This is a genomic window from Caballeronia sp. A2-2 (genome assembly GCF_057612605.2).
This window is the reverse complement of sequence record NZ_CM172588.1, coordinates 459,807-570,836: the sequence shown is the minus strand read 5'-3', so window position 1 is coordinate 570,836 and position 111,030 is coordinate 459,807. Positions and strand designations below refer to the sequence as shown.

The 111,030-nt window shown below is 61.1% G+C and carries 119 protein-coding genes, 1 pseudogene and 1 CRISPR repeat array (2 of these 121 running past the window's edge); of the genes and pseudogenes, 53 read left to right on the top strand and 67 right to left on the bottom strand.

All coding sequences use genetic code 11. The annotated features are described in order from the left end of the window. From ACZCWR_RS18905 to ACZCWR_RS18745, 33 genes are all read right to left on the bottom strand, one after another. Positions 1-777, bottom strand: partial view of a phage tailspike protein gene (locus ACZCWR_RS18905; RefSeq protein WP_487304513.1) — the 5' end (the start) only. The gene continues 1,170 nt to the left of window position 1, outside the view; the window shows 777 of its 1,947 coding nt (coding positions 1-777); its start codon is at positions 775-777; its stop codon lies beyond the left edge, outside the window. Beyond that, positions 774-4,667 (bottom strand): lysozyme family protein, encoded by a 3,894-nt coding sequence (locus tag ACZCWR_RS18900; RefSeq protein ID WP_487304512.1) that lies wholly within the window; start codon positions 4,665-4,667, stop codon positions 774-776. Before ACZCWR_RS18900 ends, ACZCWR_RS18905 begins: the two co-directional genes overlap by 4 nt. A gap of 4 nt (positions 4,668-4,671) precedes the next feature. Beyond that, complete coding sequence (locus ACZCWR_RS18895; RefSeq protein ID WP_487304511.1) at positions 4,672-6,186, bottom strand: hypothetical protein; 1,515 nt, start codon at positions 6,184-6,186, stop codon at positions 4,672-4,674. 9 nt (positions 6,187-6,195) lie between these two features. Next, positions 6,196-7,014, bottom strand: coding sequence for a hypothetical protein (locus tag ACZCWR_RS18890; RefSeq protein ID WP_487304510.1), 819 nt, complete (start codon positions 7,012-7,014; stop codon positions 6,196-6,198). 1 nt (position 7,015) lies between these two features. Continuing rightward, positions 7,016-7,477, bottom strand: coding sequence for a hypothetical protein (locus tag ACZCWR_RS18885; RefSeq protein ID WP_487304509.1), 462 nt, complete (start codon positions 7,475-7,477; stop codon positions 7,016-7,018). Positions 7,478-7,653: 176 nt separating this feature from the next. Then, the gene (locus ACZCWR_RS18880) at positions 7,654-7,983 is read right to left on the bottom strand and encodes a hypothetical protein (protein ID WP_487304508.1); all 330 of its coding nucleotides are present in this window, start codon (positions 7,981-7,983) and stop codon (positions 7,654-7,656) included. Between the two features lie 10 nt (positions 7,984-7,993). Further along, entirely contained in the window at positions 7,994-8,695 is a 702-nt protein-coding gene (locus ACZCWR_RS18875; protein WP_487304507.1) for a hypothetical protein, read from the bottom strand. Then, complete coding sequence (locus ACZCWR_RS18870) at positions 8,692-10,143, bottom strand: packaged DNA stabilization protein (protein WP_487304506.1); 1,452 nt, start codon at positions 10,141-10,143, stop codon at positions 8,692-8,694. The genes ACZCWR_RS18875 and ACZCWR_RS18870 overlap by 4 nt, the downstream gene beginning before the upstream one ends. Before the next feature lie 4 nt (positions 10,144-10,147). Beyond that, complete coding sequence (locus tag ACZCWR_RS18865; RefSeq protein ID WP_487304505.1) at positions 10,148-10,465, bottom strand: hypothetical protein; 318 nt, start codon at positions 10,463-10,465, stop codon at positions 10,148-10,150. Positions 10,466-10,467: 2 nt separating this feature from the next. Further along, positions 10,468-11,127, bottom strand: coding sequence for a hypothetical protein (locus ACZCWR_RS18860; RefSeq protein ID WP_487304504.1), 660 nt, complete (start codon positions 11,125-11,127; stop codon positions 10,468-10,470). Continuing rightward, positions 11,109-11,606 (bottom strand): packaged DNA stabilization gp4 family protein, encoded by a 498-nt coding sequence (locus tag ACZCWR_RS18855; protein ID WP_487304503.1) that lies wholly within the window; start codon positions 11,604-11,606, stop codon positions 11,109-11,111. The genes ACZCWR_RS18860 and ACZCWR_RS18855 overlap by 19 nt, the downstream gene beginning before the upstream one ends. Before the next feature lie 16 nt (positions 11,607-11,622). Beyond that, a complete protein-coding gene (locus ACZCWR_RS18850; protein WP_487304502.1) occupies positions 11,623-12,075 on the bottom strand; it encodes a hypothetical protein in 453 nt (150 codons plus the stop codon). A 58-nt stretch (positions 12,076-12,133) separates the two neighbouring features. Further along, positions 12,134-12,484: a hypothetical protein gene (locus ACZCWR_RS18845; protein WP_487304501.1), complete on the bottom strand. Its 351-nt coding sequence runs from the start codon at positions 12,482-12,484 to the stop codon at positions 12,134-12,136. A 37-nt stretch (positions 12,485-12,521) separates the two neighbouring features. Then, on the bottom strand, positions 12,522-13,730 hold the full coding sequence (locus ACZCWR_RS18840; RefSeq protein WP_487304500.1) for a P22 phage major capsid protein family protein: 1,209 nt from the start codon (positions 13,728-13,730) through the stop codon (positions 12,522-12,524). A 97-nt stretch (positions 13,731-13,827) separates the two neighbouring features. Further along, the gene (locus ACZCWR_RS18835) at positions 13,828-14,763 is read right to left on the bottom strand and encodes a hypothetical protein (RefSeq protein WP_487304499.1); all 936 of its coding nucleotides are present in this window, start codon (positions 14,761-14,763) and stop codon (positions 13,828-13,830) included. Between the two features lie 108 nt (positions 14,764-14,871). Beyond that, entirely contained in the window at positions 14,872-16,938 is a 2,067-nt protein-coding gene (locus ACZCWR_RS18830; protein WP_487304744.1) for a portal protein, read from the bottom strand. Between the two features lie 75 nt (positions 16,939-17,013). Continuing rightward, positions 17,014-18,528, bottom strand: coding sequence for a terminase (locus tag ACZCWR_RS18825; RefSeq protein WP_487304498.1), 1,515 nt, complete (start codon positions 18,526-18,528; stop codon positions 17,014-17,016). Beyond that, positions 18,528-18,911 (bottom strand): hypothetical protein, encoded by a 384-nt coding sequence (locus ACZCWR_RS18820; protein WP_487304497.1) that lies wholly within the window; start codon positions 18,909-18,911, stop codon positions 18,528-18,530. Before ACZCWR_RS18820 ends, ACZCWR_RS18825 begins: the two co-directional genes overlap by 1 nt. 2 nt (positions 18,912-18,913) lie before the next feature. Further along, a complete protein-coding gene (locus tag ACZCWR_RS18815) occupies positions 18,914-19,099 on the bottom strand; it encodes a hypothetical protein (protein ID WP_487304496.1) in 186 nt (61 codons plus the stop codon). Beyond that, complete coding sequence (locus ACZCWR_RS18810; protein WP_487304495.1) at positions 19,096-19,335, bottom strand: hypothetical protein; 240 nt, start codon at positions 19,333-19,335, stop codon at positions 19,096-19,098. Before ACZCWR_RS18810 ends, ACZCWR_RS18815 begins: the two co-directional genes overlap by 4 nt. Positions 19,336-19,348: 13 nt before the next feature. After that, a complete protein-coding gene (locus ACZCWR_RS18805) occupies positions 19,349-20,206 on the bottom strand; it encodes a hypothetical protein (protein WP_487304494.1) in 858 nt (285 codons plus the stop codon). A gap of 119 nt (positions 20,207-20,325) precedes the next feature. Continuing rightward, the gene (locus tag ACZCWR_RS18800; RefSeq protein WP_487304493.1) at positions 20,326-20,688 is read right to left on the bottom strand and encodes a crAss001_48 related protein; all 363 of its coding nucleotides are present in this window, start codon (positions 20,686-20,688) and stop codon (positions 20,326-20,328) included. 28 nt (positions 20,689-20,716) lie between these two features. After that, positions 20,717-21,097 carry a Gp49 family protein gene (locus tag ACZCWR_RS18795; RefSeq protein WP_487304492.1) on the bottom strand — a complete coding sequence of 127 codons (381 nt, stop codon included), beginning with the start codon at positions 21,095-21,097 and terminating at the stop codon, positions 20,717-20,719. Between the two features lie 29 nt (positions 21,098-21,126). Next, a complete protein-coding gene (locus tag ACZCWR_RS18790) occupies positions 21,127-21,369 on the bottom strand; it encodes a hypothetical protein (protein ID WP_487304491.1) in 243 nt (80 codons plus the stop codon). 11 nt (positions 21,370-21,380) lie between these two features. Further along, the gene (locus ACZCWR_RS18785; protein WP_487304490.1) at positions 21,381-21,557 is read right to left on the bottom strand and encodes a hypothetical protein; all 177 of its coding nucleotides are present in this window, start codon (positions 21,555-21,557) and stop codon (positions 21,381-21,383) included. Continuing rightward, positions 21,554-21,892, bottom strand: a complete 339-nt coding sequence (locus ACZCWR_RS18780; RefSeq protein ID WP_487304489.1) for a DUF4031 domain-containing protein — start codon at positions 21,890-21,892, stop codon at positions 21,554-21,556. The genes ACZCWR_RS18785 and ACZCWR_RS18780 overlap by 4 nt, the downstream gene beginning before the upstream one ends. Before the next feature lies 1 nt (position 21,893). After that, positions 21,894-22,391 (bottom strand): RusA family crossover junction endodeoxyribonuclease, encoded by a 498-nt coding sequence (locus tag ACZCWR_RS18775; protein WP_487304488.1) that lies wholly within the window; start codon positions 22,389-22,391, stop codon positions 21,894-21,896. Then, a complete protein-coding gene (locus ACZCWR_RS18770; protein WP_487304487.1) occupies positions 22,384-22,677 on the bottom strand; it encodes a hypothetical protein in 294 nt (97 codons plus the stop codon). Before ACZCWR_RS18770 ends, ACZCWR_RS18775 begins: the two co-directional genes overlap by 8 nt. Continuing rightward, complete coding sequence (locus ACZCWR_RS18765) at positions 22,674-23,309, bottom strand: hypothetical protein (RefSeq protein ID WP_487304486.1); 636 nt, start codon at positions 23,307-23,309, stop codon at positions 22,674-22,676. The genes ACZCWR_RS18770 and ACZCWR_RS18765 overlap by 4 nt, the downstream gene beginning before the upstream one ends. Continuing rightward, positions 23,284-24,423, bottom strand: a complete 1,140-nt coding sequence (locus ACZCWR_RS18760; protein ID WP_487304485.1) for a DUF1376 domain-containing protein — start codon at positions 24,421-24,423, stop codon at positions 23,284-23,286. The genes ACZCWR_RS18765 and ACZCWR_RS18760 overlap by 26 nt, the downstream gene beginning before the upstream one ends. Before the next feature lie 2 nt (positions 24,424-24,425). After that, positions 24,426-24,626 (bottom strand): hypothetical protein, encoded by a 201-nt coding sequence (locus ACZCWR_RS18755; RefSeq protein ID WP_487304484.1) that lies wholly within the window; start codon positions 24,624-24,626, stop codon positions 24,426-24,428. Then, a complete protein-coding gene (locus ACZCWR_RS18750) occupies positions 24,623-24,808 on the bottom strand; it encodes a hypothetical protein (RefSeq protein ID WP_487304483.1) in 186 nt (61 codons plus the stop codon). The genes ACZCWR_RS18755 and ACZCWR_RS18750 overlap by 4 nt, the downstream gene beginning before the upstream one ends. Before the next feature lie 69 nt (positions 24,809-24,877). Then, positions 24,878-25,093, bottom strand: coding sequence for a helix-turn-helix domain-containing protein (locus ACZCWR_RS18745; RefSeq protein WP_487304482.1), 216 nt, complete (start codon positions 25,091-25,093; stop codon positions 24,878-24,880). A 90-nt stretch (positions 25,094-25,183) separates the two neighbouring features. Between ACZCWR_RS18745 and ACZCWR_RS18740 the strand changes: the two genes are divergently transcribed. The 13 genes from ACZCWR_RS18740 to ACZCWR_RS18680 all read left to right on the top strand — a co-directional run bounded on the left by ACZCWR_RS18740 (position 25,184) and on the right by ACZCWR_RS18680 (position 31,767). Further along, on the top strand, positions 25,184-25,564 hold the full coding sequence (locus tag ACZCWR_RS18740; RefSeq protein ID WP_487304481.1) for a helix-turn-helix domain-containing protein: 381 nt from the start codon (positions 25,184-25,186) through the stop codon (positions 25,562-25,564). 441 nt (positions 25,565-26,005) lie between these two features. After that, positions 26,006-26,224, top strand: a complete 219-nt coding sequence (locus ACZCWR_RS18735) for a hypothetical protein (protein ID WP_487304480.1) — start codon at positions 26,006-26,008, stop codon at positions 26,222-26,224. 8 nt (positions 26,225-26,232) lie between these two features. Next, positions 26,233-26,595 (top strand): hypothetical protein, encoded by a 363-nt coding sequence (locus ACZCWR_RS18730; protein WP_487304479.1) that lies wholly within the window; start codon positions 26,233-26,235, stop codon positions 26,593-26,595. An 85-nt stretch (positions 26,596-26,680) separates the two neighbouring features. After that, on the top strand, positions 26,681-27,055 hold the full coding sequence (locus ACZCWR_RS18725) for a hypothetical protein (protein ID WP_487304478.1): 375 nt from the start codon (positions 26,681-26,683) through the stop codon (positions 27,053-27,055). After that, positions 27,036-27,275 (top strand): hypothetical protein, encoded by a 240-nt coding sequence (locus ACZCWR_RS18720; RefSeq protein WP_487304477.1) that lies wholly within the window; start codon positions 27,036-27,038, stop codon positions 27,273-27,275. Before ACZCWR_RS18725 ends, ACZCWR_RS18720 begins: the two co-directional genes overlap by 20 nt. After that, on the top strand, positions 27,272-27,685 hold the full coding sequence (locus ACZCWR_RS18715; protein WP_487304476.1) for a hypothetical protein: 414 nt from the start codon (positions 27,272-27,274) through the stop codon (positions 27,683-27,685). The genes ACZCWR_RS18720 and ACZCWR_RS18715 overlap by 4 nt, the downstream gene beginning before the upstream one ends. Further along, on the top strand, positions 27,682-27,822 hold the full coding sequence (locus ACZCWR_RS18710) for a hypothetical protein (protein WP_487304475.1): 141 nt from the start codon (positions 27,682-27,684) through the stop codon (positions 27,820-27,822). The genes ACZCWR_RS18715 and ACZCWR_RS18710 overlap by 4 nt, the downstream gene beginning before the upstream one ends. Next, positions 27,819-28,754 (top strand): YqaJ viral recombinase family nuclease, encoded by a 936-nt coding sequence (locus ACZCWR_RS18705; protein WP_487304474.1) that lies wholly within the window; start codon positions 27,819-27,821, stop codon positions 28,752-28,754. Before ACZCWR_RS18710 ends, ACZCWR_RS18705 begins: the two co-directional genes overlap by 4 nt. Before the next feature lie 45 nt (positions 28,755-28,799). Beyond that, on the top strand, positions 28,800-29,768 hold the full coding sequence (locus tag ACZCWR_RS18700) for a recombinase RecT (RefSeq protein ID WP_487304473.1): 969 nt from the start codon (positions 28,800-28,802) through the stop codon (positions 29,766-29,768). Between the two features lie 6 nt (positions 29,769-29,774). Continuing rightward, positions 29,775-30,395, top strand: coding sequence for a 3'-5' exonuclease (locus ACZCWR_RS18695; RefSeq protein WP_487304472.1), 621 nt, complete (start codon positions 29,775-29,777; stop codon positions 30,393-30,395). Further along, positions 30,392-30,784 carry a hypothetical protein gene (locus ACZCWR_RS18690; RefSeq protein WP_487304471.1) on the top strand — a complete coding sequence of 131 codons (393 nt, stop codon included), beginning with the start codon at positions 30,392-30,394 and terminating at the stop codon, positions 30,782-30,784. The genes ACZCWR_RS18695 and ACZCWR_RS18690 overlap by 4 nt, the downstream gene beginning before the upstream one ends. After that, positions 30,781-30,969, top strand: coding sequence for a hypothetical protein (locus ACZCWR_RS18685; protein WP_487304470.1), 189 nt, complete (start codon positions 30,781-30,783; stop codon positions 30,967-30,969). The genes ACZCWR_RS18690 and ACZCWR_RS18685 overlap by 4 nt, the downstream gene beginning before the upstream one ends. 27 nt (positions 30,970-30,996) lie before the next feature. Next, positions 30,997-31,767 (top strand): hypothetical protein, encoded by a 771-nt coding sequence (locus ACZCWR_RS18680; RefSeq protein ID WP_487304469.1) that lies wholly within the window; start codon positions 30,997-30,999, stop codon positions 31,765-31,767. Positions 31,768-31,805: 38 nt separating this feature from the next. On the opposite strand, the gene ACZCWR_RS18675 is transcribed toward ACZCWR_RS18680, so the two are convergent. Then, on the bottom strand, positions 31,806-32,036 hold the full coding sequence (locus tag ACZCWR_RS18675) for a hypothetical protein (protein ID WP_487304468.1): 231 nt from the start codon (positions 32,034-32,036) through the stop codon (positions 31,806-31,808). Between the two features lie 70 nt (positions 32,037-32,106). Here ACZCWR_RS18675 and ACZCWR_RS18670 point away from each other — a divergent pair, with 70 nt between their 5' ends. The 7 genes from ACZCWR_RS18670 (at position 32,107) to ACZCWR_RS18640 (ending at position 36,289) form a co-directional block, all read left to right on the top strand. Then, on the top strand, positions 32,107-32,340 hold the full coding sequence (locus ACZCWR_RS18670; RefSeq protein WP_487304467.1) for a hypothetical protein: 234 nt from the start codon (positions 32,107-32,109) through the stop codon (positions 32,338-32,340). Positions 32,341-32,375: 35 nt separating this feature from the next. Next, positions 32,376-33,074 carry a DNA cytosine methyltransferase gene (locus ACZCWR_RS18665; RefSeq protein WP_487304466.1) on the top strand — a complete coding sequence of 233 codons (699 nt, stop codon included), beginning with the start codon at positions 32,376-32,378 and terminating at the stop codon, positions 33,072-33,074. Positions 33,075-33,108: 34 nt separating this feature from the next. Then, positions 33,109-33,312: a hypothetical protein gene (locus ACZCWR_RS18660; RefSeq protein ID WP_487304465.1), complete on the top strand. Its 204-nt coding sequence runs from the start codon at positions 33,109-33,111 to the stop codon at positions 33,310-33,312. A gap of 37 nt (positions 33,313-33,349) precedes the next feature. After that, positions 33,350-34,399, top strand: coding sequence for a hypothetical protein (locus ACZCWR_RS18655; RefSeq protein ID WP_487304464.1), 1,050 nt, complete (start codon positions 33,350-33,352; stop codon positions 34,397-34,399). Positions 34,400-34,652: 253 nt separating this feature from the next. After that, positions 34,653-34,973, top strand: a complete 321-nt coding sequence (locus tag ACZCWR_RS18650) for a hypothetical protein (RefSeq protein ID WP_487304463.1) — start codon at positions 34,653-34,655, stop codon at positions 34,971-34,973. 15 nt (positions 34,974-34,988) lie between these two features. Next, positions 34,989-35,228, top strand: coding sequence for a DUF4224 domain-containing protein (locus ACZCWR_RS18645; protein WP_487304462.1), 240 nt, complete (start codon positions 34,989-34,991; stop codon positions 35,226-35,228). A 2-nt stretch (positions 35,229-35,230) separates the two neighbouring features. After that, positions 35,231-36,289 (top strand): tyrosine-type recombinase/integrase, encoded by a 1,059-nt coding sequence (locus ACZCWR_RS18640; protein ID WP_487304461.1) that lies wholly within the window; start codon positions 35,231-35,233, stop codon positions 36,287-36,289. A gap of 253 nt (positions 36,290-36,542) precedes the next feature. Here ACZCWR_RS18640 and ACZCWR_RS18635 read toward each other — a convergent pair. Then, positions 36,543-36,821, bottom strand: a pseudogene (locus ACZCWR_RS18635) (response regulator); the annotation flags it as partial. A gap of 378 nt (positions 36,822-37,199) precedes the next feature. On the opposite strand from ACZCWR_RS18635, the gene ACZCWR_RS18630 reads away from it, so the two are divergent. Together ACZCWR_RS18630 and ACZCWR_RS18625 are read left to right on the top strand one after the other, a co-directional pair. Further along, positions 37,200-38,621: an MFS transporter gene (locus ACZCWR_RS18630; protein WP_487304460.1), complete on the top strand. Its 1,422-nt coding sequence runs from the start codon at positions 37,200-37,202 to the stop codon at positions 38,619-38,621. Positions 38,622-38,686: 65 nt separating this feature from the next. After that, entirely contained in the window at positions 38,687-38,854 is a 168-nt protein-coding gene (locus tag ACZCWR_RS18625; RefSeq protein ID WP_487304459.1) for a hypothetical protein, read from the top strand. A 61-nt stretch (positions 38,855-38,915) separates the two neighbouring features. Here ACZCWR_RS18625 and ACZCWR_RS18620 read toward each other — a convergent pair whose 3' ends face one another. Together ACZCWR_RS18620 and ACZCWR_RS18615 are read right to left on the bottom strand one after the other, a co-directional pair. Beyond that, positions 38,916-39,188, bottom strand: coding sequence for a hypothetical protein (locus ACZCWR_RS18620; protein ID WP_487304458.1), 273 nt, complete (start codon positions 39,186-39,188; stop codon positions 38,916-38,918). Positions 39,189-39,313: 125 nt separating this feature from the next. Continuing rightward, positions 39,314-40,129 (bottom strand): helix-turn-helix domain-containing protein, encoded by an 816-nt coding sequence (locus ACZCWR_RS18615; protein WP_487304457.1) that lies wholly within the window; start codon positions 40,127-40,129, stop codon positions 39,314-39,316. Positions 40,130-40,387: 258 nt separating this feature from the next. On the opposite strand from ACZCWR_RS18615, the gene motA reads away from it, so the two are divergent. Together motA and motB are read left to right on the top strand one after the other, a co-directional pair. Beyond that, positions 40,388-41,257 carry a flagellar motor stator protein MotA gene (gene motA / locus ACZCWR_RS18610; RefSeq protein WP_487304456.1) on the top strand — a complete coding sequence of 290 codons (870 nt, stop codon included), beginning with the start codon at positions 40,388-40,390 and terminating at the stop codon, positions 41,255-41,257. Between the two features lie 38 nt (positions 41,258-41,295). Further along, positions 41,296-42,291 carry a flagellar motor protein MotB gene (gene motB / locus ACZCWR_RS18605; protein ID WP_487304455.1) on the top strand — a complete coding sequence of 332 codons (996 nt, stop codon included), beginning with the start codon at positions 41,296-41,298 and terminating at the stop codon, positions 42,289-42,291. A 17-nt stretch (positions 42,292-42,308) separates the two neighbouring features. On the opposite strand, the gene ACZCWR_RS18600 is transcribed toward motB, so the two are convergent. Both ACZCWR_RS18600 and ACZCWR_RS18595 read right to left on the bottom strand, forming a co-directional pair. After that, positions 42,309-43,640, bottom strand: a complete 1,332-nt coding sequence (locus ACZCWR_RS18600) for an Nramp family divalent metal transporter (protein WP_487304454.1) — start codon at positions 43,638-43,640, stop codon at positions 42,309-42,311. Between the two features lie 119 nt (positions 43,641-43,759). Then, entirely contained in the window at positions 43,760-44,608 is an 849-nt protein-coding gene (locus ACZCWR_RS18595) for a DUF5672 family protein (RefSeq protein ID WP_487304453.1), read from the bottom strand. 244 nt (positions 44,609-44,852) lie between these two features. On the opposite strand from ACZCWR_RS18595, the gene ACZCWR_RS18590 reads away from it, so the two are divergent. The 6 genes from ACZCWR_RS18590 (at position 44,853) to ACZCWR_RS18565 (ending at position 53,767) form a co-directional block, all read left to right on the top strand. Next, complete coding sequence (locus ACZCWR_RS18590; RefSeq protein WP_487304452.1) at positions 44,853-45,140, top strand: DUF4148 domain-containing protein; 288 nt, start codon at positions 44,853-44,855, stop codon at positions 45,138-45,140. 303 nt (positions 45,141-45,443) lie between these two features. Further along, positions 45,444-48,665, top strand: a complete 3,222-nt coding sequence (locus ACZCWR_RS18585) for an efflux RND transporter permease subunit (protein WP_487304451.1) — start codon at positions 45,444-45,446, stop codon at positions 48,663-48,665. Between the two features lie 24 nt (positions 48,666-48,689). Then, complete coding sequence (locus ACZCWR_RS18580; protein WP_487304450.1) at positions 48,690-49,952, top strand: efflux RND transporter periplasmic adaptor subunit; 1,263 nt, start codon at positions 48,690-48,692, stop codon at positions 49,950-49,952. Further along, complete coding sequence (locus ACZCWR_RS18575) at positions 49,952-51,427, top strand: efflux transporter outer membrane subunit (RefSeq protein WP_487304743.1); 1,476 nt, start codon at positions 49,952-49,954, stop codon at positions 51,425-51,427. The genes ACZCWR_RS18580 and ACZCWR_RS18575 overlap by 1 nt, the downstream gene beginning before the upstream one ends. A gap of 106 nt (positions 51,428-51,533) precedes the next feature. Continuing rightward, on the top strand, positions 51,534-52,247 hold the full coding sequence (locus tag ACZCWR_RS18570) for a heavy metal response regulator transcription factor (protein ID WP_487304449.1): 714 nt from the start codon (positions 51,534-51,536) through the stop codon (positions 52,245-52,247). Further along, the gene (locus ACZCWR_RS18565) at positions 52,244-53,767 is read left to right on the top strand and encodes a heavy metal sensor histidine kinase (protein ID WP_487304448.1); all 1,524 of its coding nucleotides are present in this window, start codon (positions 52,244-52,246) and stop codon (positions 53,765-53,767) included. Before ACZCWR_RS18570 ends, ACZCWR_RS18565 begins: the two co-directional genes overlap by 4 nt. 15 nt (positions 53,768-53,782) lie before the next feature. On the opposite strand, the gene ACZCWR_RS18560 is transcribed toward ACZCWR_RS18565, so the two are convergent. From ACZCWR_RS18560 to ACZCWR_RS18530, 7 genes are all read right to left on the bottom strand, one after another. Then, positions 53,783-54,301, bottom strand: a complete 519-nt coding sequence (locus ACZCWR_RS18560) for a hypothetical protein (protein ID WP_487304447.1) — start codon at positions 54,299-54,301, stop codon at positions 53,783-53,785. A 155-nt stretch (positions 54,302-54,456) separates the two neighbouring features. Beyond that, positions 54,457-55,470, bottom strand: coding sequence for a hypothetical protein (locus tag ACZCWR_RS18555; protein ID WP_487304446.1), 1,014 nt, complete (start codon positions 55,468-55,470; stop codon positions 54,457-54,459). A gap of 132 nt (positions 55,471-55,602) precedes the next feature. Beyond that, positions 55,603-55,950, bottom strand: coding sequence for a hypothetical protein (locus ACZCWR_RS18550; RefSeq protein WP_487304445.1), 348 nt, complete (start codon positions 55,948-55,950; stop codon positions 55,603-55,605). A 97-nt stretch (positions 55,951-56,047) separates the two neighbouring features. Then, positions 56,048-56,395: a hypothetical protein gene (locus ACZCWR_RS18545; RefSeq protein ID WP_487304444.1), complete on the bottom strand. Its 348-nt coding sequence runs from the start codon at positions 56,393-56,395 to the stop codon at positions 56,048-56,050. A 1,327-nt stretch (positions 56,396-57,722) separates the two neighbouring features. Further along, on the bottom strand, positions 57,723-58,067 hold the full coding sequence (nirD, locus tag ACZCWR_RS18540) for a nitrite reductase small subunit NirD (RefSeq protein WP_487304443.1): 345 nt from the start codon (positions 58,065-58,067) through the stop codon (positions 57,723-57,725). Between the two features lie 16 nt (positions 58,068-58,083). Further along, positions 58,084-60,624 (bottom strand): nitrite reductase large subunit NirB, encoded by a 2,541-nt coding sequence (nirB, locus tag ACZCWR_RS18535; protein WP_487304442.1) that lies wholly within the window; start codon positions 60,622-60,624, stop codon positions 58,084-58,086. Positions 60,625-60,659: 35 nt separating this feature from the next. Next, positions 60,660-61,985, bottom strand: a complete 1,326-nt coding sequence (locus ACZCWR_RS18530) for an MFS transporter (RefSeq protein WP_487304441.1) — start codon at positions 61,983-61,985, stop codon at positions 60,660-60,662. Positions 61,986-62,564: 579 nt separating this feature from the next. On the opposite strand from ACZCWR_RS18530, the gene cobA reads away from it, so the two are divergent. The 9 genes from cobA to ACZCWR_RS18485 all read left to right on the top strand — a co-directional run bounded on the left by cobA (position 62,565) and on the right by ACZCWR_RS18485 (position 73,179). Beyond that, on the top strand, positions 62,565-63,347 hold the full coding sequence (gene cobA, locus ACZCWR_RS18525) for a uroporphyrinogen-III C-methyltransferase (RefSeq protein WP_487304440.1): 783 nt from the start codon (positions 62,565-62,567) through the stop codon (positions 63,345-63,347). Between the two features lie 111 nt (positions 63,348-63,458). Beyond that, a complete protein-coding gene (locus ACZCWR_RS18520) occupies positions 63,459-64,034 on the top strand; it encodes an ANTAR domain-containing response regulator (RefSeq protein WP_487304742.1) in 576 nt (191 codons plus the stop codon). Positions 64,035-64,049: 15 nt separating this feature from the next. Next, positions 64,050-65,141: a CmpA/NrtA family ABC transporter substrate-binding protein gene (locus ACZCWR_RS18515; RefSeq protein WP_487304439.1), complete on the top strand. Its 1,092-nt coding sequence runs from the start codon at positions 64,050-64,052 to the stop codon at positions 65,139-65,141. A gap of 148 nt (positions 65,142-65,289) precedes the next feature. After that, a CRISPR array of direct repeats spans positions 65,290-66,293; the repeat unit is 28 nt; unit sequence GGTTCCTCCGCGTGTGCGGAGATAGACC. A 351-nt stretch (positions 66,294-66,644) separates the two neighbouring features. Further along, on the top strand, positions 66,645-66,977 hold the full coding sequence (locus tag ACZCWR_RS18510) for a type II toxin-antitoxin system RelE/ParE family toxin (RefSeq protein WP_487304438.1): 333 nt from the start codon (positions 66,645-66,647) through the stop codon (positions 66,975-66,977). Then, the gene (locus ACZCWR_RS18505) at positions 66,974-67,285 is read left to right on the top strand and encodes an addiction module antidote protein (protein WP_487304437.1); all 312 of its coding nucleotides are present in this window, start codon (positions 66,974-66,976) and stop codon (positions 67,283-67,285) included. Before ACZCWR_RS18510 ends, ACZCWR_RS18505 begins: the two co-directional genes overlap by 4 nt. Positions 67,286-67,659: 374 nt before the next feature. After that, on the top strand, positions 67,660-68,223 hold the full coding sequence (locus ACZCWR_RS18500) for a DUF2760 domain-containing protein (protein WP_487304436.1): 564 nt from the start codon (positions 67,660-67,662) through the stop codon (positions 68,221-68,223). Between the two features lie 5 nt (positions 68,224-68,228). Beyond that, on the top strand, positions 68,229-70,109 hold the full coding sequence (locus ACZCWR_RS18495) for an Hsp70 family protein (protein ID WP_487304435.1): 1,881 nt from the start codon (positions 68,229-68,231) through the stop codon (positions 70,107-70,109). Then, the gene (locus ACZCWR_RS18490; protein ID WP_487304434.1) at positions 70,110-72,878 is read left to right on the top strand and encodes an Hsp70 family protein; all 2,769 of its coding nucleotides are present in this window, start codon (positions 70,110-70,112) and stop codon (positions 72,876-72,878) included. Between the two features lie 142 nt (positions 72,879-73,020). Further along, positions 73,021-73,179 (top strand): hypothetical protein, encoded by a 159-nt coding sequence (locus ACZCWR_RS18485; RefSeq protein WP_487304433.1) that lies wholly within the window; start codon positions 73,021-73,023, stop codon positions 73,177-73,179. A gap of 58 nt (positions 73,180-73,237) precedes the next feature. Here ACZCWR_RS18485 and ACZCWR_RS18480 read toward each other — a convergent pair whose 3' ends face one another. After that, entirely contained in the window at positions 73,238-74,086 is an 849-nt protein-coding gene (locus ACZCWR_RS18480) for a DUF5672 family protein (RefSeq protein ID WP_488876495.1), read from the bottom strand. A gap of 264 nt (positions 74,087-74,350) precedes the next feature. Between ACZCWR_RS18480 and ACZCWR_RS18475 the strand changes: the two genes are divergently transcribed. Continuing rightward, positions 74,351-76,366, top strand: a complete 2,016-nt coding sequence (locus ACZCWR_RS18475; protein ID WP_487304431.1) for a hybrid sensor histidine kinase/response regulator — start codon at positions 74,351-74,353, stop codon at positions 76,364-76,366. Positions 76,367-76,492: 126 nt separating this feature from the next. Further along, positions 76,493-77,461 (top strand): nucleoside hydrolase, encoded by a 969-nt coding sequence (locus ACZCWR_RS18470; RefSeq protein ID WP_487304430.1) that lies wholly within the window; start codon positions 76,493-76,495, stop codon positions 77,459-77,461. Between the two features lies 1 nt (position 77,462). Here the strand turns inward: ACZCWR_RS18470 and ACZCWR_RS18465 are convergent, their stop codons facing one another. After that, the gene (locus ACZCWR_RS18465; RefSeq protein WP_487304429.1) at positions 77,463-78,137 is read right to left on the bottom strand and encodes an alpha/beta hydrolase; all 675 of its coding nucleotides are present in this window, start codon (positions 78,135-78,137) and stop codon (positions 77,463-77,465) included. Between the two features lie 21 nt (positions 78,138-78,158). Beyond that, positions 78,159-78,548 carry an MAPEG family protein gene (locus ACZCWR_RS18460; RefSeq protein ID WP_487304428.1) on the bottom strand — a complete coding sequence of 130 codons (390 nt, stop codon included), beginning with the start codon at positions 78,546-78,548 and terminating at the stop codon, positions 78,159-78,161. Positions 78,549-78,648: 100 nt separating this feature from the next. Here ACZCWR_RS18460 and ACZCWR_RS18455 point away from each other — a divergent pair, with 100 nt between their 5' ends. Continuing rightward, positions 78,649-79,044 carry a PPC domain-containing DNA-binding protein gene (locus ACZCWR_RS18455; RefSeq protein WP_487304427.1) on the top strand — a complete coding sequence of 132 codons (396 nt, stop codon included), beginning with the start codon at positions 78,649-78,651 and terminating at the stop codon, positions 79,042-79,044. On the opposite strand, the gene ACZCWR_RS18450 is transcribed toward ACZCWR_RS18455, so the two are convergent. The 3 genes from ACZCWR_RS18450 to ACZCWR_RS18440 form a co-directional block, all read right to left on the bottom strand. Next, positions 79,028-79,870: a metallophosphoesterase family protein gene (locus tag ACZCWR_RS18450; protein WP_487304426.1), complete on the bottom strand. Its 843-nt coding sequence runs from the start codon at positions 79,868-79,870 to the stop codon at positions 79,028-79,030. The genes ACZCWR_RS18455 and ACZCWR_RS18450 overlap by 17 nt on opposite strands. Next, positions 79,867-80,865, bottom strand: coding sequence for a diacylglycerol/lipid kinase family protein (locus tag ACZCWR_RS18445; protein ID WP_487304425.1), 999 nt, complete (start codon positions 80,863-80,865; stop codon positions 79,867-79,869). Before ACZCWR_RS18445 ends, ACZCWR_RS18450 begins: the two co-directional genes overlap by 4 nt. A gap of 147 nt (positions 80,866-81,012) precedes the next feature. Further along, positions 81,013-81,453: a CBS domain-containing protein gene (locus ACZCWR_RS18440; protein WP_487304424.1), complete on the bottom strand. Its 441-nt coding sequence runs from the start codon at positions 81,451-81,453 to the stop codon at positions 81,013-81,015. A gap of 290 nt (positions 81,454-81,743) precedes the next feature. Here ACZCWR_RS18440 and ACZCWR_RS18435 point away from each other — a divergent pair, with 290 nt between their 5' ends. Then, complete coding sequence (locus ACZCWR_RS18435) at positions 81,744-82,733, top strand: chemotaxis protein (protein ID WP_487304423.1); 990 nt, start codon at positions 81,744-81,746, stop codon at positions 82,731-82,733. Between the two features lie 116 nt (positions 82,734-82,849). On the opposite strand, the gene ACZCWR_RS18430 is transcribed toward ACZCWR_RS18435, so the two are convergent. From ACZCWR_RS18430 to ACZCWR_RS18420, 3 genes are all read right to left on the bottom strand, one after another. Continuing rightward, positions 82,850-83,125, bottom strand: coding sequence for a hypothetical protein (locus ACZCWR_RS18430; protein WP_487304422.1), 276 nt, complete (start codon positions 83,123-83,125; stop codon positions 82,850-82,852). A 300-nt stretch (positions 83,126-83,425) separates the two neighbouring features. Further along, positions 83,426-83,848 carry a response regulator gene (locus ACZCWR_RS18425; RefSeq protein ID WP_487304741.1) on the bottom strand — a complete coding sequence of 141 codons (423 nt, stop codon included), beginning with the start codon at positions 83,846-83,848 and terminating at the stop codon, positions 83,426-83,428. A gap of 79 nt (positions 83,849-83,927) precedes the next feature. After that, positions 83,928-84,272 (bottom strand): hypothetical protein, encoded by a 345-nt coding sequence (locus ACZCWR_RS18420; protein WP_487304421.1) that lies wholly within the window; start codon positions 84,270-84,272, stop codon positions 83,928-83,930. A gap of 182 nt (positions 84,273-84,454) precedes the next feature. Here ACZCWR_RS18420 and ACZCWR_RS18415 point away from each other — a divergent pair, with 182 nt between their 5' ends. Next, positions 84,455-85,477 (top strand): transporter, encoded by a 1,023-nt coding sequence (locus tag ACZCWR_RS18415; RefSeq protein WP_487304420.1) that lies wholly within the window; start codon positions 84,455-84,457, stop codon positions 85,475-85,477. 7 nt (positions 85,478-85,484) lie between these two features. Here ACZCWR_RS18415 and ACZCWR_RS18410 read toward each other — a convergent pair whose 3' ends face one another. Continuing rightward, complete coding sequence (locus ACZCWR_RS18410; RefSeq protein WP_487304419.1) at positions 85,485-85,952, bottom strand: nuclear transport factor 2 family protein; 468 nt, start codon at positions 85,950-85,952, stop codon at positions 85,485-85,487. Between the two features lie 100 nt (positions 85,953-86,052). On the opposite strand from ACZCWR_RS18410, the gene ACZCWR_RS18405 reads away from it, so the two are divergent. After that, a complete protein-coding gene (locus ACZCWR_RS18405; protein WP_487304418.1) occupies positions 86,053-86,619 on the top strand; it encodes a TetR/AcrR family transcriptional regulator in 567 nt (188 codons plus the stop codon). A gap of 9 nt (positions 86,620-86,628) precedes the next feature. On the opposite strand, the gene ACZCWR_RS18400 is transcribed toward ACZCWR_RS18405, so the two are convergent. The 10 genes from ACZCWR_RS18400 to ACZCWR_RS18355 form a co-directional block, all read right to left on the bottom strand. Beyond that, positions 86,629-87,957 (bottom strand): TolC family outer membrane protein, encoded by a 1,329-nt coding sequence (locus tag ACZCWR_RS18400; RefSeq protein WP_487304417.1) that lies wholly within the window; start codon positions 87,955-87,957, stop codon positions 86,629-86,631. Beyond that, positions 87,950-90,067 (bottom strand): peptidase domain-containing ABC transporter, encoded by a 2,118-nt coding sequence (locus ACZCWR_RS18395; RefSeq protein ID WP_487304416.1) that lies wholly within the window; start codon positions 90,065-90,067, stop codon positions 87,950-87,952. The genes ACZCWR_RS18400 and ACZCWR_RS18395 overlap by 8 nt, the downstream gene beginning before the upstream one ends. Before the next feature lie 2 nt (positions 90,068-90,069). Then, positions 90,070-91,308, bottom strand: coding sequence for an HlyD family secretion protein (locus ACZCWR_RS18390; RefSeq protein ID WP_487304415.1), 1,239 nt, complete (start codon positions 91,306-91,308; stop codon positions 90,070-90,072). Between the two features lie 69 nt (positions 91,309-91,377). Then, complete coding sequence (locus ACZCWR_RS18385) at positions 91,378-92,205, bottom strand: lysophospholipid acyltransferase family protein (protein ID WP_488876494.1); 828 nt, start codon at positions 92,203-92,205, stop codon at positions 91,378-91,380. Between the two features lie 1,122 nt (positions 92,206-93,327). Continuing rightward, complete coding sequence (locus tag ACZCWR_RS18380) at positions 93,328-93,855, bottom strand: fimbrial protein (RefSeq protein ID WP_487304413.1); 528 nt, start codon at positions 93,853-93,855, stop codon at positions 93,328-93,330. Positions 93,856-93,962: 107 nt separating this feature from the next. Next, complete coding sequence (locus tag ACZCWR_RS18375; protein WP_487304412.1) at positions 93,963-95,090, bottom strand: fimbrial protein; 1,128 nt, start codon at positions 95,088-95,090, stop codon at positions 93,963-93,965. Continuing rightward, entirely contained in the window at positions 95,087-97,696 is a 2,610-nt protein-coding gene (locus ACZCWR_RS18370; protein ID WP_487304411.1) for a fimbria/pilus outer membrane usher protein, read from the bottom strand. The genes ACZCWR_RS18375 and ACZCWR_RS18370 overlap by 4 nt, the downstream gene beginning before the upstream one ends. 143 nt (positions 97,697-97,839) lie before the next feature. After that, entirely contained in the window at positions 97,840-98,538 is a 699-nt protein-coding gene (locus ACZCWR_RS18365; RefSeq protein ID WP_487304410.1) for a fimbria/pilus periplasmic chaperone, read from the bottom strand. 170 nt (positions 98,539-98,708) lie between these two features. Continuing rightward, the gene (locus tag ACZCWR_RS18360; protein ID WP_487304409.1) at positions 98,709-99,263 is read right to left on the bottom strand and encodes a fimbrial protein; all 555 of its coding nucleotides are present in this window, start codon (positions 99,261-99,263) and stop codon (positions 98,709-98,711) included. A gap of 554 nt (positions 99,264-99,817) precedes the next feature. Beyond that, entirely contained in the window at positions 99,818-99,943 is a 126-nt protein-coding gene (locus ACZCWR_RS18355; RefSeq protein WP_487304408.1) for a hypothetical protein, read from the bottom strand. A gap of 1,093 nt (positions 99,944-101,036) precedes the next feature. Here ACZCWR_RS18355 and ACZCWR_RS18350 point away from each other — a divergent pair. After that, positions 101,037-101,510 carry a DUF3331 domain-containing protein gene (locus ACZCWR_RS18350; RefSeq protein WP_487304407.1) on the top strand — a complete coding sequence of 158 codons (474 nt, stop codon included), beginning with the start codon at positions 101,037-101,039 and terminating at the stop codon, positions 101,508-101,510. A gap of 54 nt (positions 101,511-101,564) precedes the next feature. Here ACZCWR_RS18350 and ACZCWR_RS18345 read toward each other — a convergent pair whose 3' ends face one another. Beyond that, on the bottom strand, positions 101,565-102,179 hold the full coding sequence (locus ACZCWR_RS18345; protein WP_487304406.1) for an NAD(P)-dependent oxidoreductase: 615 nt from the start codon (positions 102,177-102,179) through the stop codon (positions 101,565-101,567). Positions 102,180-102,622: 443 nt separating this feature from the next. Here ACZCWR_RS18345 and ACZCWR_RS18340 point away from each other — a divergent pair, with 443 nt between their 5' ends. The 7 genes from ACZCWR_RS18340 to bcsZ all read left to right on the top strand — a co-directional run. Then, positions 102,623-102,820 (top strand): hypothetical protein, encoded by a 198-nt coding sequence (locus ACZCWR_RS18340; protein WP_487304405.1) that lies wholly within the window; start codon positions 102,623-102,625, stop codon positions 102,818-102,820. Between the two features lie 589 nt (positions 102,821-103,409). Beyond that, entirely contained in the window at positions 103,410-103,865 is a 456-nt protein-coding gene (gene bcsD, locus ACZCWR_RS18335; RefSeq protein ID WP_487304404.1) for a cellulose biosynthesis protein BcsD, read from the top strand. 133 nt (positions 103,866-103,998) lie between these two features. After that, a complete protein-coding gene (bcsP, locus tag ACZCWR_RS18330; RefSeq protein WP_487304403.1) occupies positions 103,999-104,628 on the top strand; it encodes a cellulose biosynthesis protein BcsP in 630 nt (209 codons plus the stop codon). After that, entirely contained in the window at positions 104,625-105,413 is a 789-nt protein-coding gene (gene bcsQ, locus ACZCWR_RS18325) for a cellulose biosynthesis protein BcsQ (RefSeq protein ID WP_487304402.1), read from the top strand. Before bcsP ends, bcsQ begins: the two co-directional genes overlap by 4 nt. Continuing rightward, positions 105,410-107,626, top strand: a complete 2,217-nt coding sequence (gene bcsA / locus ACZCWR_RS18320) for a UDP-forming cellulose synthase catalytic subunit (RefSeq protein WP_487304401.1) — start codon at positions 105,410-105,412, stop codon at positions 107,624-107,626. Before bcsQ ends, bcsA begins: the two co-directional genes overlap by 4 nt. After that, positions 107,626-110,088: a cellulose biosynthesis cyclic di-GMP-binding regulatory protein BcsB gene (bcsB, locus tag ACZCWR_RS18315; RefSeq protein WP_487304740.1), complete on the top strand. Its 2,463-nt coding sequence runs from the start codon at positions 107,626-107,628 to the stop codon at positions 110,086-110,088. The genes bcsA and bcsB overlap by 1 nt, the downstream gene beginning before the upstream one ends. Position 110,089: 1 nt before the next feature. Further along, positions 110,090-111,030, top strand: partial view of a cellulose synthase complex periplasmic endoglucanase BcsZ gene (gene bcsZ / locus ACZCWR_RS18310; protein WP_487304400.1) — the 5' portion only. Its footprint extends 229 nt past the window's final position; the window shows 941 of its 1,170 coding nt (coding positions 1-941); the start codon lies at positions 110,090-110,092; its stop codon lies beyond the right edge, outside the window.

Genomic DNA, 111,030 nt, shown 5'->3' with positions numbered 1-111,030 from the left:
CGCATAGCTCGCGGCGGCTTGGATCGCAGTAGTGTCATCTGTGACGCCGTCGCCCTTTGCGCCAAAGTCCTTTACGCTCACGATCTCGCGAAGCTTGTCCTGCATGCTTCGCCGTGTGGCGCTCCCACCGCTCTGCAGAAATGAGAGCTTTGCGCTGTCGATCGCTGCATTCGCGGCGACTGCGGCGTCGCTTACCGTGCCGTCAGCAGGCGTACCAATCGAGACAGTCGTGCGCCACGCGGCGCGCACCATGTTGACGAACGCCGGGATCGGCGAAGTGAACGTGACGGTGCGTCCGCTAAGCGTGAAATCTTCGGGATAAAACTGCGGCACGCCGTCGAAGTAGATTGGCGAGAGATTCTGGCCAGAACCTGGAAAGCCGCTAAGCGTGATGCTGTTCGCGGTGCCGCCGACGAAGTCTGCACCGCTGACGAATTCATTCACGATGGCGTTACCCGCCGGGCTCAGCGTGGCGGAAGGCGAGCACTCGGGAATCGAGATGATCAGTTCGCCGCACTGATTGAACACCGCGATCGAGTACGTCTGATCCGTCAGTCCAAGAAATATCTGGCGCGGGGATCCGGAGACCGTCGCCAGACCGTCCGTCGTGAAGATCGGCTGCGTCATCGGAATGGACAGGTCTTCGTCCTGATACACGCTGATCGGATTCCTCGTCGGGTCGGTGTTAGGCTGGCCGATATAGATCTGCCCTTGCTGCAGCGCCTGACCGTCCTTGTCCAGCCACATCGCAATCGGGTTCGTGATGACGGCGCTCATTTATTGGTCACCTTGTTCGTGTTCATGGTGTGTTCGTTTTCGCTGGATGTGATGACGCCCAACAACCAGCGCTCGCGGGCGTTCGGATCGTTCGCTGCGGTTGCGGCTTTCGCGATGTCGTAGAACCGACGGAAGACAGGAGAGTTGGCGGCAGCCTTGACGGTCTGAGGAGTGGCAGCCGAGCCGTTCTTAGCGAGCGCCTGAAATTCGGGCGACACGATCAGCTCGTCAGCCGCCTTCATAACGTCGGGCTTGCCTTTCGATAGGGCGCTGATGACCGCGTGACTGAGGCCCGCTCCGATAGGTCCGGCAACGTGCGCAGCGCCAGCAGCGACAGCAGTGCCGACGTGACCAACAGCAGCTTGGCGCGCGGTGTTCATGACGCGGCCAACGACGCCATCGACGCGGGCATTCAGTTCTTCGCGCGCGGCCATGATTCGGCCCGTTGTGATCGTCTCGCGCGTGGCGTTCGAGATGCCGCGCGAGACTTTCGCGAGATCGAGCAGCTGCTGGCGCGTCTCGGCCGGGAGGTTACCCATCACGGCATTGAACGCACCTGAGTTGCGCTTGAGCCCGTCCATCCAATCCGCATACGTCTTGAAGTTCAGTTCACCGTTGCGCGTGGCTTTGCCGAACGCATACGCCAGGCCGCTCGCTGTGACCTGTTGGCGCATGCTCGCGGGCACGGCCTTGATGAGGTCGATGAACTTCGATTCGTCGCCTTTCGGAAGCGCTGATACTGCGGTGCCGAGCTTGCCGACGATTGAGTCGCCGAGTTGCTTGCCATAAAGCGAAGTCAGATCGTCTTCGATGCTCTTGCGCATCTGCACCGTGGCGCGCGCCGCGTCGAACTTCTCCAGCGCGCCCGGAATGTTCGAGAGCGCTGCGCGCTGATCCTCGCTGATTCGCCCATATAGCGCCTTCAGCAGCCCGGTGTCCGAATCCTTGAACGGTCCCGAGTTCCTCAGGCCGTTGCCGATATCGCGCCGCACGTCATCGAGCAGCGCGTAATTCGGTGCCTGCGTCTGCGCCTTCATGCCGATCGACGCCGGATCCACCGCCTGCCCGTTCACCGTGATCGGCACTTCCTTAGGCGTGAGCTTCGCCTGGATCATCTTCTCCATCGGCGAGAGATTCTTCGGGCTTCCAAGATCATCGGCACGCTGCTGGATGAAGCTCAGGACGTTATCGGCGGGGGCTGCTGTTTTGGCGGGCACGGTCGAGCGCAACTCGGAATAGAGGCCTTCGGCCTTCTGATCGAGCTGCTGCTGCGTGCCCATAAGTTGACTTTTTACCTGCGAGGACAGGTCGCTCAGATCGCGCGTCCCGCCTGCATCGTCGATCACCTTCATGCCGCGCTGCGCGACGTTCTGAAGGCCTTCCATCTCGCTCGCGCGGGCCTGGCTGCCGGGCGTGGACTTGATCGCTTGTGCAAGCTCGCGATATGCCTGATTCGACGTCAGGTGATCGGGTTGCAGGTTGTCGTCGATGCCCAGGCGCTTTGCTGCGGCAAGCGTTTCTTCATCCGGCGCGCCCTGCGTGGCGAGCGTCTCGCGTGCGGTGTTCTTGCCCAGGCCGAACGGTGCGCCTTCCGTGCCAACGGCGCGGCGCGTTTGCGCAGCAAGTTCTTCCGGCGACATGAACTGTTGCGCGGCGCTCGAAAGCGGCGAGCCAGAAGGATTGACCGAGGCGCTGGTTTGCGCCTGTGCTTCGGTGGTTGCTGCTGTAGCACCAGGTGATGCTGTAGCAGCACTTTCTGCGGGCGCAGCGGCAGCGGTCGCGGCCTCCGGCGCAGCGGCAGCATCGCTAATTGGCGTCGATGCGGGCGGCGTAGCAGCGGCGCGCGGACGCGTGGCTACTGCCTGTTCTGCTGCCTGAGCAATCGCGCTGCGCTGCGCGGGCACCGTGGGCGGCGTCTGACCGAGTTGCTGATCGATGTCTTGAATGCGCTGCGCGGCGCGCGAGGCGTCTTGTTGCGCGGCCTGCTGAGCCTGCAACCGATTGATCGAGTTCTGGTGAGCGGCCATCTCGCCGCTGATCTGTTTTTCAGCCGCAGCGCGCGCGTCACTGAACTTCATACCCTGCGCCTGCAGCGCGCGCGTGCGATCAGCAACGGAGTCGAATTGCCGCCCTTCGAGAGACGAGATCTGATCCTGAATCGAGGTGTCGCCCTTTTGCGGCGCATTGGCTGCCACCGGGATGAGGCTTGCCTTTTCCTTCTGGAGAGCATCCACCGCAGGGTTTGCCACTGCAGGCGTGCCCGGGTTGGGCTGCGTGGCTAGCGGCTGAGCGGGTGCGGCCGGTGTCGCGGGAGTTCCAGGAGCGGCCGTTGGCGTCGAAGGCTCCGCCCAAGTCTCTGTGCCCGCCTTCCAGCCTGCGGGATTTGCGCTCGCGGCAGCGGCACGCCCTTGTGCGGTGCTGGTTTGACCAGCGGATGCTTGCATGGTCGGCTCGACGCGCTCTGCAGTCGCAGCAGCGGACGGAAGCTCTTTCGTGATCGCGCTCATCACGCGCGAAGCGGCTGCAGGGGACAATGCCGTCGTCAACAGGTTTGCCGCCATGCCAAGCGCCTGGCTGCCTGTTGCCTGATGCACCGCTTCGCCGACAACGCCACCGCCAGCGCCCGCCACGATCATGCCGGGAATCGCTTTGAGCGCCATGCCGGGCACCGGCACCGTCAGCGCGCCTGCGCCTTGCGCACCTGCCTGAACGATGTGCTCGGCGGGGGTTTGGGCGGTCGGCACGCCAGCACGATCAAGCAACGCTGTTGCCGACTCGCCGATACTCGGAATGTTCGGCGCAGCTTGCGGTGCTCCGGCCAGCGGAGCTTGTTGCTGTCCCGGAACAGTCGGGCCAGACGTTGGAGTCGTCTGCGGCGCGAGGTGTGTGCCCATCAGCTGATCGATCGCGTTCAGCGGCCCGCCGCCCTGCATCGCCGCGTTTAGCGCGTTGACCGGCATATCGATGACGTTCTTCGCCTTATCGACCACGCCGCCGACCGTATCGGCCAGCCCCTGCAAATAGCCGCGCGCAGCAACGCCCGCCGTGTGTCCAGCCGTTGGCGGTCCAGGTTGCTCGATGATGAGCGCCGCGCCTTCCGGCAGGCCGATGTTTCCGGACTGCACATCGTTCTGAAACTGCTTGGCGTCCTCCGGCGACATCTTGCCGTCGTTGAATGCATCGACGAGCTGCTGAGGCGCAGTCGGCCCGTTCGATGTGCCCTGCGGCCCTTGCGGTTGCTGCGCTGGCTGAAGCTTCATGCCATCAGGCAACACGATGCGGCCAGCCTGGACGTCCTGCTCGAACGCCTTCGCATCGTCCGGGCTCATCTTGCCGTTCTGATAGGCGTTGAAGACCTGCTGCATCTGCGATGGACCACTATCGCCCATGCTTGGCGCGGAGCCCACGGTCGGCGGCGGCTGAAGCTGGAATCCATTCGCTTGAGGCTGCGACCACGAAGGCGTCGCATCCGAGTTGTTGGGTGAAGCGCCAGTCACGCGCTTCACATAGGCCATCGTCTTGGTGCCCCAGTTCGACTGATCGGTGCCGCCGTGATATTCGGCTGTCGCGAGCACCGGATTGCCGCCGTTGCGATCAAGCGATTGCTTGAGCAGATACGCCGCGCCATAAGCGGCCGTCGATGGGTTCAGATAGGGATCGACGCCCGTCTGATCGATGATCGCCTTGCGCGTGGACGGCGTGATTTGATACGGCGTCGCGGCGCCCGCGCTGCTGATCTGATCGGCGTTGCTTTTCTCGCCTTTCGTGCGAATGTTGTTGAGCCATTGCGCAGGGATGCCGATCGCAGCGGACGCCGCCTGGTCCGCCTGTGCATAGGTCGGATCGTTATAGCTGACAGGAAACGCGCTCGCGTCGTAGCCGTTAGCCATCGCGTCATTGCCCCGAAGTCATGTATTTGGAATAGCGCGCGAGTGCATTGCCGCTCTGCGCGGGCGCGCCGTTCGCCGCCGGCGCACCGCCTTGCTGCCCGCCCGTTTGCACGCCAGGGCCTGCCGTCGGCGCGTCAAACGACGAAGGCGCCGTCGAAAGGGTCGCGATGCGGTTCTTGATGAATGCGGAGTAGGACGTGCCTTTGCCGACTTGCTGGCCGCCGACCGTGGCGTCATGCGTGGCCGGACCCATGTATCCATACGCGGAACCCCATGCCGCTTTCCCTTCGTCGGCGCGCGCCTGGCGCAGCTCGACATTGCGCATCGAGGTGAGGAACTGTTCGATCTGGTCCGGGCCGGCGTTAGCGGACGGGAAGCCTTGCTGAAGCACTTTCAGATCGGCGTCCGTCGTGCGACCGCCCTGCACGGAGCTGAAGATCGAGCCATTGCGCAGCGCGTTGTATTCGGTGCGCATCGAGTTCCAGTCGTCTTGCGATCCGACGATGCTCTGACCGGCCGCGCGCATGTCGGCGAGTGAGCCCTGCGTCCAGCGGCCCTGCTGCTTGAGCGAGTCGATGTTCGACATCGCTTGCCCGATGCGATCGGCTTGCATGCCGTGCTGGACGCTATCCATTGCAGCGCTGTTCACGATGTTGGCCGTGTCGCCGCGCATGTTCGGCACGTTCTGCTGATAGTCCAGCTCGCGCAGCTTGAGCGCCGTTTCGGTCTGGAATTTTTGCTGATCGAGATTAAAGGTCGATGCGCGGTTCTGCATCTCGCTTGCGATGTTCTGGGTCTGTGCATGCGTGAGTCCGAGATCGGCAACAGCCTGCGCGGGCGCAGTCGCAGCTTTCGCTTGAGCCACGGTCGCGTCTGCATTCGCCTTCGCAAGCGTCGCAGGTTGCTTCATGTAATCCGAGAAGGTCGAAGCGAACTGATCGGCCGGCATATAAGACGACAGCGTCGCGCCCATCAGGCCGGCTGCGGCCTTCGGATCGGTCTGGATCTGCTGAATGAGCGAGTCGGCGTGCTGCAGCTTCTGCTGGAACTGCGGGTCATTCGGATTGGCACCCGAGTTCACGAGCGCTTCTCGCTGCTTCTGGACGATATCGAGCGCGAGATCGGACCGACCGTTAAGCAGAGAGACATACGCCTGCGCCATCGGCGCGACGACGTCCTGCTGCTGTTGCTGGCGCGACATGGTGTAGGCGCTGGAAATCGCCTGATGCTGATCCGGAAACATCGCGCTCAGCGCTGCGAAGTTCGCAGGTGTCGGATTTTGCAAAGCCTGCTGCAGCATCTGCGGATACTGGATCTGCCGCTGAATCTGGATGCCCTGCATCGCGGTTTGCGCGCCGATCATGCCGGCCTGCGCCTGCGCCTGCTGCGCCTGCGCGTTCTGCAAGTTGATGCCCGATTGCGTCACCTCCGGCTTCAGGAACGAGCCGACCGGATCAGGCTGGATTTGCAAGCCGGTGTAGTTGACCGGCGACGGCGGGGTTGAGTTGATGTCTGCCATGTTCAGGCCTTAACCGTAGTTGCTAGGGTCGTCGAAGCCGCTGTACGAGCTTTGATAGTTGGGATTGAAGCCGCTCGTGCCGCCTGCGTTCATGATTGCGGCGAGCGCTGCTTGACCGCCGTTCGAGCCGAGCACGGACGAGAAGTTGTTCATGCCGCTCGTGATGGCGTTCGTGGTGCCGAGCGTCGCGCCCGCGCCCACCGCGCCCTGCTGACCTAGCAGCCCCGTGATGTTGTTGCCCGTCTGAATGCCTGCATTGCCGACGCCGGCTGCCGCGTTCTCGCCCGTGCTGTAGAGCTGACCGTAAAGGCCTGCGAGCCCCTGAATACCCTGCAGGGAAGCGCCCAAGTTGCCGATCTGTTGCTGCTGAACTTGCGCGAGCACTTGCGAAGGCAGATAGCCGAGCGAGGCGATTGTGTTGCCGCCGCGCAGCCCACCGGTTGCACTTGCGTTCTGCAAGATCGATTGCTGCCCGAGCTGCATCGCGTTCGTGTACATCGGGTTCGACGTCAGACCTTGCAGCGCCGTGTTCTGCGCGACGGATCCGTTCGCGCCTGTCAGGTTGCCCAGCTGCTGCAGCGTCGATGCGTACTGGCCCGCAGCTCCCTGATAGTTCGTGAGCGCGCCCGTGCCTGCATCGACGTAGGGCTTGAGCAAGCCTTGAATCTGGTTGAATTCGTAGTTCTGCTCGCCGATCTGGTTGTTGATCGCGCCCGCTTGTGTATTAGCGGCTTGGTTAGCGCCATACGCGCTGATCGCGGCACCGCCGACTGCGCCGACGCCCGCCGCGATACCTCCGATAGCTGCTGCCGAAAGTCCGAATGACATATCACTGCTCCAGCTTATTGTTTCGCGCCTGGACGTTGTCCGGACCGCCGAGCAGCTCGCGGTTCTCCGACTCCGTCAGCTCGCTCACGAGCTTGTCGAGATCGCGTTCGTTCGTCGCGTGCACGGTGGTCCAATACGTGTCGATGTGCGCATAGCCCGCGCGCTTGGCACCGGGCTTCGAATTGAGGATGGCGTGCGCGTCCGTGATGCGGCGAACGCCGCTATCGGTGGTGACCTCGATGTCACCGGAGACGATGCAAAGGTGTTCGGTTTTGTGAACCGCGCCGGTGAGAACAACGCCGGCCGGAATCAGCATCTTTCGCGCGTATAGACCAGGCGCGAAGAAATGCCACACCGGACACTCCACTTGCGGATGCTGTTGAAGTTCGCGTTCGAGCTTTTCCACCTGCATGCGCGAGGCATCAGGCTGAGAGAGCGTGACGGAGTTTTCTGCGGGATGCATGTGTTGCGAGTCCGATTTGTCACCGGCCATCGGGCCGGAAGTACTGCATCGGCACCCGCCGACACAGTTCGAACTCGCGTCACTGCTATTTGAAGTCGCTCGGTACGCGGCTGCGAGCGACTAATTGATCAGTTGGCAGAACGATATGCGATCTATGCGCGAAACGCAATCATCCATCAGGAAGCGATAGCGCCAGACACGGTAAGTGTTGCGCCGTTCGTCGATGCGAAGATCGACATGCCACCCGTGAGCTTGTGATTGATTGCGTTCACCAACGACAGAGACGATCCCGGCGCCACCGATACGCGATCGATGTGTGTTGCATCCGCAGCACTCGTGCCGATGAAAAGATCAACCACGGCATTGCCCGCGGCACCCACCGGGTTCCATGCGCTTGCCGCCGTGATCGACACCTGCGAACCGTTCGGCACCGCGCCATAGACAGGCGCGACCACCGCTGCGTTAATGGCTTGGCACAGTTGCGCCCAGTTGAGTTGCGTTGTCATGCTGATCCCCTTAGACCGGACGGGCTTGAATATACCCGTCAGCGGTGAGCGTTGATGTGGTGAAGATGGCCTGCGCGACGAGGAATACGTTCGCCGCGCTCGCCAGAGTGATGCGCGTCGTCGGCGCGAGCAGGTTAAACGGATCCGCGCCCACCAGCGCCTCCGGAAGCTGCTGATAGGTGTCAGGCGTGCCAAGCGTCGCCGACGCCGTCGCCACGCCTGCTGTGATGCGTTCCAGTACGGTAGACGACGCCGAGTTGAACACGATCACGCCTGAGATATCCCATGTTCCAGCGGGAAGCGGCAGACTGACCGCATTCGCGGCGGTGCCGCTGGTGAGCGATGTGCCGGTCTGCTGAGCGGCCTGAAAGACACCTGACGACTGCTTGATGACGCTAGGCGGTGGCGACACATACGCCGCCGCTTCCATGCGCGCGCGGATGCTTTCGTTGCGTGCAGGCAGCTGCGCCATTGAGCTCACCGCCAGTTGCGCCAGCATCAGAGACGAAGCGTTCTGCACTGGAAGCGGCGTCTGAACGACGAGCTGCGCCAGCGACAAGTCGCTGGAATTTTGGTCGATCGCATCGGGCAGCGTGACCGTGATGTCCTGAATCATCGCTTCCAGGCGACGAACAGCGGACTGATTCTGGCCGAACGACTCAGCAAGCTCCTTCCGATTGGCAGGCGTCGTCTTGAGCGTGAGTGTGGTCATCCGAGCTTCTCGCCAGTGAATTCAAGCGCTGCGAATGACACTGGCGCGGCGTTATAGCCAGCGAACCGAAACGCGCGGAAGTTTCGGAAAAAGTTCTTCGGCCGCCATTGCGCGCGCTTTTTCGTGTTGCCCTGCTTGCCCATCGAGATGAAGCGCGGCGCGCTCCACGCCATACCATCGTTGGAGTACTGCATGGACATCGTCGGCTCGTCGCCGAGCGCCACGCGTCCGAATGTTCCGACCAGCTCAATGGCATCGACCTGAACACCGACGCCCGCGTTATAGGCGAAGGTGGAATCGAACTGCCAGCGTGCGAGCGTGCCGAACTGCTTGGCCGTCGTTGCATCGAGAAAAGCGACCTGCGCGGACTGCTTGTCACCGAAGATGAACTTGCCGTAGCAGTAGACCGGATGCCAGCCGCGCCATGCGCCTGTGCCGTCGCTGCTCGAATCGAGCAGGAACCAGAGCTTTGCGCCTGAGGCCTGAGATCCGGCCACGTCAAAGGCGAAGGTGTAATCCGGAAGATGCAGATAGATGAACTGCTGTTCCTTCTCGGCGCGATATTCGAGCGTGCAGGTGGCGAGCACGTCATCGGTGTACGTGCCCATGATCGTCTCGATTTCACGCGTGGCGATCTTGTTGGCGATACCCAAGCCGACCGACAGGAAGACGCTCGGTGCTTCATCCTGCGCGCTTCCGACGAACGCGAAGCCCTGGCTGGTCAGACACTTCGCCTGTGGCCCGATGACGCCCTTCTGAATCGTCGCGCCCGGGTTCTCCGTGAACGGAAAGCCTGTGCCGCCCGTGTTGTCCATCACGGCGATCGTGTAGCGGTTGCACACGTAGAGCTCGTTGCGAAACTTCAGGCCGCCATTGAGCGGATCGGCTGAGTTCGAGTCGGAGCCGAATTTTTGCGAGTTGATGTTGAACTGATTGTCGAGATCAGTGACGTAGGTGGAAGCGTCATCGAACAGCACGAAATAGCCGCCCATCCACAGAAGATCGATTGGCGAGCCGACGTCCGAGTCTGTCACCTGTTGAAGCTGCGGCACGCCGAGCGTATTGCCCGAAGCCTGCGCTGTCGTCCAGTACCAGAACGTCCCGGCCGATACGATCCCGATGCCCTGATTCTTGAAGCCATACGCCAATGCCACCGGCTTGCCGTCGTCCGGAAGCTGGCCGAGCACCTTGATCAATCCGTTCTCATCGATGGAGATAAGGTTCGTGCCGATCACGCGATAGCAGGTGCCGAGCCAATTGATGCCGCCGCGATCGGTACCGGTGAGCGCGACCGACCCGTCATCAAAACGCGTGAGGCCTTCAGCCGAGCGCAGCAGCAGCTTGCTGATCCCGGTGTCCTTCAGAACCGGGATCAGGTTGCGCGGATAGGAGGTGCGAAAGTCTGCACCGATATCCGTGTAGGTTCCATTCAACAGAGGGACTTGCATCGCGCTACATCGCCGCGCTCAACAGCCCTTCGCCCGGCGTCACGTAGACGGTCGCCGTGCCCGTTTCCGTAATGAGCGAGAGCGCGCCGAAGGTGTCGCCCTTCGTGATGACCTCCGACGAGTTCGGGCCAATTGGATAGTCTTTCGTCGTCGCTGCGAAGTTATCCGAGACACTGGAGCAGCGCACGAAGACAGGCACCGCGCCGATGTTCAGAAAGCGCACCTGTTTCGCGTTTTGGTCGATGCCGATGAGCGTCGATGCCGCCGTCACAGCGACTTTCTGAGTCTGCCCATAGGCGGGCGAGAGAGGCTGATTGATCATGCTCATGCTCCGTCGAGCGGTCGCGCGATAAACGAAATGCGCGAGATTGAAAGATTGGTTGCGGCGTCGGCGCTTGCCACCAGCTGGATCACGTCACCGGCGTTGATCTGCCCGTTGACGTTGTTCGGGTTCTGCAGGATGCCGGCGAAGTGGAAGCTGTCAGGGTTACCCGTGCCCGCCTTGACCGCCTGCAGCTCGGACGTGAAGATGCCGCCCGCGCCGCCCGACCCTGTCTGCACGTTAAGCGTGAGCACGCGCGGCGATGGCAGCGAGCCATCAACGCACACCCAGAACTCCAGCGCCGCGATCGGGCGCGTGGCCTGCATGACACCGGTGACCACGTTGAGCGTGAGCGCGTCGCCACCGATTGGAAGCACGCTATTGCCGTTGGCGTCATAGGGCGCAACGATTGCAGGCGCTGGACCGATGGCAAGCACCTCGGCCTGCGTGCGCCGGAGCATGTAAAGCGACGACGCCGAGAGCAGGCCGTTTGGCATCGAGAGGTTCGCCTGCAGCATCGAGACGAGCGCGGAAAGCGAAACCTTGCGAGGCTGGCCGCTGTTCTGATTCCAGATCGCGATCTGATCCGAAAGCTGCGGTGAGCTGTCGGTGGAAAGCTGATTGATGTTGGACATGTCGGTCCTCAGTTCGAATCCGGCCACGGATTGCCGCTCGGTTCGAGCGTCGCGTCGTGGGTGGTGGTCACGCGATCAACGGGCGCGAAGAACTGCTGATTCTTCGTGTTGCGCCGGTTGCCGGAGCCAATAGGCATATGGCGCGGCATCTGCATCTGCGGGATCTCATAATTCCCATAGAGCAGCACGTCATAGGCGTCCTGGGCGCTTTTACGAAGATCGGCTGTCGTCGGCTTCGGGATGGTCGGCGCGATGAGCAGCGCCACGTTCAGGATCATCGCCATCTCGGCCCAGTCGGGCACGTTGATCTCGTCGTTCGCGTTGCTTTGATTCGCCTGAGGCGGCAAGTTGTAGCCGATACGGATACCCGCTGCATCCCACAGCGCCATCATGCGATCGAGGCGACGAATGCCTGTCGTGATTTCTTCGGGCTGCAGGTCGAACACATAGTTAGCCAAGCCCAACTCGGCATAGGCCTCGTTCACGATCTCGATTTTCTTCGTCATGTTCGACCTCTCGTGCTCAGCTCTTTTCGGACTCAGCGCCCTTCTTCGTTGCAGCCTTCTGCGTCTGTGCGGCGCGCTCCTCGTTCTGGCGAGCCTGCGCCGCACGTTCTTCGTTCAAACGTGCCTGTTCTTCGGCGCGCTCAGCCTCAGCGCGACGTGCTTGGCGCTGCTCAGCTTCCGCACGCTCTAGCGCTTCCTGACGCTTTTCAAGATCCTCGCGCAGACGATCAAGGCGGCGATGCTCGGCCTCCAGCATGTCGATGCGCTCGTTGATTTGGTCGTTCAGTGCCACGCGCGAGTTCTGATCGTGCTTTTCAAGCCCGGCCTCGTTCGGCGTGCGATACCAGCCGTCGTCGAGATAGTTGTCCACCTGACTCTCGTCAACAATGGTCCAGTCAACGTGCACGCCATGGATGCGCTCTTGCGTGCCCTTGCGATAAAGCATCGTCGGCGATTTCAATCCCAGCATGATGTGATTCTCCAGAAGTGCGAAAGGCGCCCCGAAGGGCGCCTGTGTCAGCGTTGCGTTAGATGGTCCACCAGACGTTGCCGTCCGAGTGAAAGCGAGCCACGGCATACTGCGCCGACAGCTGCAAGTTGGCCGCACCGTCGATCGTCGCGCCGTTCGCATCGGTGATGGTCACCTTGTTCGCCGAGACGTCGATCTTCTTCACGACGTACTTGCGACCCTTGCACGACGATGCCGGCGGCAGCACTTCCGACACGGCCGCCGCCGTGGCATCGACGATGATCGTCGCGTCGTTGTTACCTGCGCGATCCGAGGCCACCAACGCCGTCGCGACGAACGAGCGAATCGGGCCGATGAACCAGCCAGCGCCACCACCCGCACCCACTCCCAAACCAAAATCGACTGGCATTCTGTTTCTCCTAAGAGTTGATCAAGTCAGGTGCCGTTCAGACCTGGTTGAAAAGTTCGACGCCGCACATCTCGGTGTTGAGCACCGCGACACCGAAGAAGATGTCCGCGCGATAGAGGATCGTCTTCGTCTTGATGTCGTAGAACTTCTCCAGCGACATCTCGATGCCCTGCTCCGTCGTTGCGCGCAGCACTTGCACGCCCGCATCGGTCGGAGCCGCAAAACGACCCGGCAGCAGTTCGATCGCCGACTTCTTCCAGTGGGGGTTGAGCGACGAGCCAGCCGTGTTCAGCCAGGTGATAGCTGCGCCGTTAGCGGGCGTCGCCGTCACGTTCTGATAGCAGACTTCAGCGTTCGTGCCGCCTTGGCCACTGATGAACGGAGGCGTGATCTGCAGGTGCGTGCCGTCCACCACCGACACGACGCGGAAGGTCTTCGGCTGACCGGTGTCCTGCTTCGTGATGTGGTGCACGGAGTTGACGCCCGCAACCTGGAACGAATCACCCGGCTGGACGTTGGCCGTCGCGCTCACCTGAACGGTCTGGAAGCGGTTATCGACGTTCGTCACTTCACCGAACGATGCGGCAACGGTCGCCTGCGGCACATAGAACTGATTCGCGCCGCTGATGGTGATTGCACCACCAGCTGCTGCCGAGACGCGCGGCGCGTAGTCCATCTTGTAGACGCCGAAGTTCGATACCTCGCCGATGTACGCCTTCTCGTAGGCGGTTTCCGGCTTGCCTTGCATCGTCTGGCGCGCCGCGAGATTGCTGGCCATCGAGTTGTAATCGCGCGAGGAATAGGCCGCATAGCGCTCATCCGCGCCAATGCCCTGCTCGTTGTAGATCGAGTCGATCGCGGCAACATCGTCAAAGCCTGAGGCTGCCGACGTGCGCTTGACCACAAGTGAGCCAAGCGAAGTCACAGCGCTATTGACAGCGATGTTGATGTCCGAAGCCAGCTTGGTCTTCGCAGCGTCGCCCAGGCGGTTTTCCTGAAGCGCGTCGCGCAGCTCAAGTGCGGTCATCGTCCACGGAACCGAGCGCGGCTGATTGATGGCGGCCGGCACCGACAGCTGCGTGTAGCTGTTGAAGTTGCCGGTCATGTCCGTGCCGGAATACGACTGCGCGATGTACGGCATCGGGCGCCAGATGATATTGGCCGAGCGTTCCATCGATTGCTGATCCGTCGTGTACTTCTGGATCAAGCGGGACATGACCAGCATGTCGTTGAAGCCTTCCAGCAATTGCTCGAAGGCGACCCGTTCCTCTTTCGAGAATGCGTTGCTCATTTTCTAAGCTCTCCATCCGGATTTGACAGAGAGCAGCTGCACCGCAACTTGTCTAGCGCCCCTTTTGCGCCTGCTTGAGTTGTGCCTTGTACGCAATGACCTTCGACAAGTCCCCGGTCCGTTCCGCCTCGGCGCGCAGCTGCTCGAGTTTTTTCTCGCTGCCGCCGGCATTCGAAGCACCAGAGGAAGACGAGATACGCCCTTCGGGCGCGGGTTTGTTGTTTGCAGGACGCGTCGTCACTTTCAACTCCTTTTCGAGCTTTGCCGCCGCGAATGCAAACCGGACGGGATCTTTGATTTGAGCCAGGTCACGCAATTTGGTCGGATAGCGCCCCAGGGCATAGACGAGAAGCGCTGGTTTGTCCGCACCGGCCAGCAGGATCCCCTGCTGCTCGATCGACAAAGTCGTCACGACTTCGCTCTCTACGTCCTGAAAGTCTTTCCGACGCAGCGACGCGGCTTCCGTGCGATAGCCATTCAGACGTTCGTCGATGGCCTTCTGGCGCGCGCGTGCCGCACTCTCCTGTTCCGACTTGACCTGATCGACCTTGCGCTTGTCCTCGTACCACTGACCAAGCGCTTCGTCGTACTTGCCTTCGTCGTAATCGAAGTCTTCGAGTTTCGGCTTATTGCCGAGCGTCGGGACTGCGGGAGCCTGCGGTTGCTGCTGCTTCGCCGCTTCCATCTCGCGAATCTTGCGATTCAGCTCGACGTTCTGCTTGCGAAGCTCCTTTATCCATGGTGCAGCGTTTCGCTGCTCCTGACTCTCTGAGGCCGGCGGTGCCTCCTCGCCGAACTGAAACTCCAACTCGCCGTCATCCTCGCCTTCGTTCGGGTTGCCTTCGCTGCCTTCGACCTTGTCGGGAGCAGCGGTTTGCGATCCGTTCGCAGCGTCGTCGTGATGTTCCTCCCCTGAGGCACCATCACCGACATCGACTTGCAGCGTGTCTTTCGGGTCCAGCTCGGTCGTTTCTGCCTTCGTATTCATTCGATCACCGTGAACTCGCAGCTAGGCGCTGCGGGAGCCACGTCGCATTCATAGCAACGTACGTTGGAAAAAGCAAGAACAATCGCAACAGGCATTGTCTTGCCCGGGTTACTGCACAGCACCTTGCGGTGCTCCCTCAGCTGCTAGGGCATCCTGACTAGTCTGAGCGACCAGCGTTTGCAGGATCGAGAAGGCAGCCGTGAGGTCATCGCGCCGCGCGTTCGCCAGCTTCGCGATTGCTTCGGCACGGCTGCTCGCGGCATCCGCATAGGTCTTGACGGTGTTGGCGCGCTCCTGCCCAGCCTTCGCTGCTGCGCGCTGCGCTTCCGACAGCATGTATTGATCTTGCGGCGACGGCGGCTGCTGCGCGGCGGCTTGCTGCTGCTCCGCGAGCTTCTCTTTCTCGTCATCGGTCGGCGTCACGACACCCATCGTCACCAGGCGCATGCGCATGAATTCGCGCAGATCTTCGAGGCCTTCGCCTTCCATGTTCGTGAGGATCAGCGAGATGACGATCGACGCGACCTGCGGATCTTGGATGAACTGCAGCATGTTCACGAGGCGACTGACGGTCGCGGCGCGCCGGCTCACGAATGCCGGACCGACGTCCACCGTGACCTCATACTTGCCTCTGGCCGGGTCATTGACGGTCTTCGCAATGCCATCGACCATCTGCTGCTCCTTGATGACGACTTGGCTTGACGAACCATCCTTGCCGATCGACTTCATCTTCCGGCCGGCCTCGTCGATGATCTCGCGCGTCATGCCAAGCCAGATCTCGCCGGAGCGCTGCATGGACTTGCCGAAGTTGTCCATGTAGATGAACGCCTGCATATCGACGTGCGCTTGCACGCGCTCCATTAGCTCATCGGAGACGTTCGACACAACCTTCTCGCCAGCTTCCGGATTGCCAGTGAGTTCCTTGATGCTCGAATCAGTGAGTTGCAGGAGCGCGGCAAGCGGCTCCGGCACATTCGGCGGTTCCGTGTAGCCGATCGGGCCGCTCGGCATCTTCTGCCCGTTCTGATCCTTAATCGGATTGACCAGGTTGTACGGGTTGTCGTTGATGTTGTCGTTCGCCCAGCTCATCTCGTGGCCCTTCACCTGCTCGGGCGTGAAGATGGGCTTACGACGCGGCGAAAGCGCCGAGATGACGCCGAGCAGCGAGATCTGCATGTTGAACAGGCGCTGCGCATCCTTGCCCAGGCGGATATGCGACATGATCCGCTCCTGGTTATCGATGAAGGCACGCTTGCCGTAGAACGGCACGATTGGAATGTTGGGACCAGCGATGAAGCCGCAGTCCTCCAGCACCTTGCCGCCGTCGTGAATCCACTTACGCACGCGGCGCTTTCTGATCGAGCGCACGCGCACTTCCTTGTACCCCTGGTCTTCGAGGTCTTTGCGATAGTTTTCTGTGAGCTCGTCCTCACTCACCTTCATGTCGCGCTGGTTCTGATTGAGCAGGCGGAAGACGTGCTGCTTTTTCTTCTGCTCCTCGATGCGGTAATACTCGGCGATGTAGACGACGTCCGGCGTGTACCAGTCGAACTCGGTCATTTTCTGCACCTTGCGAATGGTCGTGGGCGCGCCCTGCGGTGTCTGCTTATGGACCGAGTTGTACGGATCCTTCTCACCAGTGTCGCCGTAGGTATCCTCATATTCCTCGCGGGCCATCGACGTGAACACCCAGCAGCGCTTCGCGTCCGACTTGTCGTAGCGCTTGCCGCCGAGATCCCAGAAGACGGATGAGTCCGCGTCGTAGATCGGCTCGAACACGATCTTCTGCGTGTCGTCGTCCTCGTCGTATTCGTCGCTGTAGACGTTGCGGAGTCGCCACGCACCCATGCCACCAGCGACGCCCTCGTCGAAGGCGTTGTCGAATGACTCCGTGCCACCAGAGCGCGCGACGTCGGCGCGGTGCATGCCAGCCAGAGAGTCGGCCGTCTGATCGTCGGCGTCGTCATCCTTCGGCTCGAACTTCACTTCGACGCGATTCGCGCGGTATTCGTTGAACACGCGGATACATGCCATGTGCAGCTTGTTCACCTCGAAACGCGGCCTGTTGTCGAACTGCAGGCGCAGCGCGTCTTCCCACTGCGCACCATCGACGAACACGAAGCGGCGATCCTGAAGGCACTTGAGCCGCACCTCCTGCTGCGACTTGTAGGCCATATCGAAGTGCGTGAGCGACTCCTCAACGAGATCGGCTTCGACTTCTGATTTTGGTCGTGTCATGAGATTTCCTTGTTATCGCCGATTGGCGTTCCAGTGATTCACAGTCGCGGGGATGGCGACGGGTTCATCGTCATCTTCCTCACCCCGCAAGTTCTTGTACTTCTGCCCCCACTGGCGCAGCGCGTCAGCGGCGTTCGAATGCACGTCGTGCTTCGGGTATTCCTTCCACGTGCTGCCGCGCTCGTCCCATTCCTTCGAGTACTTCTCGACGTGGTCCAAGCCTTCCTTGCATCCTTCGGCGTCGAAGTAGGCAGTCGAGAGTGCCGAACGCGTTTGCTTGATACCGGTGGTCACGTCGTCGATGCGCGGCACGATGATCGTGTCCTTGAAGCCAAGGTCGTGAATCATTTCCTCGATGGACTGATTCCGGAAACCCTTCTGCAAGCGCTTGTGCGTCGCGTCGTGCGGCAGATAGAGCGGGCCGAAGTAATAGCCGGTGTCGCGCATGTATTGCGCGAAGTGATCGAGGGTGCGGCCGTTGGCCTCGTAGAAGCGCAGGAAGCGGTGCTCAGGACCAACGAGTTGATGGAACCAGATCGCGGTCGTATCGTTCGCGCCAAGATCCCAGAAGGTGTTCACGGGCACGCCGCGCACGTATGGCACGCGGCAGATGCGCTCCTCGCTGCGGATGGCGTCGAGCTGCTCGCGGTACCACGCGCCTTCGTTGGATGCCTCGAATGCTTCGTCCGGCGTGCTCGGATACTCGCGCTTCATGTCCGCGCCGAGGCGGCGCTTCGTGATGACGTACCACGCGCGCTTACGCATGGTCAGGCGCGTGCCGGTGAGGCGTTCGATCTTGTCGAAGTACTCGTGTTCCTTCTCGGAGATGATCACGCCGTCCGAGCTGGTTTCGTACTCGTCGCGCACGAACCACGGAAAGAAATGGAACTTTTCTTCGAGTGCCTGGTGATGCTGGCCGATGCGCTTGCGTGACTCGTCGCACATCGAGAAGAACGGACCATCGCGGCCTTCTGCCGTTGACTCGACGAACAGAAAGCCATCTGGCGCAAGCGCCGGAATAGCGCCTGTCACGATTTCACGCGCGCGCTTCGGATCCTTCGCGCAGATCTTCCCAAACTCGGAGATGTGTAGGAACTGCAGCGTACCGGAACGCATTGAGGTGCCCACGCGCACGCTGCTGTTGTTCGAGAGCAGCAGCTCGGTCGTGCTGTCGGTCTCAGGGAAACGCTTTTCGCGGATGCCGTTCGGCAAGCGATCGTAGGCGAATCGGATCTTGTCGCGGAAGATGATCTCAGCGTTGGGCTTGGTGTCCGCGATCACGCCGGCCCGGATGTTCGAATTGAACACCGCAGTGTCGAGACCCATCAGCTGGATGAGCGTCGAGAAGCCAAGCTGCCGCGCCTTCAGAATGGCGTTGCGATAGTGCAGGTCTTCTAGAAAGGTGCGCTGCTCGTCGTTCGGCTTGAACTTGATGACCCGATTGCTCTTGTCGGTAATCCAGTAGAGGTTATGCAACCTCCACACGGGATTCGACCACTCGTCGAGCTTCAGGCGCGAATCGACCATTACTTCGCTCCGCTCGTCGGTTTGAACGTCGTGCCTTCGAGCTCAGCAAGCAGCTCGTCCACCGGCGAGATACCAATCTTGGCCACCGTATCGACGCGATCGCGCCAGCCCATCTTGTTCTTCTCCCAAAAGATGATCGCGGTCATGTCACCTTCGAGGCATTTCTTGTAGTGCGCGCCGATCACGCGCGCGTTCGCATGCACGGAGCCTTCGACGATCGCTTCAGCGAACTCTGGATGGTTCTTCTTCCAATTGCGCACGGTGCGCTCGCTCACGCCGAGCAGCTTGCCCAGCTCGCCCTCAGTCGCGCCGAGCAGGCAGTAGTTCTTCACGAGATCGGCCATCTCCGGCCGATAGTCGGTAGGACGTCCTCCAGCGGCCATGCTCAGCCTCGCACCACGCGACGCATCGCCATCAGCACGAGGCCACCGCGATAGAGCGTCCACAGGAACATCAGCACGAGCATGTAGTTCTCCGGCTGCGGCACGGTCATGGAGTTGAGGACGATGCCGATCAGAATCGCTGCCGCGATGCCGATGGCCCAGACGATGAGGTGATAGGCGAATTTCATGATTCGGTTTCCCCGGTTGAAAGGTCTGCTGGTTCTTTGTTCTTCGGTTCAGAGATGACGCCGTTGGTGTAGGCGCATGCACGCCACGATGCCCACATCACGGTGCGCAGCGTGTCGATCTGCTGAGCGTCCATGCCGGGCTTGACCACTTCCGACTCGAACACCGCGCAGAAAAGCTGCCATTGCGTTGACACTTCGTTGCGGCGCCTTGCCAACGCTTCACGGAATTTCGACACGCTGCGCTCCTGGTCAGATCAAGTTTTCGAGCTTGTCGAGTTCGGCGTGCAAACCAGCCACGGCCGAATGCTCGAACGTCCACAGGAACTTGCGGATGCGCGCGGTGCTTTCCCGAATGCGCTCACCGACGGAAACCGCTGCGTCGTCCTGGGCCTGCGTGACGACGCCGGGCGAGACATTGCTCGCAGACGATGATGTGGCGCTTCCGGGTAGATCGACCGCACGCAACGCATCGGCGTTTGGGTCTTCAGGGACCAGCGGCGTTTGAGCGCCTTCGGTGCCGGCGGGCGGCTGCGGGATATTGCTGGTGCCACCGCTCAAGACGTTGCCCGGCTCATTTGCCGTCCCGGCGACGAGGGGGCCGTTTGCCTGACCAGCCTCCCCGAGTTGGGCTGCCTGCTGCTCGGAGCCTGCATTGGAAGCGGCCGTCGCATTCGGAGATGACGCGGCAGCCGCACTCGTGTTTCCCGCTTCATTACCCGACGATGGATCCGTTTGGGTCATACCAGACGCACCCGCCGACGAACCGACGGGCAACACGTTTCCCTGCTCACCTGCCGTACCCAAGCCGTTCACAGACGCATCCTTTACCTGGGCATCCGGGGCAGCGCCGGTCAACGGGGTCGAGCCGCCAACCGACAAGTCGGACTTCCCCAAGGTGGTCAGATCGTTCGCGCTCGAATCCACCGTCGCGCCGTTACCGATTAGATCGGGCACAGCATCGGGCGTGATCGTCTGAATCGACGCGTCCTGCGAGTCTTCGCTTGCGAAGATGATCTTCGTAGCGGGGTTGTAGTAAAGGGTCTTCATCTTCAGCTCCTGTTGCATGAAAAGGATGGTTTGCTGCATGAAACGGTCGATCTGTTGCATCACTTCCTCAGCGGGTTTCGCGGGTGCCATCCCGCAGGCTTAGCCCGGTTGCCCCTGTCTGCCCGATGCTCTGGGCTGGCTATTGCGCGCGGCCATCAACTGCGCCGCGCTTCAGGTATTCATTCGCTAAACGCTTCGATCCGCTGACGCAAAATGTCGGAGTACTCGTTCATCGCGAACAGCTGATGGACGAGGCGTCCTGCTTCGAGGTTCGATAGCTTCTGAAAAATCTCATTGGTCGGCTGCGCGAACGCCGAGAGCTTCGTGATCTTCTCGTCGAGCTGCACTTTCTCGGCGAGCACGCGCTGTTGGTGCGCAGGCATGCGGCCGATATCGCCGAGCGGAAGATAGGCGGCTTCGAAGACATCCTTCGGAGACCACGACGTGTAGCCGTCCGGATACTTCACGGCGTACCCGGGCTTGCCATCCTTGTCTTGCTCCCATGCGACGATCTGCTTGGTGCCGACGTAATGCTGAGTCATGTCCACTTTCTCCTTGGTGATGCGCTTGTTATGCCGATTCGCTCAGGCGCTGCTTGAGCAAATAGCCTTCGAGCGGCCAGATCTTCGCGACGGCGTTCTGCCGTGCAATCTTGCGGCCGATATCAGCATCGAAGTTCTCCGGCGATGCACAGGCACTCTCGCCCGTCACCGTGAATCCGTTGCGCAGGACAAGCACGCAGAACGTCAGCAACGAAAGAGGTTGCTGGTCCTCCATGAAGGGCGGCACACCCGAGCCATTCGCACCATCGAGCGCCGTAAAGTAGACGTCCTGCACGATTGCTTCTTCGATGTCCTTCGGCGTGATGCGCGGCGCGGTCTTCCCCTTGCGTTGGATCTCATCCTCGATCGATTCATCCGCGCTTCGCGGCGTCTGTGTTGCCATGTTCATGTCCACTTTCTCCGATTGAATTGAGGGTGTTACGCGTGCTCTGTTTGCCGATCGCGCCAGGCGAGATACGGCTTGCGGATCTGGCTGTGAAAGACTTCGGCCGCGCGTGCGTTCTCAGCCAGCTCCTTGCGGCTGTCCACTTGGCACGTGACGCGGATGTATTCGGCGGCCTCATCAACGCTGATCTCGCGCGGCGGCACTGCGAAGTAGCCGACGAAGGCGCGGAACTGTGCATCACGCGGAAGTGCGCCAGCGATCTGCACGATGCTCATGCGGGACTCTTTCATGCGAACTCCGAAACGTGAAGGCAGATCATCATGAGGTTGAGCCCGGCCACCACGATGTCGATCGCGGACCATGCGAAGTTCATGCGCGAGATCTGCTCGAAAACTCCATTGACCATCAGGCCAACGCAGAAGCCGTGCACGCAGCAATAGATCGCTCGTCTGCGTGCGTTCATGCTGCCGCCCTGCGCATGACGAATGATCGAAGCCACTCCTCTACTTCTTCCGGCTTGCCGAGCACGCCCTCGTGACGACGCCGCTTGCACATCGCTGCGCACTGGCGCAACGTGATCGGCACAGCGCCGAGATCGAGCGCTCGCTCGCGTTTCACCATGGCGATATCGAAATGCTCGCCAGATTCGCCGCCGTGTTGCAGCCAACGCTCCCGTACGCCAATGCGACGAGCCATATCGAGCAGCTCCTCGCTTGTGTCTGCCACCATGTGCGACATCTTCATCCGGCCAAATCGACCCATATCCGTCAGGTACATGTCATCGACGTAGACAGTCACGTCACACCTCCAGCGGATCAGTAGCCAGATCGATCTCAGCCTGCGCCGGACCTTCCTGCGCCGTGAGCGGCCTGATCGTCACCACCACGCGCGCTTCACCATCCGGCACGCAACGATTGGCGCTGTCCGACCAGATCCACTTGTCATCAACGATCGCGATGCCCTTCAACGCGTCGTAGAGCACCTTCCGCGCGTTGTCTATATCCAGACACTGCACGCCGTCATCCCAGTTCGCGCCGAGCTTGCGCACGCGTGTCTGCCAGTCCTGAGGACGTTTCGGGTAGAGGTCGATGTGCACGTGGACGCGCCCTTCGATCGGATCAGTCACACCGACGCCGCGCAGGATGTAGCCGACGTCCCGCTTGTACGCTTTCGCTTCCGAGCTAGGCGCGGTCATCGTGCGGCCGTTGAGCGGAAACGACTTCCAATACCGGTTCGCTGAAATCGGATAAGGCAGCGTCACGACGACAGACTTTTGGGGCGGCAAAAACTCACTCATCGCTCGTCCCCGTCGAGGCTGCTGCGTGCGCGTGCGCGACCACCATGGCTTCGAGGATCGCGGCCTGGATGACGGCGACGTATTGCTCCTCTCCGCCCTTCAGGCGATGGCGATCGACCTTCGCGACGCGCTCAGCTATGGCACGCGCATATTCGTCGAACTGGCCAAAGCACTCGGATATGTCAGGAGTCATCGAACGAAGCTCCGGTTGCGATACGGCCGTCCAGTCGCGGCGTGCCACGCCCAAGGTGGCGAGAAAGACATCGAAGTCAGCAGTGATCTTCATGGCGTCTCCCACAGGCGCTGTCCGCGCGCGCGATAGTTGTCGATTACCGTCTGGCGAATAGCGGCGTATTCGACCTTCACTTCTTCGTCCTCACATTCGTCGACCACAGCGCGGCCAGCAGACGACGTGATCGCGTCGGTTGCGCATCGAGCCACGGAGAACGGCAGCGGCTTGCCGGACGCGCTCTTGCCGCGAAGGATCAAGCGGAATGCCCATTCGGCACTTGGCCCAGGCATGCGCAAACCAGCGATGGTGCGATTGAGCAACTCGACATTCGCTGCGGCCTGCTCGGGCGTAATCGCGGGCATGTTCGGCAGTTGCGGCTGCTCGTGCGCGACGGCTTCGACGCGTGCGCGACGGCAGTGCGCCATGAACTCGGGGAGCGTCGGCGGCCGTTCGAGATCGGTCATGGTCTCGCGACCGGCCTTCATCTGCGCGCTGGTGAGCCGAGCGAGTTCGATGCCCCATTGCCGCTTCACGTCGGAAAGCTTCGCTGCGCGCCAGAGGTCCGCGAAGCGTGCGCCGTAGGTGGCAGCCATAGCCGAGAACAGCGCTTCGACCCACTTTTCCGGAATGGCGTGGGCAGGCCAAGGTGCGCTGTCGCGCTCAGGCGATGCGGTGTGCGTGGACATCGATGGTTCGCTCGTCGTCGTGGTCGGGGTCGTAGGTACGGTCGCGGCCGGTGAGTCCGGCGATGGTGTCGGCGCGCTCGTCGTGGTAGCTGCGTGGCTGGCTTCGTGGTGCAGGTCGAGGCTTGGTTGCATCGGCTGTCCAGCGCTGTGCGATTGCGATCACGAAGCCGGCCTTGATGCGCCCGTTCGGATCGGATGTCTTCGCTTCGGCGCATGCGGCTTCGATCGTCTCGACGCTGATGCCCTGCTCTGCCGCTGCAATGATTCGCGGATCTCCGGGTTGCGCTTCGATCGAATGTCGGCGCATCGCTGCGGAGAGTTCTGCCGGTCGGACGCTCGCGCGGGGTGTACCACCTGCGTCCGTCAGCACTAGGGTTTTAGGTTTACTGTCCTGTCCTGTCCTGTCCTTCTCTATAGCCGTTGCAGGTTTGTCACCGGCGTCACCGGTGCGTCCCCGGTGCGTCACAGGTTTCCCGGAAACCCTTGACTGGCTTGGGTTTGACGCTGTATCAGGTGCGTCACCGGTAAGTCCCCGGTCCGTAACAGGTGCGTCACCGGCAGAGACGCTAGGCGTAACAGGTGCGTCACCGGTGCGTCCCCGGTGCGTCACCGGTACCGTCTCGATGAGGCGTTCCAGCTCGGATGTTTTCGTGTCCCAGGCCGGCACAATGTCGTGCTCGCGCAGAAGTGCAAACATCGATTTACGACGCTCGCGCAGGCGCTGCTGTCGAGTCTGTTGGTTTTCCTCACGCTCGGCGTACTCCTCCCGACGCCCCATCGCTTCAATTGCCTTTTCAGCGATGACAGGGTGATAAAGACGCCCGTCGTTGCACTTGATGAACCCGCGCAGCGCGACGGTGCGCATGGATGCCCACTTCGTCATGTTTTCAGACAGCCCCGCGAGATGAGCAAGCAAACGATCGTCATCAGGCAAGCTTGCGGCCGGCACCTGAAGCCAGCACTTCGCCCACAGACGAAACGCTGTCTTGAACTCATCACCGGTCGAAAGTCCGAACGTGTCGCTGTCGATCACACGCACAACATCCAGCGGCATCCAGCGCAGACCGCGCAGATCGCAGTCCACTGGAGTGAGAGGATTCGGGAGGTCATGCATCGCTATTCTCTGTCGCTGTGCGTCCCAACTTGTCCCTGCGTGGGCAAGAATCGCAGCGCGTAGTTGATGCCGAACGACATCGCGCGCACGCAATAGCTCACAAAGTCGGACGGCGAAATACCCTGAGTGCGCGCTTTCACCTCGACTTCGGCCACTTCCTGCTTGGTCAAGGTCACGCGTACCTGCTGTTGGTCTTCGTTCATGTTCGGATGTGTGGCCCTTGTTGACCCTGGCCGTCACTGACCGCAGCACGCGATGAAGGAACAATTCCTAACAGCAGCATCTCCACCAGCCGCGCGAGCGCAGCGGAATCGCTGTCGATGAAGTTGAGCTGTTTGAAATCCTGCAGGCGCGTATAGACCTCATCGCGCAGGCGTGTTTTCACTTCGTTTCGGTACTCCGCTCGGCGAGCCATGGTGTTACCCCGTTCTTCTTCGTTGGTCTCGTACTGGTCTTAGGTGGTTGGCTCTTTGGCCAACTCGCTATTCGTATCCGAACGCTCCAAGCCTTCGAACGCCTCGGGATGAGCGAGACGCAGAAATTGCAAACGAGCTTTCGGGATGCCTCGGTTGCGCCATTCGGCGACCGACGGCGGCTGGCATTCGCACAGCTTCGCCACAGCGGTAGTTCCGCCCAGGCGATCGATGACGGTGTTAGCGAGCGAGTTCATTGGTGGTCCTCTGTTGAGTCATGGGTATCTTAGTTTTTCCTAAAACTAGATGCAAGAAAAACCTAACAAAATGTGTATTAGGCTTCACTAATGGAAACTTGGAACCAACGACTCGCCCGGGCGCTTGCCGAGAGCGAATACAACGCGAACCAGCTTGCACAAAAGCTGAGCGTCAAGCCGCCATCGGTGTCGGCGTGGCTCGGCTCAGGATCGATCAAGCCCGCACAGGGGCTTTCGGGTGAATACCTTCTGAAAGTCTGCCGACTGCTAAATATCAGACCCGAATGGCTGATGTTCCGCGAAGGCCCTATGAGACCGCCGCCGGGCAATAGACTGTCTCAGGAAATGCAAGAGCTGATCGCTTTGTTGGAGCAACTCGACGCCGAGGGTGGCGCCGTGCGAGACGATGCCATTTACTTCATGAATCGCCTTCTGCGTAAGGAAGACAAGTCAAACCGTAAGGTTGGATGAATCGTATAAATAATAGGGTTAACCCGTATTCGTAAACACGTGATCCGGTTTCAATATTCATAAGACGCTTAGCTATGCCGAAGCTTGCGACAGCCCGAATATGAACCTGGGGAAGCGCGTGACAAAAAATCAGCCCGCAACTGCAGTGGTTGTTCCGATCGAACGAGGCCGCGATTTAAAAGAGCGGCGCCCATGCGAACGAACCCTTCCAACTGCTCCTTGTCCTTCAACAATGCGCAGGATCCGACAGTGTCTAGAACTGATGCTAGAAATCACGCGCGAAGCAGACCTCCCTCACTAACCTAAAACAGCCCGCACGAGCGGGCTTTTGTTCGTCTACAATCTAAGGATTTCCTAAAATAAATCTTGACGAGCGTTTTAGTTAAACCTAACATTGCCTCACTGCTGCAGCCATGCAGCCACCACAAAGTGAGGCAGACCATGAACACCCCATCTCTCAAATTGCACCGTATCCGCGCCGCTAACCTCGGTCGCGCAGAAGTCGTCGCTCATGCAATGGGCCTCATCATCGATCGGATCTACGGCGACAAGGACAAGCAATTCATCAGTATCGGTGCTCGCCAAATGGGCGTGCGTGGCAATCACGAGCCGCGCTGGACTGACGCGCAGTTCAACGAGTTCGCTAACTGGAAGCTGTAATCCAAGCCATGAACCTTCCCCAACTGATGAGCGCTGTCGATTACGCATCGGACTGCACGCTCGAAGCTGCTGAAAACGAAGACGCATATCGCGAACGCATCGCCGATTACATTGCCGATCGCGCGAAACAGATCCAAGAGAAACGCCTGTCGAATTTGAGCGACGAGGATTTCATCATCGCTTTCGAAGCCATGCAGACGTTGCCGACGGTGATGCACGACTTGAAGGCGCTCGTCTATCGCGAGGAGTCGCTTCTTGCCAGCGTAATGCGCGACTGGATCGACGCGATGCTGCGCGCCGATAGCCGCGAGCTGGCCCGCACCGAAGCGCTCGCTAAGTTCCACGCAGCTGATGACGACACGAGGCACTAATGCGCGCGTTTGCCTTCTACGTGTCGCTGTGTCTTTGCGCAATCCTATCCACCGCTTTCGTAATTGTGACTCTGCCGGGGTAACCATGAGCCAGAAATACATCATCAGCATCAGCTATCACACGAAGCTCGCATTCGACGACAAAGAGACGGCCATGCGCGCCTACATGCTTCTGACTGAATCGACGCCGATCGCTAGCGCATCGTGCTATCCGGACAAGGCACCCGAGTCGCTCAAACACGTTGACTACGTACGCGACTCAGACATCGAGATTGAACTGTCTCGCAAAGATGCAAAAAGCTTTGCTTTGCACTGGACGCAAGAGGAATTCAAGCAAAAGTGCAAGCCGCAGCCGACTGAGATCGACGGTGATGCACGTCTTATCACTGAAGAAACTGTGCATGCGATCGCTGGACCTTCCAACAACGACGACAACGTCGATGCTGACTTTGACCTTTAAGGAGCACGACGTGTTCTTTAAAGACCTTTCGAAGATGCGCTATCGCGATCCGCGTTCGCTGTCCGAAGCTTTTGGCCCGTACTCCACACAGAAGTTGTTCGTGCCGCAACGCAGGTCGCGTCTCGCACGCTTCCTGTCTGCCACCTTCTGGATTGTCTTCTACGGTACGTCGATCAGCGTCTTCTGGTACCTGCTGCTGCTCATGAAGGCTGCGTCATGAAAGAGCGCCAGAACCTGATTCCAAGGCTCGAACGCATCCGCTACACGCTTGCGCTAATCGGGCCGGCCACGATCAAGACAATCGCTGAGAAGACGGGAATCAGCGAGGAACACGTCGCCAACATCATCAGGACAGCACGCAAAAAAAACTATCCGGGTGAGCAGTTTCGAAAGGTCGGAAAAACGAAAGTCGGATGCGAAAAACTTAGTTGGCTATACGAAGTGAGCGACGAACCAGACACCACTGTGCCGCCGCTTCGGTTCCAGCCAAGCCGCAATAAAAGGCTGAAGTACCCAGGTATGAATCGCGAAGAAATCGCGGAACACAAGCGTATCCAAGCGCAAATGAAGCAGTTCAAACCATTTCGCGACCCAATGATCTGGGCGCTTTTCGGGGGATTAGAAGCATGAGCATCGGCGCACTCGTCTTTCTTAGCTGGGGCCTTTTCGTTCTGACGCTGTGCGCGCTAGTGCGTGGCGGTGCTCAGGCTGATAAAGAGGTGAAAAACGAACACTATGCGCCGGCGGGTGCAGGGAGCGAAGCATGAACGCAAAACAACCTGTTGAACAAGATCGCTCGCAGTTCATCGGTGGATCTGACGTTGCCGCCATTCTCGGCGTAAGCCCATGGAAGTCCCCGTACGAGCTTTGGCTTGAAAAGACGCACCGCGCGCCGCGAGAAGTGATTACTGCGGCTCAACAAAAGCGCTTTGACCGCGGCCACCGGCTTGAGCCTGTGGTGCTGGACATGTTGATCGATCGTCTGCAGGACGATGGCCACGACGTGCAGCTGCTTCGTCGCAACGAGCGGTACATCGACAGCGAGCATCCGTTCATGAGCTGTGAAATCGACTTCGAGCTGATGCTTGACGGAGAGCACATCAACGGCGACTGCAAGACGGTGCATCCGTTTGCATCGAAGAAATGGGGCGAGGAAGGCACTGACGAAGTACCGATCGAGTATGCCGCGCAGTTCATGCATGGCCTCGCCATCACGGGGCGCCGTCGCTGCATCGTGGCCACGCTCATCGGCATGGACGACTTGTTGATCTATTTCGTGGATCGCGACGAAGAAACCATCGCTGGCATTCGCGGGCGTGTCGTCGAATTCTGGAATGACTGCGTGCTGGCCGATATCGAGCCGGATCCGATCAACTTTGACGACTGCAAAGCGATGTACGCGAAGTCCAACGGCGGCTCCATTGAAGCCACCAGCGAGATCCGCGATGCGGTGTTTCATCTGAAGGACGTCAAGAAAAAGCTCAGCTCGCTCGAAGCGTCCGAAAAGGAGCTGAGTTATCAGATCACAGCCTTCATGCAGCCGAACGCCACGCTCACCTTCGGTGGCAATCCGATCGCCACCTGGAACAACCAAGACGACACGCGGCTTGATCAGAAGGTAATGAAGGAGCAAGCGCCCACGCTGTTCGCACAGTACTCCCGCACGAAACAGATTCGTGTGTTGCGCCTGAAAAAGTAGTCCATCCATCACCACAGATAAAAACGAAACCTATAAGGATCCGTCATGAGCACATCGCAACAACTGAAGAACGTTGCAACCGGGAAGAAAGATAACCCCGTCGCTGCGTTCTCATCATTCCTTGATAAGTTCAAGCCGCAGATGGCGTTGGCGCTGCCTAAGCATCTAACCGCTGACCGCATGGCACGCCTGGCTGTGACGGCCTTCAGCTCAACGCCAAAGCTTCAAGAGTGTGATCCGAAGACTATCGTCGCCGGCATTATGACCTCGGCCACGTTGGGCCTCGAAATCGGCGTAGATGGTCAAGGCTTTCTCGTGCCCTACGGCAGGACGTGCCAGTTCGTGCCTGGCTGGAAAGGCCTTGTGGATCTCGTCTCACGCAGCGGCCGAGCGACTGTCTGGACTGGCGCTGTGTTTCAGGGCGACGAGTTCGACTATGCGCTTGGCGACGCGCCCTTCATCCGTCATCGCCCAGGCGAGGAAAACGACCCTGACCTGATGACTCACGTTTATGCAGTGGGCCGCGTGAACGGATCGCAATATCCGGTCATCGAGGTGTGGACGGTCGGCAAAATCAAAAAGCATCGCGACAAGTACAACAAGGTAGGCGCAAAGCATTACAGCTTCCGAGATTGGGAAATGTATGCGCGCAAGATCCCGCTGCTTCAGGTGCTGAAGTACATGCCAAAGTCGATTGAGCTCGCGAACGCTATGGCTCTGTCGAACGCATCCGACCAAGGCAACCATGCGGTCATTGATGGTGATTTCGTGCGCGTAACTGATCCCGACACCGGTGCATCCGTCAATCCGGAGACAGGCGAAATCATCGATAAGCGCGACGACGAAGGCGGCTCGTTCGTCAGCTATAGCGACCTACTGACACAGATCCAGCGTGCCGACACGATGGAAGTGTTGGAGATGGTCATTGATTCCGCTCGCGACCTCCCGGAGAACGAGCGCGTGAAGCTCGCGCACGCCTTCGAGGAACGTAAGGAAGTCATTCTCAAGGCCTAAGCAACCATGAAACCGATCCTCTTTTACGACACTGAGACAAATGGCCTGCCGTTGTGGAATGCGCCGTCCGAGCATGCAAATCAGCCGCATATCACGCAGCTCGCGGCTGAGCTGCATGACGCCGACAGCGGTCGCACACTCGCCTTTATGGACGTCATGATTCAGCCGCAAAACTGGATCATTCCGGAAAGCCTCGAACAGCTCACGGGCATCACGAACGATCTGGCGCAGCGCTTCGGCCACCCGATCAAAGACGCGTTTGAGATGTTCATGCTGATGTGGAGCGAGGCCGAAGTGCGTGTCGCGCACAACGAGTCATTCGATCAACGAATGATCCGAATAGAGGCAATGCGTGTGCTCAACAATCTGCACGGCTTCCATGAAGACTGGAAGAACGGCAAGGTGTTCTGCACGCAGGCCAACAGCGTGAACATCATCAAGCTCCCACCCACGGAGAAGATGATCCGCGCCGGCCGCACGCATCACAAGTCGCCGAACCTCGGCGAAGCGTATTCGTTTTTCGCGGGCAAGAAACTCGAAGGCGCACACAACGCTGCGGTCGATCTGGACGCGTGCAAGACGGTCTATTTTGGCATCCTCGAACATCAGCTGAGGGCCGTGCAATGAGAGTCATCGCTATCGAGGTCCACGGCCCGAACGATTACACCGTGCGCGAGATCGATCGGTCCTGCGATCAACTCTGCTGGGACGAGATGATCGGCACCATCGCCGAGATCACGCATCCGAAAATCGGTGAGGCTCGATACCGCATGCGCACGCGCGAGGAACGCGCAGCGTATGAGAGCTGGCTTAGAGGCAATCGCCATCCGGTCCACGCGAAGCCGCCGCTGTTGCCCGCGCCGAAGGCCACCAGCGCTGAGGACGACTTGCTCAAGGTTGCGCACGACTTCGAAGAAGTGCTCGGCGAGCTGCATCTCCTGTGCAACTGCGGCCGGCCTGATTGCCGCACGACGCGTCTGCGTGCTGCGATCGCCAAAGCAAAGGGTGCCGCATGACCGTAGACAGCCCGCTTTATCAAGCGCTGCGCCGCATCCGTGAAGCCGAGATCCCGGCTAACGATCGCGAGCTGCTGCGCCCCGCTTTCGCCGCGCTGGACGGCGGCAACGTGATCCACCTCCCGACGTACGTCATCGCGCGCATCCGAGATCTCGACGCGCGCTTGCCGAAGCAGCCGAAGTGACCACACCCTCATCAGGAGATGAACCCTATGTATGTCGAAATCGATAAGGCGATCGCGAAGATAACTTCCGTGACGCCAATCATGGAAAAGCACGGCAAGAAAAAGAAGCGCCCTGCCCACTCGATCATCTTTGAACTCGCGATGAGCAACACCGTGCTCGATCGCATGGACAACAACGGCCTGCGTGATGCCTTCTACCGCAAGCCCGTATCGGCCAGCGTTGACCCGAAGACGAAGCAGACGAGCCTTGACGCTTCGAACGTCGCGGACGGCCTCTCGCAGCTCAAGTTCATGTGGTGGGATCAGTGGATTGAGATCCCGGGCGAGCTGACTGGATGGGTGTTGTCGCTGCATATCGGCAACACGGAACGGTCGCACATTGTGCTTGAGGAAGCGAAGATCAGCGGGTTTGCGGTACTGCCGAAAGACCTCGCGATCACGCTCGTCAAATGCAAGGCGATCGTCCATCCGACCGCGCACGAGAAGGGAAAGATCGACGAGCTTCTGCAGACCGAAGTGAAGATTTCAATCCTCCCGCCGACGACGCCGGAACAGGGCGACATGATCGGGCACACGTCTGACCCTGATGAGGATGACGAGGATCAGGATAACGAAGACGAAGTTCGTCAGGAAGGCGAAACCAACGAGCAGCCCGAAGCCGAGCAGCCGTCAGCGCTTGGCGAGCCGCCGCGTGAAGATCCGTTCGCCGGTACCGAGCTGGCCCGTGGCGTCGTGAACAGCGATGCAACGGTGGAGACGAAGAAGTCGCGGCGCGTTGCGGCTGAAGCGGACGAGTAAGCGAGAGGTCCGGCGCCGCGTGCGTCGGACTATCGACATCAGAGCTTGGTTGCGCCGCGAACAGCGATCGATGCGACCTGAAGAACGTGCTGAAGCGCTTCGCGTGCAGTGAGGCCCGCATCAAGCAATGGCTGAATGCTCACATTCTCCGGGTCAGAGGGATTGCCGGGTGCACCGACCGTTATGGATGCTTCGGTGCCGTCGCGCACCAGAGTGACGATGATCTCTTTTCCGTTGACAAAGTCTCGCTGATTTAAGGACGTCGACATTTCTGCCTCCAGTTGTAGGTAGGCAGCGATCGTAGCACGAGTGACTTAGACAACTTGAGGAGCGGAAAGCATGAAGGACTTTGGCCAGTGGTTCAAAGAGCAAAAGCCGGTCGATCTGGAGAAGATCGAGCGCGACGCGCACATCGCAGCGCTCGAAGATGCCGGCGTTATCGAGCAAACCGAAAGCGGCTTCACGGCTGAATGCTATTGCTGCGGAGCCCGAACGGGATTGCCGGTCGGCCCTGAAGAAATCGATCTCGACTACGTGCATTACTGCGGCGGATCGGATCGCTGCGTCCCGTGATTCTGGATTGGTGAAACACCTATTGCGAGAGAGAAATGAGACTGCTTGACCTCTTTTGTTGCGCCGGCGGTGCAGGAATGGGGTATCACCTTGCTGGATTTGATGTGACCGGCGTTGATATTGACTCACAGCCGCACTACCCATTCTCGTTCGTGCAGGCTGATGTTATGACTCTTTCGATAGAATTTCTGCAGCAGTTTGACGCGATACACGCATCGCCACCGTGCCAAGGCTATTCGATGATGCGCCACGCGCACAACGCTAAGCACAATCCGCGGCTAATCGCTGACGTTAGATCGATGCTTGTGCAATCCAAGCGCCCTTACGTTATAGAAAACGTCGAAGCCGCCAGACCGTTTATGCATCACCCGATGGTTATGTTGTGCGGGACTATGTTCGGTCTTGGCTTGCAAGACCACGAGCTAAGAAGGCATAGGTTATTCGAAACAAACTGGCTCGTCGACGACGCTCCGCAATGCCATCACACAGATGGCCCGGTGATCGGCGTATATGGCGGCCATGCACGCCGGCGGTCAGCAAAGCATGGTGGCCGCGGCACGAAGGACGTTTGGCCGAACGGGCACAAGGCCGCTATGGCCGAGGCAATGGGAATAACTTGGGCGAACACAACGGAGATGTCCGAGGCCATTCCGCCGGCGTACACGGCTTGGATCGGACATCGGCTTTATGAAGTGGTCCGCGATCGTCGCGAAGCTGCGACGTGTGACGCCTGATCATCTGTAGACCTATTGCGATAGAAAAATGAACATGGATTATCAGAATGAAAAGCCAATCGCGAAACAAAAACACGGAGGTTGGTGCGAAATGGTCTACCTCGTGGACAAGTGCGAGAACGTCAACTATGGGCCGTTTGTTGGGCTTCCTGATGCCATCAGGTACATGGAAAGTCATGACGTTGATCTGATCCGCGAATACACCATCGAAAGAACGCTTTCGTTTATTCCGTTCTGACCGCCTGACTGACCGAACTGTTATTGAGAGAGACAACATGAACGACGAACAGATGCAGAATATCTTGGACACGCCTGTCGCGGACGGAGAAACCGTCTATTGGCAGATCGTGTTCGGCTTCAATTCAGACGACGACACGATCAGGAAGTTGATGGTCGAAGAAATCGTGCGAACCATTCTCGCCGCCCGCGATGTGCAGAGCGGGGAGCAAGAGCGGGAAGCGTTTGAAGTGTGGGCGAGCGAAGCACTAGAAGCACATTACGACGAAAGTGATTGCCTTAAGACATACGACAAAGAATCTGCATGGCTCGCATGGCAAGCCCGTGCCGCCTTGTCATCCCCCGCCATCCAGAGCGCAAAACCTGTGGCATGGCAGTACGAGAACCAGCACGGGAATCCATTTCTAACGCACCGTGATCCTGCTACGTGGCATCCGCATGATCGCGCGGGCTTCAAGAACATACTCGCCCTCTATTCGCACAGTGCCCCCGCCAGCCAGAGCGATGAGCCGGATGAAACCGACATGCTTTCTCGCGCAGTAAAGCACGCCGAGCATTCCGTATCGATCGATGATTATGTCAGCCAGAGCGCAGAGAATCGCGGCGCGAGTGTGACGCCAGCCGAATTTGATACTGCGATCGAGACGCTGCGTCACGTTATCCATAGTCTTCGCACGACTGCCAACTTCACGGACGAAGAAGGCGAGGCAACAGATTATCTTGAGCCTTTATTGGAAGCTCGCCTTGCCCCACCCTCTCAAGCAGAGAAGCGCGGCGAGGATGAAAGCGATGCAGTGCGCCACGTGATCGCTGAACGCGCGCGTCAAATGTCTCAAGAGGGCTGGACGCCTGAACATGACGATGAGCACGCGACCGGAGAACTGGCCGAAGCTGCTGCCGCATACGCAAGCGAGGCCGCACATTCACATGCGGGACTGCCAAACGGATGGCCGTGGTCGCGTGCATGGTGGAAACCCGGTACGCCACGTCAAAACCTAGTTAAGGCTGGCGCGTTGATTCTCGCTGAGATTGAACGACTTGACCGGCACGCCGCCCTCCCCAAGTCTGCCGAAGGAGCGAAGGGATGATCGCGCCGCTCACCGAATTAATCGCCGAAGCGCGCACCCTTGCAAACGATCATCCGTGCACGACAGCTGGCCATGCTTGGGATTTTGATGGCGGCCGCTCGTGTCCGAAAGAGCTAGATGGATGCTCGCAGCCGGTCTTTCGCTGCACTCGCTGCGGCGAATACGACTACGGTTATAAGGGCGGACCAGGGCATCAATTCTGTGCTATCGAATGCAAACGGCAAGCGCCGTGCACATCTCAACGGGAGGAGTGATGCCATACATCGCAGAGTTTGGTGGGATGTTCCTGCTGTGGAAGGACAGTGAGCGGCGGCCGGTATCGCACCTGATGGACGAGCCCGATCTGATCGACTACCTGCGCGCGGATCTCGCAGCCGACGGCATCGAAATGGACATGGCGCTGCACGACGCGCGCATGGCTGCTGTCCGCAAGTACGGGTGCAGTGGTGGCCTTTACGGCCCGACGAAGGCCGACCTGCTCGCAGAGAATCATGCTGGCCCGGACGGCGCGCACGTCGCGAGCGAGGATGAGATGGTGCGGCTTTATTCGTCGCAAGCGAACAACGAAAAATAGCATTTGGAGTAAGCCATGTCCGATCGACTCATGAGCGCCGAAGACCTCGTGCGCGTGACCGGAAAAAAGACATCGACAAAGCAGGCTGAATGGTTCATGGAAGAATTCAGCGTGCGCGTCGTGCGGTGCGGAGACGGCAGCCCCCTCATGACGTGGGCGACCTTCCAGGCGCTGATGGACAAACGCGCTGGTTTATCATCCGGCGGTCAGCAGCCCAAAAAACGCCTCGTCCTCGTCTCTGATAGCAAATCCTGAACATGAACGCTCGTCGCCGAATCGTCCCTGACGGTCTCCCAAGCCGCGTCTACCTTAAGAGCGGAAGCTGGTATTGGTATCCGAAGAATGGTCCGTGGATCAAGCTGTGCCGGATCGAGGAAGGCGAGCGCAGGATGCACGAGCGCCTCGCTGCCGAAATGAAGAAGCGCGAGGGCAATAAAGGAACAGGCAATATTCCGGCCCTCGTCGATCTCTACATTGCAGCCAAAAAAGCCGAGCATCGCGAGAAGGGATGGCCGAACTATGGGAACCCGGTCAAGGCAGATTTCGCAAACAGCGATATCGAGGACGCCGACACTTCCGCCGTTGCTCGATTCCTTCGGAACAATTGGGCCGACAAGCTCTCGATGCAGCGCGCGATGCGAGCATTCATGAGCGGCTTTTTTCAGTGGTGCCGTGAGGAGGGTTATTACGATCAGCCGAACCCGGTGACCGGGATGCGGATCATGTCGCCGCGCCCGCGTCAGGTGTATATCCCGAACGACCACTTCGAAGCCATCCGCGCGCAGATCGACACGCCGATCATCCTGTGCATGGTGGATCTGTGTTATCTGACCATGCAGCGCTCGACCGAGATTCGAGATCTGCGCTGGCGCCGGACCGACGAGAAGACTGCGAACTGGGTCGATCGGGAGAATGGCGTGATTCACTTCATCCCGTCAAAAACTCGAGAGTCGAGCGGCATCGCTATCGACTGGCCAATTACTGACGAGATCGAAGCCGTTTTAGAGCGAGCGCGCACCACGGGGAAGATCAAATCCCCCTACGTAATTCACAATCGCTCTGGCGGCCAATGGATCAACACGCATGCGCTTCGCGTCTGGCAGCGCGCCTGCCGGGCGGCGAAGTTGGATCAGCACGGATATACGATCAAAGACATCCGCGCCAAGGCAATGACGGATGCCAAGGCGCAAGGGTATGAAATGGATGCTCTGATGATTGCCGCCGCGCACAGCGATATTGCGACCACGAAGGTCTACATGAAAGACCGGAAAACACCGCTGAGCAACATTCATCTGAAGCTTCCGAAGACCGCCTGATATTAGAAACGGTTTTTCGAATATTAGAAGTGCCTTGCTGGTATTGGGTTTGCGGCCGTTTCAACTGAGTGCCGCTCAGTTGGACGGGTTTACCGCGCACGGTCACGATTTGCTGACGCGAATCGAAGCGATACGGACCGACTTCGAGAAACGCGCTGGAATTTGCCGGATACGCACGACGCAGCAACGCTTCGATGCGCGCGCCGAATTCGCCCGGACGGATGGGATACATCACGTAGTCATCCGCGCCGGCGGTCAGTGCGCAAACAACGTTGTGTTCCGCGCCATCGGATGCCGCGAAGATAACCGGAACGCGTTCGCCGAAGCTCGCGCGCACGGACTTCAGCAGATCGAGCCCGCACAGGCCGGAGGAATTCCAGTCGAGGATCAGCAGATCGACCGTGGAACGTGAGAGCGCCTTCGACAGCAACAAGCCGTCGGCGAAAGTCACGCAGTTGTGGCCCAGTCGTTTGACCACATCACTGATGAGGTTGCGATAACTGGGGTCGTTTTGCAAAACGGCGACGCGCATATGTCAAGCCTGATGGTTCTAGAGGACGTGCGACGCCGGTTACGGCAGCACTGGCCGACTCGTAACAGAACGAGACGGATTGATTCAGGCCCGCATTCTGGAGAGCGCCACCCTCGTTTCCCATCGGATTGCTCCGAATTGTCAACACGTGTCACGGCGCGCGCAGTCGGCGTTGCGCACGAACGGACGTTTTTTTGTCATAACTCGTCATACATCGTTTAAAGCGCTTCGTTCTCGCGCTCATAAAATCGCCTCAGGCGTTTTTGCGGCTGCATTCGGAGCGCGCCGAATCCTGATGATTCGCCATCGGCGAGCTCGGCTTTCACATTTCACCTCCCGCCGAAACATCGAACGCGCCACGCGCCTACGATGGTCGGCATGAACTCGAACCTTCTCTCCTCTTGCGATGCGCGTCTTTCGGCGCGTCAAATTCTGACGGTCGCCGCGACCAGCGTGGGCTTCGTCGTCGCGCAACTGGACGTGTCCATCGTCAATGTCGCGCTGGCGAGCATCGGGCGCGATCTGCATGCGAGCGTCGCGAGCCTCCAATGGACCGTCGATAGCTACGCGCTCGCCTTTTCCGCGCTGATGCTCTCGGCAGGCGCGCTCGGCGACCGGCTCGGCGCGCGGCGCTTGTTCGTGGGCGGGCTGGCGCTGTTCGGGCTGGCGTCGCTGGCCTGCGCGTTTTCCGCCGATGCGACCCAACTGATCGTTGCGCGCGCGGTGCAGGGCGTGGGCGCCGCCGCGATGCTGCCGAATTCGCTCGCGCTCCTGAACGCCGCATGCGGACACGACCGCCGCCTGCGGGCGCGTGCCGTCGGCTTGTGGACGGCCGCGGGCTCAATTTCCATTGCGGCGGGGCCGATCGTCGGCGGGCTGCTGATCGCGGCATTCGGCTGGCGCAGCATCTTCTGGGTGAACGTGCCGCTGTGCGCGGCGGGGCTGGCGGCGACGCTCGCCTGGGTCGAAAAAACGCGTTCCCGAAACGATGAAAACAACACCGAACGCGGCATCGACTTGCCCGGTCAGGCGCTCGCCGTCATCGCGCTGACGGCGCTGGTCGGTGCGGTGATCGAAATGCGTCCGCTCGGCGCGATGCATCCGCACGTCATCGGCGCAATCGTGCTCGCGCTGGCGGCGACGGCGGGTTTCATCGTCATGGAAAAACGCGCGCGGGCGCCGATGCTGCCGCTTTCGCTGTTTTCCGCGCGCACGTTCAGCGCCGCGACGGTGTTCGGCATCGGCGTGAATCTGACTTACTACGGGATGGTTTTCGTGCTGAGCCTGTACTTGCAGCGCGTGCTCGGCCATTCGCCCTTGCAGACCGGACTCGCGTTTTTGCCGCTGACGGGTGGTTTCCTGCTGTCGAATCTGGCGAGCGGCCCGGTGACGGCGCGTTTCGGCTCGCGCGCGCCGATGATCGCGGGCGCGCTGATCGACGCCATCGGTTTCGCGGCGTTGATGTTCGTCGGTCCGGCGACGCCCACGCTCGCGTTACTGCTGCCGTTCCTGCTGATTCCGACCGGCATGGGCGTCGCGGTTCCGGCGATGACCACCGCGCTGCTCGGCACGGTGCGGCAGGAACGTGCGGGAACGGCATCGGCGGTGCTGAATACGGCGCGTCAGGCGGCGGGCGCGATCGGCGTGGCGGCGTTCGGCGCGCTCGCGGGCCACGGCGAGGGCGCGGCGGGCATTGCGCAAATCGTGGATGCTGTGCGCTGGTCCGCCGGCATTTCGGTCGCGATGCTGATCTGCGCGGCGTGCGTGGCCGGGTTCATCGATCAATCGCATTCGAAATGACGCAGGAACGCGCGTTGCAGCGCGAAGGAGGACCTGCACTCGTTTCATTTCCGGAGAACCGAACTATGTCGACCGCGCCCCGTTCCCCCGACCAACCGCTTGAGCCGGACCCGGACAAGCTGCTGGACCCCGACGCCCCGCCCAATCCCGATGATCCGGACATGCCCGACGGCCCGGATTCGGCCACGCCGATGGTTCCCGCCGACCCGAAAAACGGCGAGCCACGTCTGTAATACAAAAAGCAATGCCCGCGCGGCTTCTTCGACCACGCGGGCATTGCTTCATTGCAAACGCTTATAAGCTGATCGTCTGCACCTCGCCGGTGTCGAGTGCGCGCTCGATCAACGCTTCGTGCTGCGCCTTGCGCACGGCATCCGCGACGAAACTATCCGGCGCTTCCACTTCCGCCCGAATCGCGCCGATGATCCCGCTCGCCTCCACGATCACGAGCGTCTTGGCCGAATCCGCCTGACTGATGATGACGCGCTGCGGCCCGCCGCCATCCGCGATGCTCGCGCAAAACTGCATCCTCTGTCCGCCGATCACTAGTTCGAATGTCTGAATCATCGCTGTCTTCCGTGTTGGTTGGACAAAAGTCTCCGAGACGCAAAATGCGCGCCGCGTGTTTTCATTGATCCGCTCGCACGCATCAGGTTCAATTTTGTAAGGCGGATGGCGCCGGCGCAACCTTTTCAGCGTGTCGCTGCCGACATTTCGCGTAGCGCGTTGGCCGTTGCTTCGTCGGCGGGGAATAGCGCTTCGATCGCCAATTCCGATAGGGTGATGTCAACGGGCGTGCCGAATACCGTCGTCGTGCTAAGAAACGAGAGGATGCCGCGCGGCGTGCGTAGCTTCAATGGCACGACGACCGGGTCCGGTTCGGCGGGCGCATCGTCGGTTGCGTGCTGCGGTGCGGGATAGGCTTCGAGTTCCTGGAGCAGCGCGGTGAGCGTGGCATCGCCGGATACGTCGATCTGACGACGCACGCGCGCCAGCAAATGCGCCCGCCATTCGTGCCAGTTCTCGATGAGACTCGCAAGCCCGCGCGGATGCATCGACAAACGCAGCACGTTAACGGGCGCTTCGAGCAGCGCTGCATCCGCGTGCGCGATGAGCGGTGCCAACGCCGCGTTGCCCGCGATCATCGTCCAGTGCCGATCGACGGCCAGCGCCGGATACGGCTCATGCGCCTTCAGCACCAGTTCGACCGCGCGACGCGCCGCCGCGAGTTGCGGGTCCGCCAGCCCGCGCTCGCGATAGAGCGGCGCGTAGCCTGCTGCCATCAGCAGCGCATTGCGTTCGCGCAGCGGCACGTCGAGTTGTTCGGCGAGCCGCATCAGCATGTCCCGGCTCGGCAGCGAACGGCCCGATTCCACGAAGCTCAGATGGCGCGTCGATACTTCCGCCTCGCCCGCCAGATCGAGCTGGCTCATGCGACGCCTTTGACGCCAGTCGCGCAGCAACGCGCCGACCGTGGCGGTTGGAGGATAGAGAAGAGTCGAGTTCATGCAATCGATACTAGCCGCACACAGGTAGCATTTCCATTACCTCCGGAGTAATCGCCAAAGAGCCGCGGAAAACGGCAAAAGTAACTTCTACCGCGCAAACCTTTGCGCAAATTTTTGCGCGACACCCTAAATGTAGGCCTTACCCAGGCCGTTAAAAGCCAACATCAAGGTAACGAATGCGTCGCGAGCCGTGCGCGCCTGGACTCACCAGAATTGCCAGCGCGCACGGCTCACGACGCGGACAACAGCGGAGAAATCATGTTTGTCATTATCGGTTGGGTGGTCATCATTGCTTGCGTGATCGGCAGCTTCGTCGGCGAGGGCGGTCACCTCGCGGCGCTCATGCAGCCGTTCGAACTCGTTTGTATTTTCGGTGCGGCGCTCGGCGCGTTCATCGTGTCGAATCCCACGGCGACGTTGAAGAAAACGCTGCAAACGTTCCCGAAGGCATTCAAGGGCGGCGCGTACACGAAGGACAAGTATCTCGCGCTCATCGCGCTGCTTTATGAGTTGCTGCAAAAGGCCCGCAAGGAAGGGATGATGGCGCTCGAAGCCGATGTCGATGCCCCCGAGTCCAGCCCTACGTTCCAGAAGTACGAGCACGTGATGGCGGATCATCACCTGCTCGAATTCATCGTCGATTATCTGCGGATGATGTCCGCGGGCAACGTCAACGCGATGGAAATGCAGGACCTGATGGACGAAGAACTCGAAACGCACCACACCGAAAGCGCGATTGCCGCGAACGCGATTCAGAAGATGGCCGATGGCTTGCCGGCCTTCGGTATCGTCGCGGCGGTGATGGGCGTGGTCCACACGATGGGTTCGGTCGGCGCACCGCCCGCCGTGCTCGGCGAGATGATCGCGGCGGCGCTGGTCGGCACGTTCCTCGGCATTTTGCTGGCGTACGGTTTCGTCGGCCCGCTGGCTGATGTGCTCAACGCAAAGGGCGCGGCCGAAGCCAAGCCGTTCCAGTGCGTGAAGGCCGTGTTGCTCGCTTCCATGAACGGTTACGCGCCGACAGTCGCCGTGGAATTCGGCCGCAAGGTCCTCTTCACCGCCGATCGTCCGAGCTTCAAGGAACTGGACGAAGCCGTGCGCGCCACGAAGATGCCCAAGTCCGCCTGACGCCCGACTTTTCGTAATCACGCTCTCGCCCGAACATCATGGCTGAAAAACAGCAATCACGCGAACCGATGCAATCCGTGCTCGCGCCCACGATCATTGTGAAGCGCAAGAAGAAAGCTCACGGTCACGGCCATCACGGCGGCGCATGGAAGATCGCCTACGCCGACTTCGTCACCGCGATGATGGCGTTCTTCCTGCTCATGTGGCTGCTCGGCTCCACGTCGAAGTACGACAAGCAGGGCATCGAGGATTACTTCAATCAGCCGCTGTCGGCGCTGTTCGGCAACGATGGCGGTGCATCGGCGCATACGAGCATCGTCAATGGCGGCGGCGAGAGTCTGAAGAGCGCGCGTCCGGGTGAATCCAACAAGACGCAGTCGCAGCCCACGCCGAAGTCGCCGCAGCAACCGACGCAGCGCGCCAGCATGCAGCAGGAAGACATGCAGCGCTTGCAGCAGCTCAAGCAGAAGCTCTCCGCGCTGATCGAAGCCACGCCGCAACTCAAGGCGTTCAAGGATCAGATTCGTATCGCGATCACGAGCGAAGGCTTGCGCATCGAGATCGTGGATTCGCTCAAGCGGCCGATGTTCGCTTCGGGCAGCTTCAGGCTCGAAGGCTACGCGACGACCATCCTGACCAACATCGGCTCGACGCTGAATGACGTGGACAATCGCGTGTCGATTGCCGGTCACACGGATGCCGTGCCCTACTCCGGCGGCCAGACGGGCTTCTCGAACTGGGAACTGTCGAGTGAGCGTGCGAATGCTGCACGTCGTGCGCTGGTCGCGGGCGGCATGAACGAAGGCAAGATCCTGCAAGTGCGCGGCCTCGCCGACGTGCTGCCGCTCAACAAGGATGTCGTCGATGAACCGACCAATCGCCGCATCAGCGTGCTGGTGCTGAACAAGGCCGCGGAACAGGCTTTCTTCAAGGATGGCGGACGCACGACGGTGGATCAGGCCTTGCCGCAGGAAGGCGCGACGCCGCAACCGGTCGCGGCGAAATCGAATGCGCCGGTGGCTGTGGTCAAATAAGTCTTAGCGTTTTTCTTTTATCGAAGCCAGTCACCTACGGTTTCGATTACGAGCCATGCATTCGCCGCGCTGATGACCGCGAACAGCATCCACGCGACGAGCTTCATCGGCGTGCGATTGGCGAACGGTCCCATCAAACTGGAATCGTTCGTCATCCGAATGAGCGGATAAAGCGCGAACGGCAATTGCAGGCTCAGCACGACCTGACTTGCGACCAGCAGCTTGCCGACCGCGCCGTTCCCCATGACCGATACACCGATCAACGCAGGCACGAGCGCCAGCGCGCGCGTGATGAAACGCCGCTGATAGCACGGTATTTTCAGCCGCAGAAAGCCTTCCATGATGACCTGCCCCGCTATTGTGCCGGTGAAGGTCGAGCTTTGTCCCGATGCGAACAACGTCACCGCGAACAGCACCGCCGCGAGCCCGCTGCCGACGATCGGCGCGAGCAACTTGTACGCGTCTTCGATTTCGGTGACCTGCGTGTGCCCGGTCGCATGAAACGCGGATGCCGCGAGAATCAGAATCGCCGCGTTGATGAGCAGCGCCAGAATAAGCGATGCAATGGTATCCAGCCTTGACAAACCGATCGCTGCGGCAAGACTTTTTTCATCTCGCTTGACCACACGCGTCTGCACGATCGACGAATGCAAGTACAGGTTATGCGGCATCACCGTCGCCCCGAGTATGCCGATGGCGAGATAAAGCGGCTCACGTTGCGACAGCGCGTGAATCGACGGCACCAGCCCCGCCGCGACGGACGGCCAATGCGGCTTCACCAGCACGAGTTCGACGATATACCCCACGCCGATCGTCGCGATCAGCCCCAGCATGATGGCTTCAAGATCGCGAAAGTTCTTGCCCTTCAGTCCGAGCACGATGAGCGTGTCGAACGCGGTGAGAATGACGCCCCACATGAGCGAAACGTGAAACAGCAAATGAAACGCGAGCGCGCCGCCGAGCACTTCGGCGAGATCGCACGCGATGATCGATAGCTCCGCGAGCATCCACTGCGCGTTTGCAACGGGCTTCGAATAACGGTCGCGCGAGAGTTGCGCGAGGTCCTGCCCGGTGGCGATGCCCAGGCGCATCGACAGACATTGAAGCACCATCGCCGCGATGCTCGACAGCACGACGACGAACAACAGGTCATAGCCATAACGCGAACCGGCTTCGATGTCCGTCGCCCAGTTGCCGGGGTCCATGTAGCCGATGGAAATGAGCAAGCCGGGACCGGCGAACTGCAGCAGTTTCTTCCAGAACGGTGCGCCCGGTGCGACGGCGACCGAGCCTTTGACTTCGGATGGACAGAACGGCGCGGTGGCCGTGGTCGGCAGCTTGAACGGCAATTGTGAGGTCCGATTCGTTGAGCCGCGCGTTCGTCGTGTCACTACGGCGCGTGCCTTCTGCCGAGGCCCCGCGCGGCGTGAATGTGGGCGAGTGAGTTTAGCATCGGCTTACCGAACGATCAGGCGCCGAACTTGAGCCAGCGCTCGCGTTGATTCACGATTGCCGACGCTTCAGCCGGCGGATATCCGATCGTCAACATTGATTTTTCGATGTCGGATGCCGTGCGTCGCAGGCGCATTTTCTTGTAGAGCGAATCAACGTTTATCAACCGGTTTCTAAAATAGAGGTTGCAAAGTAGCGGGTCCAGCATCAAGTTGCCTGCAGTATTCCTGCCGATGCGCGCAATGAACGCTTCCATTTGCGAATCGTTCATATGGCGGAATATATTGAAGACCCCATGAAACCCGAAAGTGGGAGCGTCTGGCACATGACACTCGTAGGAAAACTGATTCGCGACGTGCTCGGGCGCGAAGCGAATGCCATGCAGCGTTTCGAGTACTGGACGGTACAGCCTGCCGATTAGCTCGTCTTCGTTGAAATCTTGTCGCCAGGGAAACGCCTCTGTTGCGATCAGTTCCTGAAGGCGCTGTGAACGCAGAGAGAACCCGCCGTTGCCGACCGATGAACCTTCGGTGCCGTCAGGCCAACGAGCGCCGATATAGTCATAGTCCAGAAACTCGCGCTTCCAACATGACGGCTCGACGATATAGCCATCCCATTGGACGATCAGCACCCACTGAGTACGGATATGCCGATGCAGCTTCTTGAAGATGAACTCGTTGTATTGCATACGCGACTTGATTGGCGGAATCCTGACGATCCGAGCATTCGTTTTCACTCTCTGATCCGTGAAAAGAATGGCATCGCCAAAGCGGCAATGCTCCATCGACTTCTTGATTGCTCGCGCCGCAAGTTCGGGTTGAAGCGTATCTGCGGCACATATTGTGACGTCACATAGATCCTGCATATTCGATATTTCCAAACGCGATAATGTTGTTACCCTGACCGTCCCCGTGCGCCCGCGAATTATAAAGACTGAAAGCGATCTGCCAGCCAGCACGCCACGAAAACTGACGATTCCGCCATTTGAACGCCAGCATCTCGTCACCGTCATACAACTAGACTGTCATGGTGGTCGTGAGTGTCATGCAAGGCTCGTTTCGCGTCGCTCACACCACTGACATCTTAGTTCACGACAAGGGAGTTCCGCCATGAAGCTCGCAAGAAGCATCGCCATCATCGCTCTGACCGCGGCTCCTATCGCCGCCTTCGCGCAAACCTCCGACAGCGGCCTCACGCGCGCACAGGTAAAGCAGGATCTGCAACGTGTCGAACAAGCGGGCTATAACCCGTCGGAACGCGATACTTTCTATCCGGCCGACATCCAGGCAGCCGAAGCCAAGGTGAGCCAACAAAACGCCTATGGCGCATCCACGGATGGCTCGTCCTCGTCGGGACACACCATGTCCACGACGCCGCTGGGACAAACGCCGCAATAATTTCGATCTGCGAACCGAGAACAAGACACGCGCAGCGTCTCGTCTGCCGTTCAAATGTCTCAAACGCGCCTCGCTCGGGGCGCGTTTTGCTTGCTATCCGCTTTCGTCAGATTTCCCCGCATGCACGTTCGCTTACAGATTGCCTAATCTGACAGACGCGCCATATTCGCGCCATTATGCCGTTGGTGCCCGGCCACTACCATAGGCGCACAGTCGACCTCCGGCCTCGGCTGATGACACGTCGCATGCGCCGGACGCTCGAGCCTCCGCCGTGCCCTTCCCTCGCATTCTCCGAACGACTCAATGTGGATCGTCAACGTTGCGCTCAAGCGGCCCTACACGTTTATCGTGATGGCCATCATGATTCTGCTGGCGACGCCCTTCGTCCTGCTGACGACGCCGGTGGACGTACTGCCTGAAATCAATATTCCTGTCGTCAGCATCATCTGGACTTACACGGGTCTGTCGTCAGAAGACATGGCCAACCGGATCACCTCGGTCAATGAGCGCAGCCTCACGACCACGGTGAACAACATCGAACATATCGAGTCGCAGTCGCTGCCGGGCATCTCGATCATCAAGCTCTTTCTGCAGCCGACCGCGAACATTCAAAGCGCCATCGCGCAGACGGTGGCCGTCGAACAGGCGCAGTTGAAGCAGATGCCGCCGGGGGCGACGCCGCCGCTCGTCATCAGCTATTCGGCGTCGAGTATTCCGGTGATTCAGCTTGGTTTGTCGAGTCAACGGGAGTCCGAACAATCCCTGAACGACACGGCGCTCAACTTCCTGCGTCCGCAACTGGTGACGATTCCGGGCGCGGCCGTGCCGTATCCGTATGGCGGCAAGACGCGTCTCATCTCCGTCGATCTGGACACGCGCGCGCTGCTCGCCAAGGGCCTGACGCCCTCCGATGTCGTGCAGGCCGTGAACGCGCAGAACCTGATTCTGCCAACTGGCACGGCGAAGATCGGACCGAAGGAATACACCATCAACATGAACGGTTCGCCGGCGACGGTGGCGGGCCTGAACGACATTCCCGTGCGCACGTTGAACGGCGCGACCACGTACCTGCGCGAAGTGGCCCACGTGCGCGATGGCTTCTCGCCACAAACCAACGTGGTGCGTCAGGACGGCACGCGTGGCGTGCTGATTTCGGTGCTGAAGAACGGCGACGCTTCCACGCTATCCATCGTCAACACGCTCAAGGGGCTGTTGCCGCAGGCGCGGGCGCAGTTGTCGCAGGACATCAAGATCACCGCGCTGTTCGATCAGTCCGTGTTCGTGAAGGCCGCCGTGCAAGGCGTGGTGCGTGAAGCGCTGATCGCCGCCGCGCTGACCGCCGCGATGATCCTGCTCTTTCTCGGCAACTGGCGCAGCACGTGCATCATCGCGATCTCGATTCCGCTGTCGATTCTCTCGTCGCTGATCGCGCTGCATGCGCTCGGGCAGACCATCAACATCATGACGCTGGGCGGGCTCGCGCTCGCGGTTGGTATTCTCGTGGACGATGCCACGGTGACGATCGAGAACATCGAGCGGCATCTGCACATGGGCACCGATCTGCACGAGGCCATTCTCGAAGGCGCGGGCGAAATCGCGGTGCCTGCGCTCGTGTCCACGTTGTGTATCTGTATCGTGTTCGTGCCGATGTTCTTCCTCACGGGCGTCGCCAAGTTCCTGTTCGTGCCGCTGGCCGAAGCCGTGGTGTTCGCCATGCTCGCGTCCTACGTGCTGTCGCGCACGCTGGTGCCGACGCTCGCCATGCTGCTGATGGGCCACGCTCACGCACCGGATGCAAAGAAGAAGCCGAATCTCTTCATGCGCCTGCACAAGCGTTTCGATTATGGTTTTGAGCGCATGCGGGCTGCGTATATCGTGATTCTGAGCACGCTGCTGGTACGGCGGCGGTTGTTCGGATCGATCTTTCTGGGCTTTTGCGTCGTATCGACGGGCCTCGTTTTCCTGCTGGGCGAAGACTTCTTCCCGACTGTCGATGCGGGCGATATCCGCATGCACATGCGCGCGCCGACGGGAACACGCATCGAGGAAACCGCGCGTCTGGCGGATGAAGTCGAGAAGGTCGTACGCCGTGTTGTTACGGAGGACGAACTAGATACGATTCTGGATAACCTCGGATTGCCTTATAGCGGCATCAACTTGTCGTATAGCAACTCGGGCACTATCGGCACGCTGGATGGCGAGATTCAAGTTGCGTTGAAGGAAGATCACAAGCCCACGCAAACCTACATCGACGAATTGCGCACGTTGTTGCCGCGTCTCTTTCCGGGCACGGAGTTCTTCTTCCAACCGGCGGATATCGTCACGCAGATTCTGAACTTCGGCCTGCCCGCCGCCGTCGATGTGCAAATTCAAGGCCAGAATCAGCAAGCCAACTTTCAGGTGGCGAGCAAGCTGATGAAGCAAATCCGCATGATTCCCGGCAATGTGGACACGCATATTCAGCAGAAGCTCGACGAGCCGACCATCAATCTGGAGATGGACCGCACGCGGCTGCAACAGCTCAACCTGAATGCGAACAACGTCGCGCAAAACGTGCTTATTTCGCTGTCCGGAAGTTCTCAGACCGCACCGGGTTTCTGGTTCAATCCACGTAACGGTGTGGAATACAACCTCGCCATTCAGACGCCGCAATATCAGGTCTCATCGATCGACGAACTGTTGCGCACGCCCGTCTCCGCCGCCGTCAACGGGCCGACGCAACTGCTCGGCAATCTCGTGCGCCTCGCTCCGCAAAGCGAATTCGCCGTGGTCACGCATTACAACATCCGGCCTGTGATCGATATCTTCGTGAGCGTGGAAGGACGCGATCTCGGCAGCGTGGCGCGGCAAGTGAACCATCTCGTCGACGATGCCCGCAAGGAGCTTCCGCGCGGCAGCACGATCGCCGTGCGCGGTCAGGTGGAGACCATGCGCACGTCGTTCTTCGGTCTTGGCGTAGGCGTGGCGATGGCCATCGTGCTCGTGTATCTGCTGATCGTGGTGAACTTCCAGTCGTGGGTCGATCCGCTCATTATCGTGAGCGCGTTGCCGGCGGCGCTCGCGGGCATCATGTGGATGCTGTTCATCACCGGCACGCACTTGTCCGTGCCTGCACTCACGGGCGCGATCATGACGATGGGCGTCGCCACCGCCAACAGTATCCTGATGGTTTCGTTCGCGCGGCAACGTCTGACCGCGGGCGCGCCGCCCTTGACCGCCGCGCTCGAGGCGGGCGCGAGCCGTATCCGTCCCGTGTTGATGACGGCCTTCGCGATGATCATCGGCATGGTTCCGATGGCGCTCGGGCTCGGCGAAGGCGCCGAACAGAATGCGCCGCTCGGCCGCGCCGTGATCGGCGGTTTGCTGTTCGCCACGGTTTCCACGCTGTTTTTCGTGCCGCTCGTCTTCGCAGGCATTCACGCGCGTCTCGCCCGGCGAGCCGAACGCAAGGGTGAAAAGCCGGAGCATGCGCAGGCACGCGATCAGGATCAGGAAAAGCCGGACCACGACGATTCCGCTCATTAATTGCACTCGACGCACTCGACGAACATGACCGAAAAGAACCACGCCTCGCTTGCGATTCCCGCACGCGACCCGAACGAAGGCCCCGCGCTGCCGCCGCGCCATGTCGAATGGAAGCGCGCGAAGATTGCGCTGGTGATCGTGCTTGCGCTGCTCGCCATCGGCGCGGCGCGCACTGTCGTTTCCGACATGGTGCATAGCCGTTCGATCAACAACCGCACGCAGCAGAACGCGCAGCAATACGTGAACGTGGTCACGCCCAAGCAGACCGATGGCGGCGGCGACACGACCTTGCCGGGCACCTTGCGCGGTTTCGTCGAATCGCCGATCTATGCGCGCGCCACGGGCTATCTGCTGCACTGGTATGTGGATATCGGTGCGCCGGTCAAGCAAGGTCAGTTGCTTGCCGACCTCGATACGCCTGAAATCGATTCCGAACTCGCGCAAGCCGTCGCGCAACGCGATCAGACGGCATCAAGCCTCGTGCTCGCGAAAAGCTCGTTCCAGCGCTGGCAACAACTGCGTGAACGCGATGCCGTTTCTCAACAGGAACTCGACGAACGTCAAAGTACCTACAACCAGGACGTCGCCAATCTCGCTGCCGCCGATGCCAACGTGAAGCGCTTGCGTCAGCTCGAATCGTTCAAGCGGATCGTCGCGCCGTTCGCGGGCGTGGTCACGCAACGCAATGTCGATGTGGGCGATTTGATCGATGCAGGCAGCGGCACGAGCCGCGCATTGTTCGCGCTGGCGCAGCAAGACCCGTTGCGCGTGTTCGTGCAATTGCCGCAGGCCTATGCGCAGAACGTGACAGTCGGACAAGATGTGAAGGTCACGCAGGCCGAACTGCCGTCGCAAGTCTTTCACGGCAAGATCACGCATATCTCCGGCGCGATCGACGTCCCCACGCGTTCGTTGCAGATCGAAGTGAGACTGCCGAATGCAGATGGCCGTCTGCGTCCCGGCGCTTATGTGCAAGTGGCCGTGCCTGCGGTGGCGCATGCGCGTTTGCTCGTGCCGGGCAATGCGCTTTTATTCCGCGCGGAAGGTCCGCGTCTGGCCATCGTCGATGCGAACGGACACGTGCAATTGCGCAAGATCGTGATCGCGCAGGATCTCGGGCAATCGCTCGAAATCGAGAGCGGCATCGAGGCGAACGACAAGATCATCGTCAATCCGAGCGATTCGGTGGCGGACGGCGATCATGTCGTCGTGCAGCCGCAGAAAAAGGAGAATCAGCCTTCGGGTCAAGGTCAGGGCAGCGCGCCCGATCAGAAGGCCGCATCATGATGAAGCGTGTCATGGTCCTTGCATGCATGTCGATGCTCGCGGCATGCACGGTCGGTCCGGACTACAAGCGGGCCACGGCCGAGACGCCGCCCGACTGGCAAACGGATTCGTACTGGCGTCTGGGCGAACCGTCGCATGCGCCGCTCGCGCTCGACTGGTGGCGCAGCTTCGACGATCCCATCCTGACCGATCTCGAAACACAAGCGCTCGCGCAGAACCAGACGCTTGCCGCGGCCAGCGCGCATTACGAACAGGCGCGCGCGACGCTTGCGCAAACGTCGTCCTTTGCGCTGCCCGAGGTCGATTTGGGTGCGCAGGCATCGCGTCTGCGGATTTCGAAGAATCGGCCTGTGACGAACTACAACACGCCTAATTCGGAGACCGTACAAAACGATTTGAAACTCGCACCGACCGTTTCGTATGACGTCGATCTGTTCGGCCGCATTCGCCGCGAAGTGGAAAGCGCGCAAGCCTCCGCCGATCAGTCACGCGACGATCTGGCGAATGCGCGGCTCGTGCTGACGACCGATCTCGCCAGCGCATATTTCTCGATGCGCGAACTCGATGCCGAAATCGACGTGCTCAACCGTTCCGTCGTTCTACAGAAGAAAGCGCTCGATTACGTGCAGACGCAGCATGATTTAGGCTCTGTTTCGGGCCTCGACGTATTGCAACAGCAAGCGCTGCTCGATCAGACGCGCGTGCAGGCGCAATTGCTCCTCTCGCAGCGCGCGCAGTTCGAACACGCGATAGCGGCGCTCGTCGGCACGCCCGCGCCGCAGTTCGCCATCGCGGCGGATCTCACGCCGCATCCGTTGCCCGCCATTCCGCTCGGCGTTCCGAGCGATGTCCTGCAACGCCGGCCCGATGTCGCCTCCGCCGAACGCGCGATGGCCGCGGCCAATGCGCAGATTGGCGTAGCGAAAGCGGCGTTCTTTCCGAGCCTGACCTTGAACGGCAACATCGGTTGGGAAAGCACCGCGTTTTCCAGCCTGATTTCCGCGCCGAGTCTCTTGTGGACGCTCGGCACGATGGCGAGTCAAGTTGTGTTCGATGGTGGCCGCCGCTCGGCTGTCGTCAAGTTCGCGAGCGAAGGTTATGTGGCGACCGAGGCGAGCTATCGTCAGACCGTGCTCAACGCGTTCCAGCAAGTGCAGGACGGCATCGTCGGATTGTCGGTATTGGATGGCGCGTCGAAGCAATCGCATGCGGCCGTCGAAGACTCGCAGCGCCTGCTCACACTCGCCAACGATCGTTACTCGGGCGGTCTCGTAGCGTATCTGGATGTCATTACCGCGCAGCAGCAATTGCTCACGAGCCAGCGCACGGACGTGCAGATACGCGGTCAGCAGAACACCACGTCGGTGGCGCTCGTGAAGGCGCTCGGCGGCGGCTGGCAAGTGGATGACCCGGCGCAGGAACAGCCTGCGCATGACATGGCGTCGAATCAAGCCGTCAAAGAAACGTCACGTTGATGGCATCTCGATCAAAAGAAAACGTAAGCGTGTTGGCAGTCCCGGTCGTATAGTACAAAATTGAACAATACGGTAAGCACACACTGAAGAGAGACAAGGTGCAGGCATGAAAGTCCTGATAGTGGAAGACGAACACAAAGTGGTGGACTACCTGCGCTCCGGTCTGACCGAGCAGGGTTGGGTCGTCGATATCGCGATGGATGGCGAAGAAGGCACGCATCTGGCCATCGAATACGATTACGACGTGATCGTGCTCGATGTCATGCTGCCGCGCCGCGATGGTTTTGCCGTGCTCAAGGCGCTGCGCATGCAGAAATCGACGCCGGTCATCATGCTGACGGCGCGCGATCATATCAACGACCGCGTGCGCGGCTTGCGTGAAGGCGCGGACGATTACCTCACCAAGCCGTTCTCGTTTCTGGAACTCGTGGAGCGTCTGCATGCGCTGGCCAGACGCACGCGCGCGCAGGAATCCACGCTTATTTCCGTGGGCGATTTGTATGTCGATCTGATCGGCCGCCGTGCCACGCGCGATGGCGTGCGTCTCGATCTCACCGCGAAGGAGTTCCAACTACTTAGCGTGCTGGCGCGCCGTCATGGCGATATCCTGTCGAAGACGGCCATCACCGAACTCGTCTGGGAAGTGGATTTCGAAAGCCATACGAATGTGGTGGAGACCGCCATCAAGCGCCTGCGCGCGAAGCTCGACGGGCCGTTTCGCACCAAGCTCCTGCATACCGTGCGCGGCATGGGTTATGTGCTCGAAGTGCGCGAAGCCCGCGACATGCGCGAAGTCAGGGAAGACGCGAGGCAATCATGAACGCGAAGTGGACAGTGCAAAACGACAATGCGGAAGAAGCCGCACCGCGTGCGCAGCGTTCTATTGCGCGGCGGCTCGCGCTCATGTTTGCGCTCGTCGCGCTGTTCGTGTTCGCGCTCGTGGGTTCAGGGCTTTTTCTCGTGTTGCGCATGCAGTTGGAACAACATCTACGCGATTCGCTCGATAACCGTGCGGAGATCGCGCGGCTCATCGTCACGCATGTATCGACGCCGGACAAGTGGAAGATCGCCAAGGAAAAACTCGCGGATATCACGCCGCGCGATGGCTCCACCCTATTCGCCGTCACCAGCAACGACTCGCAATACACGTATGGCGATTCGCCTTCCGGGCGCATCGTGAAGAAGGTCATGGGCGGTTACGTGAACTTTCGTCCGCAGGATCGCCAATACGACATGCTGATGACCACGCTGACGATTCCGCCCAATGGCGACCGTCCGCCGCTGCAATTGTTCGTCGCGATCGATTGCGCGCCGAATGTGCATACCATGCGCGCGTTCGGACTCGCGCTCGCCTCGTTGATGGCGCTCGCGACCATCACCGTATTGCTGTTGAGTTATTCGGTCGCGCGTCTCGGTCTTGCGCCGCTCGTGCGCTTGACGCGCGATGCGCAAAACGTCAGTCCGAACAATCGCTCGCAGCGTCTGAACACGCGCTCGCTGCCGCTCGAACTCGAAGACCTCGCCAAGGCCTTCAACGGTGCGCTCGAACGGCTCGATCATGCGTATGGAAGGCTCGAATCGTTCAACGCCGATGTCGCGCATGAACTGCGCACGCCGGTAACCATTCTCATCGGTCAGACGGAAGTGGCGTTGACGCGAGATCGTCCCATCGAGGAATTGCGTCATACGTTGCAATCGAATCTGGAAGAGTTCGAACGCGTGCGCGCCATCATCAACGACATGCTGTTTCTGGCGCGTGCCGATCAGGGCGAACGCGCGACGGGTCTGGTCGAAGTGTCGCTGGCGGCGGAAGTCGCGCGCACGCTGGAGTTTCTGGAGATTCCGCTGGATGAAGCACAAGTCGCCGCAATATCGAACGGGGATGCACGCGCCTTCGTCAACACGTCGCTGTTCGGGCGCGCGCTGTCCAATCTCGTGATGAACGCCATTCAGCACTGCGCGCCGGGCGCGACCATTTCGGTTTCCATCGCGCGTGAGCAGGGGCGTATTCGCATTGCGGTAGCGAATCCGGGCGAGCCGATTGCACCGCACGTCATGGAACATTTGTTCGATCGTTTCTATCGCGCGGAAAGCTCACGCACGAATAGCCGCGAGAATCATGGGCTCGGGCTTGCCATCGTCAAGGCGGTGGCGGAGATGCATCGCGGCACGGTGTCGGCCACGAGCGCGAACGGCGTCAATACGTTCGCGTTCTCGGTGGCGCGCTTCGGCAACGAGCATCGCGAAATAAACGAGAATGCGCCCGCCGCGCGCGTGTCCGGCGCGCCGGTCGCGGGTGGCGTGCAGCCGGCCGCAGCGGGCTCGGGCACCTTGCGCTGAATCGCATGATGGCGCTCACTGGCAGAAGTATTCGTCGGATACGGCGACGGGTGCATCCGCGCTCGCCGGCTTGAAGTGGCTGTACGTGCGGTACGTTTTGCCATTCACGGTTATGGTCGATGCCGATTCCGCTTCGCCCTTCGACATTGTTTCGACATGCGAATTACCCCACGTGCGTGAGGTCGCGTACGTATCGTCTTGCAAGCCCGAATCGGCGTGATAACCCCACTTCGACGTGAGCGTGTTCATATCGATGACTTGCGGCGTCCATCCGGTCACTTTCGCGCCGTCCGATATGGGCGTGAGTTCGATCGCGACGATCTGCGTGCCACGCCTTGCGACCAGCAGACATTTGCCGCTCGCGGTCTTCAACGGCACATAACCATTCGATGGCAACAGCGTGATCGCGGCTGCATTCGGCACGGACTGCGCGCCGGCCGGGTTCGCGGCCCACGTCACGGCGCTCGCCTGCAACGGCATGAACACCGCGCTCGCGATCAGCGCGCATGCCGCCGTTCCGGTTCGTTTCCACATACAGGCCTCGGCAAGTCGGTTTCAGCAGGAAAACGAGGGTTGGCCTCCGGACCATCGACTTCACAAGCCAACCCTCAAAAAAGGAGATGCCCGGGTAAGCGGTCTCCACACGACTCCGGCGGCACGTATGCCACCGGATTGCTGCACTTTCCTGCTTACTGGATCATCGAGACGACAACTTTGTCATGGCCGATGGGCATGCTCGCCACATCGACGTTGTCCGCTGCATCATCCTTGCGCGAAGCGACGGGCGATGCCGCCGGTTGCGTGGCCTGCGCGGGCGCGGCCTCACGCTTCGTTTCGGGATGCTGAGCTTTCAGATCGACGTCCGGATTGTTCGCGGCCGTGACCGGCAGGCCCAGACGCGCACGCACGATCGGGTCGCGGTATTTTTCGTCGTCGGAAAGCACGGCATCGGCGCCGGTTGTCGCGAGCGGCTTGGTGGTGCCAGGGCACAGATGGCCGGTGGCTTCCACTGCGCGGCGGTTCGCATCGCTTTGGCACAGCAAGGCGAGCGCGACATCGGTCAGACCCATTGCTCGGAATTCGCGGGCGTCGAGGCGTCGCACGCAGGCCTGATCGACCATCGTCGTGCCGCCCGTCGCGCCGAAACCGGTGATCGACAGGCCGAAGCTGGCCGAGCCCATGCAGGTGTCGGAGAGCGTCGTCGTGAGCGCGGGTGCGGCGATGGCGGGCGTCGTGCGCACCGAGTACGAGCTTTGGTTGTAATCGACCGTCGCGCGGGTGTCGTAGGCGCTGGTGCCGGGGGTCGTCGCGGCGGCCTTGTTGGTTGCGGATTCCGCGCCCGTCGTGGACGCCGGCAGACTGCCACTGCTGCCGCTGCTACCCGAGGTCGATGCCGACGACGACGTGGTGAGCGAAGGCATCGTCAACGAGATGTTCACGTTCGATGAACCGCCCGATGCCGACGCGCGGCCGCCATTGGCCTGCGACATGCCGATGCCGCCCACCGACGACGCGTTGGAATTCGTGCTTGCCGTCGCCGACGTGCCGATGTTGTTCAGGCTCGAACCGCCGCCCTGCCCGATGCCCGTCGACGTCGATCCCGACACGGAACCCGACGTGGACGTAGCGTCCGTACCCGCGTGAGCGAGCGATGCGGCGCAAAACAGAACCGCACAAGCCATTTGCAAAGTGGTCTTCTTCATGATGGTTCTCCGGATTTAAGCGGGAACGCCGGTTATGTCGGCGTCCCGGAACAGTCTTTGATTTTTTTATTGAGTGCTGATCGAGGCGGCATCATCAGAGCGACGCCGCCTCTTGGCCGTGCGCCTTTCGGCTTAACGCCAGCCGCCGCCGAGCTTGCTCCATGCGTTCGCTGCTGCGTCCGCACCCGAGGTGCCGCCCGCGCTCGACGAACCATGGCCGAAACCGCCGGCGCTGGACGTGTTGCTGTGGCTGGTCGTGGCGTTGGTCAGGTTGCCCGTCACGCCGTATGCGCCGCCCGCGAGCGATTGCGCGTTGCCGTTGGCCGTGCCGTAATCGGTAGCCGTGAACACGCCGAAGCCGTGAACGGCGGCGGAGGTCGAACCACCCGAGGTCGAGCTGGAGGTCGAGTTCGTGCTGGTCGCCATGGCGGCGGCGGATGCGAAGGACAGAACTGCTGCAACGATGAGAGCGCGTTTCATGATCGGTATTCCTTAACAAAAAGATAAGATTAAGAGTCGTTTGTTTTACAGCGTCATGCTCGTGATGCCTGCTTCCTTGGTCCCGTACAGGACCGGCTTAACGCCAGCCGCCGCCGAGCTTGCTCCATGCGTTCGCCGAAGCGTCCGCGCCCGACATGCCCGTCGCCGACGAACCGCCGAAGCCCTTGCCTGACGCCGACGACGTATCGATATGGCCGGTCGTCGCGTTGGTGGCGTTGCCCGTCACGCCGTAACCGTTGCCGGCCAGCGAGTAAGCGTTGCCGTTGGCGATGCCGGCGTTCGTCGCCGTGAACGCGCCGTAGCCGTGGACGGCTGCCGACGTCGTGCCGCCCGAGGTCGAGCTGGAGCTGGACGAGGTACCCGTCGCGAAGGCCGCGGCGGAAACGAACGAGAGAAGCGCTGCTGCGATCAGTTTGCGTTGCATTTTGAAGTCTCCGAGTTTCGGCGCACGTTCTTATCCCGCTACATCGACGCCGTTATGTAGCCGGGCACTGCTTGAATTTTTAATTCGGATTCCTGCACTAATGGCTTGTGCTTTCGCGGCCATCGAGGTGCATTTAGTGTCCGTGAGTCGCCGGGTGATGTCCCGTCGGGCGGCGCAGGGCGCTATGGCCTGCCGCTTGTGTGATGTGCTGTGCGTGTGTCATTGCTATCCCCGTATCACCTATGTTGATGATGATGTCTTGTCTTTCAGGCTTTTGATCTTGGCTTGGTGCCTGTGTTTGATGTGACTTTACGGAAGACGAAAGGGGTGATGTGCGGGAGATCTAACATTGGTGCGCATGTGGGGTGCTTTCGTAGGAGGTTTTGGTTAGATAGCGCTCATTTGTGGTGCTGGCGGCGGCACAAACGCCGTGGCTATAACGTGTATTGGTGGATATTCGGCCTATGTCGTGCAAGGGCTACTGTTGGTTGGGCTTTTATTGCAGTAGCCGCCTCCCCGGCGGGGGGGTAACTTTCTTTGCTGCTGCAAAGAAAGTCACCAAAGAAAGCAGCTTTTTACCCCATGCACGATGGCTGGAGAGGGTTGGTCTGGATTAACCGATACAGTGGCCGCAATAGGACTTGCCACGCATAACGAGCCGCTTAGGCAACCTCGCGATTGCGTGCTCGAATTCTTTAGCGTTAGCGGTCCGCGTTCATTTTTTCGGCCATGCGCTTCGCGCGCCGAGAGCTTTAGAACGGAATCCCGCAGCCTGTTAGCGCCCAGCCACATCACGCTTCGCCGCAAGATTGCTATTCGGTCCTACCTTGGTTAGTGCTCCGACTAAAAGGTGACTTGCGTTGTTGTGTGTGCTTTGCCCAGAAGCACTTACCAAGGTTGGGCCCAATGGGAGAGGTGCGATGTGGCGTGATGTGACTGGGCACTCATACGCTGCGGGATTCCGTTCTTACGTTCTCGGCGCGCGAAGCGCATGGCCGAAAGAATGAATGCGGTCCACTTAGCTTTGATTATTCGAGCGCGTGATCGCAAGGTTGCCTAAGCGGCTCGTTATGCGTGGAAAGTCCTATTGCGGCCACTGTATCGGTTAATCCAGACCAACCCTCTCCAGCCATCGTGCATGGGGTAAAAAGCGGCTTTCTTTGGTGACTTTCTTTGCAGCAGCAAAGAAAGTTACCCCCCCGCCGGGGAGGCGGCTACTGAAACAAAGACACAAACAACAGCAGCCCTTTGCACGAAAGCACTCTCTATCAGATCGAGCGTCTCCGCAAACATTCAAGCAAACGGTGCGCACACGCCCAAAGTTCCTTCACGCCGCAATCCAAACTTTCCCAACCGCAACCTTCGCACGATAAGCCGTCACCGAGCGTTCCGGCGCTTCAAGGCACTCACCAGTACGCAAATCAAAATGCTGCTTATAAATGGGCGACGCCACCACAATCCGATCCCCCACGCTCCCCACGATCCCACGCGACAACACCGCCGCCTGCGAGTGCGGATCGAAGTTATCGATGGCATACACGGCGTCCTGATCGTTAGCCACATGGAACACGGCAATCTGCATGCCATTGACGAGCGCACACACGCCCGTGTCCGGCACGATGTCGTCGAGTTCGCACACCACCGTCCAATCCTCTTCCATGCGTTCGTTCATGGCGTTCTCCTTAACGTCAAACCGTTTCGACGACAACCGGAATATCGATCGTCCGCGTCTTGCGTTCCTCGATTGTCGCGGGGCGAATCTGTCCACGTTCCTCGACAAAGGTCACGTTCGCATCGCCCGCATCGCTATTGACAAAATGACGGAAGCGCTTGCGCGTGGCCGGATCGGTGACGGCCGTCTTCCACTCGTCCTCGTACGTTTCGACGACATGAACCATCTCCCCTTCGAGTTCCGAAGCAATGCCGAGCTTGTCGTTCACGACCACATCGAACAGATAATCGAGACCGCCTTCGAGGTTGTCGCGCCACACGCTCGTGCGTTGCAGACGGTCCGCTGTGCGCACGTAGAACATCAGGAAGCGGTCGATATAGCGCACCAACGTATTCGTATCGAGATCGGATGCGAGCAGTTCCGCATGGCGCGGCTTCATGCCGCCGTTACCGCATACATAGAGATTCCAGCCCTTCTCCGTCGCGATCACGCCGATGTCCTTGCCCTGCGCTTCGGCACATTCGCGCGTGCAACCCGACACACCGAATTTGATCTTGTGCGGCGTGCGCAGGCCCTTGTAGCGGTTCTCCAGATCGATCGCGAGACCCACTGAATCCCCGACGCCGTAACGGCACCACGTCGAGCCAACGCACGACTTCACCGTACGCAGCGACTTGCCGTAAGCGTGACCCGATTCGAATCCCGCCGCGATCAGTTCTTCCCAGATGAACGGCAATTGCTCGACGCGTGCGCCGAACATATCCACGCGCTGGCCGCCGGTGATCTTCGTGTAAAGGCCGTATTTCTTGGCAACCTGACCGACCGCGATCAAACCATCGGGCGTGACTTCGCCGCCGGGCATGCGCGGCACCACGGAATACGTGCCGTCGCGTTGAATGTTAGCGAGATAATAATCGTTGGAGTCCTGAAGACCTGCATGTTCTTTCTTCAGCACGAACTCATTCCAGCACGAAGCCAGAATGCTTGCCACCGCTGGTTTGCAAATATCGCAGCCACGTCCCTTGCCGTGCTTCTCGAGCATCGAAGCAAACGTGCGATGCCCTTCCACCCGCGCGATGTGATAAAGCTCCTGCCGCGAATACGCGAAGTGCTCGCAAATATGATTGTTGACCGCGAGCCCCTGACGCTTCATCTCCGACTTCATCACCTGCGTGACGAGCGGCACGCAGCCGCCGCACGAAGCGCCCGCCTTGCACGATGTCTTGATCGCGCCGATGCTCGTCGCGCCCGCGCACACTGCCGCGCAGATTTCCGACTTGCTCACGTTGTTGCACGAGCAGATTTGCGCGCCATCGGGCAACGCTTCGACGCCGAGTGCGGGCTTCGCGTGGCCATCGCTCGAGGGAAGGATCAGGAATTCGGGTGCTTCGGGCAACTCGATCTTGTTCAACATCATTTGCAGCAGCGTGCCGTATTCGCTTGCATCGCCGACCATCACGCCGCCGAGCAGGAACTTGCCGCAATCGGAGACAACGAGCTTCTTGTACACCTGACGGCGCTCGTCGCTGTACTGAAACGAACGGCTGCCGGGCGTCTTCGCATGTGCATCGCCGATACTCGCCACATCCACGCCCATCAGCTTGAGCTTGGTGCTCATGTCCGCGCCCGCGAACGCCGCCTCGACACCGAGAATCTGTTTCGCGACGATGCGCGCCATGTCGTAGCCCGGCGCGACGAGGCCGAACAATTGCCCTTTCCACAGCGCGCATTCGCCGATGGCATAGATGTCGGCATCGCTCGTGCGGCACGCATCGTCGATCACGATGCCGCCGCGCGGACCGATCTCGAGCCCCGCCGCGCGCGCGATATCGTCACGCGGACGAATGCCTGCGGAGAACACGATCATATCGGTGTCCAGATGAGTTTCATCCGCGAAATTCATGCGGTTGGCTGCGCCCTCTCCTTCGACGATAGCGAGCGTGTTCTTGCCCGTGTGCACCGTGACGCCGAGTTCCTCGATCTTGCCGCGCAACACGCGCCCGCCGCCATCATCGACTTGCACCGCCATGAGACGCGGCGCGAATTCAACGACATGCGTTTGCATGCCGAGATCGTGCAACGCCTTCGCCGCTTCCAGTCCGAGCAAACCGCCGCCCACGACCGTGCCCACTTTCGAGTGCGCACCGAAGGCGCGCATCGCTTCGAGATCTTCGATGGTTCGATATACGAAGCAACCCGCGCGCTCGCGGCCTTCGACCGGCGGCACGAACGGATACGAGCCGGTCGCGAGCACGAGCTTGTCGTATGCAAGGACATCGCCATTTGATGCCGTGACCGTGCGGGTTGTGCGATCGATCGACACTGCGCGCGCGTTGAGCTTCAGCGCATAACCTGCACGCTCGAAAAACCCTTCCTGCACGAGCGAAAGATCGTCGGCGGACTTGCCCGAGAAGAACTCCGTCAGATGCACGCGATCGTAGGCGGCGCGCGGTTCTTCGCAGAGCACGGTGACGTGCAGCGCATCGTTGCCGCTTTCTGCAAGGGATTCGAGAAACTTGTGGCCGACCATGCCGTGGCCGATAACGACGATTTTCATGACGGGGACCCTGGGTTCTTCGTTATGTCGATGGCTTAGTTGGCCAGACCGTTGTTCACGGCGAGCGCGCTTTCGCGCAGCGCCGCTTCGCGTGCCTTGTGTTCCGGCGAGAAGCGCACGGCGAGCGCGCACAGCGCCGAACCGAGCACGAAAATGCCGAGCATGGAGAGCGTGGTTTGCGCGCTGCCGGTGCCTTTCATCAGAAAGCCCGCCGCGACCGCGCCCACGTTGCCGCCCGCGCCGATCACGCCCGCCACGCCGCCCAATGCACGGCGATCGATGAACGGCACGAGCGCATACGTGGCACCACAGGCCATGTGCGTGAAGAGACCGAATACGAGCATCGACACGACGGCGAGCACCACGCCCGGCGCATGCGCGAACGCATACAGGCCGATGCCTTCGCCCGCGATCAGCACGAACAGCAGCGTCGTGCGAATGCCGAGGCCACGTTTCGCGGCGGCTTTGTCGGAGAGCCATCCGCCGAGCGCGCGGGCAAAGAGCGCAAGGAGTCCGAAGCTGCCCGCCGCCATGCCCGCCGCGCCGAGCGAGAGCTTGAAGTGATCGACGTAATACACCGCCGCCATGTTGTGAATGAACACTTCCACGCCGAAACACGCGCCATACGTCACGAACAGCATCCACACGCGATAGTTCGAGCACGCCGTCAGAAAGCTCTGCCAGCCGCCCTTCTTGCCGCCATCGATGGCGATGCCCGCGCGTCGCAGCGTCGTGAAATCGCCTTGCGGACAGTCCTGCGTATAACGCCAGTAGAAGTACGCCATGACCGGCATCGCGATGCCCGGCACGATCAGCGCGATGCGCCATGCCGAGCCCTCACCCGCGCCCAATGCGATGGCTGCGGCGACGAGCATCGGCACGAGTGCTTGCGCTGCGCCTGCGCCTGCGTTGCCCCAGCCTGCGGTCGTCGCGTTCGCGGTGCCGACGACGTTCGGCGCGAACATCACCGATGTGTGGTACTGCGTAATAACGAAGCTCGCGCCCACCGCGCCGATGGCGAGACGGCACCACAGGAAGCTTTCGTAGCCCGTCGAAAGCGCCGCGCCGATCACCGGCAGCGCGCCCGTGACCAGCAGCGCGCTATACACCTTGCGCGGCCCGAAGCGATCGCACAACGGACCGACGATCAGCCGCACGAGAATCGTCACGGCCACGGCCGCGATGTTGATATTGGCGACCTGATCCGCCGTGAGTCCGTATTCGCGCTTGATGAGCGGCATCAGCGGCGCGCATGCAAACCATGCGAAGAAGCACACGAAGAACGCCATCCAGGTGAGATGGAAGGCGCGCATCGGCGCTGTGCGCATGCTGAAAAGATCGATCCGGGTGGCTTTGTCCATCGCTTTATTCATCGTCTGACCGCCATAAAAAAAATGGCGTCCCGCGCATGAGCCGTTGGCCGATGCGGGGGACGCCATTGTCCGATGCCCGCATGTGCAAACCTGCCGGGCGCTGTAATCAGGACGGATCGCCGTTGATCCGATGCGAAAGCTAAAGGCAAGCCCTATGCCATGCGATGCGTTTCGGCGCGCAACGCTTGCTGCGATTGACTCGACGCGACGCGTGCACTACTCATGCGCATGAGCTTCATGTCGCATCGGGATGCAGCGCGGCACAGCGCTGGTGCGGCGCAGCACTGATCGCGTGCGCGGTGTCCGATTTTGTACGGGACGGTTAGTTTTTCGCGCGACTGCGTTTTTGGCCCGATGCGCAACTGGATTGGCCCACCGCATCAACGCCCTTGGATTCAAGCTCGATGGCCCGGTACTTGCATTGAATGAACGTCGCACTGGCAATGGCGTCGGGCGGCATCGTAACGACATCCCTTTAGCTCAAGGACAACGGCGTCCCCTCGTGTGCTGCAACACGGGCGGACGCTTTTTGCGTTCATCGCGCCGGGCAGCTTAAAAATAGGAACGATGATGACGACCTTAGCCAATATCAACGCCACTCCTGTCACCGGCCGCGTGACGCTTTTGAGCGCCGGTCCCGGCGATCTCGATCTGCTTACGATTCGCGCGGCGAAGGCGCTCGCCGCCGCCGATGTTCTGTTGATCGACGATCTCGCCAATGCGGATATCGCGACGCTCGCACCAAACGCGCGTGTGATTCGCGTGGGCAAGCGCGGCGGATGCAAGTCCACGCCGCAAGCGTTCATTCAGCGCCTGATGACGCGTTATGCGAGAAAGGGGCTGCACGTGGTGCGCGCCAAGGGCGGCGATGCGCTGCTGTTCGGCCGCGCGGGCGAGGAGATCGCCGCGTTGCGCGAGGCGGGTATAGCCGTGGAGATCGTGAACGGCGTGTCGTCGGGATTCGCGGCGGCGGCGGGTCTGGGGATTTCGCTCACGCATCGCGATCATTGTCAGGGCGTGACCTTCGTCACCGCGCATCGGCAGGATCATGGCGAACCGGATTGGTCCGCGCTCGCCGCCACCGGGATGACGCTCGCCATCTACATGGGGATGAGCCGGATCGCGGGCATCACGACTGCGCTGTTGCGCGCGTTGCCTGCGGGGACGCCGGCGGCGGTCGTGCAGCATGCGGGGTCGTCGAACGAAAGACGCGTGGTGTCGACGCTCGAATGCATCGCGCAAGATGCAAGTGCCGCCGGGCTCGGCAGTCCTGCGGTCATTCTGATCGGCGGCGCGATCGGCGAAGCGGCCTTCACCGAAGCGTCAAAAGGATTCGCGCATGCGGCGTGAGTTCGTGCGTTTGGTGCTTTTGGCCTATGCCATCCGGCCAGATATTCAAGCGGCGCGCGGCGCGGTAAAGTCGTTCGTATCCGCTTTCGAAACGATGTTGCCCGCATGACCATGCTCCGCGTTCTGCTCGTCACCGATACCGACAAGCCCATCGGCGACTTGCGCGAGAAACTCGCGCGCATGGGCTATGAGATGCTGGCCGAAGTGGCGGCGCCCTCCGCGCTGCATGCGGCCGTGGAGAGTCTCGTGCCGGATGTCGTCATCATCGATACGGAATCGCCTTCGCGCGACACGCTGGAACAACTCGCGGTCATGAACAAGGCCGCGCCGCGTCCGGTGTTGATGTTCAGTAACGATGCCAATCAGCAATTCATTCGCGCGGCGGTGGGTGCGGGCGTGACGGCGTATTCGGTCGAAGGGCTCGCGCCGGAGCGGCTTGCGCCGATCATCGATGTGGCGCTCGCGCGTTTCGCGCATGAGGAAGGCTTGCGACTGCGGTTGGCGCAGGTGGAGAACGAGCTGGCGGAGCGCAAGCTCATCGACCGTGCGAAACGTCTTTTGATGGACCGGCGCGGGTTGTCGGAGAACGATGCTTATGCCCTGCTGCGCAGGCGTGCGATGGATCAGGGGATGAAAGTCGCCGAGATCGCGCGTCAGTTGCTCGCGGTGGCGGACCTGCTGCCTTAGGTTTTCGAACGGATCATGACTTTGAATTCTTTCTCGAACGCAGCACTGCCCGAGCGTAGGTATCTGCGTCTGGGCTTCGTCGCCCTTTCCGATGCCGCGCCGCTCGCTGCCGCTGCATTGCATGACATGGGGAAGCGGCATGGCATCAGCATCGAACTGTGCCGGCAGCCTTCGTGGGCTGCGGTGCGGGACAAGCTGCTTTCCGGCGAGATCGATGCGGCGCATGCGTTGTATGGGCTGGTTTATGGCGTGCAATTGGGCATCGGCGGGCCGCAGGCGGACATGGCCGTGTTGATGGTGCTCAACCGCAACGGGCAGGCGATCACGCTGTCGGGGCCGCTCGCGGATGCGGTCGAATTGGGCGTTGCGTTGAAGGATGCGTTTGCATCGCTTGGACGTCCTCCCGTGCTGGCGCAGACCTTCCCGACCGGCACGCATGCGATGTGGCTGTATTACTGGCTGGCGGCGAACGGGGTGCATCCCTTGCGCAATGTGCGCAGTGTCGTGTTGCCGCCGCCGCGCATGGCGGATGCGCTCGTCGAAGGCACGCTCGATGGGTTCTGCGCGGGGGAGCCTTGGCATGCGGTGGCGCAGGCGCGTGGGGCCGGACGCACGGTGGTGCAGACGAGCGAGATCTGGCCGGATCATCCTGAGAAGGTGCTCGCATGTCGACGGGATTTTGTGGCGTTGTATCCGAATACGTCGCTTGCGTTGGTGCGCACGATGCTGGATGCGTGTGAGTGGGTGGATAGGCCGGAGCATCGGGGGGAGATTGCGCGGGCGTTGGCGTCGCCTGAGTTGTTGGGAGTGGCGAGTGAGTTGATCGAGGCAAGGTTGGGGGCTTGGGGGTCTGAGAATGCGCTTCCGGTGCGGTTTTTTGATGGGGGGGCGGTGAATTATCCAAGGGTGTCGGATGGGGTTTGGTTTTTGAAGCAGTATCGGCGGTGGGGGATGGTTGAGGACGTTATCGATGATTTGGGGGTTGTTGGGGCGGTTAATCAGACGGGGGTTTATGCGGAGGCTGCGGGGGCTGCTGGTGTGGTTGTGCCGAGCGAGCGGAACGTTGTTACGTTGTGCGATGGGGTTGTTTGGAGGGGGAGCGATTAGATGCTTTGTGGCTCTTTCTTTCACTAATGAATTGCTTATACGGCGTTTATTTGCTTAGCCGCATTTGTTTTTGAGTTTGTAGATGGGCGCTTGATTTTAGGATGAGTTTTACGGTTTGTCGTTTTGAGTCAGAAGGTTATGATCTAGGGGTTCCTCCGCGTGTGCGGAGATAGACCACCGTTGTGCCGCGCCGTGCAGGCTGGCGTTTTGGTTCCTCCGCGTGTGCGGAGATAGACCTTCCGGAGGATTTTCCCCTGCCCTTAAGTAAATGGTTCCTCCGCGTGTGCGGAGATAGACCGTCGGCCTGCTGCAAAGGCGGCTGATTCGCGCGGGTTTCTCCGCGTGTGCGGAGATAGACCGCCTCCGCTTTCATGCCCCATCTGCGCGATCCAGGTTCCTCCGCGTGTGCGGAGATAGACCTTTTGGCGGAGTGTGGCGCGCGTTTGCTGGCTCGGTTCCTCCGCGTGTGCGGAGATAGACCCACGAGCCTGGCAAATACCCTGCGATTGATAACGGTTCCTCCGCGTGTGCGGAGATAGACCGTATCTGCGGCGGCTTGACAACGGCCATTACCGGGTTCCTCCGCGTGTGCGGAGATAGACCTCACCCAGCAAATCCTCGCCCGTCAGCTTGTCGGGTTCCTCCGCGTGTGCGGAGATAGACCGAATGGACGGAGGTTGCCACGGTCTGGGGCAACGGTTCCTCCGCGTGTGCGGAGATAGACCTCGCGGCGAATGGCGTCCGGGTCGCATTGCCCGGGTTCCTCCGCGTGTGCGGAGATAGACCCGATGTGCGCGCAAAAGAGCGCTCTGGGATGCCGGTTCCTCCGCGTGTGCGGAGATAGACCCCGAGCACGGCGCAGCTTTGGCCGTATCCATCCGGTTCCTCCGCGTGTGCGGAGATAGACCGCTGATCGATGAGCGCTGGATTGATGTGCAGACGGTTCCTCCGCGTGTGCGGAGATAGACCTCAGAGAATCGATGCGGAGACGGAGACGTTGCTGGTTCCTCCGCGTATGCGGAGATAGACCGCTGGTACCGGGGACCGGACTTGAACCGGCAAGTATTCCTCCGCGTATGCAGAGATAGACCTACGCTGCATTCGGGATCCCGTACTTTCGAATCGGTTCCTCCGCATATGCGGAGTTAGACCCAGTGGCATCGATTCAGAGATCGCGAGCGCGATGGTTCCTCCGCGTGTGCGCATAGACCCGGTTACGTCGAGCAGCGGTACGTGCATGAAGAGGTTTTTCCGTACGTGGAGTTAGACCGCGACCTTCTATTCTCTCGCCCATGCTGCGTCGGTTCCGTCGCTACGCGGAGATAGACAGTCAGCGGATCACGATGCCCCGTGGATGGTGCTTCACTCGCGAATACAGAGAAAGGAACATTCGCAGCAAGGCGTTGACGCAGCGCCGCCTGCCCCCTCTACGACCAAAAGCCCCGTTCGCTGGCCATCGTTTTCCTTTAGCAAAAATGTAATTTAAAAGTTACACTCACAACAGTGACAACCAACAACATCGAAAAAACAAAAGCGTTCGCGGCATGGTTTGACGCACTCGACGGACGAACGCGCGCGAAAGTACAGGCGCGCATTACCGCGATGGAAGCAGGCAATTTCGGTGACCATCACGCAATCACGGAAGGCCACGGCGTTTGGGAGTTGCGTTTTCTGGGCAAGGGCCCAGGCCATCGCGTGTATTACATGCGGCGCGGCGCAGTGTTGTACCTGTTGCTTGGTGGCGGGGACAAATCCACGCAGCAAACGGACATTGCCAATGCCGTGTCGATGGCAAAAAAGCTGACGGCGAGACTGCCGACTGGAGCGACTAAATGAGCGACGACATCGAAATCACCCCCTTCGATCATTCGAAGTATTTGCAGACCACAGAAGAACAGATTCAATACCTGACGGAATGCGCCGAGCTGAACGACCCCAAAACGTTCGCGCTCGCCTTGGGTCACGTTGCCCGCGCGCGGGGCACGATGGTTGACCTTGCGCGGGACACCGGCGTCACGCGCGAAGCGCTGTACCGCGCACTATCCACGACAGGGAATCCGAACATCGGAACGGTGATGAAAGTCCTTGCCGCCTTCGGTCTACACATGACCTTCGCGCCAAATGAAAGCGCGGAGCATGCATGAAAAGACCGGCACTATGCCGGATAGGTTCGAGGTGGTCGTGATATTCGCACCGTGACATGCTTCTCCGCGTATGCGGAGATCGATCCTCGCCTACTCAAAGTCCAACTTCCGCCGTCGGGCTCAAACACGCCACGAGTTCCCCTTGACATCCCCCCAAAACCCCCGACAATCCCCCGCCTGAAAAACCCGTCGCACGAGCATTTCCCCGCCACACCCCCCACATCATGGAAAATATCGAGATACGGTATAACCACCCCTAACGATTTCCACATCGCGGGCACCGCCACACCGGCTAAAAAAGCCGCCACGTATCCGATACCGGCCACCCGCGCCGCCCGAGGAGGTCTCCTTCGCGCGGCCAACAGGAGCATGACATGACCGATATGAATCCCTCCTTCTTCGGAAGGATTTCCATTGCCTTCGGCGCGTTTTTCGGCGCGCTCGGCAACGCCGCGTTCGCGGGCCGCATCCAACGTCTGCGCGAAGCGCCGGAAATGCCCGAAGCCCCGAAGCCCGCCGCCGCACCCGTGCAGCCCGCGCCGTCCCCGCTGACAGAAGCCAGCCCCGTCGCCGCGCTTCAGTTGCTCGGCCTGCTCCAACGCGACGCGCGTTTCATCGATTTCGTCGAGGAAGACATCGTCAATTACAGCGATGCCGATATCGGCGCGGCCGCCCGCCTCGTTCACGACGGCTGCCGCGCGGTGCTGCGCGAGCATTTCACCATCCAGCCGGTGCGTCGCGAAGCCGAAGGCAGCCGCCTCACGCTCCAAGAAGGTTTCGATGCCAGCGCCGTGCGCCTCACCGGCAACGTCGTCGGCCAGGCGCCGTTCACAGGCACGATCAGCCATCGCGGCTGGAAGGTCGAGGACGCGCGGCTGCCGAAGCTCGCGCCATCGCATGATGCGAGCATCGTCGCGCCGGCGGAGGTGGAACTGTGAGCGACATGAACCAAGCGAACCCAACGCAGGCGCGCTACTCGATCGGCGTCGATCTCGGCACCACGCACTGCGCGCTCTCCTACGTCGACATGAGCGCGAGCGATGGCGAGAAAACCGCGCAAGGCGTGCTCCCCGTCGCGCAACTGACCGCACCGGGCGCAGCGGAAGAACGCGAACTGCTGCCCTCCTTCCTCTATCTTCCCCATCCCGACGAACTCGCGTCCGGCGATCTCATGCTGCCGTGGACGCAGGACCGTCCGTTCATCGTCGGCGAACTGGCGCGCAGCCGGGGCGCGGGCACGCCCATCCGCCTTGTGTCGAGCGCGAAAAGCTGGCTGTGCCATCCGGGCGTGGACCGGCGCGCGGCCATCCTGCCCGCCGATGCCCCGCCGGAAGTCGAACGCGTCTCGCCGCTGGAAAGCTCGATCCGCTACCTGACGCATCTGCGCGAAGCGTGGAATCACGCGCATCCCGACGCGCCGTTCGATCAGCAGGACGTAACGGTCACGATCCCCGCCTCGTTCGATCCGGCCGCACGCGAACTGACCGCCGAAGCCGCCGCCGCCGCAGGTTACGGCCGCATGACGCTGCTGGAAGAACCGCAAGCCGCGCTCTATAGCTGGATTCAAAAAAGCGCGGGCGGCTGGCGCAAGCAAGTGAAAGTCGGCGATGCCATCCTCGTCGTCGATGTAGGCGGCGGCACGACCGACCTTTCGCTGATCGCGGTCGTCGAGCGCGACGGCAATCTGGAACTGCATCGCGTCGCGGTGGGCGAACATATCCTGCTCGGCGGCGACAACATGGACCTGGCGCTGGCGCACATCGTCGCGCGCAAGCTGGCGGCGCAAGGCACGCAGGCCGATCCGTGGCAACTGCGCGCGCTCACCTACGCGTGCCGCGCGGCCAAGGAAACGCTTCTCTCCGATGCCACGATCGAAACCGTGCCGCTCGTCGTGCCGAGCCGCGGCTCGAAGCTGATCGGCGGGTCGATCCGCACCGAACTCACGCGCGCGGAACTCACTCAAATTCTGCTCGAAGGCTTTTTCCCTCAAGTCGATGCAGCCGCGCGCCCGGTCAGCCGCGCCCGCGCCGGTCTGACGCAACTCGGTCTGCCCTACGCGCAGGATGCCGCCGTCACGCGTCATCTCGCCGCGTTCCTCGGGCGTCAGGTCAACGCGCTTTCCGAAGTCGAAGGCTTGCAGCACACGACCGCCGAGAACGCGACGCTGCTGCATCCCACGGCGGTGCTGTTCAACGGCGGCGTGTTCAAGTCGGCGCTGCTCGTCGAACGCGTGATGTCCACGCTCAACGCATGGCTCGCCGCCGAAGGCGCGCCCGCCGCGCGGCTGATCGAAGGCGCGGACCTCGATCTGGCGGTGGCGCGCGGCGCGGCCTATTACGGCTATGTGCGGCATGGGCGCGGCGTGCGCATCCGGGGCGGCACGGCGCGGGCGTATTACGTCGCCGTCGAATCCGCGATGCCGGCCGTGCCCGGACTCGAACCACCGGTGTCGGCGCTGTGCGTCGCGCCGTTCGGCATGGAAGAAGGCACGGAAGCCGAATTGCCCGCGCAGGAATTCGGGCTGGTGGTCGGCGAGCCGGTGCATTTCCGCTTCTTCGGTTCGTCGGTGCGTCGGCAGGATCAGGTCGGCACGCTGCTCGATTACTGGCAGCCGGACGAACTTCAGGAACTCGAAGAAATTCAGGCGTCGCTGCCTTCGGAAGGCCGCACGCCCGGCGAAGTCGTGCCGGTCAAGCTGCATGCGCGCGTGACCGAAGCGGGCACACTGGAACTCGAAGCCGTGCCGCGCGACTCAGCCGAACGCTGGAAAGTCGAGTTCGATGTGCGCGGCGGCGTCAGCGCGGATCAGGGCATGGGTCTGTAAGTGTCCGCGCGCAAGAAGAAGGCGGCGGGCGCGCGGTATCGCGTGGGCATCGATCTGGGGACGAGCAATACGGTCGTCGCGTATGCGGAAGCCGGATCGGACCAGATACACGTGTTCGAGATCGACCAACTCGTCGGCGCGGGCGAAGTGTCCGCGCTGCCAATGCTGCCCTCGCTCCGCTACCACTTCGCGCCGGGCGAACTGAAAAGCGCCGATCTTCAGTTGCCGTGGGGCGAGATGGAAGCGCCCGCCGTGCTCGGCAGCTTCGCGCGCAAGCTCGGCGCGCAGGTGCCGGGCCGGCTCGTGTCGAGCGCGAAAAGCTGGCTGTCTCACGCGAACGTCGATCGTCTCGCGGCCATTCTGCCGTGGGGCGCGACGGACGACATCGAGAAAATCTCGCCGGTAATCGCCAGCGCCAGCTATCTGGCGCATGTGCACGCGGCGTGGAACGAGCGCTTTCCCGACGCGCCGCTCGACGCGCAGGATCTCGTGCTGACCGTCCCCGCTTCCTTCGATGACGGCGCGCGCGCCCTCACGCTCGAAGCCGCGAACATGGCGGGTCTCACGAAGCTGCGTCTGCTCGAAGAACCGCAGGCGGCGTTTTACGACTGGCTGTTTCATCATCGCGCGACGCTCAAGGACGAACTCGCGGGGACGCGGCGCGTGCTCATCGTCGATGTGGGCGGCGGCACGACCGACCTCACGCTGATCGACGTGGACCCGTCCGCGAGCGATGACACCGACCCGCAACTCACGCGCGTGGGCGTCGGCAATCATTTGATGCTGGGCGGCGACAACATGGACCTGGCGCTGGCGCATCTGGTCGAAAAGCGCCTCTCACCCGGCGATGCGCGCTTGTCCGCCGCGCGTCTGTCGCAACTGGTCGAGCGCTGCCGCGCCGCCAAGGAACAACTGCTCGGCCCCGATGCGCCCGCAAGCGCGGCCATCACGCTGCTCGGCGCGGGCGCGAAGCTGGTCGGCGGCGCGCGCACGACGGAAGTGGCGCGCGAGGAATTCGAGCGCATCATCGTCGAGGGTTTTTTTCCGATGGTGGCGGCGAGCGACCGGCCCACGCGCGCGCGCAGCGGCATCGTCGAATTCGGGCTGCCGTATGCGAGCGATGCAGCCATCACGCGGCATGTCGCGGCGTTTCTCAGCCAACACAAGGCGCTGCCCGATACGTTGCTGCTCAACGGCGGCGTGTTCCGTGCCGAACCTTTGGCGCGACGTATCGCGGAAACTTTGAGTGCGTGGCGCGGCGAGCCAGTACATGTGCTCGCCAATGCCGATCCCGATGTTGCCGTCGCGCGTGGTGCCGTGGCGTACGCGCTTGCACGCGCGGGTCATGCGCCGCGCATCGGCGGCGGTTCGGCGCGCAGCTACTTCCTTCTTCTCGACGATGACGACAACAGCGGCACGCAACACGGCGTCTGCCTGCTGCCGCGCGGCACGGAGGAAGCGCAGCCGATCCATCTCGACGAACGCGCGTTTGCGCTCAGGCTCGGCGCGCCGGTGCGGTTTCACCTCGTCTCGACCGTCGCGGACACGGTTTATCAGCCGGGCGAACTGGCCGACATCGGCGCGGCATCGGCGGATTTCGTGCGGTTGCCGCCGATCGCGACCATCGTCGATCCGCGCGGCATCGATCAGGGCGCGGCGGGCAAGGCGCGCGAAATCGCCGTGCATCTGACGACCACACTCACCGAAGTCGGCACGCTGGAGATGCACTGCATCGCCGTGGACGATCCCGGCAAGCGCTGGCTGCTCGAATTCCAGTTGCGCCATGAGGCACCACAAGCCGACGCCGCGCCGGACGAAGCGCATCCGGGATTGCCGCGCGCGATCGAACTGATCGACCGGACCTTCGGCGCGCGTTCCCACGATGTCGGGCCGAAGGAAGTCAAACGCCTGCGCGCGCAACTCGAACAGATTCTCGGCACGCGCGACACGTGGGATATCGCACTGCTGCGCGCCCTCTTCGATGCTCTCTGGGAACGCGCGAAACGCCGCCGCCGCAGCGCCGATCATGAACGCCTGTGGCTGAATTTGACCGGCTTCTGCATGCGGCCGGGGTTCGGGCATCCGCTGGACGAGTGGCGCGTCGAGCAATTGTGGACGCTGTTCGATCAGGGCATCCAGTATTCGAACGAAAGCCAGATCTGGTCGGAATGGTGGACGCTCTGGCGGCGCGCGGCCGGTGGACTGCACGAAGCGGCGCAGTTGCGTCTGCTCGACGACATGGCGTTCGTGCTTCAGCCGCCCGGCACGAGCCGTTATCGGAAGGCTGCGGGCGCGGCGCGCGCGGGGTATGAGGACATGGTGCGGCTCGCGGCATCCTTGGAGCGCTTGCCGGTGGAGCGCAAGACCGAGATCGGCGGATGGCTGCTCACGCGGCTCAGGAAGCCTTCGGAGAACGTGCAAAGCTGGTGGGCGGTCGGGCGCATCGGCGCGCGGGCGCCGTTCTATGGCAGCGCGCATGGTGTGGTGCCGGTGGACGTGGCATCGACATGGCTCGATGCGATCCTCGCGCTCGACTGGAAGAAGACCGAACCGGCCGCGTTCGCCGCCGTGCAGATTGCGCGCATGACCGGCGACCGTTCGCGCGATCTGCCCGATGCGGCGCGCGCGGCGGTCATCGAACGCCTGAGCGTGGCGGGCGCGGCGCAATCGTGGATCGCGATGGTGCGCGAGGTCGTCGAACTGAATCGCGCCGACGAAGGCCGCGTGTTCGGCGAAGCGTTGCCAGCGGGGCTCAAGCTCATCGGCTGAAACCACGCGCGGCAAAATGCTTCGCTCTCAGAAGTTTTTTTGCGCGATGTGTTGCGCGCGGGCCGCGTGTTCTTGAATAGCGGCAGGCGGCATCCTATGGTTGTGAGTGTGTCGCTTCGACACGCCTATCCAGGAGGTCACCATGCCGTCCCCACGCAAAGCGCAAGCGAGCCAGCCCGCCGAAACGGAAATGTCGAGCCGCAAGAAAACGGCCGGCACCAAGGCCTCGCCGCCCAAGGCCGCCGGCGCGAAGGAAATGCAGGTCGCCAAGCGCACCACCAAGGCCAAGCCCAAGGCCTGAGTTTTCGATTGTTCGATACGGCGAGCGACTCGGTGCTCGCCGTTCGCCTACGGGTCTGTCAGAGGGCCGTCACGGGCGACACCAGCATTTCGCATCGCCTCATGCACGCCTCGATGTTCTGCGCGTTCATGCCCGCTTCGTTCAGCGTCAGAAGTACCCGATCAAGTACGCCTTCATCGCGCAGCCGGGTGTAAAGCAGTTTCAACGCCCAATCCTGACCGGCGAAAAAACAGTTTCCCAGTAGTCCGGCAATGTGCGATGACGCCATCGTCCGGGAATGGGCGAATTGCACAAACTCGCCCATTTGCTGAGGGTTGAGATAGCGAAACAGATTGTGCGCGCCGTGAAAGCCGAAAGTCACGCCCGGATCGATTGCAGCTTCGTAGGAGAAACGATCCGCCACCGGCTCGGGGGCAAACCGGATGCCGTGCTCGCTTTCGAGCGCCCGGCGGTATGTCCGTCCAATCAGCACGTCCTCCGGCACGTCCGTTACCGGATATTCCCCGCTTGCCAACACCCGCATGAGTCTGGCCGAACGCAGCGAAAATCCCCCGTTCCCGACCGACTCTCCATCCGGCAAATTAGGCCAGCGCGCCCCGATATAGTCGTATTCGCGAAAAACGGATTGCCAGGCACCCGGATTGACGACGAAACCATCCCATTGAACGACCAGCACGAAAGGCGTGTGGATATGCGCGATCGCGTTCCGGTAAATGAAGGTGTTGTAATCCGCTCTCGATTCGATTCCGTGTGTCTCGACGATCCGCGCCCGCGTGCGCACCGGCGCGTGCGTGAAGAGAATGGCATCGCCGAAATCGCAGTATTCACAGGACCGATCGATGGCGCGTGCGGCGAGTTCGGGATTGAGCGAATCGACGGCGCAGATTGTGATGTCGCGCAAATCCACGCGTGTAGGAGCTTTTATATTGGACATTGCGTGATGATTCGAAGCCCTGAGCGAGAAAGGGTGGCGTTGAGAGCGCGGGATTTTACCCCGCGCTTTCTTGTGCATTGCAAATCATGCTAACCACCTGCTTCGTTGTTACATAATGTTCCGATATGATCGCTTTTTCGTTTCGAGGCTAACAAAAGGCGTATTTGTATGACCGCCGTCACCTAAAGTAGAAAGCCCGACCGATCGAAACCGCGTTTCTTCACAGCGAGCATTCAGATGGCCGTACCGCAACGCGCCGCCAGCGTGCGCACTCCCGGAGCGATTTCAACTGCCGCGCGCGAGGCGGGCCTGAGCTTCGTGCGCAACCTGTCAATTCCGAAGCCGTTCGCCGATCCCGCGATGGAAGCGGTGTTTCTCGAAGATCACGCCGCGCGTTTCTGCGCCTTCCGGCGTGCATCGACGCTGCTGGCGCTCGTTTTGTGGACCTGCTTCCTGTGGTGGGATTTCAGCTTCGCGCGCACGAATCCGGCGCTCAAGGCGCATCTCGCCGATGTGCTGGCCATCCGCTTCGTCGGTTTCGTCCTGCTCATCATCAGCGCGTATCTGGTGCTCAAGCCGTCGTTTCGCTCGCATGTGATGGCGCAGCAGGTCATTCTGGTCGGCATCTACGGGCTGCTGTGCCTGATTCTGGCGCTGTTCGCGATCACGCCCGCGCCGTACAACTACACGCAGCACTTCACCGGTTTGTGTCTCGCGCTGTTCGTGCAGTTCAGCTTCTTCTACCTGCGTTCGCGCATCGTGCTGACGGTGGGCATCATCACGATGGGGTCGGTCGTCGCGCTGCAACTCATCGGGCATTTGCTGCATTCGGAGGATTTCTTCGCCGGGATGTTCTATATGTTCAACGTGATCGTGGTGGGTCACGGCGTCTGCGTCCACGGCGAACGCGTGTCGCGCGAGCGCTTCGTGTCGGAGCGGGCGCTGGAATCGCTCAACGACGAACTGCGCGGGGCCAACGGCTCGCTCGAACGCAAGAATTACGAACTGGAACTGTCGAAGAAAGATCAGGAGAACAAGACGAACGCGCTGCTCGCGTTGCGCGAGCAGCAGATGATCGCCGCGCAAACCGCCAGCCGCGAGAAATCCAACTTCCTCGCCGCCGCGACCCACGATCTGCGCCAGCCGATGCACGCGCTCAACCTGTTCCTGCAAGCCGCCGCCGAAGCCATCCACAACGGCGAGTTCGCGCAGGCGGAGCGGCTCATCAACGAATGCGGGCGTTCCTCGGTGATCCTCGCGCGGCTGCTCAACGCGGTGCTCGATCTGTCGCGGCTGGAATCGGGCCGCGTGGTGCCGCGCTATCACGTGTTCGACGTGCGGCAGATGGTCGAGGAAGCCGTCGCGCAGTTGCATCCGTTCGCCATGAGCCGGGGCGTGGAGTTGCGCGTGCGGCTGCCGAAGGAAGAAGTCGTCTGCGTGCGCAGCGATGCGCACTGGCTGGGCCGGGCGGTCGCGAATCTGGTGTCGAACGGCATCAAGTACGCGGATCAGACCAAGAGCACGACGCCCACGGTGATCGTCGGCGTGGTGCGCTCGCCGACGCGCGCGCGCATCGACGTGCTGGATAACGGCATCGGCATTCCGGCCGATTATTTCGAGGCGATTTTCCAGCCATTCTTTCAGGTCGATAACCCCGAGCAGGATCGCGACAAGGGGCTGGGGCTGGGCTTGTCGATCGTCAATGCGGTGGTGTCGATGCTGGATCAGCACCGCATCGAACTGAAATCGACCGAAGGGCGCGGCTCGCGTTTTTCGCTGGAAATGCCGATGTGCACGCCCGCCACGACCGACACGCCTTCCGGGCGCGCGCCCGCCCGCTCCGAAGCGGACGAGACCGCGCAACTCAACGGGCTTTACGTGCTGCTGGTGGAGGACGATGGTCTGGTGCGCGCATCGACGGAGGCGCTCCTGTCGCAATGGGGCGTGCTGTACGACTCCGCCGCGACCTTCGAGGAGTTCGAGGATGTGCTGGCCGGGCTCGAACGCTTCCCCGATCTCGTCATCTCCGACTACCGGCTGCGCGACTTCAAGACCGCGCGCGAAGTCGCGATGGCAAGCGCCGCGAAGCTCGGGCGGCCCTGCCCGTTCCTCGTCGTGACGGGCGAACCTGCCGCGACCATCGTGCCGCTGGCGTGCGATCAGGATGTGCTGAGCAAACCCGTCAGCCCGGCGGAATTGCGCCGGGGCATGTTATCGCTGATCGCCAAGGAAGAAATGGGGACGCTGGTTTGAATCGCGTTCCCGCGCGGATCGAATTCGGGTAAATTGCGGGCGATTCGATTATCCGCACCGCTTAAAAGCTGGAAAGCCGACATCGATAAGCTTCATTGCTGAATACAAACAAAAGCGGCCCGATCCATGCCCCGACACAAGATCATCTACGACACCGATCCCGGCATCGACGACGCCATCGCGCTGGTGTTTCAGGCGCGGCATCCGGATATCGAACTGCTCGGCATCACGAGCGTGTTCGGCAATGCCGACATCGACACGACCACGCGCAACGCACGCTATCTGGTCTCGCGTTTCGCGCCGGGCACGCCGGTCGCGCGTGGTGCTTCAAAGCCGTTGCAATGGCCCGCGCCCGCGCCCATTCCCCACATTCATGGCGATGACGCGCTCGGCAATGTCGCGCGCCCGAAGCATGTCGAAACGCCGGAGGATGGTCGGGCCGCGCATCGGTTCATCATCGATACGGTGCGGGAGCATCCCGGCGAAGTCACCTTGCTCGCCGTCGGTCCGATGACCAATCTCGCGCTCGCGCTCGCCGATGATCCGGGCATCGCTCGGCTCGTGCGCGAAGTCGTGGTGATGGGCGGCGCGTTCGGTTTCAACGGCGCGCTCGGCAACGTCACGCCCGCCGCCGAAGCCAACATGCACGGCGATCCGCACGCCGCCGATATCGTGTTCGGCGCGTCGTGGAACGTGTCGATCGTGGGTCTGGACGTCACGCACGAAACCATCATGACGAACGCGTTTCTGGCGTCCTTGAAAGACCGGGCGGGCGATGCAGGCCGTTTCGTCTGGGAAGTCTCGCGCTTCTACGAACGCTTTCATGAGCACGAAGGCGTGTCAAACGGCATCTATGCGCACGACTATTCGGCAGCGGCGTATGTCGTCGCGCGCGAGTGCTACACCACGCGCAAAGGTCCGGTGCGCGTGCTGACGGAGGGCATCGCGGCGGCCATGACCGTGCAAAAGCCACTGTCGATGCAACCCGCCGCGCCCGACTGGGACACGCGTCCGGCTTGCGACGTCTGCATCGGCGTGAATGCGGATGCGGTGCTCGATCTCTTTGCCCGCACGATCACCGAGCACCGCTTCTGATTCAAGCCCTGAGCCGCGCCGCGAGCCATTCGCGCAAGGCCTCGACTTCCTCCATGCAGACGGAATGCGGCATGGGATACGTGTTCCATTCCACCGGATTGCCCAACTCGCGCGCGAACTCCGCCGCTTCTTCGCCGAGCCGCACGTTGAGCACATCGTCGAAGGTGCCGTGCGCGGCGAAGATGGGCGTGGCGCGGTTGGCCTCGCTCAACGATGCATCGATCAAACCTTTCGCCGGGATATAGCCAGACAGCACGATCAGCCCCGCCAGCCGTTCGGGATGCGTCAGCCCCGCGCTATACGTCATCGCGCCGCCCTGCGAAAACCCCGCGATGAAAATACGCTCGCTCGGAATGCCGCGCGCGTTCTGCTGCACGATCAGTTCCCGCACGTGCGCGCACGATGCCTCGATGCCCGCCTCGTCCACCCGCCGGTTGATGCCCTCGAACGACAGAATGTCGTACCACGCGCGCATCACATGACCGTTGTTGGCGGTCACGGGCATTTCCGGCGCGTTCGGGAAGATGAAGCGCATGGCGGGGGCATCGGCGAGACGCAGTTCGGGGACGAGCGGCACGAAGTCGTTGGCATCCGCGCCCAGACCGTGCATGAGGATCACGGCGAACTCCGGGTTCGGCGCGGTTTCGATTTCGATGGTGGACGGCTCGGCAGTCATATCCGCTCCTTGAAAATTCAGTCAGATGATCGGCACCAGAATCTGCACGATCGCCACGATCGACACCAGCCAGATGAGCGAGCGCAGAAACGGCACGCCGAGCGCGTAGATCGGCACATAAATCAGGCGTGCGATGAAATAGGCCAGCGCGCCGTAATGCGTGAGCGCGTTCTCGCGCCCTGCCACGTGCACGACCAGCACGGCGATGGCAAAGATCGGCAAGGTCTCGAAAAGATTGGACTGCGCGCGCATGAGTCGGCCCGAGAGCTTGCCGGGCGGCTTCGGCGCGGCATCGCGGGGACCGGCCTGATAGCGCAGGCCGACTTCGCGGTTGCGCACGAACGCGGGCAGCAGGATTTGAATCAGCGCGAGAACGAGCGTCCAGGCGAGCATCGTCAGTTCGAAACTCATGGTGTCTCCAGAACAGTCAGGTCCGATTCGGGCGCGCTCATCATGCCATCATTGGCAGGCATGCGCTGCGGTTTCCATTTCAGCTTCGGGTGGCTAAACAATGAACGTGTTCTCCCTTCGGCTCAATCCCGGCGACGATCTGCGCGCCGCGCTCGATCACGTCTTCCAAACGCGTGGCCTGGGCGCGGCGTTCGTGATTCAGGCCATCGGCAGCCTGAGCGTCGCGCGGCTGCGCCATGCCGGACGCAACGATGCCACCGAACTGCGCGGCGACTTCGAGATTCTTACGCTGGCCGGATCGCTGTCGGCGAACGGGCCGCACTTGCACATGAGCATTTCCGATGCCGACGGCCACGTTTCCGGCGGTCATGTCGTGGCGGGCTGCATCGTGCGCACGACCGTCGAAGTGCTGGCCGCCGATCTTCCCGGCGAACGCTACACGCGCGAGCACGATGCCGCGACCGGTTTCGCGGAACTCGTCATCCGGCGGACGTGACGGCATCCGGGCGCAATGCGCCGTCCAGCATGAGATCGTGCCGCGCGATCTGCTCGAAACGCTCGCTCGATGCCGAGTAATCCCAACGTTCGACGGTGACGCTTCGCTCGTTCGCATCGCTTGCGTAGCGAATCACGTTCACCGAATTATCGATGCTCCCCCGCACCCGATGCGACAGCGCCGTGCCCGCCTGCACCGCCCACACGCGGCGCGGCAGATTGCCCACGGTATCGTGCAATGGCAGCACATACGGCAAATGAATATGCCCGCCCACGATCAAATCCGCGCCCGCGCGCGCCCAGCGCGGCACCGCGCGCTCGTGTCCGCGCAGCAGGTTCTTTTCGTCCTGCACGCGCGTGACCGCCACCGGCTGATGCGTGACCACCACGCGCAGTTGCCGCTCGCGCGCCGCTTCAAGACGCGCCGACACGCGCTTGATTTGCGGCATCGATACTTCGCCGTCGGTATGCCGCCATGGACGCGTGGTGTTGACGCCGAGCACGAGCATATCGTCGGATTCGAATGATGGTTCGAGTTCCGCGCCGAACGCGCGCTGATGATTCGCATACGGACGCACGAGCCGCGCGAACGGATCGAGCAACGGAATATCGTGATTGCCGGGCACGACGAGCATCGGAATGGCGCCGAGCGTGTCGAAGAAAGCCCGCGCCGCGCGGAACTGGCTGCGTCGCGCGCGCTGCGTGACATCGCCGGACACGATGACGAGATCGGGCGGCAAGGCATCGATCAGACGCAATAGCGCCGCGACGACGATCGGCCGTTCGGTGCCGAAATGCGGATCGGAAATCTGCAACAGCAAGGTCATGAGCGGTTGGCTTCGGCGATCGCCGGCTCGGGCTTGAGCAACATCAACGGCTGGTCGGAAACGCGGAATTCGAGCGGCATGGCGAGGCGCGTCACTTCGCCGTCGGTCGCGATCTTCACGCGGCGGCGCTTCTTCGACGGATGCGTCACCGTGATGCGGTCGAACGTGAAACTCACCACGTGATCCGAATCGGACAGACGCCCCGCCGCGCCATGCAGCGACAGCCACAGATGCATGAGCCGTCCGACCGGGCGCGGTGCAAGCGCGACGAGCAAGCCGTGTTCCAAGGCGCGCGCTTCGTCGGGCATGCCGACTTGCTCCATCTGCAGACGATTGTTGCCGACGAACAGCGTGGTCGAGCGGATGTCGTGGGTCTGGCCTTCGTGCTCGATATGCAGACGCAAATGCCGGTGCGGTTTGAGCAACGTCAGCAACGCCGAACCGAGCGCGACGAGCCGGCTGCGGCCGAACTGCTGTTTGTACGTTTCGCGGTCTTCCAGCAGTTTTGGATACAGACCGAGACTTGCATTGACCAGAAACATGTGTCCGTTGACGAAGCCGACCTGCACCGGATACGCGCGCGCTTCGATCAGCAGTTTCGTCGAAAGATCGAGATCGGCGGGGATGCCGTGATCGCGGCTGAAGTAATTGAAGGTGCCGCGCGGCAACACGGCGAACGGACAGCCTGCCGCGTAGGCCGCCTGCGCGACGAGACAAAGCGTGCCGTCGCCGCCCGCGCCGACGAGCACGCCGTTCTGCTTGCGCGCGGCTTCGGCCGCCGATTGAGCCGTGGCGGCCAGTTTGCGCGGATCATCGACTATATGCAGTTCGAAACGCCGCCCCGCCGCGCCGAGTTCGCGTTCGAGCGCGGCGCGCGTGTCGTCGGCTTGCTTGCGGCCCGATCCGGCATTCATCACGATAAAGAACGGCGCATCGGCGGAAATCGCGCGGCCGGTCGGTTCGACGCGCGCGGCGGGTGTCGCGGTTGGGGTCATCGGCAAGCGCTCCTCGCGGGCTTCGTTGCATGAACGCGCCCGCCGCTTGCCGCCGCTTTCTCACACGCGCGGCGACTTCGGCGAGCCTCTGCCGAAGTATAACGATTTGCTTACAAAAGGTTGACGCCCGCCGCGCGGTTATGCAGCTTAGGTGTGCTCGCCGCGAATGTAGTATTCGAGTTGCTGAATGGTGAACTGCTGCTCGGAGATGATGTTCTTCACCAGGTCGCCGATCGAGATCATGCCGACGAGCTTGCCGCCATCGATCACCGGAAGATGGCGCATGCGCTTTTCCGTCATCAGCGCCATGCAGTCGTCGGTGGTCTGATCGAGGCGCACGTAGCGCACGTGCGAGGTCATGATGTCGCGCACCGGCGTTTCCTTCGACGAACGGTCCATCAGCACGACCTTGCGCGCGTAATCGCGCTCCGTCACGATGCCGACGATCTCCTCGCCGTCCGTGACGATCACCGCGCCGATTTGCTTGTCGGCCATCGTCTTGATCGCGTCGTACACCGACGCATTCGCGGCGATGGTGATGACCGCCTGATCGGGTTTCTTGCTCAAAAGCTGTGCGACTGTTGACATCGAACGCCTCCGTCTGGCTTCGCGCCACCCACCGGCCTCGCGGGCGTGCGCCTTCTTGTGTGCGGGAACGTTGCTGCTGCTCGAAGATTCGAATCACGCGGGTGCGCATTCGCGCCGCCCGCCATTGAGCGTAAGGCTTTGCGGGCAACGCCTTCATCGGCATTAACCCGACCATTCCCAAAAAAAGTATAGGCGAGGCGAAACGATCGACGACTTCAGTTTGCTCATTCCTTGCCGCTAAACATACATCTGGCGCGCATCGCGCCTATGAACGCAGGGAGACGAGAAACGTGAGCAGTTCACAACAAGATATCGAGCAACGTGTACGGCTCGCAGGCAGCAATATGTTCGAGTTGCTGTTGTTTAGGCTGGGCGAACCCTCCGACGCATTCCCGCAAGCAACCATGAGCGGCGATGCGGCCGGCGGCACGCTGTTCGGCATCAACGTATTCAAGGTGCGCGAGATTCTTGCGATGCCCGCCATCACGTCGGTGGCCGGATCGAACCCGGAGATTCTCGGCGTCGCGGATATTCGCGGTCAGATCATTCCGGTGATCGATCTCGCGCGCGTGGCCGGTTGCAAGCCGAAGAACGGTCCGAAGATTTTGCTCGTGACCGAGTTCGCGCGCACGACGCAAGGTTTCGCCGTCGAGGAAGTGGACGATATCGTGCGGCTCGAATGGAATCAGGTGTTGTCGGCGGAATCGCATTCGGGCGGACGCACGGTGACGAGTTTCGCGCGCATCGACGGCAATGTGGATGGTTCGCGGCTCGCGCAAGTGCTCGATGTCGAGCGCATCGTGCGGGAAGTGCTGCCGGGTCAGGCGAGCGACATCACCGAGGCGAATACCGGGCGGCTCGTCATCAAGCCGGGCGCGCGCGTGCTGGCGGCGGACGATTCGGGCATCGCGCGGGCGCTGATCGAGCAAAGCCTGACCGCGATGGGCGTGCCCTTCGTCATGACCAAGACCGGTCTGGAAGCGTGGAACGTGCTGGAAAGCGTGCGTGAGAAAGCGAAGAAAGACGGCACGGAAGTGGCGGATCACATCGCGCTGGTGTTGACGGACCTTGAAATGCCGGAGATGGATGGCTTCACGCTCACGCGACGCATCAAGTCGGATGCCAAGTTGCAGCACATTCCGGTGGTGATCCACTCGTCGCTGTCGGGCGCGGCCAACGAGCAGCATGTGCGCAAGGTCGGCGCGAATGCGTATGTGTCGAAGTTCGAGCCTTCAGAACTCGCTAGTGTGATGCGCAGCGCTATAAGCCGCGCGGCGTAATCGGAAGCCTTAAACGCCCGGCGCCCGGTCGAAACGAACCTTGTGAGTTCGTTTCGCCGGGCGCCGGTTTTTACTGCGGGGTATTGCAGATTCGCAGATCTACTTCGCTTGAAGACTTACTGGCCGAAGAAGACCGATTGCGAGTTGTTGTCGCCTTGAGCGCGGTTGCCCGACTTGGCCAGCGTGTCACGCGAGCCGCCGTAGGATTGCGCATCCGTGCCGTTGGCGTGTTCTTCAGCGGCGATGGCTTGCGCGCTCGGGCCTTGTTGCGACGTCGGCGAGCCGACAGCCGGACGGTAGAACGGAGCCGGACCGTAGCCGCTGGCGAAAGCGGGAGCGGCGAGCGTGGCGGAAGCGGCGATCAACAGGGTAGCGATAAGGTTGCGTTTCATGGTGTGCTCCAAAGACGGTTGACGTTCAATCAGGAAGCGCCGCAGCGGTCGTTGCGAGAAATCTGGCTGCTACGTCGATGAAATGCAGTGTATACCCCTACTATCATTCTTTTATCTCGATATATTTCAATTCACTTTTCGCTGTCTGCCAACAATAGCTGGCCGCACGATCGGGCGTTTTAGTGAAAAGCCTTATCTGACAGGGGATTGCGCGTTTTGCGATGCAACACGACGCGAACGGTCGTTCTGCGGGGGCAGAACAATTATTTATGGCACGCGCGTACGTTTTGGGTGGTTTTCTCAGTGCGTCTGCACGAGATGCCCGATCAGGCAGACGAGCGCGGCGGGCGGATTGCCCTTCTGGCAGTAGCCATCGAAACCGGCAGTCAGTCCTCGCGTGCGCACGAACGCTTCTTCGAGCGCCGTAAACGCGATGATCCCCGCATCGCGCGTATGGGCGATTCGCCGCAACACACGCGCCGTCGCGAAGCCGTCATGCTCCGGCATGCTGATATCGAGAATGACGATGTGCGGGCTCCAATGATCGACCGCATGCAGCGCGTCCACACCGGACAGCGCGACACGAGCATCGAAACCATCGGCGGTGAGCGCCGCCGCGAGTGCTTCGGCGCTATAGGCGTTGTCGTCGACGACGAGAATTCGCCATTGTTGCTGATCGACATAGACACTGCGGTTCGTCCACAGCGTGCAATCGAAATTCATATTCGGGAGAAAGACGTGGACGGGTTCATTCAAGACCGAGCCAGCACGTTTCGCGCCCGCCGAAGTTTTGTCGATACGTTCAGCCCTCGGTTTCCTTCTTCGCCTTCCGACGCTTGACTGGTGCTTCCTCGGTATCGCGCAGGCGCGCGTTCGCTTCCACCAGCAAAGCCGCGCCGCCCTGCCGCACGGCGATATCGAGTTCGCCGATGGCGTGGACGAGCGCGTCCTGCTCATCCTCGCTCAACGCGATGCGGCCATGTTCGGCCACGCGCTTCGCTTCCTTGTCGAGCCGCTTGAGCAGCTTCGCGCCGAAGCGCGTGTCCAGCGCGCCTTCGCGCACCATGCCGGCCATGACCGACGCCAGCCGCATCAGACCTGCGGCGGTGGTGAGTGTCGTGCCGTCGATGTCTTCCTGCTCGTCCACTGCGTTCTCCCCTTGGCTTTTACGACGCGGCGACCGGCTTGCGTCGAGTCATGATACGCCGACAATATGACAGCGATGCTCGCTTTCGTTTCGCTTTTAACACGCGCGCAGGCTTACATTGGTCGGCCCATCCGGGACAAAATGACGGAATCGCCGCCGCCAAAAACGAATCCAAAGCCCGCATGAATCCTGTCACTTTGCAAAAAGCGCCCTACGGCTCCGACTTTACCGGTCTCGTCTGCGGCTTCCTGTTCCGTGTCGATCAGCCCGGCGAACCGATCGATTCCGATGCCGCGAGCGCCTGGCTCGCGCGCGACGACACGGCGAAGGAATTCGTCTGGCTGCACTTCGATCTGGCCAACAGCGCCTGCGAACGCTGGATGCGTGCGCGGCTCGGCCTGCCCGATGCCTTCTTCGACACGCTGCACGAAGGCTCGCATTCCACGCGCATCGAGCATCAGGAAGGCGCGCTGTTTGCCGTCATCAACGACGTGATGTTCAACTTCGAGCTGACGCCCTCGGAAATCGCAACCTTGTGGGTCTATACGCACCAGAAGATTCTGGTGACCGCGCGCATGAAGCCGCTGCGTTCGGTGGACTCGCTGCGCGAGTCGGTCAGGCGCGGCGAAACGTTCCGCTCGCCTGCCGAGTTGCTGTCGCACCTGCTGCGCGATCAGGCCGACTTGCTCGTGCAGATCGTGCGGCGCACGGCGGTGGAAGTGGACGGCATCGAAGATCGTTTTTTGTCGATGCACACCCCCACCAGCCGCTCCGAACTAGGCGCGATGCGCCGCGTGATCGTGCGTCTGCAACGGCTGCTCGCGCCCGAACCGGCGTCGGTGTTTCGTCTGCTCGCGCGGCCGCCGCGCTGGCTGCATTCGCAGGACATTCAGGACATGCGCGACGCCACCGAAGAGTTTTCGCTCGTGCTCAACGATCTTGCTGGACTTGTCGAGCGCATCAAACTTTTGCAGGAAGAAATCGCGACGCGCATGGACGAGCAAAGCAACCGCACGCTGTTCACGCTCACGCTGGTGACTGTGCTCGCGTTGCCGATCAATATCGTCGCGGGCTTCTTCGGCATGAACGTGGGCGGCATTCCGCTCGCGGAAAATCACCACGGCTTCTGGCTGCTGGTGGCGATCGTCGCGACCTTCACGTTTCTCGCGGGATGGTGGGCGTTCCGCCGACGCCGCGACATGTAGCCGTAGCTCAGAAGCCGAGCGCGCTCAAACCCGGATGGTCGTCCGGGCGGCGGCCCAGCGGCCAGTGATATTTGCGGTCCGCCTCCTTGATCGGCAGATCGTTAATGCTCGCGTGCCGGTGCGTCATCAAACCGGCTTCGTTGAATTCCCAGTTCTCGTTGCCGTAGCTGCGAAACCAGTTGCCCGCGTCGTCGTGCCATTCATAGGCGAAACGCACGGCAATGCGGTTTCCCGTGAACGCCCACAATTCCTTGATGAGCCGATAGTCCAGTTCGCGCGTCCATTTGCGTTGCAAGAACGCTTCCACTTCCGCGCGACCCGTCACGAACTCGGCGCGATTGCGCCAGCGCGTGTCTTCGCTATAGGCGAGCGCGACGCGCTTGGGGTCGCGCGTGTTCCAGCCATCTTCGGCGAGACGCACTTTCTGGGCGGCGGTTTCGGCATCGAACGGCGGCAACGGCGGTCTGGTTTCCATGTGCGTCCTTTGACTTTGATGATGGTCGGCGTTGGTAGACAGATCTGTCTACCTTGGCCGACTCTAGCGCAAGTAGACAGACCTGTCTACAATCGATTGAATGAATACGCCTGAAATCCAGATATCGCCGGATGCGCGCATCTTGCAAACCGCGCACGATTTGTTCTACCGCGACGGCATACGTGCGACCGGCATCGATCGCGTGATCGCGGAATCCGGCGTGGCGAAGAAGACGTTTTACCGCTATTTCCCGAGCAAGGACGAACTCATCGTCGCGTTCCTGGAATATCGGCACGAGAACTGGATGAACTGGTTCCGCGATGCCCTCGCCCGTCATGGCAACACGTTGAGCGCGCTCGTTCCGGCGCTGGCCGAATGGTTCGGCGGCGAAAGCTATCGCGGATGCGCGTTCATCAATTCGGTGGTGGAAGTGGGCGGCGCCTTGCCGCAGGCCGTGGAGATTTCGCGCCGACACAAGCGCGATATGACGACTGCCATTCGTGCGCTGATGCCCGCGTCACGCACCGCGAAAGCCGACGCGCAGGCTTTGGCCATTGCAGTGGACGGCGCCATAGTCGCAGCGCAATTCGCGGACTCGCCCGCCGATGCGTTGAAGGCGCTCGCCCGCGTGGTGCGGGCGATCCGAAAATCGACGAGCCGCGAATGATCGATGCGATCAGCGCGTGTTTGCGCTGCCCGACGACACCAGCAGCGCATTGGCCTGCGCAATATCGTCGATGGTGAGCGAGGCCGCATCCGCCTTCAATTGCAGCAGCGCGACGATGGCATCGTAACGCGCGCTCTGCAAATCGCGACGCGTGGAGTAGAACGTGTCGATGGCGCGCAGCACGTCCACCTGCGTCCGGCTGCCGACCTTGAAACCCTTCTGCGTGGCATCCAGCGCGTCGTCTGCTGTCGAGACCAATTGCTTGAGCGAGCCCGCACGCACGCGTGCTTTCAGGTAACGCGCGTAGTTCTGGCGCGCGTCGCCTTCCGCTTTCTGCGCCGCAGTTTCGTAGGTCTGTTCCGCCTTGTCTTCGAGCGCGAGCGATTGCCTGAGACGCGCCTGAATCTCGCCGCCGGAGAATAACGGAATCATGACCTGCAACATACCGGTGGTGGTCGTGGTCGGACGCGAATAGCCGGACGCCGCGCCCGCGGGCGTATAGCTTCCCGTCACCGAAACAACGGGATAGTGCGCCGCCCTCGCCTTCTTCGAATCCATCTTGGCGATTTCCCAGTCGAGCTGCTTCGACTGGACATGGTAGCCGCTCGCGCGCGCCTGATCGGCCCAGACATCTGGATTCTCGGGCACGACGCGCGGCACTTCCGCACTGCCTGCGAGCGTGGCCAACGAGGCGAACGGCTGGCCGCTCACGAGCTGCACTGCACGGCGTTTGATGGTCAGATCCTGCTGCGCATCCATTTGCTGAATCTGCGCCTGATCGTGCGCGAGCGCGACATCACGCTCGTCGATCAACGTGGCTTCGCCCGCCGCGCGTTTCTTGCGCACTTGCTCGCGTTGCACATCGACGGCGGCGAGATAGTCGGTCGCGCGGCGCAGTTCGTCCTCGGCGGCGAGTTCATCGAAATAGACCTGCACGGCGCGCAGGGTCGCGTCCTGCTGCGCGCCGGCCAGTTGCACCGTGCCTTGCGCCGCGACATAGTCGGCCTGCTGATACGCCACCCACTTGCTCCAGTCGAACAGCGGCTGCGAAACCTGCACAGTCCAGCCATTCTGCCAGTAGCTCTGCTTGGGAAAGCCCTCCATCTTGATTTCGTTGTACGCCCGGCCCCAGCCGCCCGCGATCTGCGGCAACAGCCCCGCGCGCGCAATGGGAATGGCCTGCTTCGCGGCTTTGAATCCCGCGCGCGCCTGCCCGACCTGAGCGTCGTAATCGACCGTGCGCTGAACCACCGTCAGCAAATCCTCGGCGCGTGCGCGGGAAGCCACGGTTGCCGCGGCGGCAGCGAGCACGAGGACATGAAGGCTTCGCTTACGCATGAACCGCAGCCTCCGCGCCCGGCGCTTCGGCATCGTCCGCGCGCACGAGACCACCGTCGGTGAAGCGATAACGCACATCGAACGTGGACGCCAGCGCCATATCGTGCGTGATGACCAAGACCGTGCGATCGAGCCTGCGCAGCAGTTCGCCCACATGACGCACGGAAACCGGATCGAGATTCGATGTGGGTTCGTCGAGCATCAGCACTTCGCGGTTCTGATACAGCGCGCGCGCCAGCAGCAGCCGTTGCCGCTGTCCCGCCGAGATATTCGCGATGGTGTCGCTGATGACAGTGCGCGTGCGCATGGGCAAACGCATGATGTCGTCGAGCAGACCGACATCGGCCAGCAGCGCGTGAATGCGATCCTCGTCGGGATTGCCGGAAAACAGCGACACGTTATCCGCGATGGAACCGTGCAGAATGATGTCGCCCTGCCGCATATGCGCCATGTGGCGGCGGATTTCATCGACGGCAAGATTCGGCCACGCGATGCCGTTGAGCGCCATGTGCCCCTGCTGAAGCGGCTCGGCCGCGCTGAGCAGCTTGAACAACGTGGACTTGCCGCTGCCCGACGGGCCGGTGATCACCACCTTGTCGCCCTTCGCGATATCGAAGCTCAGATTGCGCAGGACGGCTTCGTCCGATATGCCGTAGTTGAAAGTCACATCCCGCACTTCGATACGCTTGAAATCGCGCACTTCGGTGGCCTTCTGGCTGTCGATCATGGGCGTGTAGCGCTCGGACTTCGCTTCCACGATATCGTCCACGCGCGCCACCGGCACGCTCAGCATGAAATACTGGAACGTCGTGTTGATGACGCTCGCGAAGCGTTCCGTCATCAGCGACTTGTAGATCAGGAACGAATAGAACACGCCGACCGACACCACGCCGCCCAGCATGAGCTTCGCGGACATCCAGGTCACGATGATCGTATCGGCGTACTGAATTAGCTTGAGCAGACCATCGCGCGTGCAGGACAGCCGCCCTTGCCGCAGCAGCGCGGAAGCGTAGGCCTTGTAGATCGTCATGTAGATGGCGGTGCGGCGCGTCTCCCCCTGCGCGAGCTTGAGCAGCGATGCCGCGCGGACCGTTTCGATCAACGAATCGTCGCAGCGCGCGGAGGTTTCCATCACCAGCGCGCGGTTGTCGCGCATGGCCGGAAACATGGCGAGCGCCAGCAGCACATAGACGGCGAACACGCCGAGCGCGATCGCCGTGAGCTTGCCGCTTTGGATCGTCATGAGCACGAGCGCGAGCGCGCCCACGGCTGCATCCACGCAAAATGTAATCGATGTGCGCGTGGCGAAGGTGCTCACTTCGTCCTGCGCCTTGACGCGCGCGAACACATCGCCGACATGCCGTTTCTCGAACCACGACATGGGATTGCGCAGCAGATGCCCGATGAGTCCTTCGGTGGTGTTGATCTGCACGAGGTTGTACAACAACTCGGTCAGATACTTCTGCACGAACTCGCTCAGCGCGCCCAACAGGAAGATGCTCGCGAAGGTCATCACGAGCACGTTGAGCAGATTGCGGTTGTCCGCGGCAACGACATAATCGAGCGTGAGATTGCCGAGATAAGGCGCGGCGAGAATGGCGAACTGGCTGCCCAGCGCCACGAACAGCACTTTGCCCAGTTGCGCGCGAATGTGCGGATTCAGCGCGCGCACGCGCTTGAGCGCCGCCGGCACGCGTGACTTCGCCTTGATGCGCGGCATCTCCGGCGTCGGCGCGAACTGCAGCAGGAAGCCGGACACGGCGCTGCGGAACGTTTCCATCGACACGCTGCGCCGTCCGGTGGCCGGATCGATCACGCTCACATGGCTCCGGCTTGCCTTTTCGAAGACGACGAAGTGCGAGCCGCCGAAATGCATGACCGAGCCTTTCTTGACCTGCGCGAGATCGGACGGATCGAAACGGTATGCCTCCACGGAAAGACCGAAATCGACCGCGACGTCGTACAGGTCCATCAAGGAAAGGCCGTTGGCCGATATCGGCTTGTAGGCCGACAATTCACGCACTTCCGTTGCCCGCCCAAGGTGCGACAACACCATGGCAAGGCAGGCATAGCCGCATTCCGCGACTTCGTTCTGATAGATGACCCGCACCGTCAGCCTCTCAACATTCTGAACAAAGGTGCAAGCACCCACTCTGCAATCGTTCTTCTTTCGACCACGATGCTCGCGGTCGCGCGCATGCCCGGAAGAATGGCGTAATGCTGGCCTTCGAAGTCGAAGGTATTGCCCTTCAACGTGGCCCAGGCGAGGTAGTCGCCGTCGCTATCTTTGCCGGCATCCGTTGTGTCGGGCTCGCCGCCGGTGCCGGGGTCGTTTTGCGCGGCGGGTGTGGTCGGCGGGCTCGCGGGCAGCACGGTCGTCGAAGAAATGGAATCGATGCGCGCCTCGTACGTGCCGAACTTGGCGTAGGGGAAGGCATCCAGCTTGAGCCGGACGATCTGCCCTTCGCGCACGAAGCCGCGACGCCGCGAGGGAATGCTCAGCGCCGCGCGCAACGGACCGTTGTTGTCCGTCGCGATGACGAGCGCGACGTCCGAAGGCGCGAGCATGCGGCCCGCGACCAGCGCCGAGAATGTCACTGTGCCTGCGTTCGGCGCGGACACGGTCGAGTCCAGCCGCGCCTGTTCGAAGCGCGCGCGGATGTCCTGAACATCGCGCGCGTGACGGGCGTCGAGTTCGCGCAACTGCGCGTCGAGGTCCGCCTGCGCGGTGCGTGACGAGCCGACATCGCCGGCAAGTTGCTGGCGGCGTGCCACGCCCTGCGCGACCGTCGCTTTACCTTGATGCACGTCCGCGCGCGCCTGCTCGACCTTGTCCGACGTCACGTATTCCGACACGGAATCGACACGCGTGAGCCGCTGCTGGTATTCATCCACGAGTTGACGGTTTTGCGCGATCTGATCGTCCAGCGCGCCAAGTTCCGCGCGACGGCTCGCTTCAGTCAGGCGCGCAGACTCGCGTTGCGCATCGAGTTGCGCGCGGCGTTCGGTGTATTGATCGTCGACCGAGCGGATTTGCTCATCGCGCATTTTTTCATCGAAGACCTGCTTTTGCAGGCCGTCGGTCGCCAGGGACAAATCGCGCTGGAGCTTGAAAAGCGGCGAGCCGGGAACGACCTTCTCGGACGGCTTCACGTAGATGGCGGAAACGAGCCCGCCCAGGCCGCGAATCTTCACTTCCGATGGCGACACGATCTCGCACGGCACGTCCTGCTTGAGTTCCATTGTGTGGACGAAGCCGAAGCCGACCGCGAATATCACGAACGCGGACGCGGCATAGGCGATCCATCGCCACGGCACGTCCTTGAATTGAGGTAACGGAGTTGGTTGCATGAAGTCAGGTTCTTGCGATGCACCCGCGACGCCTGCGACATTTCGACGGCAGGACGCGGCGCGAAGGCGTTATTTGGCCGCGGCGAACGCGTATAACGCGGGATGTCCGGCGCACGTGAACTGCGGGTAGTTATCCATTAGCGCGATCTGGATGCAGTCGGCCACGCGCTGAGGCGCATCGGCGTCAGCGAGCGGGATTTCGTCGAACAGCCGCGCTTCGAATCGCGCGCGGTCGTAACGCAGATAGAACGGCAGCAGCACCGCGCCGAATCCGCCGCCCATGCGGAACACGCCGTTATGGATGCGCGCGGGGCGACCCAGAATGGACACGCCGACCGTTTCCATAGGATACCGATGCATGGTGAACGGCGGTACGTCTGCGAACAGCACGGCGACACCGTCCCGCTTCAGCGCCCGCGCGACTCGCACGCCCAGGCCGCCGCGATTCGTGTCCCCATACGTATAGAGCACCTTGATGCCGGGGATGAGCGCGTTATCGTTGCCGTACTGATTTCTCGGCACGCCGGACACCACGGACATGGAACCCAGCCCCAGCAATTGGGCCACGCGTTCCACGATATAAATATTGGCGTACTGCGACACGTAATGAAACGGCGACAGGAACACTGGACGATTCGGCGCCTCGCGCCGGAGTTGCATCGTGCGATCCGCAAGCAGCCTGGCCACCGCGTCGAGATCGGGCCAAGCCTCGTTCTTGCGAATGGCGCGACCGAAGTAAATGCGTTGATCGATCAGCTTTTCCAGTTGCAACGACGCGCACATGCGGCCGACTTGGTCTTGCGGCAGCTTCAGCACATCCCGGCCGAATTCCGCGCGCGTCACACCCTGTGCTTTGCACGATGCGCTGAACAGCGCGCCCACGCGCCACCAGGCCAACGACAAAGGCGCCATGGCATGCGGTGGAATGCGGCCGATAATGGCTCGCCTGACGCGGAAGCGCGCAGTGGCAATCCATTTTTTTAACGGGAAACGAAACGGGGACATCGGAAGTTCTGGGGTGCTTATTTGGAAAGGAATTCGCAGAGATGAGTTCGCGCGACTCGATGCGCGCTATAAACAAGATCACAAGCCAACACAGAGAGGCGACCTTGCGGACGCCTCTCCTGGATTATCGCCATGCAGTCGCACGACGATTATCACACCCCCGCACGCTCAATCATCTGCGGCATGAAAGCGCGATTGGGAGACAATGGGTTCTTACGAACCGATCGTGACGTCAACCGTCGTGCTGGACGACGATTCCGAGCTGTTCTTGCCCGCACCACCAGCGATTTGCGATTGAACCAGAACTTCGCGAGCGATCTTTTGCATTTTTTATCCTTGAGATAAAGTTGAAAAACATACACCGGATTATCGAGATTCGATAATCCCGAGGTACGACATTACTGCGTAATGTTAATGACGACCGTGGTCGACGAAGAAGCTGAGCTGCTGCCCTTGCAGCAACCACCAGCGACTTCTGCCTTGATCAAATCCGTGCGAGCGATTTTTTGCATTTTATTTTTACCTCAAAAATTTTTTGGAAGAAAATCCGGTCGAATTCTTTTTGGGCTTACCTAAAAAGAACACCTGTTTGCACAAAGGTATATCAACCGGAAGTGAATAATAGGCTTCTCTATTTCATTAGGGAACTGCGAATATTCCTAATCCTATAGTGCCGTTGAAAAAATCGTTGTTTATATTGCTCAAGGCAACTTATCAAGTACATTAATTGCCAATTGGCAATTTAAAAATAAAAGAATGCCTCTATTTCGCGTCAAAACCCGGAAGCAAATAAAAAGCCACCGCTCCCGGTGGCTTTTCAACTTGAAAAGATGATTTATCTTACAAGTATATTATTACCGCCATCGTTGACGGTGATCTTGATATTCACATTAGTGCTCGACGTGGCATTACTCGAGCCTTTGGATGCACCGGCGGCAACATGGGCTGCACCCAGTTCACAACGTCCAATCTTCTTCACTGCAACTCCTTGAGTAAGAAAAAACCAGAATTTACTTAGTTATACGTAAAATTCACGGTGGCGACCGACGAAACGGTGCCGCCCGTCATTGTGCCCAACCGATAAAATTGCGCAACCATTGGAATGGTCATCGAACCGCTTGCATCGACAAGTCCGAGTTGCAGCGCACTGTTTAGTGCGAGCGCCGTTCCGGTCGTGTCTCCCACGTTCGTCGCGGAAAGCAATTGCACGCCGACTTGCTGCGCAGTTCCCGTGTTCTTCAGAACACTGTTGAGCGTGTCGGATGTTCCGTTCACCGTCATGGTGACGTGTGTTCCGTCGGCACAACTATTCAGCTTGATATCGAACGCCGTGCTGTTCAGCGTGCTTCCCACGGCGGAGAAGTCGGTGGTCTTCGCCGTGCCGAGCGGGATGGTTTGCGATTGCGAGTTCGGATCGACCGTGCAGGTAGGCAGGATGATCGTTCCGGTGAAGTTGAGTTGAGCGTCCGCAGCGAATGCGGAATGTGCGCTCAGCAATGTGGCGGTGGAAGCGATGGCGATGGCGAGCTTCAGGTTTTTCATTTCAAAGTGCTCCTTCTTGGGTGATAAAGACGAGGTCCCGGCGCATGCGGCCGGGCACCAGGCAATTCCTGGCAATTCCGGCAGTTCAGGCAGTTCCGCTGCCGGACCTACTGATAAAGGACGGTGAGTGTCATGGTTGCGTTGGCGTTGCCGGCCTGCAATGTTCCGGTGCGGTAGTAGCGCGCGGACATGTTCAAGGCATAGGCGCCTGCCTTCGTGCCGTCGAAGCCGCTCAACGTCTGGTAACTCTTGAGCGGAAAGACCGCGCCGGTGCTGTCATAAAGCTGTATGCCGACACCGCCCGCGCTCTGGCCACTATCCAGCGCTGCGACGTTGGCGAACCCTGGTGCGATGTCGTTGGACGGGTCGATACGGTATTGGATGTTATGGATCAACCCCGCCTGCGTGCCGGCAACCGCAGTCCCGCTCGGGCAGTTATTGAAATTGATGGTGAAGTTGCGCGACTTGTTCGGCGAGGGCCCCACGGCAGGCAAGTCTTGCGGCCAGTGCGGTCCCAGCGGGATATTCACATCCGGTGTCTGACAAGTCAGCACGGTTACGATCACCGGCGGGACGTTGAAATCGATCACGCCAGCGGTGGGATCCAGTCCGGCGGGAGGGAGGGTCTGAGTGATCCACGCGTAAGCCTGCGCGATCAGTCCGGAAACCGTTCCGGGCGTGATGTCGCCGGTCTTCACGAGCGCGACAAACAGCTGTCCGCCATTGTTGGTCGAGCTGATCCCGGTGTTCCCCTGTTGCCGGCCCAAATGCGGAAAGTCGACGGGACCGTACACAAAGCCGCTGTTGTTGATATAACCGCCCATCGCGATGCCCACGCCCGGCACGTTGGTCGGGTACACCGAGAAGGTGCCACCGGACGTGAACGGAACCGTGAAGCTCGTGGGTCCGGCCGCGGTGATGCCGGCCTTCTGGAACGCCGTGCCGGTATAGGTGCCACCCGTGACCGAGCACTTCCAATAGTTGCCAGACATCGGCGAGGAAGCCCAGCCTGTCAGCAACGAACCGTTCGGCAGATCGCGCGCCACGGCCACCGTGGCCGGCAGGCCGCTGATGGCGCTGACCGGCGAAAGCAGCGAGCAGGTCGCCGCGGCCCACGCGTGCCCCGTCCAAAAGGTCAGCGCCATCAGCGCCAGCAGCCACCGCGCAAGCACCAAAGAAAATCGGCTTGAAGAATTCATACGCATTACCTGTTGTGTAGTGACGTTCGCGCTCATTGGCAAACACCAAGATCGAGCGATGCAGGTGCGCCCTGCGCCTTCTTGTCGAACGCGGGCAACTGATAACGCACCGCGCAGCGCTGGTTCGGCGCGTCGCCCCATTTGACGTTGAGCGTGCCTGCATCGGCCTTCAGACCCGTGGCGATGATCCGGCTGCCCTGCGCCACCGTCCCCACGCTGTTGTTCGCTTCGTCGAGCACGCTGGCGCCGAACGGCAACGGGCTACCGTCCGCCTGCTTCAGACGCATGAGCGCGGAACGTCCCGTGTCCTCGGTATCGAACTTGATATCGACCACCGCGCCCGCGGTCGGCGCGGTCCGCTGCACGGTTGATTTCAGCGCGACGTTCATCGGCAAGCCCTTCGGATCGACTTCGATGTCGTTGGCCGAATACGGCTGGATGCCCGACACGATGGCGTGTCCCCACGGGTCGATCCGCAGCCCCGCGCCGTTGGTGACGCGCGCGCCGGCCGCATCCTTCGCGTCGACGATCGCGACGGTGTCGCTCATGTTCGGCGTGAACGCCACACCGCCGCGCCATGCCACCACGCCGCCGCTGACGCCCGCGCCGACCTGCGAGTAGTGATTGCCCGAGCTGCCGTTGAGCATGAGCTGCGCGACCGGCGACATATAACCGATGTTGCCGCCGCCGCTTCCCGTCGCGCTGCCGTTATGACCGCCATCGGAATACGTTCCGTTGATGCCGTACGTGAACGCGTTGTCGGCCCCGAGCGTGCCGGTGACGGACTGCTGGAACGTATTGCTGCCGTCCATCGAATCGTGCTGGTAGTTGGTCTGCGCACGCGGGGCGTGAGCGCCGAAGCCCAGCGGAATCGACACGCTCGCCATCACGCGGTTGTCCCAGCGGTTTGTGTTGACCACGAATTGCCGCATAAGCGATACACCGTAGGTCAACTGACGCCAGTTGTTGCTGTAACCCACCTGATACTGCGTGTCGCGGTTCGACTGGTTCCAGTACGAGGTGATCGAACCCACCGCGTAGATCGAACCGAAACGGCCATCCGAACCCAGGCTCTGGTTCAGCGTCAGTTGCAGGCGCGCCTTGGAACGCGGCGTCATTTCACTCGCCTGGCCGCGGTCGGTCAGTTGCCGCATCATCACGGCGTCCGGCAGGCTGTAGAAGCCGTTGGTCGAGTAGCGATAGGCCGCAATCGCCAGATTGGTGTTGGTCGGCTCGAACAAACGGCTATAGCTCAGCCGCACGCTCGCGCCGTTGTGCGCGCCGCCGATCTTGCTGCTCGCACTGGATTCCGTGAAGTCGATGCCGAACGCGCCGAGCTTCGTATTCAGCGCGGTGCCCACCATGCCGGCGAAATACATGTCGGCGCCAACAAAACCGCCGTACAGCGTCAGCAGGTTATTGATGCCGTGCTGCACCGTGAACTGCGACACGAACGGGTGAATGTCCACCGTCATGTCGCGGTACTGGCCGACCGTCGCGTTGTAACGCGTCACGCCCGGACGCAGCGCGTTCACCGCCGCCGCATACGGCACCGACGACACGTGCTGCGACCCGTCCGCCTCGGTGACGATGACATCCAGATTGCCGCCGTAGCCCGTGGGATACAGATCGGTGATCTCGAACGCACCCGGCGCGACCGTGGTTTCATAGATGATCGCGCCGTTCTGGCGGATCTGCACCTTCGCGTTACTGTTCGCGATGCCGCGCACGATCGGCGCATAGCCGCGCTGCGATTCGGGATACATGCGGTCATCGGTGCCGAGCGTGACGCCGCGCACGCCGTAGCTGTCGAACAGCGAGCCATCCGTGTAGATGTCGCCGATCGTCAACTGGCTCTTGATGTCCTTGAAGGCACGCTGCGCGTAAGTCGCGACGCTCTGATAGTGCTGACCGCCGATGTTGTCGTGCGTCAGGTTGCCCTGATAACGGAAACGCCACGGCCCCGCGTTGAGACCGCCCACCAGACCGAGATATTGCGAGTCGCTGTCCCTGCCCGCCGACGACGTGTGATACACGTTCGCGTTGTACTGCAGCGTGGCCGCAGGGATACCGTCGTCCCAGTATTTCGGGTCGACGTAACCGCGCGCGCGGGAACGCATGACGATCTGCGGAATGCTGATGTCGAGCCGCTGCTCGCCGCTGTCGAAAAACGCGGTGGCAGCGGGAATCAGTTCCGACACATCGATGCAACCACCCTCCGCCGATGCGAGTTTGTCCGCCGCCTCGGGCGACAGTTTGGTCCGATCGACACCCAGACGATCCAGCAGTTCGGCATTGAAGCAGACATGCAGCGTCTTCTTGTCGTCGCCGCTCTCGCGGATGTCGATATCGAGCTTGCCCGACCATGTCTGGTTGACGTAAGTGTCCGCGCGATACGTACCCGGCAGAATCTCCTGGCCTTTATTAAAGCGCGAAATGTCGATCTTGTCGGCACTGCCGGCATCGAGAAACCGATCGTTGAACTCGACCTCGGCAAACTGCTGCACGGCCGCCTGCGGTGCGGGCGTGTCGGCCCAGGCGTGGCCGGTGAAGCCCATCGCGGCGAAAGCCTGAAGCGAAACGACGCTGATTGGCCTGAGAGGAAAGCCGGATAAACCAGCGCTACGGCATTGCTTACTCATTTAGGTTTCCGAAACGTACGGCATGGGAAGGCGAGCGCGGCAAGACGCGCGGCTTGCGCACCCGCATTCCGAAGTCATCGCCCGGGGAAAACGGACGCTATGTGTGAATCAGGGAATTGAGAATTCCGGCGATCGCGGCGATGTCACGGTGTCAGGCGTGCGTCGCCGGTTTGCGGGCCACCGTAATCGTTGATCGCGGTATAGCCGACCTTGGCATCGGCGCCGGGAAGCGTGCCGGCGAGCGGGAACGTCTTCGACTCGCCCGGCGGCACCATGCCGCCGCGATCGTAGGCGGCGCTCAGCTTGCCGTTGGTCACTTCGACGCGATCGAACGAGACGAAGTATTGCGACGGGTTGTCGGCTACGAGCATATTCGACGCGCCGTCGTGTTTCAGATGCCACACGATCTTGTCGGCAGCGTCCGTTGCCTGCCCTTTCAGGCCCGACGGCCGGAAAAAGAACTTGATGCGGGTCCGGAAAGCCAGTTGCAACTGATTGGCGGAGGCCTCGTCGCCTGTCGGCTTGGGCGGGACCTCGAGCACGTTGAGATAGAAGATCGATTCTTTATCGGCGGGCAGCGAAGGATCCCCGGCGAACATGATGCGCAAAGTCTGCGACTTCGTCGGATCGATCCGCATCATCGGCGGCGTGATGGTGAACGGCACGTCGATCGTGTCGGGTTTCGCGTCCGGGTCGCCACGGTCGAGCCAGACTTTGACGAGTCCCGGCAGCTTGCCGTTGTTCGTCAGCCTGACGGTCACTTCCGAGTCGGATTGGTTGTACACCACGCGCGTGCCCGCGATCACGACCGAAGCGCGCGACTGGGCGACGAACCCCAGCATCGTGACGCCGAATGTCACGAGAATTAGCAGTCTGTTTGCCAGTTTCATAGTTGAGGAAGAGAAGCCCGGACCGAGCGAATACTTGAAAAGCGGCGGGCTCGCGAAAGAGCCCGCTCCGTGCCCGCGCGGATCTCCGCAGCCGGGAGATCCGCGCGCATCGCGCGATACCGTTACTGGTAGTCGATGCTGTAGACCACGGACGAATTGGCCGCGCCTGCCGTGGTCGCGCCTTCCGCGTAATACTGCACGTTGTAGTACAGCGTGGCCGCGCCGGACGCGATGCTGGTCGATGCCGAGCCCTGCAGTTCGCGCGAGAAGCCCGCCTTGATCGCCGACATGTCCTGGTTGAGCAGCTGGAGCTTGACGTTGGTCGCGCCACCGTCGTCGACCTTCAACATACCGTCGGAGAGATCGGTGGTCAGACCCGACTGGAAGAACGCCGCCGCCGTGCTCGTGCTCGTGACCGGCGAACACGCCGTCAGCGCGATATTGAATCCCGTGGTGCCTGCGGTGTCGCCCTTGGCGGTCAGGATGCTGGTCGAAACCGTCGGCAGCGTGACCGTGAAGTCCTTCGACGACGAGCCGTTGCCGTTGATCGTGCAAGTCGTGGCGGTCAGCGCGCCGTTGAAGGTGATCGTGCCGTCACCCACGCTCTGAGCGTGCGCGGCGGTTGCGGCGAAACCAAGGACTGCAGCGACAAGCGCCGAGATAACGGAAGTTTTCATGCAAGATGCTCCAGGCAAATATAGGGATAGTGGTGATTGCCTCGGGCGCTTCGTTTCAACCTTGAAGGTGTACGAAACCCGAGCGATACCGAATCGCGCCATTCCAGATCGATGCGGACCGTGCAAAACGCTTCAAGCGTGTAGAGCGTTTCACATTCGCTGCGTCGATTGATCAGCGAGCGAAATTATCCCTAGCCGAGATAAATTTATCTTGTGCAATATTCTGAATTTTTATCGCTTACGGTTTATTTTTTAAGTGCCTGCCCAAGGATTTTGAGTGCCACTCCAAGCATTCGTAAGTATATCCAGATCACAGGCAACTAAATTTTGAACAAGCGCAAAGAAAAGCCGCGAATAAAGCTTAAATGCTGCCTAGCGCGTTACGCAAGCAAAGACACAGCCGACAAAAATTAATAACTATTTTAAATGAAAAAGCGCGCACGGCGGAAAATCCGACGTGCGCGCTATGACTAAGCAGAAACGGCCGAGTCGTTTTTGCTAGTCTTTATCGCGGGATTACACGTGCTTTGAAGCTCGAAACCGTCGCAGCCAGATTAGTTGCCCGGCGGGGTCGTGATATCGATTGTCACCGACGTGTCCGTGCTGGAAGACGACGAGCCCTTGCCCGTGCCACCCGAAATTTGCGCTTGTGCCAATGCGTTGCGTTCGATCATTTGCATTTGAAATACCTCGATATGAATAACAGGCTTCAACCATTTGCTGAATGGCTGAAGCGGGTGATAGCATTCGCCTTAGGGCGCCTGCTGTTGTGCTTAAATCCGGATAGACTTAATTCGACGGAATATCAACCGTGACCGAAGTGGTCGAATCAGCCGACGACGAGCCTTTGCCCGAGCCACCAGCGATTTGTGCTGCTACGAGTGCGTTGCGTTGAATCTTTTGCATGACAATTCCTAATAAAAATTAACCGAACGAAGCAATGTTTAAATCGCATGACCACCGACTAGTATAGCGATCCGGCGGAGATCAACATCGATTCGTTAGAAAAGATTCTAGCCACGGCGTTGAATTAAATCATGGTTAATATTCTTAATTTTTCATCGTGAAAATGAAATTCTCGGGTAAATTAAATGCCTCGCCAGATATTTAGATATCTAACGACAATAAAATATTTTATTTAGTTGCCGCTTGTCAGTATTTATATCGATTTAACTCAAGTTGACGGTGACAATCCAGCCAACCGTGGCCCTTAACGAAATTCGATTTGCCCTTATCGCCAGAAAGCCAACGCGGTCTGAGGGCACCGTCGTGGACCGGCTCGAAAGCGCGCGGCACGGCGTTCCGAGTGGGTTCTCAAGTCCAGCGCGCTGTGTGGTTTTGTGCCATCGAACAAAATTGCCGTATTGTTCGAACTGGACGAACAAGGGCTACCCCGTGGTTTGATTGCTCTTGCCGCGTGCCGGTCCGAGCTCATCTGCGATGCAGGAGCAAAGCCACGCCCACCGGGCCGCCGAGCGTCGCGGGTTTCATTGCAACGGCAAACGTTAGCACGCCCTCTGCACACGAAAGGCACTTGTCAGATAGTCAGGTCGCCGTCATATGACGGCAGGTCTGAACGGTCAGCGCGAGACCGAGCCAACCCTTACCAGGCAAGGCTTCGCGTGGGGCCTCCAGTCGAACGGGCAAGCTGCGCGATGTAATTCGCCGCGCGATTATTCGCGGGAACGGGACAGTGTTTTCACCGATGCAGTATTTATCGGAATATGCTTAACAGGGTACGTTCTAGGTCGAGTCAAAGCCTGGAACCATGCCATGACAGCTTTTTCGAAATTAGCGGACCCGTGGTCACAAACCGTCCATCAGTTGGAGACGGTTCCCAAGGACACCGTTCGCGTCGCCCCGTCACAAAAAACTGCACGTGCTGAAAGCGATTTTCTCGAACAACTCACGCGTGATTGGTATCGCGCGCATCCGCATCCGCGGCCGGCAAATGATCGTCTGCCTTTTCCCGAAGCGGTCGTTCGCGTGATCGAGCGCCCGAGCAGCGCAACGGCCCTCGTTTATTGGTCGGACCCTGGCACCTGCCATTATGGATATCAGGGCTGGCGCGCCACCACTGCGACATCGGAAGGGATTTGTTCGTTATCGGGCATGCCGATTCATCGAGGCGATCAGGTATATCGTCCGTCGCAACGTGATCCCAAACCACAAAATGCATCGGCGATGATCCTCGCCGCCGCCATGCCGAAAAGCGACGAAGAAGTCGAAGTCGATTTTCATGGCTGATACAAACGAACACGGCGGCACGCAATCATGCCGCCGCGTTCGTTTGAAGACGTCTCAATATCCAACCGTGAAGCGCTGTTTGATATGCGCGCCGTTTTCGAACTCATCGAGAAAGGCGATGGCGTAATCGTCGAACGAAATCCAGCTTCGCCCGCTTCGATCGATCAATAGCTCGTCCACGCCCAGCCTGAAAATTCGCGTGCGCGGTCCGCTCACGAATTCCGCCGATGGCGAAACGTAAGTCCAGTCCAGACCGCGTTCACGTCTCAATGCATCGAGAAACGCGGCGGCTGCGGTGGCTTCCGGCTTGTATGCGTCGGGAAAACCCGGTTGATCGAGCACGCGCTGTCCGGGCGAGGCGTAAAGACTTCCCGCGCCACCTACGACCAGCAACCGCGTGACGTCGGCGCGCTTCACCGGCCCGACAATCGCGCTCTCGGGAACGCCCGCGAAGCGCATGGCGCTGAACACTGCATCGTGTCCCGTGAGCGTTTCGGCGAGGGCGCTGGCGTCGAGCGCATCGACTAGTCGGGGCGTAACGCCAGGCCGCGCCTGTACCTTCGATGTATCGCGCGCGAGCGCCGTGACGGTGTGCCCACGCCGCAACGCCTCCTCCAGTAGCCGGCTGCCGACATTGCCCGTCGCACCGATGATCGCGATATTGCTCATTCGTCATTTCTCCTTGTTTGGCCAGTTGCGGGGCTTGGGAGAAGCCGGCGCAAGGCGGTCGATCACGCGAACAAACACGCGCCTATCTGGCCTCTTATCAAACGTCTATTCCGATGCCGGAGCACGGTGGAGAAAGCTTTGCTTTGTCCGACCATTCCTTCATGCAGGTCACAACCCTGATTTCAGGCAATAACCGCGCCGGTTATCGATGCGCCAGACAATACCGACACGCGGCCGTCATAATCCAGAAGCGCGTTTGAATGCCGCCGACGCCATTAAACTGGAAGGCCCCGCGCTCTCTGGAAGCACCCGGCGACGGCGAATCCCGGCGCGCCGGCCGTGGCCGCTTCAAGACGAGACCACCAGAAACGCAGTCGTCAACTTGTCATGACAATTGAGGTATATTGCACTTCCTCGCCGCTCCATTTCCGGAGGAGTTAATCGTGAAGAATCCGCAATTGCAGGGTGCCATCGAAGGACGCGACAACCCGGCAGGCGAAAACGCCTATCAGCCATTGCCGGTCGACGCCAAGCCGCTCGAGTCCGCCGAAGAACCCGGCTACATCGATTCGCTCGACATTCCGCTCGACTACGGCATCGTCATGGATGCCGTGCGGGATGCGGTTCGCGCCAATCAATAAGCGCGATCTGTTCCAATGAAGAAGCGCCCCGACCGGGGCGCTTTTTTTTCGCCCATACGTTTTGAAGTCAAAGCGGACGAATAACGGTGTCGGTCGCTTTTACCTTGTTAAAGCAATCGATTATCTGCTTGTTATCGGCACGAGGCATTAAATCAGACAATTGAAGGACACGCGTACGCAAAAAACAGACAAAAGGACATCGAAAAGTCAATCCGTATGATTAACATCCGGCATTTGTAGTTTCATAGCATTAACAAAATGGTACACTTCGCCCGCTTTGCGGCTAGAGGCTTACGGCACCGGGCAACGGCGGAACGGCAAACGAATGCTGTCGATCGTTCGTCCAACTAACCGGGCAGGTTGAATGCCCAAAGTGCAGCCTTTAAGCCACGTTACTCGGCGAATTCAATAAAAAAATTCGCTGATAACCTTTCTGCTGGCGAAAAAAAACCTGATGAAGTAACTTCAGACGTGTAATAGCGCCTGGACAAAGCACGCGAGTTCATGCTTAACGGCAACGAGTTTCTTCCGGTGTTTGACGTAAAAACGACCGATCGATCACGCTGTATGGTTTGACCTCTTAAAGACTATGGCCGCTATCTTCGATTACCTCTTCGATCGTCAGATTTCCAGACAGTGGCGCGGCCTGCTCGCCGCGCTCGCCGAGGAATTCGAGGCGCAAATCGGCCGCGCGGAACTCAGGCAACTCATGCATCGCGTCGGCGGCCGCTTCGCCGATGCGCGCCCGCTGCCGCCCTGCGCCTCCACCGCCGAACTCGCCGATGCCCTCAACGCCGTCTGGCGCGAGAGCGACTGGGGTTTCGTCGAACTGTCGGATGGGCACGACCATTTGAGCATCGTTCACTATTGCGCGCCGCTTCCCGCATTCGGCGAAAGCGCGCTCGCCTGGACGCCCGCGTTTCTCGAAGGCGCGTATCAGCGATGGCTGAGCGGCCTCGGCGCGCAAGGGCTGGCGGTCAGGCAAAACGGCGAATTCCGCGACGACACCGCCGTCGAATTCCGGCTCGCACGCAACACCGCGTAGAAAACGCTCAAGAATCAATTCGGCGCTGCCGTAGAGCACGCTTGGACGACCGCCGCGACAGACGGCGGCGTCATCGGAAAAGAGTCCGGTTGCATTGGCCAGTAGCACGCAGGGCACACGAGGATGCAGCACCATGAATACTTCGCGCGACATCGAAAAATTGTTCGATCATTTCGGCGGCAATGCCGGTGACTATCAGGAAATCGGCCGGGAGAACGAGGCGAAGAACGCCCGTACACGCTGGCCGCTGCTTGCCACGCTCGATCTTGCTCAGCCGGCGATTCCCGAAATCGTGCAGCGTGGCGAGGTAACGCCGAGACATGCGCCGGTTGCAAGCGAGCCTGAACCGGAAGCCGCGCTGAAGCCGATCTCGCGAGGCAAGCCGCCGCTTTTCGCGCGGGCGCATCGCCGCACGATTCCGCCGGTCGATAACGCCGCGCGCTTCGATTCGCTGAGCGCATCGCGTTTCGCGGCGCTGGCGCAAGCGGTCGAAGAAGAAACGGCTCCGGTTGCCGCGCAAGCGCACGTGCCGTCCATTCCGCGCATCACGGAAAAAACCGTCAGCGCGCCGCGTCAGGAAGCCACGCATTCCATCCTCGGCAAGATGTTTCAGCCGCAAGCGCAGCCTGCCGTGACGCCATCCACGCCGGCGAACAGCGGCGAATCGCTCGACGACGTATTCACGCGCCTGCGGCAAGCCGGCACCGACAACAACCACACCACCAACACCGGCCCGCGCCGCACGTGGGGCTCACGTTCATGAAAGTCATCACGGTAGTGTCCGCCAAGGGCGGTGTCGGCAAGACCACGCTCGCCGCCAATCTCGCCTCGGTGATCGCCTCGCGCAATCGCCGCGTGATCGTGCTCGATCTCGATCCGCAGAACGCGCTGCGCCTGCATTTCGGCATTCCGCTCGACAGCATCGATGGCATTTCGCGCGCCACGCTCAGCCGCGATGCCTGGCAGACCGTGATGTTCGACGGCATCGATGGCGTCACGGTCCTGCCCTACGGCGCGGTGGTAGAAGACGACCGCCGTCGCTTCGAGTCGATCGTGGATGCCGACGCCACGTGGCTCGCGCAATCGCTGGACTCGCTCGCGCTGGATCGCGACGACATCGTGATCGTCGATACGCCGCCCGGCTCGTCCGTCTACACGCGCACCGCGCTCACGGCCGCGAATCTCGCGCTCAACGTGGTGCTGGCCGATGCCGCATCCTACGCCGCCATCCCCGGCATGGAACGCATGATCGATGCGTACGCCGCGCCGCGCCAGAACTTCGCGGGCCAGTTGTACGTGGTCAATCAGGTGGATCAGTCGCGCCAGTTGAGCAAGGACGTGCTCAAGGTTCTGCGCAACATGCTCGGCACGCGGCTGTTCCCCGGCGTGGTTCATCAGGATGAAGGCATCGCGGAATCGCTTGCGTGCGACACGACCATCATCCACTACGATCCGCTCTCGCAAGCCGCCGCCGATCTGCGCGCGTGCGGCGACTGGATCATCGCCGCCATCGATTCGATCTCGGTTTCGTCCAGGAAACAAGCATGAGCGCGCCCCGGATTCCGTCGCCCGAGCACGAGATCAGCGAGAAGAACACGCGTCTAGAACGTTTCGTCGATGCGCGCCTGTGGAGCAACAAGATCGTCGCTGTGCTGATCACGGTGCTGGCCTTGTTCGCGTTTTACTTCGTCGTGACGGTGCCGCTCGCGTTCGGTCAGCAGCTTATCTTCGCGACTATCTGCTTCGTGTCGGCCATGTTGTTCCGACGCTTGCCGGGCCAGTATCCGACGCTCGTGATGATCCTGCTGTCGGTGACGGCATCGAGCCGCTATATGTACTGGCGTCTGACCGAAACCACGTACTGGGAGCATCCGCTGGATGCCGCGTGGGGACTGCTGCTGGTCGCCGCCGAAGTCTACGCGACGCTGGTTCTCCTGCTCGGCTACTTCCAGACCGCGTGGCCGCTCAAGCGCAAGCCGATTCCGCTGCCCGCCGACCGCACGCAATGGCCGACGGTCGATGTCTTCATCCCGACCTACAACGAGCCGCTCTCGGTCGTGAAGCCGACCATCTACGCCGCGCTCGCGCTCGACTACCCGACCGACAAGATTTCGATCCACGTCCTCGACGATGGACGCCGCCCCGAATTCAAGGCGTTCTGCGAGGAAATCGGCGTCAACTGGACCATCCGCACGCATAACCGTCACGCGAAGGCGGGCAACATCAACGAGGCGCTCAAGATCACCAAGGGCGAATACCTCGCGATCTTCGACTGCGATCACATCCCCACGCGCTCGTTCCTGCAAATCTGCCTCGGCTGGTTCTTGCGCGACAAGCTGCTCGCCATGTTGCAGACGCCTCACCACTTCTTCTCGCCCGACCCGTTCGAGCGCAATCTCGGCACGTTCCGCAAGGTGCCGAACGAAGGCGAACTGTTCTACGGGCTGGTTCAGGACGGCAACGACCTCTGGAACGCGACCTTCTTCTGCGGTTCGTGCGCGGTGCTGCGCCGGACGATGGTGGAAGAAATCGGCGGCATCGCGGTCGAAACCGTGACGGAAGACGCGCACACCGCGCTCAAGCTGCACCGCCTCGGCTACACGACCGCGTATCTCTCGATTCCGCAGGCGGCGGGTCTCGCCACCGAAAGTTTGTCCGGCCACATCGGCCAGCGGATTCGCTGGGCGCGCGGCATGACGCAGATTTTCCGGATCGACAATCCGCTCACCGGCAAGGGCCTGAAAATCGGCCAGCGCCTGTGCTATCTCAACGCGATGATGCACTTCTTCTACGGCGTGCCGCGTCTCGTGTTCCTCACCGCGCCGCTGTCGTACCTGTTCTTCGGCGCGCATGTGATCGAAGCGGCCGCGAGCACCATCGCGATTTTCGCGCTGCCGCACATGATGCACGCGAGCATCACCAATTCGCGGATGCAGCGCAGTTTCCGGCATTCGTTCTGGGCGGAAGTGTATGAGTCGGTGCTGGCGTCGTACATCACCGCGCCGACGCTGCTGGCGGTCATCAACCCCAAGCTCGGCAAGTTCAACGTGACGGCCAAAGGTGGGCAGATCGCGAAGGACTACTTCGACTGGTACATCTCGCGGCCCTACCTGTTCCTGTTGCTGCTGAACCTGCTCGGCTTCGTCGCGGGCATCGTGCATATCTGCCTTTACTGGCATGTTCACAGCGAAGTGCAGACGACCGTGCTGAACCTCTGCTGGACGGTCTACAACATGCTGATTCTCGGCGCTTCCGTGGCGGCGGCAAGCGAGCGCAAGCAGGTTCGTTCGACGCATCGCGTGACCATGAAGATGCCCGTCATGCTCAAGTTCTCCACGGGCCGCACGCTCGCCTGCGAGACGCACGACTATTCGGAAGGCGGCGTGGGCGTGAAGCTGCCGAACCAGATCGAAGTGCCGATGCACGAACGCGTGACCGTCTCGCTCTTCCGCGGCGATGAGGAATACGCGTTCCCCGCGACAGTCGGATTCTCCGAGCCTGGCCGCGTCGGCCTGCGCTTCTCGCAACTCACGCGCGAGCAGGAATACGACTTCGTGAAAACCACTTTCGCGCGCGCGGACGCCTGGACCGGATGGTCCGAAGGCCGCCGCCCGGATACGCCGCTGCGCGGGCTGTCGCATGTGCTGCTGGTGGGCACGCGCGGCATCGCTGGCCTCTTCGAGCACTTGTACAGCGACCTTCGGACCTGGACTCAAAAAAGTCCGGTCGATGCGAACAAGCTGAAAACCAAAGATCAATGATGGGCAACGTACTCAAGACATCGCGCGTCGACGACGCCGCCGGCAAGCACGCGCCGCGTTTCAGCGAAAGACCGCTGTGGCGCGCGCTCGCCGTGCTCGCTGCATTGCAGACGGCTTTGGCCGCGCCGCTCGCGGTCGCCGCCGAGGCCGTGCAACAAGCCACGGGAGTAGGCAATGTGCCCGCGCCGAGTCCGGCAGTCACGTTCAACCCGGTGAGCATCGCGCAGCCCGCGCTCGCCATGCCGGTGCCCGCTTTCTCCGGCAAGCCCGCGCAGCCGCTCAACGCGCGCGTGCCGACTACCGCCGATCCGGGCACGCTGGTGCCGGGCGGTCGTCGTCAGACGCTTTCCTTCGCCGATTACGGCGCGCTCGATCCGCTGCAACTGCGCGGCACCGATGGCCAGAACGGCATCGCGTTCTCGGTGCGTGGCGACGAAGTGGTGACGGCGGCGGTCCTGCATCTGATCTACAGCTATTCGCCTTCGCTGCTGCCGTCGATCTCGCAGTTGAAGGTGCTCATCAACGGCGAAGTGGCGGCGACGCTGCCGGTGCCGCGCGATCAGGCGGGCACGCTCGTGGCGCGCGATGTGGCCATCGATCCGCGCTTCATCACTGAGTTCAACCATCTGAACGTGCAGTTGATCGGGCATTACACGCAGCAGTGCGAAGATCCGTCGAACTCCACGTTGTGGGCGTCGGTCAGCAACGCGAGTTCGCTCGATCTGACCTATGCGGCGATTGCCAGCAAGCCCGACCTCGCCGCGATGCCGCAGCCCTTCTTCGACCGGCGCGACGTGCGCCGTCTGGAACTGCCGTTCGTGTTCGCCGGCAAGCCGAGTTTGCCGACGCTCGAAGCCGCGGGCATGGTGGCGTCGTACTTCGGCTCGCAGGCGGGCTATCGCGGCGCGATCTTCCCGGCGCAGACCGACAACGTGCCGCTGTCGGGCAACGCCGTGGTGTTCGCCATCGGCGATGCGAAGCTTGCGGGCGTGGACATTCCGCCAGTGTCGGGACCGACCATCGCCGTGCTCGACCGTGCTGCGGACGCGCGCGGTCGCCTGCTCCTCGTGCTCGGACGCGACGAGAACGAACTGAAGGTCGCTGCGAAATCGCTTGGCGTCGGACAGAACACGCTGTCGGGCACGAGCGCGACCATCACGCAATTCAACGACCTGCAACCGCGCCGTCCCTACGATGCCCCGAACTGGCTGCCGAGCGACCGCCCGGTGCGTTTCGGCGAACTGGCCGAAGCGCAGGATTTGAGCGCCCACGGCTACGATGCGGACGCCGTGCGCATCAACCTGCGCGTGCCGCCTGACCTGTTCATGTGGCAGACCAAGGGCGTGCCCGTCGATCTCGGTTATCGCTATACCGTGCGGCCCGCGCCGGATCGTTCGTCGCTCAATATCAGCGTGAACAACGGTTTCGTGCAGTCGCTGCGGATTCCTGCGGTGTCCACGTCCACCTTCGATCTCGGCCAGTACTTCAGCCGTGTGATGCCGGACAAGACCGTGGCCGCGCGCCGCGAAGTGTATTTGCCGCCGCTGCTCATCACGCCGCGCGCGCAGTTGCGCATGCACTTCTATTACGACATCCCGAAGACCGGCGAATGCACGGGCCGCGTGCTGGATAACGTGGTCGGCGCGATCGATCCGAACTCGACCATCGATCTGTCGAGCTTCCCGCATTACATGGCGCTGCCCGATCTCGCGGCGTTCGCCAATGGCGGCTTCCCGTTCACGCGTCTGGCCGATCTCTCGCAGACCGCCGTCGTGCTGCCGAACGATCCGAACCCGGCCGACTACAGTCTGTATTTGCTGGAAATGGGGCGGATGGGCGCATCGACCGGTTATCCGGTGACGGGCGTGACGGTGACGAGCGCGAACGACGTGGACCGTTTCGCCGACAAGGATTTGCTGATTCTCGGCTCGCCCGGACGTCAGCCCTTGCTGCAACGCTGGGCGAAGAACATGCCCTTTTCCGGCGACGGCGATGCCCGCACCTTCCAGCTTTCCGATGTCGGTTTCCGCGTGGTCGACTGGTGGCACGGCGAGCACGGTCCCGAGCGCGCGCCGGTGCGCGCGGACCTCTCGCTCGTCAGCGCCAGCGGCGATGCGCTCCTGACCGGCTTCGAATCGCCGCTCAAGACGGGCCGCAGCGCCGTGGCGCTGATCAGCGCGGCGGGTCAATCGGACGCGGACCTGTCCGCCGCCCTGCTCGACAACGATCTCTTGCCGTCGATTCAAGGCGCGATGGCGGTGATCCACGGCCGCACCGTCACCGTCACGTCCAATGGCGAGGCGTACTACGTCGGCCAGCTTTCGCCGATGCACTACATGCGCTGGGCGCTCTCGGCGCACCCGATTCTTCTGGTGCTCTCCGCCGTGCTCGCCGCGCTCGTGTTTGCCGCTCTGTTTTACCGCGTGCTGCGTTCGGTCGCTGCACGGCGTCTGAGGGATTGATATGCGGGCTGCCACCGCCAGCGTTTTGACCGGAGCCATCATCGCCGCATCGTCGGCAAGCGCGCAGGCCGCGAACGTCGCCCAGCAGTGCGACTGGCCTGCGTACCGTCTGTTCATCGAACGGGTCGTGCAGGCGGATGGCCGCGTGCTCGACCGTTCGACCGAAGCGCAGCAAACCACGTCCGAAGGCCAGTCGTACGGCCTGTTCTTCGCGCTCGTCGCGAACGACCGCGCGAGCTTCGACCGCATGCTGTCGTGGACGCGCGCCAACTTGTCCGCCAGTCAGTTCGATGCCGCAAACGTTCGCCTGCCCGCGTGGCAATGGGGCAAGCGCGCCGATGGCTCGTTCGGCGTGATGGACCCGAACCCGGCTTCCGATTCGGATTTGTGGATCGCCTACGATCTCTTTCAGGCCGGACGCCTGTGGAAAGAGCCGTCGTACACCAAGCTCGCTTACGCCATGGCGACGCAGATCGTCAAACAGGAAGTCGTCGATCTGCCCGACCTCGGCGCGATGCTGCTGCCCGGCCCGCAAGGTTTCCGCACCGGCGACGTGACGCGCCTGAACCCGAGCTATCTGCCCTTGCCGCTTCTGCGCGGTCTCGCGCACGAGATGCCCGACGGTCCGTGGACGAAGCTCGCGAACAACGCGCAACGGCTCGTCAAGGTGACGGCGCCACGCGGCTACGCGCCCGACTGGGCCGCCTATCAAACGAATCAAACAAGCGCGGGCGGCCAGTTCGTCGTCGATCCGAAAAATGGCGATGTCGGCAGCTACGACGCCATCCGCGTCTATCTCTGGGCCAGCATGACGCCCGCCAGCGATCCGCTCGCGCGCGGCTGGCTCGACGCGCTTTCCGGCATGCGCCAGAGCGTCGCGCAGAACGGCTTCCCGCCGGAAAAGGTTTCGACGATCACGGGCACGCCGACCGGCGAAGGTCC

Coding starts and splice junctions, on each gene's coding strand:
- ACZCWR_RS18900 (WP_487304512.1), bottom strand. CDS start 4,667: ATGGCTAACGGCTACGACGCGAGCGCGTTTCCTGTCAGCTATAACGAT.
- ACZCWR_RS18895 (WP_487304511.1), bottom strand. CDS start 6,186: ATGGCAGACATCAACTCAACCCCGCCGTCGCCGGTCAACTACACCGGC.
- ACZCWR_RS18890 (WP_487304510.1), bottom strand. CDS start 7,014: ATGTCATTCGGACTTTCGGCAGCAGCTATCGGAGGTATCGCGGCGGGC.
- ACZCWR_RS18885 (WP_487304509.1), bottom strand. CDS start 7,477: ATGCATCCCGCAGAAAACTCCGTCACGCTCTCTCAGCCTGATGCCTCG.
- ACZCWR_RS18880 (WP_487304508.1), bottom strand. CDS start 7,983: ATGACAACGCAACTCAACTGGGCGCAACTGTGCCAAGCCATTAACGCA.
- ACZCWR_RS18875 (WP_487304507.1), bottom strand. CDS start 8,695: ATGACCACACTCACGCTCAAGACGACGCCTGCCAATCGGAAGGAGCTT.
- ACZCWR_RS18870 (WP_487304506.1), bottom strand. CDS start 10,143: ATGCAAGTCCCTCTGTTGAATGGAACCTACACGGATATCGGTGCAGAC.
- ACZCWR_RS18865 (WP_487304505.1), bottom strand. CDS start 10,465: ATGATCAATCAGCCTCTCTCGCCCGCCTATGGGCAGACTCAGAAAGTC.
- ACZCWR_RS18855 (WP_487304503.1), bottom strand. CDS start 11,606: ATGACGAAGAAAATCGAGATCGTGAACGAGGCCTATGCCGAGTTGGGC.
- ACZCWR_RS18850 (WP_487304502.1), bottom strand. CDS start 12,075: ATGCTGGGATTGAAATCGCCGACGATGCTTTATCGCAAGGGCACGCAA.
- ACZCWR_RS18845 (WP_487304501.1), bottom strand. CDS start 12,484: ATGCCAGTCGATTTTGGTTTGGGAGTGGGTGCGGGTGGTGGCGCTGGC.
- ACZCWR_RS18835 (WP_487304499.1), bottom strand. CDS start 14,763: ATGAATACGAAGGCAGAAACGACCGAGCTGGACCCGAAAGACACGCTG.
- ACZCWR_RS18830 (WP_487304744.1), bottom strand. CDS start 16,938: ATGGCCTACAAGTCGCAGCAGGAGGTGCGGCTCAAGTGCCTTCAGGAT.
- ACZCWR_RS18825 (WP_487304498.1), bottom strand. CDS start 18,528: ATGGTCGATTCGCGCCTGAAGCTCGACGAGTGGTCGAATCCCGTGTGG.
- ACZCWR_RS18820 (WP_487304497.1), bottom strand. CDS start 18,911: ATGGCCGCTGGAGGACGTCCTACCGACTATCGGCCGGAGATGGCCGAT.
- ACZCWR_RS18815 (WP_487304496.1), bottom strand. CDS start 19,099: ATGAAATTCGCCTATCACCTCATCGTCTGGGCCATCGGCATCGCGGCA.
- ACZCWR_RS18805 (WP_487304494.1), bottom strand. CDS start 20,206: ATGCAACAGATCGACCGTTTCATGCAGCAAACCATCCTTTTCATGCAA.
- ACZCWR_RS18800 (WP_487304493.1), bottom strand. CDS start 20,688: ATGACTCAGCATTACGTCGGCACCAAGCAGATCGTCGCATGGGAGCAA.
- ACZCWR_RS18795 (WP_487304492.1), bottom strand. CDS start 21,097: ATGAACATGGCAACACAGACGCCGCGAAGCGCGGATGAATCGATCGAG.
- ACZCWR_RS18790 (WP_487304491.1), bottom strand. CDS start 21,369: ATGAGCATCGTGCAGATCGCTGGCGCACTTCCGCGTGATGCACAGTTC.
- ACZCWR_RS18785 (WP_487304490.1), bottom strand. CDS start 21,557: ATGAACGCACGCAGACGAGCGATCTATTGCTGCGTGCACGGCTTCTGC.
- ACZCWR_RS18775 (WP_487304488.1), bottom strand. CDS start 22,391: ATGAGTGAGTTTTTGCCGCCCCAAAAGTCTGTCGTCGTGACGCTGCCT.
- ACZCWR_RS18770 (WP_487304487.1), bottom strand. CDS start 22,677: ATGAAGATCACTGCTGACTTCGATGTCTTTCTCGCCACCTTGGGCGTG.
- ACZCWR_RS18765 (WP_487304486.1), bottom strand. CDS start 23,309: ATGTCCACGCACACCGCATCGCCTGAGCGCGACAGCGCACCTTGGCCT.
- ACZCWR_RS18760 (WP_487304485.1), bottom strand. CDS start 24,423: ATGCATGACCTCCCGAATCCTCTCACTCCAGTGGACTGCGATCTGCGC.
- ACZCWR_RS18755 (WP_487304484.1), bottom strand. CDS start 24,626: ATGAACGAAGACCAACAGCAGGTACGCGTGACCTTGACCAAGCAGGAA.
- ACZCWR_RS18745 (WP_487304482.1), bottom strand. CDS start 25,093: ATGAACTCGCTCGCTAACACCGTCATCGATCGCCTGGGCGGAACTACC.
- ACZCWR_RS18740 (WP_487304481.1), top strand. CDS start 25,184: ATGGAAACTTGGAACCAACGACTCGCCCGGGCGCTTGCCGAGAGCGAA.
- ACZCWR_RS18735 (WP_487304480.1), top strand. CDS start 26,006: ATGAACACCCCATCTCTCAAATTGCACCGTATCCGCGCCGCTAACCTC.
- ACZCWR_RS18730 (WP_487304479.1), top strand. CDS start 26,233: ATGAACCTTCCCCAACTGATGAGCGCTGTCGATTACGCATCGGACTGC.
- ACZCWR_RS18725 (WP_487304478.1), top strand. CDS start 26,681: ATGAGCCAGAAATACATCATCAGCATCAGCTATCACACGAAGCTCGCA.
- ACZCWR_RS18720 (WP_487304477.1), top strand. CDS start 27,036: ATGCTGACTTTGACCTTTAAGGAGCACGACGTGTTCTTTAAAGACCTT.
- ACZCWR_RS18715 (WP_487304476.1), top strand. CDS start 27,272: ATGAAAGAGCGCCAGAACCTGATTCCAAGGCTCGAACGCATCCGCTAC.
- ACZCWR_RS18710 (WP_487304475.1), top strand. CDS start 27,682: ATGAGCATCGGCGCACTCGTCTTTCTTAGCTGGGGCCTTTTCGTTCTG.
- ACZCWR_RS18705 (WP_487304474.1), top strand. CDS start 27,819: ATGAACGCAAAACAACCTGTTGAACAAGATCGCTCGCAGTTCATCGGT.
- ACZCWR_RS18700 (WP_487304473.1), top strand. CDS start 28,800: ATGAGCACATCGCAACAACTGAAGAACGTTGCAACCGGGAAGAAAGAT.
- ACZCWR_RS18695 (WP_487304472.1), top strand. CDS start 29,775: ATGAAACCGATCCTCTTTTACGACACTGAGACAAATGGCCTGCCGTTG.
- ACZCWR_RS18690 (WP_487304471.1), top strand. CDS start 30,392: ATGAGAGTCATCGCTATCGAGGTCCACGGCCCGAACGATTACACCGTG.
- ACZCWR_RS18685 (WP_487304470.1), top strand. CDS start 30,781: ATGACCGTAGACAGCCCGCTTTATCAAGCGCTGCGCCGCATCCGTGAA.
- ACZCWR_RS18680 (WP_487304469.1), top strand. CDS start 30,997: ATGTATGTCGAAATCGATAAGGCGATCGCGAAGATAACTTCCGTGACG.
- ACZCWR_RS18675 (WP_487304468.1), bottom strand. CDS start 32,036: ATGTCGACGTCCTTAAATCAGCGAGACTTTGTCAACGGAAAAGAGATC.
- ACZCWR_RS18670 (WP_487304467.1), top strand. CDS start 32,107: ATGAAGGACTTTGGCCAGTGGTTCAAAGAGCAAAAGCCGGTCGATCTG.
- ACZCWR_RS18665 (WP_487304466.1), top strand. CDS start 32,376: ATGAGACTGCTTGACCTCTTTTGTTGCGCCGGCGGTGCAGGAATGGGG.
- ACZCWR_RS18660 (WP_487304465.1), top strand. CDS start 33,109: ATGGATTATCAGAATGAAAAGCCAATCGCGAAACAAAAACACGGAGGT.
- ACZCWR_RS18655 (WP_487304464.1), top strand. CDS start 33,350: ATGAACGACGAACAGATGCAGAATATCTTGGACACGCCTGTCGCGGAC.
- ACZCWR_RS18650 (WP_487304463.1), top strand. CDS start 34,653: ATGCCATACATCGCAGAGTTTGGTGGGATGTTCCTGCTGTGGAAGGAC.
- ACZCWR_RS18645 (WP_487304462.1), top strand. CDS start 34,989: ATGTCCGATCGACTCATGAGCGCCGAAGACCTCGTGCGCGTGACCGGA.
- ACZCWR_RS18640 (WP_487304461.1), top strand. CDS start 35,231: ATGAACGCTCGTCGCCGAATCGTCCCTGACGGTCTCCCAAGCCGCGTC.
- ACZCWR_RS18630 (WP_487304460.1), top strand. CDS start 37,200: ATGAACTCGAACCTTCTCTCCTCTTGCGATGCGCGTCTTTCGGCGCGT.
- ACZCWR_RS18625 (WP_487304459.1), top strand. CDS start 38,687: ATGTCGACCGCGCCCCGTTCCCCCGACCAACCGCTTGAGCCGGACCCG.
- ACZCWR_RS18620 (WP_487304458.1), bottom strand. CDS start 39,188: ATGATTCAGACATTCGAACTAGTGATCGGCGGACAGAGGATGCAGTTT.
- ACZCWR_RS18615 (WP_487304457.1), bottom strand. CDS start 40,129: ATGAACTCGACTCTTCTCTATCCTCCAACCGCCACGGTCGGCGCGTTG.
- motA (WP_487304456.1), top strand. CDS start 40,388: ATGTTTGTCATTATCGGTTGGGTGGTCATCATTGCTTGCGTGATCGGC.
- motB (WP_487304455.1), top strand. CDS start 41,296: ATGGCTGAAAAACAGCAATCACGCGAACCGATGCAATCCGTGCTCGCG.
- ACZCWR_RS18595 (WP_487304453.1), bottom strand. CDS start 44,608: ATGCAGGATCTATGTGACGTCACAATATGTGCCGCAGATACGCTTCAA.
- ACZCWR_RS18590 (WP_487304452.1), top strand. CDS start 44,853: ATGAAGCTCGCAAGAAGCATCGCCATCATCGCTCTGACCGCGGCTCCT.
- ACZCWR_RS18585 (WP_487304451.1), top strand. CDS start 45,444: ATGTGGATCGTCAACGTTGCGCTCAAGCGGCCCTACACGTTTATCGTG.
- ACZCWR_RS18580 (WP_487304450.1), top strand. CDS start 48,690: ATGACCGAAAAGAACCACGCCTCGCTTGCGATTCCCGCACGCGACCCG.
- ACZCWR_RS18575 (WP_487304743.1), top strand. CDS start 49,952: ATGAAGCGTGTCATGGTCCTTGCATGCATGTCGATGCTCGCGGCATGC.
- ACZCWR_RS18570 (WP_487304449.1), top strand. CDS start 51,534: ATGAAAGTCCTGATAGTGGAAGACGAACACAAAGTGGTGGACTACCTG.
- ACZCWR_RS18565 (WP_487304448.1), top strand. CDS start 52,244: ATGAACGCGAAGTGGACAGTGCAAAACGACAATGCGGAAGAAGCCGCA.
- ACZCWR_RS18560 (WP_487304447.1), bottom strand. CDS start 54,301: ATGTGGAAACGAACCGGAACGGCGGCATGCGCGCTGATCGCGAGCGCG.
- ACZCWR_RS18555 (WP_487304446.1), bottom strand. CDS start 55,470: ATGAAGAAGACCACTTTGCAAATGGCTTGTGCGGTTCTGTTTTGCGCC.
- ACZCWR_RS18550 (WP_487304445.1), bottom strand. CDS start 55,950: ATGAAACGCGCTCTCATCGTTGCAGCAGTTCTGTCCTTCGCATCCGCC.
- ACZCWR_RS18545 (WP_487304444.1), bottom strand. CDS start 56,395: ATGCAACGCAAACTGATCGCAGCAGCGCTTCTCTCGTTCGTTTCCGCC.
- nirD (WP_487304443.1), bottom strand. CDS start 58,067: ATGAACGAACGCATGGAAGAGGATTGGACGGTGGTGTGCGAACTCGAC.
- nirB (WP_487304442.1), bottom strand. CDS start 60,624: ATGAAAATCGTCGTTATCGGCCACGGCATGGTCGGCCACAAGTTTCTC.
- ACZCWR_RS18530 (WP_487304441.1), bottom strand. CDS start 61,985: ATGGACAAAGCCACCCGGATCGATCTTTTCAGCATGCGCACAGCGCCG.
- cobA (WP_487304440.1), top strand. CDS start 62,565: ATGATGACGACCTTAGCCAATATCAACGCCACTCCTGTCACCGGCCGC.
- ACZCWR_RS18520 (WP_487304742.1), top strand. CDS start 63,459: ATGCTCCGCGTTCTGCTCGTCACCGATACCGACAAGCCCATCGGCGAC.
- ACZCWR_RS18515 (WP_487304439.1), top strand. CDS start 64,050: ATGACTTTGAATTCTTTCTCGAACGCAGCACTGCCCGAGCGTAGGTAT.
- ACZCWR_RS18505 (WP_487304437.1), top strand. CDS start 66,974: ATGAGCGACGACATCGAAATCACCCCCTTCGATCATTCGAAGTATTTG.
- ACZCWR_RS18500 (WP_487304436.1), top strand. CDS start 67,660: ATGACCGATATGAATCCCTCCTTCTTCGGAAGGATTTCCATTGCCTTC.
- ACZCWR_RS18495 (WP_487304435.1), top strand. CDS start 68,229: ATGAACCAAGCGAACCCAACGCAGGCGCGCTACTCGATCGGCGTCGAT.
- ACZCWR_RS18485 (WP_487304433.1), top strand. CDS start 73,021: ATGCCGTCCCCACGCAAAGCGCAAGCGAGCCAGCCCGCCGAAACGGAA.
- ACZCWR_RS18475 (WP_487304431.1), top strand. CDS start 74,351: ATGGCCGTACCGCAACGCGCCGCCAGCGTGCGCACTCCCGGAGCGATT.
- ACZCWR_RS18470 (WP_487304430.1), top strand. CDS start 76,493: ATGCCCCGACACAAGATCATCTACGACACCGATCCCGGCATCGACGAC.
- ACZCWR_RS18465 (WP_487304429.1), bottom strand. CDS start 78,137: ATGACTGCCGAGCCGTCCACCATCGAAATCGAAACCGCGCCGAACCCG.
- ACZCWR_RS18460 (WP_487304428.1), bottom strand. CDS start 78,548: ATGAGTTTCGAACTGACGATGCTCGCCTGGACGCTCGTTCTCGCGCTG.
- ACZCWR_RS18455 (WP_487304427.1), top strand. CDS start 78,649: ATGAACGTGTTCTCCCTTCGGCTCAATCCCGGCGACGATCTGCGCGCC.
- ACZCWR_RS18450 (WP_487304426.1), bottom strand. CDS start 79,870: ATGACCTTGCTGTTGCAGATTTCCGATCCGCATTTCGGCACCGAACGG.
- ACZCWR_RS18445 (WP_487304425.1), bottom strand. CDS start 80,865: ATGACCCCAACCGCGACACCCGCCGCGCGCGTCGAACCGACCGGCCGC.
- ACZCWR_RS18440 (WP_487304424.1), bottom strand. CDS start 81,453: ATGTCAACAGTCGCACAGCTTTTGAGCAAGAAACCCGATCAGGCGGTC.
- ACZCWR_RS18430 (WP_487304422.1), bottom strand. CDS start 83,125: ATGAAACGCAACCTTATCGCTACCCTGTTGATCGCCGCTTCCGCCACG.
- ACZCWR_RS18425 (WP_487304741.1), bottom strand. CDS start 83,848: ATGAATTTCGATTGCACGCTGTGGACGAACCGCAGTGTCTATGTCGAT.
- ACZCWR_RS18415 (WP_487304420.1), top strand. CDS start 84,455: ATGAATCCTGTCACTTTGCAAAAAGCGCCCTACGGCTCCGACTTTACC.
- ACZCWR_RS18410 (WP_487304419.1), bottom strand. CDS start 85,952: ATGGAAACCAGACCGCCGTTGCCGCCGTTCGATGCCGAAACCGCCGCC.
- ACZCWR_RS18405 (WP_487304418.1), top strand. CDS start 86,053: ATGAATACGCCTGAAATCCAGATATCGCCGGATGCGCGCATCTTGCAA.
- ACZCWR_RS18400 (WP_487304417.1), bottom strand. CDS start 87,957: ATGCGTAAGCGAAGCCTTCATGTCCTCGTGCTCGCTGCCGCCGCGGCA.
- ACZCWR_RS18390 (WP_487304415.1), bottom strand. CDS start 91,308: ATGCAACCAACTCCGTTACCTCAATTCAAGGACGTGCCGTGGCGATGG.
- ACZCWR_RS18380 (WP_487304413.1), bottom strand. CDS start 93,855: ATGAAAAACCTGAAGCTCGCCATCGCCATCGCTTCCACCGCCACATTG.
- ACZCWR_RS18375 (WP_487304412.1), bottom strand. CDS start 95,090: ATGAGCGCGAACGTCACTACACAACAGGTAATGCGTATGAATTCTTCA.
- ACZCWR_RS18370 (WP_487304411.1), bottom strand. CDS start 97,696: ATGAGTAAGCAATGCCGTAGCGCTGGTTTATCCGGCTTTCCTCTCAGG.
- ACZCWR_RS18365 (WP_487304410.1), bottom strand. CDS start 98,538: ATGCTGGGGTTCGTCGCCCAGTCGCGCGCTTCGGTCGTGATCGCGGGC.
- ACZCWR_RS18360 (WP_487304409.1), bottom strand. CDS start 99,263: ATGAAAACTTCCGTTATCTCGGCGCTTGTCGCTGCAGTCCTTGGTTTC.
- ACZCWR_RS18355 (WP_487304408.1), bottom strand. CDS start 99,943: ATGCAAATGATCGAACGCAACGCATTGGCACAAGCGCAAATTTCGGGT.
- ACZCWR_RS18350 (WP_487304407.1), top strand. CDS start 101,037: ATGACAGCTTTTTCGAAATTAGCGGACCCGTGGTCACAAACCGTCCAT.
- ACZCWR_RS18345 (WP_487304406.1), bottom strand. CDS start 102,179: ATGAGCAATATCGCGATCATCGGTGCGACGGGCAATGTCGGCAGCCGG.
- bcsD (WP_487304404.1), top strand. CDS start 103,410: ATGGCCGCTATCTTCGATTACCTCTTCGATCGTCAGATTTCCAGACAG.
- bcsP (WP_487304403.1), top strand. CDS start 103,999: ATGAATACTTCGCGCGACATCGAAAAATTGTTCGATCATTTCGGCGGC.
- bcsQ (WP_487304402.1), top strand. CDS start 104,625: ATGAAAGTCATCACGGTAGTGTCCGCCAAGGGCGGTGTCGGCAAGACC.
- bcsA (WP_487304401.1), top strand. CDS start 105,410: ATGAGCGCGCCCCGGATTCCGTCGCCCGAGCACGAGATCAGCGAGAAG.
- bcsB (WP_487304740.1), top strand. CDS start 107,626: ATGGGCAACGTACTCAAGACATCGCGCGTCGACGACGCCGCCGGCAAG.